General features: G+C 69.1%; 98 protein-coding genes and 1 pseudogene (1 of these 99 running past the window's edge). 50 read left to right on the top strand and 49 right to left on the bottom strand.

Features of this window, described 5'->3' with window-relative positions:
* The 3 genes from G4D83_RS31675 to G4D83_RS31665 form a co-directional block, all read left to right on the top strand.
* Nucleotides 1–936, top strand: the 3' portion of a protein-coding gene (locus tag G4D83_RS31675; RefSeq protein ID WP_163868592.1) for an RNA polymerase sigma factor. 321 nt of this gene lie to the left of the window's left edge; only the last 936 of its 1257 coding nucleotides appear in the window; its start codon lies beyond the left edge, outside the window; its stop codon occupies nucleotides 934–936.
* A 131-nt stretch (nucleotides 937–1067) separates the two neighbouring features.
* Nucleotides 1068–1712, top strand: coding sequence for a peptidoglycan-binding domain-containing protein (locus G4D83_RS31670; RefSeq protein ID WP_163868591.1), 645 nt, complete (start codon nucleotides 1068–1070; stop codon nucleotides 1710–1712).
* A gap of 3 nt (nucleotides 1713–1715) precedes the next feature.
* Nucleotides 1716–2720 (top strand): hypothetical protein, encoded by a 1005-nt coding sequence (locus G4D83_RS31665; RefSeq protein WP_163868590.1) that lies wholly within the window; start codon nucleotides 1716–1718, stop codon nucleotides 2718–2720.
* Here G4D83_RS31665 and G4D83_RS31660 read toward each other — a convergent pair.
* Together G4D83_RS31660 and G4D83_RS31655 are read right to left on the bottom strand one after the other, a co-directional pair.
* The gene (locus G4D83_RS31660; RefSeq protein ID WP_205522759.1) at nucleotides 2717–3484 is read right to left on the bottom strand and encodes an alpha/beta hydrolase; all 768 of its coding nucleotides are present in this window, start codon (nucleotides 3482–3484) and stop codon (nucleotides 2717–2719) included. The genes G4D83_RS31665 and G4D83_RS31660 overlap by 4 nt on opposite strands.
* 205 nt (nucleotides 3485–3689) lie before the next feature.
* Nucleotides 3690–5267, bottom strand: a complete 1578-nt coding sequence (locus G4D83_RS31655) for a serine hydrolase (protein ID WP_163868589.1) — start codon at nucleotides 5265–5267, stop codon at nucleotides 3690–3692.
* 265 nt (nucleotides 5268–5532) lie between these two features.
* Here G4D83_RS31655 and G4D83_RS31650 point away from each other — a divergent pair, with 265 nt between their 5' ends.
* Complete coding sequence (locus G4D83_RS31650; RefSeq protein ID WP_163868588.1) at nucleotides 5533–7440, top strand: phosphodiester glycosidase family protein; 1908 nt, start codon at nucleotides 5533–5535, stop codon at nucleotides 7438–7440.
* A gap of 123 nt (nucleotides 7441–7563) precedes the next feature.
* Complete coding sequence (locus tag G4D83_RS31645; protein WP_163868587.1) at nucleotides 7564–8184, top strand: hypothetical protein; 621 nt, start codon at nucleotides 7564–7566, stop codon at nucleotides 8182–8184.
* Between the two features lie 12 nt (nucleotides 8185–8196).
* On the opposite strand, the gene G4D83_RS31640 is transcribed toward G4D83_RS31645, so the two are convergent.
* From G4D83_RS31640 to G4D83_RS31600, 9 genes are all read right to left on the bottom strand, one after another.
* Nucleotides 8197–10155 carry a serine/threonine-protein kinase gene (locus G4D83_RS31640; protein ID WP_163868586.1) on the bottom strand — a complete coding sequence of 653 codons (1959 nt, stop codon included), beginning with the start codon at nucleotides 10153–10155 and terminating at the stop codon, nucleotides 8197–8199.
* 220 nt (nucleotides 10156–10375) lie between these two features.
* On the bottom strand, nucleotides 10376–11095 hold the full coding sequence (gene sitI6, locus G4D83_RS31635; RefSeq protein ID WP_163868585.1) for a SitI6 family double-CXXCG motif immunity protein: 720 nt from the start codon (nucleotides 11093–11095) through the stop codon (nucleotides 10376–10378).
* Nucleotides 11096–11101: 6 nt separating this feature from the next.
* Nucleotides 11102–11773, bottom strand: coding sequence for a SitA6 family polymorphic toxin lipoprotein (gene sitA6 / locus G4D83_RS31630; protein WP_163868584.1), 672 nt, complete (start codon nucleotides 11771–11773; stop codon nucleotides 11102–11104).
* Between the two features lie 63 nt (nucleotides 11774–11836).
* A complete protein-coding gene (locus G4D83_RS31625) occupies nucleotides 11837–13453 on the bottom strand; it encodes a serine/threonine-protein kinase (protein WP_240356814.1) in 1617 nt (538 codons plus the stop codon).
* 105 nt (nucleotides 13454–13558) lie between these two features.
* Nucleotides 13559–14371, bottom strand: coding sequence for an exopolysaccharide biosynthesis glycosyltransferase EpsA (gene epsA / locus G4D83_RS31620; RefSeq protein ID WP_163868582.1), 813 nt, complete (start codon nucleotides 14369–14371; stop codon nucleotides 13559–13561).
* Complete coding sequence (gene epsB, locus G4D83_RS31615; RefSeq protein WP_240356812.1) at nucleotides 14368–16770, bottom strand: GH44 family glycoside hydrolase EpsB; 2403 nt, start codon at nucleotides 16768–16770, stop codon at nucleotides 14368–14370. The genes epsA and epsB overlap by 4 nt, the downstream gene beginning before the upstream one ends.
* 37 nt (nucleotides 16771–16807) lie before the next feature.
* On the bottom strand, nucleotides 16808–17362 hold the full coding sequence (gene epsC / locus G4D83_RS31610) for a serine O-acetyltransferase EpsC (protein WP_420826676.1): 555 nt from the start codon (nucleotides 17360–17362) through the stop codon (nucleotides 16808–16810).
* Nucleotides 17363–17367: 5 nt separating this feature from the next.
* Entirely contained in the window at nucleotides 17368–18396 is a 1029-nt protein-coding gene (epsD, locus tag G4D83_RS31605) for an exopolysaccharide biosynthesis glycosyltransferase EpsD (protein WP_163868581.1), read from the bottom strand.
* Complete coding sequence (locus G4D83_RS31600; RefSeq protein WP_240356810.1) at nucleotides 18393–18914, bottom strand: hypothetical protein; 522 nt, start codon at nucleotides 18912–18914, stop codon at nucleotides 18393–18395. Before G4D83_RS31600 ends, epsD begins: the two co-directional genes overlap by 4 nt.
* A gap of 155 nt (nucleotides 18915–19069) precedes the next feature.
* Between G4D83_RS31600 and epsE the strand changes: the two genes are divergently transcribed.
* From epsE to sitA5, 3 genes and pseudogenes are all read left to right on the top strand, one after another.
* Nucleotides 19070–20296 carry an exopolysaccharide biosynthesis GT4 family glycosyltransferase EpsE gene (gene epsE / locus G4D83_RS31595; RefSeq protein WP_163868579.1) on the top strand — a complete coding sequence of 409 codons (1227 nt, stop codon included), beginning with the start codon at nucleotides 19070–19072 and terminating at the stop codon, nucleotides 20294–20296.
* 361 nt (nucleotides 20297–20657) lie between these two features.
* A complete protein-coding gene (gene epsF, locus G4D83_RS31590; RefSeq protein ID WP_163868578.1) occupies nucleotides 20658–22220 on the top strand; it encodes a response regulator EpsF in 1563 nt (520 codons plus the stop codon).
* 110 nt (nucleotides 22221–22330) lie between these two features.
* A pseudogene (sitA5, locus tag G4D83_RS31585) lies at nucleotides 22331–23317 on the top strand (SitA5 family polymorphic toxin); the annotation flags it as partial.
* A 116-nt stretch (nucleotides 23318–23433) separates the two neighbouring features.
* Here sitA5 and G4D83_RS31580 read toward each other — a convergent pair.
* Nucleotides 23434–23712: a helix-turn-helix domain-containing protein gene (locus G4D83_RS31580; RefSeq protein ID WP_163868577.1), complete on the bottom strand. Its 279-nt coding sequence runs from the start codon at nucleotides 23710–23712 to the stop codon at nucleotides 23434–23436.
* Nucleotides 23713–24010: 298 nt separating this feature from the next.
* Here G4D83_RS31580 and G4D83_RS31575 point away from each other — a divergent pair, with 298 nt between their 5' ends.
* Both G4D83_RS31575 and mgtE read left to right on the top strand, forming a co-directional pair.
* Entirely contained in the window at nucleotides 24011–25072 is a 1062-nt protein-coding gene (locus G4D83_RS31575; RefSeq protein ID WP_163868576.1) for a cation diffusion facilitator family transporter, read from the top strand.
* Between the two features lie 164 nt (nucleotides 25073–25236).
* Nucleotides 25237–26556, top strand: coding sequence for a magnesium transporter (gene mgtE / locus G4D83_RS31570; protein WP_163868575.1), 1320 nt, complete (start codon nucleotides 25237–25239; stop codon nucleotides 26554–26556).
* Nucleotides 26557–26562: 6 nt separating this feature from the next.
* Here the strand turns inward: mgtE and wzy are convergent, their stop codons facing one another.
* Nucleotides 26563–28155: an exopolysaccharide repeat unit polymerase gene (wzy, locus tag G4D83_RS31565; RefSeq protein WP_240356808.1), complete on the bottom strand. Its 1593-nt coding sequence runs from the start codon at nucleotides 28153–28155 to the stop codon at nucleotides 26563–26565.
* A 54-nt stretch (nucleotides 28156–28209) separates the two neighbouring features.
* Here wzy and epsH point away from each other — a divergent pair, with 54 nt between their 5' ends.
* On the top strand, nucleotides 28210–29517 hold the full coding sequence (gene epsH / locus G4D83_RS31560; protein WP_163868574.1) for an exopolysaccharide biosynthesis glycosyltransferase EpsH: 1308 nt from the start codon (nucleotides 28210–28212) through the stop codon (nucleotides 29515–29517).
* Here the strand turns inward: epsH and G4D83_RS31555 are convergent.
* The 4 genes from G4D83_RS31555 to G4D83_RS31540 all read right to left on the bottom strand — a co-directional run bounded on the left by G4D83_RS31555 (nucleotide 29420) and on the right by G4D83_RS31540 (nucleotide 31920).
* Nucleotides 29420–29908, bottom strand: a complete 489-nt coding sequence (locus G4D83_RS31555; RefSeq protein WP_163868573.1) for a nucleotidyl transferase AbiEii/AbiGii toxin family protein — start codon at nucleotides 29906–29908, stop codon at nucleotides 29420–29422. The two genes, epsH and G4D83_RS31555, sit on opposite strands and share 98 nt — an antisense overlap.
* Nucleotides 29905–30489, bottom strand: coding sequence for a type IV toxin-antitoxin system AbiEi family antitoxin domain-containing protein (locus G4D83_RS31550; RefSeq protein WP_163868572.1), 585 nt, complete (start codon nucleotides 30487–30489; stop codon nucleotides 29905–29907). Before G4D83_RS31550 ends, G4D83_RS31555 begins: the two co-directional genes overlap by 4 nt.
* Before the next feature lie 156 nt (nucleotides 30490–30645).
* On the bottom strand, nucleotides 30646–31092 hold the full coding sequence (locus tag G4D83_RS31545; RefSeq protein WP_240356806.1) for a carboxypeptidase-like regulatory domain-containing protein: 447 nt from the start codon (nucleotides 31090–31092) through the stop codon (nucleotides 30646–30648).
* Between the two features lie 129 nt (nucleotides 31093–31221).
* Nucleotides 31222–31920 (bottom strand): hypothetical protein, encoded by a 699-nt coding sequence (locus tag G4D83_RS31540; RefSeq protein ID WP_163868571.1) that lies wholly within the window; start codon nucleotides 31918–31920, stop codon nucleotides 31222–31224.
* Nucleotides 31921–32147: 227 nt separating this feature from the next.
* Here G4D83_RS31540 and G4D83_RS31535 point away from each other — a divergent pair, with 227 nt between their 5' ends.
* Entirely contained in the window at nucleotides 32148–33842 is a 1695-nt protein-coding gene (locus G4D83_RS31535; protein WP_163868570.1) for a DUF4091 domain-containing protein, read from the top strand.
* On the opposite strand, the gene G4D83_RS31530 is transcribed toward G4D83_RS31535, so the two are convergent.
* Nucleotides 33839–36112, bottom strand: a complete 2274-nt coding sequence (locus G4D83_RS31530; protein ID WP_163868569.1) for a YfbK domain-containing protein — start codon at nucleotides 36110–36112, stop codon at nucleotides 33839–33841. The genes G4D83_RS31535 and G4D83_RS31530 overlap by 4 nt on opposite strands.
* A 233-nt stretch (nucleotides 36113–36345) precedes the next feature.
* On the opposite strand from G4D83_RS31530, the gene G4D83_RS31525 reads away from it, so the two are divergent.
* Nucleotides 36346–37737 (top strand): serine hydrolase domain-containing protein, encoded by a 1392-nt coding sequence (locus G4D83_RS31525; RefSeq protein ID WP_240356797.1) that lies wholly within the window; start codon nucleotides 36346–36348, stop codon nucleotides 37735–37737.
* Nucleotides 37738–37753: 16 nt separating this feature from the next.
* On the opposite strand, the gene G4D83_RS47295 is transcribed toward G4D83_RS31525, so the two are convergent.
* From G4D83_RS47295 to G4D83_RS31475, 12 genes are all read right to left on the bottom strand, one after another.
* Nucleotides 37754–38500 (bottom strand): carboxypeptidase-like regulatory domain-containing protein, encoded by a 747-nt coding sequence (locus G4D83_RS47295; protein WP_420826672.1) that lies wholly within the window; start codon nucleotides 38498–38500, stop codon nucleotides 37754–37756.
* 134 nt (nucleotides 38501–38634) lie between these two features.
* On the bottom strand, nucleotides 38635–39843 hold the full coding sequence (epsU, locus tag G4D83_RS31515; protein ID WP_163868566.1) for an exopolysaccharide biosynthesis GT2 family glycosyltransferase EpsU: 1209 nt from the start codon (nucleotides 39841–39843) through the stop codon (nucleotides 38635–38637).
* A gap of 22 nt (nucleotides 39844–39865) precedes the next feature.
* Nucleotides 39866–41383, bottom strand: a complete 1518-nt coding sequence (epsV, locus tag G4D83_RS31510; protein WP_240356823.1) for a PCP family exopolysaccharide biosynthesis protein EpsV — start codon at nucleotides 41381–41383, stop codon at nucleotides 39866–39868.
* A 2-nt stretch (nucleotides 41384–41385) separates the two neighbouring features.
* Entirely contained in the window at nucleotides 41386–41790 is a 405-nt protein-coding gene (gene epsW, locus G4D83_RS31505; RefSeq protein WP_163868564.1) for an exopolysaccharide biosynthesis response regulator EpsW, read from the bottom strand.
* A 29-nt stretch (nucleotides 41791–41819) separates the two neighbouring features.
* Entirely contained in the window at nucleotides 41820–41996 is a 177-nt protein-coding gene (locus G4D83_RS45670; RefSeq protein WP_176433534.1) for a hypothetical protein, read from the bottom strand.
* Nucleotides 41997–42006: 10 nt separating this feature from the next.
* Entirely contained in the window at nucleotides 42007–43263 is a 1257-nt protein-coding gene (gene epsX, locus G4D83_RS31500; RefSeq protein WP_163868563.1) for an exopolysaccharide export protein EpsX, read from the bottom strand.
* Nucleotides 43264–43266: 3 nt separating this feature from the next.
* Nucleotides 43267–43905, bottom strand: coding sequence for an exopolysaccharide export protein EpsY (gene epsY / locus G4D83_RS31495; protein WP_163868562.1), 639 nt, complete (start codon nucleotides 43903–43905; stop codon nucleotides 43267–43269).
* 18 nt (nucleotides 43906–43923) lie between these two features.
* Nucleotides 43924–45474, bottom strand: a complete 1551-nt coding sequence (gene wzx, locus G4D83_RS31490; protein WP_240356795.1) for an exopolysaccharide biosynthesis flippase — start codon at nucleotides 45472–45474, stop codon at nucleotides 43924–43926.
* Between the two features lie 107 nt (nucleotides 45475–45581).
* Nucleotides 45582–47072, bottom strand: coding sequence for an exopolysaccharide biosynthesis polyisoprenyl-phosphate hexose-1-phosphate transferase EpsZ (epsZ, locus tag G4D83_RS31485; RefSeq protein WP_163868561.1), 1491 nt, complete (start codon nucleotides 47070–47072; stop codon nucleotides 45582–45584).
* Between the two features lie 338 nt (nucleotides 47073–47410).
* The gene (fdhD, locus tag G4D83_RS31480; RefSeq protein ID WP_163868560.1) at nucleotides 47411–48793 is read right to left on the bottom strand and encodes a formate dehydrogenase accessory sulfurtransferase FdhD; all 1383 of its coding nucleotides are present in this window, start codon (nucleotides 48791–48793) and stop codon (nucleotides 47411–47413) included.
* A complete protein-coding gene (locus G4D83_RS46975) occupies nucleotides 48790–48924 on the bottom strand; it encodes a hypothetical protein (RefSeq protein ID WP_275902403.1) in 135 nt (44 codons plus the stop codon). The genes fdhD and G4D83_RS46975 overlap by 4 nt, the downstream gene beginning before the upstream one ends.
* Entirely contained in the window at nucleotides 48921–50180 is a 1260-nt protein-coding gene (locus G4D83_RS31475) for a molybdopterin molybdotransferase MoeA (RefSeq protein WP_163868559.1), read from the bottom strand. The genes G4D83_RS46975 and G4D83_RS31475 overlap by 4 nt, the downstream gene beginning before the upstream one ends.
* Nucleotides 50181–50639: 459 nt before the next feature.
* Between G4D83_RS31475 and mobA the strand changes: the two genes are divergently transcribed.
* Nucleotides 50640–51245 carry a molybdenum cofactor guanylyltransferase gene (gene mobA, locus G4D83_RS31470; RefSeq protein ID WP_163868558.1) on the top strand — a complete coding sequence of 202 codons (606 nt, stop codon included), beginning with the start codon at nucleotides 50640–50642 and terminating at the stop codon, nucleotides 51243–51245.
* Between the two features lie 328 nt (nucleotides 51246–51573).
* Nucleotides 51574–59676, top strand: a complete 8103-nt coding sequence (locus tag G4D83_RS31465) for a LamG domain-containing protein (protein WP_163868557.1) — start codon at nucleotides 51574–51576, stop codon at nucleotides 59674–59676.
* A 27-nt stretch (nucleotides 59677–59703) separates the two neighbouring features.
* Here the strand turns inward: G4D83_RS31465 and G4D83_RS31460 are convergent, their stop codons facing one another.
* Together G4D83_RS31460 and G4D83_RS31455 are read right to left on the bottom strand one after the other, a co-directional pair.
* Complete coding sequence (locus G4D83_RS31460) at nucleotides 59704–60870, bottom strand: hypothetical protein (RefSeq protein WP_163868556.1); 1167 nt, start codon at nucleotides 60868–60870, stop codon at nucleotides 59704–59706.
* A complete protein-coding gene (locus tag G4D83_RS31455; RefSeq protein WP_163868555.1) occupies nucleotides 60867–61271 on the bottom strand; it encodes a hypothetical protein in 405 nt (134 codons plus the stop codon). Before G4D83_RS31455 ends, G4D83_RS31460 begins: the two co-directional genes overlap by 4 nt.
* Nucleotides 61272–61439: 168 nt before the next feature.
* On the opposite strand from G4D83_RS31455, the gene G4D83_RS31450 reads away from it, so the two are divergent.
* The gene (locus G4D83_RS31450) at nucleotides 61440–61745 is read left to right on the top strand and encodes a DUF3817 domain-containing protein (protein WP_163868554.1); all 306 of its coding nucleotides are present in this window, start codon (nucleotides 61440–61442) and stop codon (nucleotides 61743–61745) included.
* Here the strand turns inward: G4D83_RS31450 and G4D83_RS46455 are convergent.
* Entirely contained in the window at nucleotides 61736–62212 is a 477-nt protein-coding gene (locus tag G4D83_RS46455) for a hypothetical protein (RefSeq protein WP_240356793.1), read from the bottom strand. The two genes, G4D83_RS31450 and G4D83_RS46455, sit on opposite strands and share 10 nt — an antisense overlap.
* 72 nt (nucleotides 62213–62284) lie before the next feature.
* Nucleotides 62285–62965 carry a hypothetical protein gene (locus G4D83_RS31440; protein WP_240356791.1) on the bottom strand — a complete coding sequence of 227 codons (681 nt, stop codon included), beginning with the start codon at nucleotides 62963–62965 and terminating at the stop codon, nucleotides 62285–62287.
* 258 nt (nucleotides 62966–63223) lie between these two features.
* Here G4D83_RS31440 and G4D83_RS31435 point away from each other — a divergent pair, with 258 nt between their 5' ends.
* Nucleotides 63224–63838, top strand: a complete 615-nt coding sequence (locus G4D83_RS31435; protein WP_163868552.1) for a TIGR02265 family protein — start codon at nucleotides 63224–63226, stop codon at nucleotides 63836–63838.
* Here the strand turns inward: G4D83_RS31435 and amrB are convergent.
* Nucleotides 63797–64648 (bottom strand): AmmeMemoRadiSam system protein B, encoded by an 852-nt coding sequence (amrB, locus tag G4D83_RS31430; RefSeq protein ID WP_163868551.1) that lies wholly within the window; start codon nucleotides 64646–64648, stop codon nucleotides 63797–63799. The genes G4D83_RS31435 and amrB overlap by 42 nt on opposite strands.
* Nucleotides 64649–65245: 597 nt before the next feature.
* Here amrB and G4D83_RS31425 point away from each other — a divergent pair.
* Entirely contained in the window at nucleotides 65246–65800 is a 555-nt protein-coding gene (locus G4D83_RS31425; protein ID WP_163868550.1) for a hypothetical protein, read from the top strand.
* 59 nt (nucleotides 65801–65859) lie between these two features.
* Here G4D83_RS31425 and G4D83_RS31420 read toward each other — a convergent pair whose 3' ends face one another.
* The 3 genes from G4D83_RS31420 to G4D83_RS31410 form a co-directional block, all read right to left on the bottom strand.
* Entirely contained in the window at nucleotides 65860–66324 is a 465-nt protein-coding gene (locus G4D83_RS31420; protein WP_163868549.1) for a hypothetical protein, read from the bottom strand.
* Between the two features lie 829 nt (nucleotides 66325–67153).
* Entirely contained in the window at nucleotides 67154–68041 is an 888-nt protein-coding gene (locus G4D83_RS31415; protein ID WP_163868548.1) for an alpha/beta fold hydrolase, read from the bottom strand.
* On the bottom strand, nucleotides 68034–68756 hold the full coding sequence (locus G4D83_RS31410; RefSeq protein WP_163868547.1) for a lysophospholipid acyltransferase family protein: 723 nt from the start codon (nucleotides 68754–68756) through the stop codon (nucleotides 68034–68036). The genes G4D83_RS31415 and G4D83_RS31410 overlap by 8 nt, the downstream gene beginning before the upstream one ends.
* A gap of 303 nt (nucleotides 68757–69059) precedes the next feature.
* Between G4D83_RS31410 and G4D83_RS31405 the strand changes: the two genes are divergently transcribed.
* The 13 genes from G4D83_RS31405 (at nucleotide 69060) to G4D83_RS31345 (ending at nucleotide 82972) form a co-directional block, all read left to right on the top strand.
* Nucleotides 69060–69572, top strand: coding sequence for a hemerythrin domain-containing protein (locus G4D83_RS31405; protein WP_240356789.1), 513 nt, complete (start codon nucleotides 69060–69062; stop codon nucleotides 69570–69572).
* Nucleotides 69573–69765: 193 nt separating this feature from the next.
* Nucleotides 69766–70299, top strand: coding sequence for a cell wall protein (locus tag G4D83_RS31400; RefSeq protein WP_163868546.1), 534 nt, complete (start codon nucleotides 69766–69768; stop codon nucleotides 70297–70299).
* Nucleotides 70300–70430: 131 nt separating this feature from the next.
* Nucleotides 70431–71315 (top strand): tryptophan 2,3-dioxygenase, encoded by an 885-nt coding sequence (locus G4D83_RS31395; protein WP_163868545.1) that lies wholly within the window; start codon nucleotides 70431–70433, stop codon nucleotides 71313–71315.
* 300 nt (nucleotides 71316–71615) lie between these two features.
* The gene (locus tag G4D83_RS31390; protein ID WP_163868544.1) at nucleotides 71616–72737 is read left to right on the top strand and encodes a hypothetical protein; all 1122 of its coding nucleotides are present in this window, start codon (nucleotides 71616–71618) and stop codon (nucleotides 72735–72737) included.
* Between the two features lie 121 nt (nucleotides 72738–72858).
* Entirely contained in the window at nucleotides 72859–75732 is a 2874-nt protein-coding gene (locus G4D83_RS31385) for a sensor histidine kinase (RefSeq protein WP_163868543.1), read from the top strand.
* 37 nt (nucleotides 75733–75769) lie between these two features.
* The gene (locus G4D83_RS31380) at nucleotides 75770–76822 is read left to right on the top strand and encodes an OmpA family protein (protein ID WP_240356788.1); all 1053 of its coding nucleotides are present in this window, start codon (nucleotides 75770–75772) and stop codon (nucleotides 76820–76822) included.
* A 133-nt stretch (nucleotides 76823–76955) separates the two neighbouring features.
* Nucleotides 76956–78413 carry an adenylate/guanylate cyclase domain-containing protein gene (locus G4D83_RS31375; protein ID WP_163868542.1) on the top strand — a complete coding sequence of 486 codons (1458 nt, stop codon included), beginning with the start codon at nucleotides 76956–76958 and terminating at the stop codon, nucleotides 78411–78413.
* Nucleotides 78414–78466: 53 nt separating this feature from the next.
* Nucleotides 78467–78883, top strand: a complete 417-nt coding sequence (locus tag G4D83_RS31370) for a type II secretion system protein GspG (protein ID WP_163868541.1) — start codon at nucleotides 78467–78469, stop codon at nucleotides 78881–78883.
* Between the two features lie 166 nt (nucleotides 78884–79049).
* Nucleotides 79050–80399, top strand: coding sequence for a universal stress protein (locus G4D83_RS31365; protein ID WP_163868540.1), 1350 nt, complete (start codon nucleotides 79050–79052; stop codon nucleotides 80397–80399).
* A gap of 210 nt (nucleotides 80400–80609) precedes the next feature.
* A complete protein-coding gene (locus G4D83_RS31360) occupies nucleotides 80610–81197 on the top strand; it encodes a Fis family transcriptional regulator (protein WP_163868539.1) in 588 nt (195 codons plus the stop codon).
* Nucleotides 81198–81306: 109 nt separating this feature from the next.
* Entirely contained in the window at nucleotides 81307–81840 is a 534-nt protein-coding gene (locus G4D83_RS31355; protein ID WP_163868538.1) for an O-acetyl-ADP-ribose deacetylase, read from the top strand.
* Between the two features lie 54 nt (nucleotides 81841–81894).
* Entirely contained in the window at nucleotides 81895–82368 is a 474-nt protein-coding gene (locus G4D83_RS31350) for a hypothetical protein (RefSeq protein WP_163868537.1), read from the top strand.
* A 148-nt stretch (nucleotides 82369–82516) separates the two neighbouring features.
* Complete coding sequence (locus G4D83_RS31345; protein WP_176433542.1) at nucleotides 82517–82972, top strand: hypothetical protein; 456 nt, start codon at nucleotides 82517–82519, stop codon at nucleotides 82970–82972.
* A 700-nt stretch (nucleotides 82973–83672) separates the two neighbouring features.
* Here G4D83_RS31345 and G4D83_RS31340 read toward each other — a convergent pair.
* Entirely contained in the window at nucleotides 83673–84332 is a 660-nt protein-coding gene (locus G4D83_RS31340) for an SCO family protein (RefSeq protein ID WP_163868536.1), read from the bottom strand.
* Between the two features lie 414 nt (nucleotides 84333–84746).
* Here G4D83_RS31340 and G4D83_RS31335 point away from each other — a divergent pair, with 414 nt between their 5' ends.
* The 5 genes from G4D83_RS31335 to G4D83_RS31315 are packed head-to-tail and all read left to right on the top strand — an operon-like array spanning nucleotide 84747 to nucleotide 89355.
* Nucleotides 84747–84950: a hypothetical protein gene (locus tag G4D83_RS31335; RefSeq protein WP_163868535.1), complete on the top strand. Its 204-nt coding sequence runs from the start codon at nucleotides 84747–84749 to the stop codon at nucleotides 84948–84950.
* A 2-nt stretch (nucleotides 84951–84952) separates the two neighbouring features.
* A complete protein-coding gene (locus tag G4D83_RS31330; protein WP_163868706.1) occupies nucleotides 84953–85879 on the top strand; it encodes a cytochrome c oxidase subunit II in 927 nt (308 codons plus the stop codon).
* Entirely contained in the window at nucleotides 85876–87633 is a 1758-nt protein-coding gene (locus tag G4D83_RS31325; RefSeq protein ID WP_163868534.1) for a cytochrome c oxidase subunit I, read from the top strand. The genes G4D83_RS31330 and G4D83_RS31325 overlap by 4 nt, the downstream gene beginning before the upstream one ends.
* A gap of 49 nt (nucleotides 87634–87682) precedes the next feature.
* Nucleotides 87683–88354, top strand: coding sequence for a cytochrome c oxidase subunit 3 (locus G4D83_RS31320; protein WP_163868533.1), 672 nt, complete (start codon nucleotides 87683–87685; stop codon nucleotides 88352–88354).
* Complete coding sequence (locus G4D83_RS31315; protein ID WP_163868532.1) at nucleotides 88351–89355, top strand: c-type cytochrome; 1005 nt, start codon at nucleotides 88351–88353, stop codon at nucleotides 89353–89355. The genes G4D83_RS31320 and G4D83_RS31315 overlap by 4 nt, the downstream gene beginning before the upstream one ends.
* Here the strand turns inward: G4D83_RS31315 and G4D83_RS31310 are convergent.
* Entirely contained in the window at nucleotides 89324–90124 is an 801-nt protein-coding gene (locus G4D83_RS31310; RefSeq protein WP_163868531.1) for an acyl-CoA desaturase, read from the bottom strand. The two genes, G4D83_RS31315 and G4D83_RS31310, sit on opposite strands and share 32 nt — an antisense overlap.
* A 296-nt stretch (nucleotides 90125–90420) precedes the next feature.
* Here G4D83_RS31310 and G4D83_RS31305 point away from each other — a divergent pair, with 296 nt between their 5' ends.
* Both G4D83_RS31305 and G4D83_RS31300 read left to right on the top strand, forming a co-directional pair.
* Complete coding sequence (locus G4D83_RS31305) at nucleotides 90421–91854, top strand: hypothetical protein (protein ID WP_163868530.1); 1434 nt, start codon at nucleotides 90421–90423, stop codon at nucleotides 91852–91854.
* A 135-nt stretch (nucleotides 91855–91989) separates the two neighbouring features.
* Complete coding sequence (locus tag G4D83_RS31300; protein ID WP_163868529.1) at nucleotides 91990–92415, top strand: nuclear transport factor 2 family protein; 426 nt, start codon at nucleotides 91990–91992, stop codon at nucleotides 92413–92415.
* Nucleotides 92416–92421: 6 nt separating this feature from the next.
* Here G4D83_RS31300 and G4D83_RS31295 read toward each other — a convergent pair whose 3' ends face one another.
* Nucleotides 92422–94269, bottom strand: a complete 1848-nt coding sequence (locus tag G4D83_RS31295) for a sensor histidine kinase (protein WP_163868528.1) — start codon at nucleotides 94267–94269, stop codon at nucleotides 92422–92424.
* Nucleotides 94270–94768: 499 nt separating this feature from the next.
* Between G4D83_RS31295 and G4D83_RS31290 the strand changes: the two genes are divergently transcribed.
* The 5 genes from G4D83_RS31290 to G4D83_RS31270 all read left to right on the top strand — a co-directional run bounded on the left by G4D83_RS31290 (nucleotide 94769) and on the right by G4D83_RS31270 (nucleotide 98219).
* On the top strand, nucleotides 94769–95419 hold the full coding sequence (locus G4D83_RS31290) for a hypothetical protein (protein ID WP_163868527.1): 651 nt from the start codon (nucleotides 94769–94771) through the stop codon (nucleotides 95417–95419).
* 62 nt (nucleotides 95420–95481) lie between these two features.
* On the top strand, nucleotides 95482–96060 hold the full coding sequence (locus tag G4D83_RS31285) for a YceI family protein (protein WP_163868526.1): 579 nt from the start codon (nucleotides 95482–95484) through the stop codon (nucleotides 96058–96060).
* A complete protein-coding gene (locus tag G4D83_RS31280) occupies nucleotides 96057–96863 on the top strand; it encodes a Rieske 2Fe-2S domain-containing protein (protein ID WP_163868525.1) in 807 nt (268 codons plus the stop codon). Before G4D83_RS31285 ends, G4D83_RS31280 begins: the two co-directional genes overlap by 4 nt.
* 223 nt (nucleotides 96864–97086) lie before the next feature.
* Complete coding sequence (locus G4D83_RS31275; RefSeq protein ID WP_205522758.1) at nucleotides 97087–97512, top strand: LysR substrate-binding domain-containing protein; 426 nt, start codon at nucleotides 97087–97089, stop codon at nucleotides 97510–97512.
* A gap of 32 nt (nucleotides 97513–97544) precedes the next feature.
* Entirely contained in the window at nucleotides 97545–98219 is a 675-nt protein-coding gene (locus G4D83_RS31270; protein ID WP_240356786.1) for a hypothetical protein, read from the top strand.
* A gap of 18 nt (nucleotides 98220–98237) precedes the next feature.
* Here G4D83_RS31270 and G4D83_RS31265 read toward each other — a convergent pair whose 3' ends face one another.
* The 4 genes from G4D83_RS31265 to G4D83_RS31250 all read right to left on the bottom strand — a co-directional run bounded on the left by G4D83_RS31265 (nucleotide 98238) and on the right by G4D83_RS31250 (nucleotide 101396).
* Complete coding sequence (locus G4D83_RS31265; RefSeq protein ID WP_240356784.1) at nucleotides 98238–99428, bottom strand: CBS domain-containing protein; 1191 nt, start codon at nucleotides 99426–99428, stop codon at nucleotides 98238–98240.
* Nucleotides 99429–99764: 336 nt separating this feature from the next.
* Nucleotides 99765–99938 (bottom strand): hypothetical protein, encoded by a 174-nt coding sequence (locus G4D83_RS31260; RefSeq protein ID WP_163868523.1) that lies wholly within the window; start codon nucleotides 99936–99938, stop codon nucleotides 99765–99767.
* Nucleotides 99939–100262: 324 nt separating this feature from the next.
* Nucleotides 100263–100946, bottom strand: a complete 684-nt coding sequence (locus G4D83_RS31255) for a hypothetical protein (protein ID WP_163868522.1) — start codon at nucleotides 100944–100946, stop codon at nucleotides 100263–100265.
* A 138-nt stretch (nucleotides 100947–101084) separates the two neighbouring features.
* Entirely contained in the window at nucleotides 101085–101396 is a 312-nt protein-coding gene (locus G4D83_RS31250) for a hypothetical protein (protein WP_163868521.1), read from the bottom strand.
* A 140-nt stretch (nucleotides 101397–101536) separates the two neighbouring features.
* On the opposite strand from G4D83_RS31250, the gene G4D83_RS31245 reads away from it, so the two are divergent.
* Complete coding sequence (locus G4D83_RS31245; protein ID WP_205522757.1) at nucleotides 101537–102490, top strand: TFIIB-type zinc ribbon-containing protein; 954 nt, start codon at nucleotides 101537–101539, stop codon at nucleotides 102488–102490.
* A complete protein-coding gene (locus G4D83_RS31240) occupies nucleotides 102487–103458 on the top strand; it encodes a TFIIB-type zinc ribbon-containing protein (protein WP_163868520.1) in 972 nt (323 codons plus the stop codon). Before G4D83_RS31245 ends, G4D83_RS31240 begins: the two co-directional genes overlap by 4 nt.
* 115 nt (nucleotides 103459–103573) lie before the next feature.
* Here G4D83_RS31240 and G4D83_RS46970 read toward each other — a convergent pair whose 3' ends face one another.
* The gene (locus tag G4D83_RS46970) at nucleotides 103574–105169 is read right to left on the bottom strand and encodes a serine/threonine protein kinase (protein WP_275902402.1); all 1596 of its coding nucleotides are present in this window, start codon (nucleotides 105167–105169) and stop codon (nucleotides 103574–103576) included.
* A gap of 144 nt (nucleotides 105170–105313) precedes the next feature.
* A complete protein-coding gene (locus G4D83_RS31230; protein WP_163868519.1) occupies nucleotides 105314–106480 on the bottom strand; it encodes a serine/threonine-protein kinase in 1167 nt (388 codons plus the stop codon).
* A 230-nt stretch (nucleotides 106481–106710) separates the two neighbouring features.
* Here G4D83_RS31230 and G4D83_RS31225 point away from each other — a divergent pair, with 230 nt between their 5' ends.
* From G4D83_RS31225 to G4D83_RS31205, 5 genes are all read left to right on the top strand, one after another.
* The gene (locus G4D83_RS31225; protein WP_163868518.1) at nucleotides 106711–107082 is read left to right on the top strand and encodes a helix-turn-helix domain-containing protein; all 372 of its coding nucleotides are present in this window, start codon (nucleotides 106711–106713) and stop codon (nucleotides 107080–107082) included.
* A 74-nt stretch (nucleotides 107083–107156) separates the two neighbouring features.
* Nucleotides 107157–107606, top strand: coding sequence for a helix-turn-helix domain-containing protein (locus tag G4D83_RS31220; RefSeq protein WP_163868517.1), 450 nt, complete (start codon nucleotides 107157–107159; stop codon nucleotides 107604–107606).
* Nucleotides 107607–107761: 155 nt separating this feature from the next.
* On the top strand, nucleotides 107762–108139 hold the full coding sequence (locus G4D83_RS31215; RefSeq protein ID WP_163868516.1) for a response regulator: 378 nt from the start codon (nucleotides 107762–107764) through the stop codon (nucleotides 108137–108139).
* The gene (locus tag G4D83_RS31210) at nucleotides 108136–110691 is read left to right on the top strand and encodes a response regulator (RefSeq protein ID WP_163868515.1); all 2556 of its coding nucleotides are present in this window, start codon (nucleotides 108136–108138) and stop codon (nucleotides 110689–110691) included. The genes G4D83_RS31215 and G4D83_RS31210 overlap by 4 nt, the downstream gene beginning before the upstream one ends.
* Nucleotides 110688–112715 carry a response regulator gene (locus G4D83_RS31205; RefSeq protein WP_163868514.1) on the top strand — a complete coding sequence of 676 codons (2028 nt, stop codon included), beginning with the start codon at nucleotides 110688–110690 and terminating at the stop codon, nucleotides 112713–112715. Before G4D83_RS31210 ends, G4D83_RS31205 begins: the two co-directional genes overlap by 4 nt.
* A 9-nt stretch (nucleotides 112716–112724) precedes the next feature.
* Here the strand turns inward: G4D83_RS31205 and G4D83_RS31200 are convergent, their stop codons facing one another.
* The gene (locus tag G4D83_RS31200; protein ID WP_163868513.1) at nucleotides 112725–113300 is read right to left on the bottom strand and encodes an imm11 family protein; all 576 of its coding nucleotides are present in this window, start codon (nucleotides 113298–113300) and stop codon (nucleotides 112725–112727) included.
* A 19-nt stretch (nucleotides 113301–113319) separates the two neighbouring features.
* Nucleotides 113320–113681: AHH domain-containing protein (locus tag G4D83_RS31195; RefSeq protein WP_205522756.1), on the bottom strand; the 362-nt coding region annotated here is incomplete at its 5' end.

The following is a 113681-nucleotide window of genomic DNA, read 5'->3' as shown; positions in this document are numbered from 1 at the left end:
CGGGACGACGCGCTCGCGTTGCTCTTCACATGCTGTCACCCGGCGCTGACGACGGCGTCGGCGATAGCGCTGACGCTGCGCGCGGTGGGCGGCTTGACGACGGCTGAAATCGCCAAGGCCTTCCTCGTCCCCGAGGCGACGATGGCGCAGCGAATCAGCCGCGCCAAGCAGAGCATCAAGAGCTCCGGGATTCCGTTCCAGAAGCCCACGCCGGAGGAGAGCGCGCAGCGGCTGGGCACGGTGCTGCAGGTGCTCTACCTCATCTTCAACGAGGGCTACACGGCGAGCTCGGGCCCGGAGCTGCACCGCACGGACCTGTCGGGCGAGGCGATTCGCCTGATGCGGCTCTTGCACCTGCTCCTGCCGGAGGACGGCGAGGTGGCGGGACTGCTCGCGCTGATGCTGCTCACGGACGCGCGCCGGAAGGCGAGGACGGGGCCGGAGGGCGAGCTGATTCCGCTCGATGTCCAGGACCGGAGCCTGTGGGACGCGGGGATGATTGCGGAGGGCGTCGCGCTCATCTCCGCGACGCTGTCGAAGGGCTCGGTGGGGATGTACCAGGTGCAGGCGGCCATCGCGGCCGTGCATGACGAGGCGGCGCGCGCGGAGGACACCGACTGGCCGCAGGTGCTGGCGCTCTACGAGGTGTTGATGCGCCTGTCCGACAACCCCATGGTGGAGCTCAACCACGCCATCGCGACGGCGATGGTGCAGGGGCCGGAGGTGGGGTTGGCGCTGGTGAAGAAGCTCGACGCGGAGGGGCGGCTGGAGGGGAGCCATCGGCTCGACGCGGTGCGTGCACATCTGCTGGAGCGGGCGGGCAGGCACGCGGCGGCGGTGGTGCACTACCGGAAGGCGGCGGAGCGCACGACGAGCCTTCCGGAGCGCAATTATCTGCTGACGCAGGCGGCGAGGCTGAACGACGCGGGGGCGTAGGCGGTGTGGACCCGGGTGTGTCGCGGGAAAGCCCCTATGCCCTGAGGTGCATGCCGCGAAATGCCGGGCCTCGGCTAGCGTTCCTGAGCGGTGGAGGAGTTGGGGCTCTTTCATCGACGAGGGGGAAGACCATGTCCACCACCCATGTCATCCGACGTGGTGAGTGCATGTTGTTGGTCGCGCGGCGCTACGGAATCCTGGACTACCGGCAGGTCTACGAGCATCCGGCCAATGCGGAGCTGCGTCGCAAGCGGCCCAATCCGAGCGTGCTCTATCCCGGCGACACGGTGGTGATTCCGGAGCCACGTCCGAGTCAGATGCCGCTCTACACCGGGTTGCCGCGTCCCTTCACGCTCGATGCGGCGAGTGCCCGGTACCTGCGGGTCGAGCTGCGGGATGACGTGGGCGCGCCGTTGGCGAGCAAGCCCTATCTCCTGCTGTTCGGGCCCCGAGTGGTGGAGGGGGAGACGGACGGCAACGGCCTGTTGGTGCAGCGCGTGCCGCTCAGCGCGAGCCGTGCCGAACTGGAGTGCGAGGACCAGTGGTGGGAGCTGGAGCTGGGCGCGTTGCGTCCCATGAAGGACGTGCCGGATGACGGAGTCGCGGGGGCGGAGGCGAGGCTCATCAACCTGGGGTACGCGCTGGAGCCGACGGGGCGGATGACGCTGGAGCTGCGCAGCGCGCTCCGAGCCTTCCAGCACCGCACGGGCCTGGCCGTCACGGGGCGGCTGGACGCGGAGACATCGAGACAGCTCGAACTGTTGCACGGGAGCTGAGTCATGACGGCGAAGGTGGCGAAGCTGCGAGGCATGCCGGAGCAGGGGGCGCCGAGGAAGGTGTCGGTGGCGACGGCACCAGAGCGGGAGGCGCACCACGCGACGCTGCGCGAGGTGCAGTGCACGGACTGCGCGGTGGGGCTCTTGCGTCAGTACGTGAGCGCGAGTCTACGCAGCCAGCGGAAGGTGGACCTGGTGCACCGACGGTTCCACTTGAGGGGGGACGAGGAGCTGGAGTTGTCGCGGACGACGCCCCTCGCGCTCCAGCTCGTGGGCCTGCGTCGGGAGGGTGGCATCTCCGAGGGGTGCGAGGACCTGCTGCTCGTGCTCTATGACCCCGCGCTGCTCGTCGACGCGGACAGGCCCGTGCTGGATGCGGAGGGGCTGCGCGAGGAGAACGTGAGGGATGCGCAGGAGTACGTGGACATGGTGTTGGCGGACCCGGTGCACTCGCCACCGAGGGGCTGGCCGTTTCCCGGCGTGGATGTCTCCTGTCCGAAGTGCAAGCACTGGCGCGTGGCGGTGTTCCCCATGACGACGGAGACCGCGTGCGGAGGGACGGATGCCTGCGTGAGTGAGATTGCGCCCGGCATCTACAACGCGCACTTCCGCATCGCGCCGCACGAGGGAGACTCGTCGTCGCCCGTGCTGAGCCTCGCGGAGGACGCGATACCCGTGAGGCGGCGTCATCCCACCGCCGAGCTGCTCGGCACGGCGAGCTCCGTGACCTTCCTTCCACCTGGAGCCAGAGACACCGGTGAGGAGGCCCGTCAGGTGTTCCGCTCACAAGAGGACTTCGAGACCTTCTTGAGGCTGGCGATGCTGTCGAAGCGAGCGCTCTGTCCCACACGCAAGGCGAGCTGTGCCGTGGCATCCGGGTGCTCGACCCGGACGCAGGGCCTGGAACCCTGCGACTCCGGAGCGTGTGGCTTCCGGTTCGACTACGTGCAGGCCGAGACGACCCGCGCGAATCTGGAGACGCTCGTGGCCCGACTGGGTGGGCCCTAGTTACGAACGGTGGCGTGCTCCTTGGCCCAGTTGAGCGCCAGGTCCGCGACGGCCTCCCAGCCCGGCTGCGCCACGGTGTAGTGCGAGCGGCCCTTCAACTCCACGTACTCCGTCACCGCCTTCGACTTCGCGTAGCGCTTCACGTTCTCCCGCTGGATTTTCGCCGGCAGGATGATGTCCGAGTCGCCCGAGAGGAACAGCAGCGGGGCGCGCTCGTCGTTCTTCAGATTGACGGTGACTTCGGAGTGCGGCGTCAGGTTGGCGAGGGCGCCCTGGAAGAGCGCGCGGCCCGAGCCCGGCACGTACTGCGTGCGGTACACCTCGTCCGACTCCTCCTGCGTCAGCGTGTTGGTGAAGGCGTAGTGGAACTGCGCGGGCGTCATCGGCGCGGGGCGGTTGACGTTGGCGGGGTTGAGCAGCGTGGACGCCGTCGACTTGATGGTGGTGAACGGCAGCGTGTAGACGCCCTTCACCGGCGCGGAGTGGATGGCGACGCCCGCGGCGCCCACGCCACGGTCCAACAGCATCTGCACGAAGGCGCCGCCGTAGGAGTGGCCCATGAGGATGGGCGGGGTGGGCAGCGCGCGGATGATGCGCTCGTAGTGGTCGACAATCTGCTTCACGCGCAGGTTCTCCAGCGGCGTCGGGTCCTTCTGGAGCGCTTCCACGCCGACTTCGAGGCCGGGCCAGGACGGGGCGATGACGCGGTAGCCGCCTTCGTGAATCGGTCCATCCACCCCGGCCAGCTTCGGGGCGTCATCCACATGCCGTGGACGAGGACGATGGTGTCGGGCTGGGTCTTCTGGACGGTGGCGCTCATGGCGTACTCCCTCTTGGGTTCACCGCGTCTCGCGCGGCGTGCGTTGCTGACAAGAGGAACAGTAGAGACCTGGGCCGCCGCGAAAAATGGGGCGCCGGGCAGAGGACTGTTTCCGCAACAGAAACAATCCTCCGCGAGAGGAGCGCCCGCTACTTCGAGGCCGCGCCCAGCTTCTCCAGCATCTTCACGGCGTTGTCGTTCTTCGGGTTCAGCTCGAGCGCCTTCTTGTAGGACCGGATGGCGTCGTCCTTCCGGCCGGCCTCGGCGTAGCCCTCGCCCAGGCTGTCGTGGACGTTGGCGTTCGTGGGGTACAGCTCCACGTTGGCCTCGAACATCTTCAGCGCGTCGGGCACCTTGCCCGAGCGCAGCAGGCTGTAGCCGAGCTCGTTGAGGACGTCTGGGGTCACCTGGGTGTCCTCCTTCGTGGCGGTGCTCTTGCGCGTCTTGAACCAGGTGAGCGCGGCGTCAGTACCCTTGAGGCGCGCCAGCAGGTCCGTCGTCATGCCGATGCTGTCAGGAGTGGTGGTGTAGCCCTTCCAGCCGTACTCGGCCATCACGCTCGCGATGACGCGGTCGAAGAGGCGCGAGCCGTCATCCGAGTTGGTCATGACGGCCACGCCGCTGCCCGACTCGAAGCCCATGAGGAAGCAGCGATAGCCCTCGTTCCCTCCGCCGTGACCAAACCATTCCTGTCCGGGCCGACGCATGAAGCCGATGCCGAACGCCTCCGACTGGCGGGTGAGCATCTGCTTCGCCATCGCCTGGGACACCACGCGGCGGGACTGGCCCTTCGTCGCCTTGGACATCTCCAGCGCGACGCGCGCGAGGTCCGACGGCGTCGTCCACAGGCCGGCGGGAGCCATCTCCGGGTAGGTGTGCCAGCGTCCCTCGACGCTCTTTCCACCGGAGTAGGTGCCGCTGGCGGCGAGGGGCTCCAGCTCCTTGGGCAGGGGCTGCTCGAAGGTGCTGTTCTTCATGCCGAGCGGCGCGAGCACGGTCTCCTTCATGATGACGGGGAAGGGCTTCTTGAGCTGGTCCACGAGCATCTGCTGGACGATGGTGGTGCCGCCGCCGCTGTAGCGCGTCAGCGTGCCGGGCACGGTGTCCACGCGCACGGCGGACGAGTTCGCGGGCTTCTCGCCATCCAATACCTGCTGCGTGGTGGGCACGGGCATGTTGCTGGCGTAGCCGCCGAAGCCGCTCGTCGTCGTGCCCGCGCTGTGCGAGAGCAGCCGGCGCAGCGTCACCTTCTGCTCCTTCGTGAACTCGTTGTCCGGCACCTTCCACGAGATGAGCGTGTCGTTGATGTTCGCGTCGAGCGACCACTTGCGCTTCTCCGCGTGGTGCATCGCCGCCATCGCCGTCACGGGCTTGCTGATGGACGCGGCCTGGAAGAGCGTGTCGATGGTGACGGCCTCGGTGCCGCCCGCGTGCTTCACGCCATACGCCTTGGCCCACACGAGCGAGCCCTTGTCGAACACGGCGATGCTCACGCCGGGCACGCCGTACAGCTCCATCCACTGCGTGAGCGACAACTGGCGCGGCTCATCGCCGGGAATCGTGATGGGGGAGAGGCCCTGTTCGACGCGAGCGATTCGAGCGGCCTCGGTGGGGCGGGCCAGCCACTGCGTCGTGGGCTTGCGGGTGTCGGCGGCGGTGAGGAGGCCCACGGCCGTAAGGCCCGAGAGGGCCACGGAGACGAGGCGGGAGAAAGGTCTGCGGTGCATGGGGGATTTCCTGGTGTGACTCGTGCGGGGTGACGCGTCACCTGAGCCCTACGAGTTTCCCCCGGGTCGCTTGCATGCGCTACGCCGTGCGTCGTCACGGCCTCGTGGAAACCCCCGAGCAGGCGAGCGCCCATGGCCCGTGAGCCGCCGCGCGGGTGTCTCCGGGGTGACAGACCCGCGAGGTACCGCGCGCGTTCCGAACCTGGGAAATCCCCGAGCCGAGAATGGGATGACGGTCTCGATTTCCCAGAAGGGTGGGTGACGCATGGGCGGCACGACAGCGATTCGAGGTGGCTCGCCGACGACTTCGTCTGGGGCCTCGGGAGCGGATGCGGCCCGCCGTGCGGAGGAGGCTCGAAGGCGCGCGGAGGCCGCGAGGAAGGCGGCGGAGTCCGCGCGTCGAGCGGCCGAGGAGGCGCGAAGGGCCGCGGAGTCCGCGCGTCGCGCGCAGCAGAAGGCACAAGCGGACGCGGCGAAGGCGACGTCGCGAGCCGAGGCGCCGGGGCAGACTCCGAAAGAGGCCAAGGCTTCGAGGAAGGACGCGGTGGAGGCCCAGCGGGCGGAGAAGCTCTCCGCGCAGCGAGCGGCTCGGGCCGAGGAGGCGCGGCGGGACGCGGAGGAGAAGTCCGCGCGCTCCGCGCAGCGTGCGCAGGGGGCGATGCAGGAGGCGAACACGCAAGCCACCGCGCAGGGCCTGACGCCTCCGTATGACGAGCAGCGCCTCAAGGGCGTCACGTCCAACACGGTGCGGGACACGTCGACGTCGAGCTTCGAGGCTGCTTCAAGCAACGAGCTGCGCGACAAGCTGTTGGGCAACGTGTCGTCGCCGCCGGAGTCATCGGCGCTCTTCACGGCCGAGCGCGCCGCGGAGCTGGACATGTCGCCCGAGCTCCAGTCGATGAGGGTCGCGGACGCGAGCGCGCCGGAGAAGGAGGCGTGGGACCGCTACGACGCGCACGTGAAGAAGGGCCTCGATTTGAAAGACGTCCCGGGGGGCCTGCGCCAGGAGTTTCGCGACGACTACAAAGCGACGACCGAGCGACTGCAGGACGAGGCGAACAAGGCGTCCGTCGACCGGCTGCGGCAGGAACTGGGCGCTACGCCAGAGGGAAAGGCGGCGCTCGCGGACCTGGATGCGCGCGGGGTCGAAGTGAAGGTGGTGGACGACGCGTCCTATCCGGAGCTTCAGGAGGGCAAGACGACGGATGGCCATGCGTTGCCGGGCAATGGGGATATCACCCTGCGCCGCTCGGCGGCCACGTCGGACGTGTTGCTGCGCGAGGCGCGGAACTCGGCGCGGACGCAGGAGCTGAAGCTGCCGACGACGGCGGAGGATGGGGCGCGGTTGTCCGCGGCGGTGGCGGAGCGAATCAAGGCGAATCCGAGACAGCCGGTGGAGTTCACGGACAACGGCGTGCACCTCGTGGCGATGAAAGGAGCCCAGCCGTCCGTCGTCGAGCATGGGGGCAGCATCCTCGACAACGCGTTGGGGGGCTGGTCGAGGCCGGAGGCGGAGAAGCCCTTCGCCGCGCTGGCGCAGGAAGAGGGGCGCCAGCCCGGGAGCGACACCATCATCAACACCAGTTTCTATGACCGGGCTTTCAGCGGCGACAATCCGGTGGGGCAGGTGATTGAGAACGGGAAGGTGCTTGGGGGTGAGTCGGAACCAGACCGGTTCTACGCGGCGTGGACGTCGAGTGGCCTGAAGTTCGGGCAGGGAGATCCGCCGGCGGATTCGAAGGTGGCGTTTGGTGGGGCGGTGCCGCTCATCATCAACAACACGCCGTACGGCGACGGGAATCAGTACAAGCCAGGGACGTCCTCGGCGGCGCCGCTCACGGGAGACCCGGGGGCGTATGCGTCCGACTTGACGCAGCGGAACAACGAGGGCTTCAAGGACCAGGACGAGCGGGGTCCGAACAGTGGAAAGGTCGTCGTCGGGTATGACCGGGAGACGGGCACGACGTATGTCGTCGCTCAGGAGAACGGCGAGAAGCCCGGCAAGACGCTCGCGGAGATTCGCGACGCGCTGGTGAAGCTGGGGGTGGATGACGCGGTGTCCTTCGACGGCTCGGACTCGGCCACGCTGGTGCGGGATGACCAGGTGAAGGTCGAGCCTGGAGCAATCAAGGACCGGACCATTCCCTTCGGGCTGAAGTTGAGCCTGCCGTGAGTTGAGGGCATGGAGTTCGGGTGTGTGCCGGGTCCCTGAAAAGTAATCCTGGATGTAACCATGTGGGCGCTTCTGGCGAAGAAGGGGTGTCTGTCCCTCATCGCACTTGGAAGGAAGTGACCCGTGAATTCGCTGACCAAGGTGGATGGTCGTTCGACGATGCAGCAGGGCCCGAAGACGAATGACGCGCAGCGTGCGGACGAGGCGCGCAAGCGGGCGGAGGCGGCCATCAAGGCGGCGAAGGCGGCGCAGGAGGCGGCGAAGCAGGCGCGTCTCCAGGCCGAGGCCGCGAAGAGGGCGGAGGCGCAGGCCTCGCGGGCGCGGGAAGAGGCGGAGAAGAAGGCCAAGAATCCGAAGCAGACGCCGGAGCAGCGGGAAGCTTCGAAGAAGGCGCTCGCGGAGGCGCAGGCGGCGGAGAAGGTCGCCGAGGCGAAGCTGGCCCAGGCGACGGAGAAGTACCAGGCCGCCGTGGGGAAGGAGCTCGAGACCGCTCGTCGCGCGGAGAGGGCCAAGCAGAAGGCGAATGAGGCGGCTGGCGAGGCGGGGCAGAAGCCGCCGTACGGCAACAATCCGGAGGCCGGGCCCAACGGGAAGTCGCAGTCGTCCTACGAGAGCGCGCCGGGCTGGCCGGACATGGAGAGGATGATGGGCCGGACGCAGTCCGCGAACGGCATGGGGGCCGAATACTCCTCGGACATGCCGATGATGAAGCGCTCGGAGATGATGCGGTCCGTGAGCATCTGAGCGCGGCTCCGCTCACTTCGGCGTGGTGTGGTCCAGGACTTCTTTCCAGGCATCGAGCGCACGGTGCACATCCATGCGCTCCGCGGCGGTCTCCGCTTTCAGCGCGAGGATGTGGATGCGGACCAGGGACTCCTCGATGGTCAGGGGGAACTCATGTCTGGCCGCGCGTTCGAGGTAAGTGGCCTTGAATTGGATGAAGCGGCGCGCCAGCTTTTCATCGCTGGGCGTCATGTCGGGGGTCGTGAGCATCACCAGCACACGCGGCCCCGGCGCACGGAGGGTCACCCTGGGCAGGGGCGGTGGCGTGGGCGCAGAAATCGAGTCCTTTGGCGCGGCGGTTTCCGGCGCGGGCTTGGAGTCGTGGAGCGTGCTCAGTTTTCGGGCCAGCGCGGAGATGGATGTGCTCACCCGTGAGCTCTCGGACTTCGTTCCCGCTTGGAGCGCGCGTGCGTGGACGCGCTTGAGCCCCAGCTCGAACTCGGCGGACGGGGCGCGACCCGAGGTCTGCTTCAGGTAGCGCTCCTCGAGGTTGTAGATGCGCTGGACCAGCTTGAGGTCCCACGCCGTCGTACTGCGAGGGAGAAAGGCGGCGGGGTGCCTCGGCGTGGCGGGCGTGGCCTTCTGCATGGCCAACGGGGCGGGTTGCGCGCTCCCGTCGGCGACAGCGGGCGTGGGTGGAGTCGCGCCTTGCGAGTCGGGACGCACGGCGTTGGCCGCGACGGTTTGTGCGGAGGAGGGAGTTCCGTCAGGGCCTTGTGCGGTGTCCGCCGAGGTCTTGAGGAGGGGAGGCGGCGGAGCAGGAACGGGCGCGTTCTCCGGAGCCCTCTGACGACGCGCGTCCGCCGTGCTGGTGGTGGCCGTGACAGGCGGGGTCGCCGAACTGGAGGTGTCTCCGGGCTTCCAGGACGAGAGGAGGAGTGTTGTCACCGCGCCGATGGTGAGGAGCGCGCCGCCGACCGCCAGCCAGACGCGTTTGCGTCGTGCCGTGGGTCGGACGAATTTCCCCCGGGACCAGGTGGAACTCGTATCGCCTTCACGGGCGACGGGTTGGAGGCCACCGGTCAGTCCGTTGCCGAGCGGAGGGAGGACGGTGGGCGGAATGCGTTTCAAGGCCTCGCGCACGGCCTCGGCGGACTCCGGGCGCATGGCGGGGTCCTTGGCGAGCAGATGCAGGACCAGTGTGTCGAGCTCGGGAGGGAGGCCAGGCACCCGCGAGGAGGGAAGCGGCGGGGGCTGCTCGACATGGGCGAAGAGGACCTGGACCTGTTCGCCCTTGAAGGGGCGCTCACCGGTCAGCATCTGGAAAGCCATGATGCCGACGGCGTAGAGGTCGGTCGCGGATGAGACGGTGGTTCCGCGAATCTGCTCGGGGGCCATGTACTCGGGAGTCCCAAGGATGGTGCCGTCCACGGTGGTGGGGCCGTCGTGGCTCCGCACCAGCTTGGCGATGCCGAAGTCGACGAGCCTGACGACGCGCGAGCCGTCGAGGGCCTCCGCGAGGAACACGTTGCCGGGCTTCATGTCCCGGTGCACCACACCTGCTTTGTGAGCGGCTCCGAGCGCCGAGAGCATCTGGTCGAGAATCCAGACGGTGGTGTTGGGGCCCAGGCGCCCGAGTTGCTTGAGGGCCTCCGAGAGGGACTGGCCGCGCAGCAGCTCCATGATGATGTAGGGCCGCGAGTCCGGCAGGCGTCCGAACCCGAAGATGTCGATGATGCCTGGGTGGCGGATGGAGTTGACGGCGCGCGCCTCGATGAGCAGCCGTTCCACCTGTTGTTGGGAGACATGCTCGGCGCGGAGCACCTTGATGGCGACTTGTTTGCCAATCAATGGATGGACGGCGCGATAGACGACGCCCATGCCGCCCTCACCAATGCGCTCCTCGATGATGAAGTCATTGACCTGCGTGGAGATCAGCGAGTCCTTGACCCCTGGACCTCGCCCCTCCCGCGTCGTCTCGCTCGTGTCCATCTGTCTGGATAGAGAGCCTAGTACCGACGTGTAAGACTCTACAATCGAAGCGAGGCGAGAGGGGGGGCTGCCAGTGTTAGACTTTGACCACCTGGAGTTGTGCGAGGACTCTTCTGTGGCAAAAGAGGCCCCGTACGTCGCCATGAGCTGGCGGGGCTACCACTCAATCTGCCCCGGGATGTGAAGAGGACGGCCAGCGCGACGGCGGGAATTCTTCACCTCATCGAGTGGGCAGCTCGCGGAACGTGAGGCCCGTCAGTGAGAGGTCGTGGACCGCCTCCACGAAGCGCTCGGTGCCGATGACCAGGGTCGCGAAGTTGCCCACGCGGAACAGGTCGATGTCGGTCGGAAGCGAGACCGCATCGAGGATGGGCGCTGCTGGCCGAGAGAGAGCGAATCGGCCGCAGGTCTGACACGGGGGCGGGACGTCGGAGGGAACGCAGTCTGGATGCAGCCGGCCGTGAGGCTCCAACTGAAGTTCCACCAACTCGGGTGGGCTCTTCTTCCGCCAGCGCAGCTCCGTCTGGCACCCCTTCAGCCCGAGTGGGTGTTGGGCCTGGAGTCGTTCCAGTGCGTCACGGTGCATGAGCAGCACGTCGATGAGCCAAACGAAGTCGGCCAGGTTGCCGGAGGCGGTGCCTACCAGCGGGCCGAATCTCGTGCCGGGCGGTAGCGGGGCGTGCGCGGGTGCGAGGGGGCGGACCTGTTCACGCAGGCGTGCGAACTCGATGAAGGGCTCGGGTCGGGCTCGTTCGTAGGCATGCTGCTCGGGAAGCGATGAGAGGTCGATGCAGGGGTACGTGTGCCCTGCTCCGCTCCAGGTGATGCCGCACGTGTGGCACTTCGCTCCAGGCAGCTTCCACTTGTGCGCGCCGTGGACTTCGCCTCCGTGCTGCTCGGCGACATCGTCATCCTCACGTACCCAGAAGAACCGGCTCATCCGTGCTCACGCTCCTGGGCGCGAATAGTAAGGCTGGATGGGGCCGCCCATGAGCTGGAAGCGGTAGATGAGTTCTCCCGCGTGCTTGAAGATCTGCTCGGGACTGGCGTTGGGTTCATCCCGTCTGAAGTCCCGCCACGCCTGGTTCCATTGCCCTCCGCGTGGGCCCACCTTGTGAATCCGGTGATGGAGGTCTCTGGGGATGGGCATGGTGTAGTGGTGGATTCTGACGCCTTGTCCCTCGAACCACTCCTTCAGCTCCTGCTCTTGGGGAAAGATGTGGTGTCGCTCCCATCGTCCCGGTGTGAGTTGCCGGGAGGGTGGAACGAGCCGCTCGGGAGCGCCGTTCCAGTTGGGGAACACCATGACGGCTCCGCGAGGGAGTTGCTGTCCTCCACCCCAGTTCCGTCGAGGCCCCATCCCCGGAGCCGCCGCGGCTGCGGGCGGACGGGCGGGTGGGAAGCGCGCCAGCTCGATTTCGCTGGGGGTGTCCTCACAGCGGTAGAAGCCGCAGGAGTCACCCAGGCAAAGCAGGGTGACGCACTGGTCTTCCTCGGGGCTGTGACACTCCACCTCTGCGTCGTCCCACTCCTGTTGAAGGGGCGCTCGAGGCATGGAGGAGCAGCCCAGCCAGGCAGATGTGAGAAGCAGAAGCAGCGTGATGGGACGTGCGCGCATGCGCATGAAAGCTTAGGCCAGGGGCTGCCTGTATGGGCTGGTACGGTGATTCAGAGTTCGCATTCAAGGTGCCCGAAGCGAGGTCCCCGTCGCGGGCCCCAGCCTGGCATGTTTCCAGTGGGCGAGGTCTCGCTTGAGCACGTCGCAGTCCTGGACGGTGAGGGCGGCTGGGATTCGCTGCCGAATCGCGTGCAGTTCGTTGAGCGCGGGAGAGCCATTCGCGACCTCTCCCACCTTCGCGCGCAGGACCTGCTCCGCCTGGAGACTCTCGGTGGTGAGTCTGTGCTGCATCGACTTCACGGCCTCGCTTACCTGCGCGGGGACCACCGGGGCGCCGCTCCGGCGCGAGAGGTTCGACTCCTTCACGGAAGCGAGCTGCGTGCCTCTCGACTTGGGGAGGACTCGGGAGGACTTCAACTCATGGGATGTGGTCGGTGGGTTCTCCGGCGCGAGGGAGACCGTCGTCGTGAGCGCTTTGTCCTGCTCCGTTCCTCGGGTTGGCGCAGCAGGCGCTTCAGGCATGGGTGTCCGAGGCTCTATTGCCACGGAGGAAGCCACCTTGGGCACGACCCGGGCCTGCTCCGGTGCTGTCGGACGCTCCGCCATCCAGGGACCACCCCTGCCCAGGATGAAGGCTCCGCACGCCACGCTCGTGACGAGCAGCACGGCCATGGGCCCGGCGCGAAGCCACTGGCGCTTCACGGAGGGCGGCACGATGGTGGAGCGGGTCGTTCGTGAAGTCGTCTCTTGTGACGGGGCGACTTCCACGGGCTCTGGGCGAACAGGTAGCGGCGGAGCCTCGCTCCTGGGAATCCGCTGCACGGCCTGCCGCACGGCCTCGGCGGACCCGGGGCGCAGGGCCGGGTCCTTGGCCATCAGATGCAGGATGAGTGTGTCGAACTCGGGAGGAAGGCCGGGCACCTTGGAGGAGGGCAGAGGTGGCGGCTCCTCGACATGCGCGAAGAGCACCTGGAGCTGCTCCCCCTTGAAGGGGAGCTCACCGGTCAGCATCTGGAACGCGATGACGCCCAGGGCGTAGAGGTCCGTCGCGGGACTGACGGAAGCTCCACGAATCTGCTCGGGCGCCATGTACTCGGGGGTCCCGAGGATGGAGCCATGCACCGTGGTGGGCCCATCGTGGGACTGCACCAGCTTGGCGATGCCGAAGTCGACGAGCTTGACGAGGGGCGTGCCGTCGAGCGCATCAGTCAGAAAGATGTTGCCGGGCTTGAGGTCGCGGTGCACCACGCCTGCTTTGTGCGCGGCTCCAAGCGCGGAGAGCACCTGGTCGAGCACCCAGCGGGTGGTGTTCGCATCCAGGCGTCCCTGGCGGAGTCGCGTGGACAGAGACTCGCCACGCAGCAACTCCATGGTGATGTAGGGACGTCCATCCGGCAGCCGCCCGAAGCCGAAGATGTCGATGATGCCCGCGTGGCGGATGGCGTTGACGGCCCGCGCCTCGATGAGCAATCGCTCCACTTGCTGGTGAGAGACAAGCTCCTCGCGAAGCACCTTGATGGCGACCTGCTTGCCAATCAGGGGATGCGTGGCGCGGTAGACGACGCCCATTCCTCCCGAGCCGATGCGCTCCTCGATGACGTACTCGCCGACCTGCGTCGCGAGCAGCGAATCTGCGGACCTTGTCTCCGCATCCCCCGGGGTTCGTTCGCGTGCGGTCATCGGCTTTGCGCGGCTTTGAAGAGAAAGCCGCGGACAAAGCATACAGGCCACGCGCGCCACGGCTCGGAGTGGCGCAGGCAATCACGGTGCAACGTTGGCTGTTGACTACTCCGGCTTCCCACCCGTCCGCTGCCAGAACTCACGGACCAGAATCGTCGCGAAGCGCGAGTCGTTCAGGATGTACCGGCGCCACAGGCGCTTGGGTTCATTCACCAGACGGTACAGCCACTCGAAGCCCGCATTGGCAATCCACTGCGGCGCGCGCTTGGCCGTGCCAGCGATGAAGTCGAACCCCGCCCCGATTCCAATCGCCACGGTGGGCCCCAGCTTCCCGGCCACCTGCGAAATCCACACCTCCTGCTTCGGACTCCCCAACGCCACGAAGAGCAGGTGCGGGTCCTTCTCCCGAATCCTCGCCACAATCGGGTCGTTCTGCGCGTCACCCGCGTCCGTCTTCACCATCGGCGAGTCCCACCCCACCACCTCCACGCCGAACTGCTCGCCCATCTGCTTCGCCACCTTCTCCGCCACCCCAGGGCCCGCGCCGAGCAGGAACACCCGCCATTTGCGCTCCGCCCCCAGCTTCATCAGCGGGAGAATCAAATCCGAGCCGGCGATGCGCTCGGGCAGCGTCACGTCCATCGCCTTCGATGCCCAGACAATCGGCATCCCATCCACCACCGAAATCGTGGCGCGCGAGTACGCCTCGCGGAACTGCGCGTTGTCCTCCGCCAGCACCACGTGGTCCACGTTGGCCGTGAAGACGTAGCCGCCCTGGTGCAAATCGACCAGGCGCCCAATCTGCTGCACGGCGTCCTCGAACGTCAGTTGGTCGATGGCCAACTGCCCGATGTGCAGGCGCGGGCGGCCCGTGGAAAACGGCGTCGGCTTCGGAGTCTCGGGGGTCGCGGCACTCATGGCTTCTTCACCGTCAAATCAAGCACTGTCATCGAGTAGGGCGGCAGCCGCTGCGTCAGCGTACCCGCCGTCTTGCTTCCAGCCGTCTGCTCCAGGAATCCACCCGGCGCGCCCGAATACCCCAGCACGCGCGCACCCTCGAGCGTCCCACAACCCTTCAACTCCACCTTCGCCTGCGCGGCCTGGTCCGGGTCGAAGTTCAACACCACCGCCACCAGCTTCGTCCCCGACTCGTCTCGCGAGGCGAACACGCTGGTGCCCTCCTCCGCCTTCGCCGGCACCCAGTAGTCCTGGAAGTGGCCACCGCGCCCGTCGAAGTCCCTGAACGCTCGAAACGCCCAGAACACCGGGCTGCCATTCGTGGGGTACTGCCAGAAGTAGGCGGAGTAGATGTTCTCCTGCGCGAAGCGCCCCAGCGCCTCGGCCTGCGCCAGTCCGCCGCTCATGTGGCCGAACGCGCCGAAGTTGTACTCGCCGATGGAGATGCTCCGCCCCGGGTAGTTCTGCGCGATCCACTCCTTGAGACGCGGAAGCAGGCGCACGGGCTCGGCAATCCAGGACTCGTCCTTGTACGTCGGGTCCCACAGGCCCCGCGTCGAGCGGATGCGCCGCGCGTTCGTCTCCGGGTCCGTGTTCCCTTCCAACCCCACGCCGACGTTCGTCTGCGGGTAGAAGTGCACGTCCACCACGTCGAGGATGCGCACGCCCGTCTTCTTCTCGTGCTCGCGCAGTTGCCGCAGGTACCACGGCAACAGCGGCACATCCCCGTGCGCGCGGCGGTCCGAGTGCGGCGCCTTGCCCGGCGCGAAGTCCGCCGCCGACCAGAGGTAGTTCGTCCAGCCCCACTCGGCCGGGCCCGCGATGAGCGCGTCCGGGTCCGCCTTCCGCACCGCGGTGCCGTACGCAATCGTCCGGGACAACAGCCCGTCGTACGTGAGCGGCTCCGGGAAGACATCCCGGTGCGTCGAGTTCCAGAGCATGGGCTCGTTGTCCAGGATGTACATCCGGACATTGCGCTCGCCACCGCGCGCCACGTCCCGCTCGCGGATGGTGCGGACCCACTCGGCGACGAATTCGGGCGAGGCCTCGGTGCTCGTCTGTGACGGTGCGCCCGGCTTCAGCGGGGTGCCGTCGCGCGTGACGCCGTTGCCGGAGCCGTTGTCCTCGCCGCGCTGCGGGCCGAACTTCGACACCGGGAAGCCCACGGACGTCGTGTCCTTGGCCACCCAGCCGAGCAGCGGCACCGTGACGGCGGACATCATGCCGTGCTTGCGGTTGGAGTCGATGAAGTCCTGGTAGCCCAGGCCGATGTCCACGTTCTGGAAGAACCAGTCGTTGGCCGTGTTCCACGCGCCGCCGAGCTTCCAGTTGTAGCGGGACGTGGGGTTGCCGCCCCAGCGGCGCGTCGTCGCGCCCATGCGGTACTGGTGCTGGTCCTTCTTCTCGCGCAGGCCATCCATGGCGATGCCGTAGATGAGCGGGCTGATGCGGTGGCCCGGCGCGGTGCAGTCGATGGTCAGCTTCGTCTCGCGCCCGGTGCCCTTGCCGGTGCGGCCTCCGCCCGCGGCGAGCGCGGCGGCGACCTCCGGCGGCAGCGGCACAAGCGACACCTTGTCGAAGAGCACCCAGTCGCGCCCCACGTCCTTGGAGGCGCGCAGCACCACGCGGTCGAACGCCTCTCCGCGCGGGTTGAGCAGCTCCATCGGGATGAGGATTTCAGCCCATTCGCCGTCCTTGCGGACCTGGAGCTCGGACGTAATCGGGATGCGCGGGAAGGACGTGGTGCCCTGCGCGTCCAGCCGCACCTCCAGGAACTCGCCGTAGGACTCGGGGGCGCTGAGGCGCAGGGACAGCGCGCCGAACGAGCCCTCCAGCTTCGGGCGGTACAGAATCCACCCGCCATAGTTGAACAGGCGCATGCGCGCCGGAGCGCCCCGAGGCAGCTCGCGCTGCGCCCAGCCGATGTCCTTCCACCCGGTGCCCAGGCCCCCGTCGTAGAGCGTCTCCAGCGTGGCGGCCTTCTCCGTCGGAGCCGCTCCGGCCGAGGGCTTCGCGTCACCAGCCGCCTTCGGTGCCGAGGCCTTCGCGTCGCCAGCCGCCTTCGGTGCCGAGGCCTTCGCGTCGCCCGTCGCCTGCTGTGCCACGAGCTTTGCGTCGCCAGCCACCTTCTGTGCCGAGGGCTTCGCGTCGCCAGCCGCCTTCGGTGCCGAGGGCTCCGAGCCCGAGCCACCGGTGCCGTTGGACTGAGCCTGCTGTGCCGAGGGCTCCGCCCCGGAGCCACCCGTGCCGTCTTGCGCCTGGAGTCCCCGAGCCACCGCCACCGAGCCACCGGCGACGAGCGCGCACGTCAACACGGCCGCGCCCGCCTTGCTCCGCGCACCCTTCACACCGTCCACCATGCGTGTCATCTCCCCCGGGCCCGCCGTGAGGCGCGCCTCACAGCACCACGTCGTCGGTGTCCTTGCGCGGGAAGACGCGGGCGGGAATGCCCACGGCCACGCTGTCCGGCGGAACGTCCTGGAGCACCACCGCATTCGCCCCAATCCGCGAGCGCGCGCCAATGCGTATCGGCCCGAGGATGCGCGCCCCGGCCCCAATCCACACATCGTCCTCGATGGTCGGGTAGCCGTTGTCCTTGGCGGTGCCCACGGTGTTGTTGCCGTAGAAGCGCACCCGGTCGCCGATGCGCGCGTCGCCACCAATCACGATGCCCAGGCTGTGCACGAAGTACACGCCCTTGCCGAGCGTGACGTCCTTGCCAATCTCAATCCCCATCACCGCTGTCTGCGCCACGCGCAGCACGTGGTTGACCAGGGGGATGTGGTAGTCGAGCGCGGCCTCGCGGGCGCGGTTGAGCGCGGTGATGCGGTACGAGTCACTGGTGAGCACCATCTGCGCGATGGACTTCGCGCCGGTGTCGCCGTTGGCTGCCTTCGCCAGCTCCAGTGCATCGGAGATCAGCGCGCCGAGCATCGAGCGCTTCGACTTCATGATGTTCATCGAGTCCCTCCGCCCTGGAGGTAGCGAGCAACCTCACGGGCGATGCCAGTCCAGCCACCGGCCTCGTTGCGAGCGCCGCGCAGGTACTCCATCCCGTACACCACCGACGTGCCGGCGAACGCGGCCTTCTCCAGCCCCAGCCTGTCCGCCGCCTTCGCCGCGCTCATCACCGCCCCCGTCAACAGCCGCGTGGCCTGGGGCGCCACCACTGTCGCCGCGAGCAGCGGGCGCGCCAGCGGGTTCGTCTCGAACAGGAGCCGCCACGGATTCACGCCGCGCACGTCCGGGTGCTTGCGCGCCACCTGCGTGTCGAACATGCCGTAGCGGTGCGCGCGCTTGAGCCAGCGCTCGAAGGACACGTGGTCGCTGCCGTGCAACACGTAAGCGTCGCTGGCGAAGACGAAGGCGCAGCCTGCCTTCTCCAGGCGCACGCCCAACTCCACGTCCTCGGACTGGCCCAGCGACTTGTCGAAGCCGCCCACGCCCACGTAGTCCGCTCGGTGGAAGGACACGTTGCCGGTGTACAGGTGGTTGCCGTGCGCGCGCGCACCGGGGACGGAGAGCTCCTCCGCCATGCGGTGGTTGAGGTACGCGTACCAGCGCTCGAACAGCGGCATGTCGCCGATGGACGGGTCCGGCCGGATGCGGCCGAGCACCACGTGGCGCGAGCCCTCCGGGTGGTGCGCCAGGTGCCGCTCCAGGAAGTCGTTGGCCACCTGCATGTCGTCGTCGGTGACGAGGACGACCTCTCCGCGCGCGGCCAGCACGCCCTGGTGCCGGGCGGCGGCGGCGCCCGCGTTGGCTTGCACCTCCACGCGCAGGGAGAAGGGCAGCTTCCCCGCGAGGGCGAGCAGCGGCTCCTTCACCGGCTCCTTGGAGCCGTCATCCACCACCACGACTTCGAACCGCTCGGGCGCGAGCGTCTGGGTGGCGAACTGCTCCAGCAGTCGGGAGATGAGGGGGAGCCGGTTGTAGGTGGCGACGACGACGCTGAGACGGGGCGAGGGAGCGTCAGGAGGCGTCATGGCTTCTTCTTCCTGGACGACGAGGCCCGGCCCTTCTTCTTCGGCCGGGGGAAGGTGACGCTGCCCACGAAGCGCTCCGCGCCGATGAACTCCATCGTCTTGTGGGCCGAGCCGAAGTCCGTCTCCCCCAGGGTGACACACAGGAGGACGCCATCGGAGGCGAGCGCCAGGGGGAGGCTGGCGGGGCGGGTGAGGACGGAGTCGATGACGGCGATGACTCGCTCACCCCGGGCGACGCGCTCGCGCAGCTCCAGCACGCGACGGGGCGCGTCCGCCGGGGAGATGCTGGTGGCGTCTTCCAGGTGGATCTTCTGCGTGGCCGCATACGGGGCGCCGGCCTCCAGGATGGCGGTGGCGGCCTCCAGCGCGGGGGCGCCCGGGTGGGCGGGGACCACGGTGAGGTAGGCCCAGCCGGTGCGCTCCAGGGCGAACCACAGCCGTTGCAGCGCCGGGGACGGCACGGTGCTGTCGGGAACCTCGGCGTCCGAGGGAGTGGGGGGGGCGCTGGAATCGACCATGGATCGCCGCCCGGTATAGCGCAACGCATGGCGTCGGCCCAACGACCTGCCCGGGCGGGCAGGGGAGCGGGTGTCTATCGACCTGCCCCCGGTGATTTCCGGGGCTCGCCGCCCGGGGCGTGGGGGCGTGGGGGCGGGCGTGTTATGGAAAGTTCGTGCAGAAGATTGGTTATCTCATCCCTGAGTTTCCCGGACAGACCCACATCTTTTTCTGGCGAGAGCTGCAGGCGCTGCCGGGCAAGGGCGTGACACCGGAGCTGGTATCCACCCGTCCCCCGCCCGCGCGCATCATTTCGCACAGTTGGGCGCGTGAGGCGATGTCCCGCACGGAGTACCTGTCACCCCCGGGGACCCTGGGCGTGCTCAAGGCGGCGGCGGAGGTGGCTCGCGCCATGCCCACCGGTTGGGCCCGCTGCCTGGCGTCCATCACCCGCGCCGAAGGGCTGGACGCGAAGGGTCGCGCGCAGCTCCTGGCCTTCGCCGTCATGGGCGGGCGGCTCGCGTCGCTGGCGCGGGAGCGAGGGTGGACGCACGTGCATGTGCACTCGTGCGCCAACGCCGCGCACGTGGCCATGTTCGCGCATCTCCTGTCGGGGCTGACGTACAGCATCACGCTGCACGGGCCGCTGGACGACTACGGGCCGAACCAGAAGGAGAAGTGGCGGCACGCGAAGTTCGCCTTCGTCATCACGAAGAAGCTCCTGGGCGAGGTGAACGAGGAGCTGGCCGGGCACCTGCCGCCGCGCATCGAGCTGGCGCCCATGGGCGTGGAGCTGAGCAAGTTCAACCGCTCGGTGCCGTACGAGGCGTGGAAGGGCGAGGGCCCGCTGCGCATCTTCTCCTGTGGCCGCCTCAACCCGTGCAAGGGGCACGCGGACCTCATCGAAGCGGTGGGGATGCTGCGCGCGAAGGGCCTCGACGCGCGGCTCGCCATCGCCGGCGAGGACGAGGCGGGTGGCACCACGTACCGCAAGGTGCTGGAGGCGAAAATCGCGGAGACGAAGCTGGGCGACGCGGTGACGCTGCTGGGCGCGGTGGGTGAGGACAAGGTGCGGGGCGAAATCGAGAACTCGCACATCTTCGCGCTGGCGAGCCTCCAGGAGCCGCTGGGCGTGGCCATCATGGAGGCCATGGCCATGCGCGCGCCGGTGGTGGTGACGGGCGCGGGCGGCGTGAAGGAGCTGGTGGACGACGGCGTGGACGGGCTGCTCGTGCCGCCGCAGGAGCCTCGGATTCTCGCGGAGAAGCTGGAGCAGGTGGCCCGGAATCCGAAGGAAGCCGAGCGCCTGGGCGAGGCCGGCCGCCGCAAGGTGGAGACGCAGTTCAGCAGCGAGCGCAGCGCGGACATGCTCGCGCTGATGCTCCAGCGCGCGGTGGTGTAGTCAGCGGCGCTCGAAGGGCCATCGCGCGGCGGGGGCTCGGAGGCACGGCATGCGGGCGTCCTGCGGGAGCCCCGCCGTGGGACGAGAGGGGACGACCTTCGAGCCCATGCCGCTCAGTCGCCCGTGCCCTGGCCACGCGCCCGTCGATGTTCCGGACAGGAGAGCGTGCCGACGCGTCCCTGGCTCCATACCCTTGTCCCTGAAGCGTTGGAGTCCTCGGGCTCCGTCGAGTGCTGGGCGGCCAGGCGTCCGGACCCTGCGCCGACGGAGGCGGGACGGGCCGAGGCGTCGTGGGGGGACTGCTCATCGGGGTCACGCTGATTACAGCGATGGGACCTCGGGAGAGAAGGGAGTACCGGCCTTGGAAGGCACCGAGCAGCTCACCCCTCGCGCTCCCGTTCAGGTGGAGCCACACAGCACCAGCATCCTGCTCGTGGATGACCACGCCTCGAACCTGTTGGCGCTGGAGGCCATCCTGGAGCCGATGGGCCAGCGCCTGATGAAGGCGTCATCGGGGAGGGAGGCGCTGCGGTGCCTTCTGCGCGAGGACTTCGCGCTCATCCTCCTGGACGTGCAGATGCCGGGCATGGACGGGTTCGAGACGGCGCGCATCATCCGGCAGCGGGAGCGCACCCGCTACACGCCCATCATCTTCCTCACCGCGCACGGGCGCGACGAGGCGAACCTGGTGCACGGGTATGCGGCGGGCGCGGCGGACTACGTCGTGAAGCCGTTCCATCCGGATGTGCTGCGCTGGAAGGCGGAGGCCTTCGTCGCGCTCCACCTGCGACAGCGGGCCTTGCAGCAGCAGGAGGCGGCGCTGTGGGAGCGTGAGCGGCGGGTGCTGGAGCGACACGGTGAGGAGCGGTTCCGCCGGGTGCTGGACTCCATGCCCCAGTTCGTCTGGGCGCTGCTGGCGGATGGCACCATCAGCTACGCCAACCGGGGCTGGCTGGACTACGCGGGGTTGTCGCCCGAGCAGGGTCGTCAGCGCGAGGAGAACCTGCGCTGCTTCCATCCGGAGGACGTGGGGCGCGTGGAGATCACCTGGAATGCCATGCAGCGCTCGGGGCGGCCGAAGGAGCAGCAGTACCGGCTGCGCCGCGCGACGGACGGAGAGTTCCGGTGGTTCCTCTGTCGCACGCTGCCGGAGCGGGACGAGGTGGGGCGGCTGGTCGGGTGGATATCGACGGCGACGGACATCGACGACGCGCGGCGCGCGGTGGAGTCCCTGCGGGCGACGAGCGAGGCGAAGGACATGTTCCTCACCATGGCGGCGCACGAGCTGCGCACGCCGCTCCAGGCCGCGAGGAGCTACGCGGACCTGGCGAAGGTGAAGGCGGCGGCGGAGCTGACGCCGCACGTGGACCGGGCGCTGGAGGGCATCCATCGCAGCGTGAGCCGGATGGCGCGGCTGGTGGAGAACCTGTTGGACGTGGGGCGCCTGCAGCGCGGGGAGCTGCCCCTGGACGAGGACGACGTGGACGTGGGCGTGCTCCTGCGCGACGTGGCGAAGCACTTCGAGCCCCTGCCGGAAGGGTGGAGCATCGAGGTGTCGGTGCCGGAGGGCCTGTCGCTGCGGGCGGATGGGGAGCGGTTGGACCAGGTGTTCAGCAACCTGGTGTCGAATGCGCTGCGCTACTCGCCGGATGGAGGGGCCATCCAACTGGTCGCGAGAGCGGAGCCGGGGTGGGTGCACGTCGAGGTGACGGACCACGGGCTGGGGATTCCCGAGGACCGGCTGGAGAGCATCTTCGAGCGCTTCGGTCGCGCGCACGGCGTGGCCTATGGCGGGCTGGGGTTGGGGCTGGCCATCGCCCGGGGCATCGTCGAGCGCCACGGAGGACGCATCTGGGCGGAGTCGGCGGGCCGCGCGGGTGAGGGCAGCACGTTCCATGTCCTGCTGCCGAGGTCCTTGAGTTGATGACCCCGCGGTGACGCGGCGGTGTCAGTCGCGTCCTGCCTGGAATGTCGGAGCGCATTGGTATGGGTATGACCACTCAGGTGGTTCGGCGCCCGTGCCGGAGGGCTGCGATGGGTCGTGGTAGGGCATGGATGGTGTGTCTGTTGTTGCTCTCGGTGACGGGTTGTTCGACGACCCGGGTGGTCCGTCTGGACACGGGCACGGGTTCGCCCAAGGTCCACACGCCGAGCGAGGACGCGAGTCCCGTGGAGCTGGACGAGGACGAATTCGCGGAAGCGGTGGAGAGGCTCGCGAGGGACGTGAGGCCCTTCGCGCATCCGTTGCGAGAAGCGCGACAGCGCTTCGGCGTTCCCGAGCGGGGCGGCGTGTATCTGTATGAGGGCCGCAGGCTCGTCCCGGTGGGGGACGACGGGGACGGCGCTTCATCGCCCCAGTTGCTGGAGTCGTACTCGGACGAGGTGCTGACGCGGGACTACGGGCGCTGGTGTGAGCGGGAGCACCAGGGGGGCGACTGTCTGCGGCTGTTGGAGGAGGGGCCGCTGTTGGGGAGTGATGGCAGGTATGCGCTCGCGCTGGCCATCGCGATGGCGGGGGTCTGGGAGGAGACGGGCGAGGCGCTGGAGGGCCTGGCCAATCCGCATGCGGTCCGCGCGACGCTGACGGCGTCGGTGGCGATGTACCTGCTCTTGTGGTCCTTGCCGGAGCCGCTGTCGACGGGGATGGCGTCGTTGCTGACGGCGACGGCGATTGCGTACCTGGGCGTGGATACGGTGTGGCGGGTGTTGGATGCGTGGGTGGTGATGGTGCGGCGGGTGGATGCGGCGCGCACGTTCGAGGAACTGAGCGCGGCGGGTGAGGCATACGGGGAGGTGCTGGGAGAGAACGCGGCGCGAGTCTTCGTGATGCTGGCGACCGCGGCGGTGGGGAGGACGGCGGGGCTGGCGGCGAAGAGCGCGGGGTTGCCGGGCTCGGCTCGGGCCGCGTTGGCTGTCGAGGGACAGGCGGGCTTCGCCTTCACCGCGCTGCGGAGCGTGGAGTCAGTGGCGCTGACGGCGGAGGGCTTCACCGTGGTGCTGGCGCCTGGCACGCGCGGTGGACCTCGGACGCTTCAACCGGCGACTCGGTGATGCGACCTTCGAAGGCAGACCCAAGAAACGTTCGGGTGCTGGTCCCAACGAGCGTTGACTCTCGCCACACCGTGGCGACCTGGACGTCAGTAGGGCGCATCGCGCAGTTGCTTGCTCACATGCAGGCGTTGATTTCCTCGCTCGAGTGCCAGTTGGAGTCCCAGGACGTTGAGCACGTCGACCAGCTTGTCGAGCCGCAGGGTCGACTTGCGACCGCTCTCCACGTCGTAGATGAAAACAGGTCCGCACCCAGCCAGGTCACTCAGCTCGATTTGCGTGAGCCCCAGCCGCTTGCGCTGGGCCCGAACCGAATGGGCGAGCGCATCGAGCCAGGTGTTTTCATCAGGGGGTTCATCCGCTCGCATGGTTTCCAGCGCTCCTGTGGACCCTTCACTCCGCCATGAAATCCATGCGAGCGAATGGTTTCTGGCGATAATGAGCCGGGTTGTCAGGTTCCGCGCTCGTTTTCCATTCGAGTGAATGGATTCGAGTCTTCCTTGGACGGGCCACAAGGCTCCACGGGTGGCTGTGGCTCACTCTGGGGTTTCGCGGCTTCCCAGCCCTCTCGGCTCTATCCCGTACGCGCCTTGACCTCGAGTCCCTCTGTCCGGAGAGCGGATCCGTGCATGGTAGGTTGCGTCCCCCTCCGTCCCGTCAGGAACCATGGCCGCACCCGCTTCGTCCGTCACCGCCGTCCTCGTCGCGTTGAGCGGAAACCTGCTCGTCACCATCGTGAAGTTCGCCGCCTTCCTGCTGTCCGGCTCGGGGGCGATGTTGTCGGAGGCCATCCACTCGGCCGCTGACACCGGCAACCAGGTGCTGCTGTTCCTGGGCCTCAAGCGCGCCGCGAAAGAGCGCGACCAGGACTTCCACTACGGCTACGGCGGAGAGCGCTTCATCTTCGGCATCCTCTCCGCGTCCGGCATCTTCTTCGTCGGCTGCGGCGTCACCGTCTACCACGGCCTCCAGTCCCTCCTTCACCCGCACCCGGCGGAGCTGGGCCCCGTCGTCTTCGGGGTGCTCGGCCTGTCGTTCCTCATCGAGGGCGGAGTGCTCCTCTTCGCCGTGCGCGGCATGCGGAAGGCCGCCGCCGGAATGCCCTTCGGGCGCTACGTGCGAGAGAAGGCCGACCCCGCCGCCGTGGCCATCCTCCTGGAGGACGGCGCCGCGGTGCTCGGCCTGGTGCTGGCCACCGGCGGCATCGGGCTCGCGTACCTCACGGGCAATCCCATCTGGGACGCGCTGGCCTCGCTCACCGTGGGCATCCTGCTGGGCCTCATCGCCGTGTACCTCATGGTGGAGAACCGCTCGCTGCTCTTGGGGCGCGCGGTGCCGGAGGACGTCGAGCGCCGCTTCGTGGAGGTCGTCCGGGCGCGCGGCAGCGTCGCGGACATCCATGACGTGAAGACGCGCCAGCTCACCCCGGAGACCTTCACCTTCAAGGCGGAGGTGCGCTTCAGCGAGGCCTTCGTCGCCACGCGGCTGGCCGAGGCCATTCCCTCCAACATGCCCATCGCCGGAGAGCAGCGCTCCCTGTCGCTCCAGGGCGTCGCCGCACACCTGATTCGCGCGCTCAGCGAGGAGGTCGATGCCATCGAGGCCGACATCCGTCAGGCCATCCCCGAGGCGAAGCACATCGACCTGGAGCTGGAGCACCTCGTCGCCGCTCCCAGCGCGGCCACGGCCCAGCCCGCGCCCGGCGTGGTGGCCGCCCGAGGGACCTGAGGCACACCGACGTCACGCGGACACCGCCCGTGCGCGGAGGCTCACAATCGGGCGCGCGGATGTCCGCCATCCAGCGTTTGAGGTGTCCCCACCTCGGGTGCCGTGCTTGAACGTGTCCCTGATGCGAGGCCGGTTTCCGGCGCACGCGAGCAGGGAGGCGAGCCGTGGCCCCCGAGTCGGACCCCATCCACGAGGACGAGCTGCGCGACGCGTGGCCCGTGCTCGCGCCCCGGGACAGGGTGGAGGGCTTCCGGCTCCTGCCCCCGTCGAGCGCTGACGACTTCTTCCTCTCGCTCTCCACCCATGACCAGGCCGGGCTCCTCCAGGCCCTCCCCCCGGGCGAGCGGCGCCAGTGGATGCGCGTGCTGCCTCCGGACGACGCCGCGGACGTCATCCAGCGCCTCCCCACCGAGGAGCACGGGGCCTTCCTCGCCCTGCTGGACGACACCTCCCGCCGCGAGGTGCTGGTGCTCCTCGCCTACTCCGAGGACGCCGCCGGTGGCTTGATGAACCCGCGCTTCGTGCGCGTGCGGCCGGAGCTGGACGTCGACGAGGCGCTCGGCTACCTGCGCCGACAGGCCCGCGAACAGGTGGAGACCATCTACTCCGCCTACGTCCTGGACTCCGCGCAGCACCTCTTGGGCGTGGTCTCCCTGCGCCAGCTCTTCCAGGCCGCGCCCGGCAAGGCGGTGCGCGACATCATGCGGACCGACCTCGTCACCGTGAGGGAGGAGGCCCACCAGGAGGGCTTGAGCCACCTGTTCGCGGAGCACGGCCTGTCGGCCATTCCCGTGGTGGACGCGCAGGGGCGGATGAAGGGCATCGTCACCGTGGACGACATCGTCAGCGTCGTCCAGGAGGAGGCCACCGAGGACATCCAGAAGGTCGGCGGCATGGAGGCGCTCGACGCGCCCTACTTCGAGGTGGGCTTCTTCGCCATGGTGCGAAAGCGCGCCGGCTGGCTGCTGGTGCTCTTCGTGTCGGAGATGCTCACCGCCACCGCCATGTCCAAGTACCAGGACGAAATCGCGCGCGCCGTGGTGCTCAGTCTCTTCGTGCCGCTCATCATCTCCTCGGGCGGCAACTCGGGCAGTCAGGCCACCACGCTCATCATCCGCTCACTCGCGCTGACGGAGGTGCGGCTGCGCGACTGGTGGCGCGTGCTGCGGCGGGAGCTCTTGTCCGGCATGGTGCTGGGCGCGGTGCTCGGCACGGTGGGCTTCATGCGAATCACCCTCTGGCAGCACCTGTTCCACAGCTACGGCGAGCACGCCGGGCGAGTGGCGGTGACGGTGGGCCTGTCCGTGCTGGGCGTGGTGACGTGGGGGACGCTGTCCGGGGCGATGCTGCCGTTCATCCTGCGTCGGCTCGGCTTCGACCCGGCGAGCGCCTCCGCGCCCTTCGTCGCCACGCTGGTGGACGTCAGCGGTCTGGTCATCTACTTCACCACCGCGGAGCTCATCCTGCGCGGCACGCTGCTGTAGCGGCCGTCAGCTCCGCTTCGCCAGCGCGGGCGCCGCCGCGTCGTCCGGGTTCTCGTAGACGATGACGCCCGGAGGCGGCTCGGGGCGGGCGGGCGTGGAGGGCAACAGCGCGCTGCTCGGCATGGGCCACGCGCCGGTGGCCACGGCGAGCTTCCCTGACGTCACCACGCATATCGAGGTGAGGAACGTGCAGATGTACGAGATGATGCCCATGTCTCCGAACACCTGATTGATGTAGCAGACGATGGCGCCGACGATGACCATGGCGGCGGTGCGGTGCTCGGCGACGTTCGAGCGATGGTAGGAGCGCACCGCGAGGTAGATGGTCACCACCAGGTACATCCACACGCCCGTGTAGCCGACCATTCCCCCGAAGGCGAACAACCCCAACAGGGAGTTGTGCGGGTGGTAGCGGTACTGCGGAAACACGAAGGCGATGTTGGGCAGCGGAATCGGCTCCAGGAACTCATGGCCGTAGCCGGTGCCGAGCAGCGGGAACTGGGTCCACGTCGCGATGACGTCCAGGTTCTCGATATCGCGATAGTCCAGGTTGCCTTCGCCGCCCTCGCCGTCGATGAGCGAGCGGACCTTGTGCACGGGCGCGAAGGCGCCGCCGCGCGCGTTCCACCCCACCGCGAAGTAGACGAGAATCAGTGGGGCCAGCAGCACCATGCCGCGCGTGAAGGTGCGCTTGATTGCGGGCCACGGGGTGATGAGGTAGCCGGCCATCAGGCAGCCCACGAAGCTGACGTAGGCGAGCCGCCGGTCGTTGTACATCATGCCCATGAAGATGAGGAACATGAGGAGCAGCCCGCGCAGCGCGTGAGCGCCCTTGGGCTTCTCCAGGAAGCGCATCGTCGCCACCAAGAGGGCGAAGTTGAACGTCATCGAGTCCGAGTGACACGTGGTGTACTCGACGAAGACGCCCATGGAGGGCACGACGATGGCGCCGAAGTAGACGCTGATGGCGGCCTTGGTCAGCCCCGCGGCGATGACGGCGCGCGCGAAGATGGGCCAGTCCTCCGGCCCGCGCATCGCGTAGTGATACATGGCGACGATGAACGGCATCATCGCGGCCTGGTGCCACTGCCACAGCGAGTTCTTGAAGTCCCCGCCGCGCATCACCCCGCGCACCTCCATGAAGAGGATGGCGATGAGGGACAGCGTCACCACGGCGATGAGCGGCCGGGGCATGGGCAGCGCGGGCGGGTCGATTTTCGACTTCGTCACCCGCCGGTACATGGCCAGCAGCAGCAGGCCGACGATGAGCACGTCCACCAAAGGGAAGCGCAGGGCGCCAATCTTGGTGATGTAGCTGAGCTGGGCGAAGAGCAGCTCACCCAGGGGGTGGAGCGGTGAGGGCCAGAAGCCGGACTGGGGGCGCTCGGGGACGTAGTCCACGGCGAGGACCAGGTAGGTGACGATGAGGACCGGGTAGCGGACCGGAACCTTGACGATGAGCCACAGGATGCCGACCAGCAGGGCTGGGGCCAAAGCGACCACAGGGTGGAGGAGGGCCCCTCCCACGGTGGCGAGCACCAGGAAGCCAAGCAGCGCCACGAAGCGCGGGTAGGAGGGGCGGTCCGGGGCGTACGTCACGACGCGTTGGAGGCTACATCTGGCGGGCCGGTTGGGATAGATGAAGCCTCACGTATGCCTGCTCCCAGACCACGCGTCCTTCTGATTGCCGAGCTGTGCAACCCCGACTGGGTGAGTGTCCCGCTGGAAGGCTGGTCGCTCTACCGCGCGCTGGCCGAGGTGGCGGACGTGCACCTCGTCACGCACGTGCGCAACCGGGAGAACATCCTGAAGCAGGGGGTGCAGGAGGGCTCTGGGTTCACCGCGCTGGACTCGACGCCGGTGGAGAAGCCGCTCGACAAGGTGGGACAGCTCCTGCGGGGCACGGCGGGGGTGGGCTGGACGACGGCGACGGCGTTGAGCGTGCTGCCGTACTACTACTTCGAGGAGGTGCTGTGGCAGCGCTTCGGCGCGCGCATCAAGGCGAAGGAGTTCGACCTGGTGCACCGCTACACGCCCATCAGCCCCACGACGCCGAGCACCTTGGCGCGGCGTTGCAAGGCGGCGGGGGTGCCCTTTGTCATGGGTCCGCTCAACGGTGGGTTGCCGTGGCCCAAGGGATTTGGTGGGGCGCGCCGGCGGGAGAAGGAGTGGCTGAGCTACGTGCGGGATGCGTACAAGCTGATGCCCTTCTACAAGTCCACGCGGGAGAACGCGGCGGCCATCATCACCGGCTCGCGGGCGACGCGGGGGCAGGTGGCGGGCACGTGGCAGGACAAGACGGTGTACGTGCCGGAGAACGCCATCGACCCGAAGCGCTTCGGCACGTCGAAGTCGGAGGGGAAGGTGGAGCTGCCCCTGAGGGTGGCGTTCGTGGGGCGCTTCGTGCCGTACAAGGGCATGGCCATGCTGATGGAGGCGGCGGCGCCGCTCATCCGTGAGGGCAAGGTGGTGCTGGAGTACATCGGCGACGGGCAGGAGATGCCGAACCTCAAGGCGCAGGCGGCGCGGGAGGGCATCGAGTCCGGGGTGACGTTCGCCGGGTGGGTGAAGCACCAGGAGCTGCAGGGGCGGCTGTCGAAGAACCACGTGTTCGGCTTCCCGAGCGTGCGTGAGTTCGGTGGCGCGGTGGTGTGCGAGGCGATGGCGCTGGGGTTGGTGCCCATCGTCATGGACTACGGCGGCCCGGGGGAGATTGTGAGTCCGGCCACGGGGTTCGCGGTGCCCATCGGGACGCCGGAGGAAATCGTGGCGAGGGTGCGCGAGGTGCTGACGAAGCTGGTGGCGGACCCGTCCGTCATCCGCCCCATGGGTGAGCGGGCGCGGGAGCGCATCTTCAAGTACTTCACCTGGAAGGCGAAGGCGGAGCAGGTGGTGGAGGTGTACCGCTGGGTGATGGGTGAGCGCGAGAAGCCGGACTGGGGCATGCCGCTGGCGGACTGATGCGGGCGCGGAAGCGTTGTCCGTCATATCGCAGGCCCTCGGTCTGGATTTCGGGATGATGGGTGTCGAGCCGAAGCTCGAAGCGCATGAAGTCGCCGAGGTCGAGCTGCCCTGCTTGCTGGAGGCGTGAGAGCAGGTCTCTGGGGCTTCCCGTGAGGCGCAAGTCCACGTCGCGCGTCGTGCGTGCCTGTTCGAGCCGCAGCTCCAGTACCAGTCCTCCCTTCAGTGTGACGGCATCTCCGAAGGCCTGAGCGGCGCGTGCGAGGAAGCGATGGAAGACAAGGAGCTGGCGCCGACGGCTGAAGTCGTCCCCATGTTTCGAGGCCTTCCTCAGTCGTTGCTCGAGAGCATTCTTGAAGGCGCCGCCCGTGAGGTAGCGGCGGGTGTTCATCTCTTCCGGTGTCCAGTCGGTGAAGTGGCGTCCTGGATTCGCGCGACGTCGGACTTGCGGATGAGCCCCCGGTCGAGGGCCTGGGAGATGGCTTGATGCAGCAGCTCCGGAGAAAGCTGCGCGCGGGCGCAGTCCTGCAACGTACGGAGCGGCGAGGTCACTGGAATCGCGGCGGGCCGGGAGCGCTCGGCCGTGGCGACATCGGCGTGGTGGAGCACGACGCCTGGAGGAACTCGGAAGCGGCGGTGCTTCCAGTCCGCGGGCAAGGTCAGGTGGATTTTATTGGGTAGCACGTCGGAGAGGTGATGCAGGGAGAGTGCCGTCTCGTGAGAGAAGACGCCCTGCTGCTCCGACCAGAGCCAGACAGTGACGAGCCCTTCGTCCTGGGCGAGCGGGTAGTGCACCAGCCGGTACGCCCCTCTCCGGATTCGGACGACCTTGCCGATGTGCACGTAGTGCACGAGGAGCTGCGGCGAATAGCCCGACTCCGCCGCCTGCTTCGTCGTGAACAGGCCCGCCTGTCCCAGGGCGAAGTCGAAGAGCCGATTCCAGTCCGGCGTCTGGGCGCGCTTGCGGGCCATGCACGAAACTAAAACCTGATTTGAGTTTCGTGCAAGGTCAGTCGAGAGGTCGCACAAAACTAAAATGCCGTTTGAGTTTCGTGCTGAGTCTCTCGGCTCTCCGCACGAAACTAAAATGTCCTTTGAGTTTCGTGCGGAACGGGCCTGGGCCTCGGGTCACTTCCGGGTCTGCTTCACGATGGCCGGGTCCGGGGGCGGCGGGGGCGGTGGCAGCTCGAGCAGCTCCACCTTGACGCGCACGGTGCGGTTGGCGCGCAGCAGGATGTCCGAGCGGGAGTAGGTGTTGAAGTCCGGGTGCTCGAACCGCAGCGTGTACGTGCCCGCGGGCAGCATGGGCAGGCGATAACGTCCCTGCTCGTCCGTCACCGCCCCGCGCTCACCGCTGAAGCTCGGCGACGTCGCGATGACCGCCACGTCGGGGACGGGCTCGCCGCTCTTCACACCGATGACAGTTCCCATGAACACCCCAGGTGGCGCTCGCTCGGGGCTCTCCGCCCTCGACAACACCGGCACGGCGACCAACATCACCAACATGCACAAGAGATAGGGCGCGATGAGCTTCATCATGGAAACCTCGGTCAGGCTCGCGAGTGAGGTGTCCATGTTCCCGACCTCGCCCTCCCCGAGCCTCACGCCCGGCTCGTCACCGCATCACGGTTTCCGCATGGCGCCCGCGGGTCGCGACGCCTCCCGCTCGGAGCATGGTGCTCCTGAGGGACAGAGCGTGTCGCTTCAGCGCTTCGTGATGCTCGACATCGACGTCCGCGACGCGTGCTCCTCCACGAGGCCAAGGAGGAGCTGCTCGGGCGTCCCAGGCGCCAGCTCCGCCAATGACTGAAAGCCGCGAGGCTGACCCTCGAAGGCCAGCGCCCGATGCATCGCGCTCCGGCTCCAGGTGGACGCATCGGACTCCGGACCCCGCATCACCTCCGACGCCGGCACTCGCGACACCCACGACGTGCGCAGGCTGATGAGCGGTGCGTTGCGCAAGCTCATGACGTCGACGTACTCCGGGACGTCGTTGATCCGCTCCTCCGTCACTGGCCCCATGCGGATGGGCATCTCCGCGCCCACCATCGCGATGCGACGGAGGAACTCCCGGTCCACCTGGACTCCCGTCGTCATGGAACCCACGTCGACCGTCGGCCCGAGGCTCCTCACCTCCCGCGCTTCGAGGTGCCCGGCATCGAGCGTCTCGACGGGCCCGGTGGCTCGCGCCGCATCGAGCTCCACCACGGGACGGCTCGGGCTCCTCGTCACCGCGGGCCGGGTGCTCGCTTCACCCGCCCGTGTTCCCTCGTCGACGAACAGCGTCACGTCGGTGACGGGGCCCTGACTTCGCTCGACGGGGACGTCCTCGGCTTGAGCCCAGGCAGCCGGCGCCAGCATCCACACGAGTCCACACAGCACTCCACGAAGGACGGACTTCACGTGGTCAACCTCGAAGCATCGAGAGGACACCAGCAGCCGGAAGCTCCCAGCGATGATCTCCCCACGAGCCCACCGGCTTCATCATGGTTCCGTCATGGTTGCTGACGCGGCGTGGTGGATCCACGCCAGGAAGGCCCGACCCTCGCTGCTGACGCACCGTGCGAAAGCCGACCTTCCGTTCGACCTGGGTCCAACCCGGTGACGGGGACTCACTAGCCTCCCGTCCCATGCGCTTGCCCATCCTGGCGTCCATCCTGTCGCTGCTGTGGTCCAGTGTCTCCGCCGCCCATCCCCGCCCCGGCCCGGTCTGGGCCGAGAGCGCCATGGTGAAGATACGGCCCCAGACGCCACCTCGGGTCGAACGCGAGGTCGAACTGGTCGGCGCCCGGAACGAATACCTCTCCTTCCAGGTGGGCCTGCACGGCGGCGCCTCGGGCCTCAAGGGCGTCCGCGTCCGGCTGCCTGCCCTGTGGAACGGCCCGCGCCGCATCGACGGAGCGAACATCCTCCTCTACCGCGAGGCCCTCCTGGACATCACCCGGCCCACCCCGCCCGACGAGCCGGGGCGCTGGCCGGACGGGCTGATTCCCGACGTGGACGAGGTCGTCGGTGAGCAGCGCTCGGCCTTCCCGTTCGACGTCCCCGCCCAGGAGTCCCGAGCCGTCTGGGTGGATGTGCGCGTGCCCGAGAACGCACGCCCCGGGCACTACCTCGGCCTCGTCGAGGTGACGGGCCACGGCTTCCGCGAGTCCCTGAAGGTCCGAGTCACCGTGGTGGATGCCACCCTGGCCAGCACGTCCCCCCTGCGCACGGCCTTCCTCCTGTGGCCGCCCCACGTCTGCCGCGCCTTCACCGGCAACCCGAGCTGCCCCGTGGACACGCAGGTGCACTTGCTCAAGCAGTTCCACCGGCTCGCGCTGTCCCACCGGTTCACCCTGGCGAGCGCGTTCCCCCGCCTCCCCGAGCAGCCCACGTGGGACCTGCCGGACTACGACACCTTCGACGCGCGCTGGGGCCCGTTCCTCGATGGCTCGGCGCCCAACCCGCTGCCCGGTGCGCGCATGACGAGCCTCCAGTACCTCGGGCCCGCCACCGCGCCGGACCTCGCGGACTTCCAGGACGAAGCCCGCGCCCGAGGCTGGCTGCGCCGCTCCTTTGATTACGTGGGCGACGAGCCGCCCTATGGAACGACGTGGGAGGCCGTCGCGGAGCGGGCCCGACTCGCGCGCTCAGCGGCGCCGGACCTGCGCACGTTCCTCACCGCCACCGTGACGGAGACGGAGTCACACGGGCTCATCGAGGACATCGACATCCTCAGCGTCCTGGTGAACTTCATCGACGGGACTCAGCCCCCGTACGAGGGCAACCAGCGGCCGAAGTACGACGCCTTCCTGGCCCGGCCGAACCGCGAGCTGTGGCTGTACCAGAGTTGCATGAGCCACGGATGTGTGGAGGGCGAGCCGCCGCCCCCGGAGAACCAGCCGGGGCACGGTTGGCCCTCGTACATGGTGGACCGCTCGGCGGCGAAGGCGCGGGGCATGCAGTGGCTGACCTTCCGCATGGGAGCCACCGGCGAGCTGTACTACCAGACGGTGGGACTGCTCTCGACGGCATGGACCACGCAGTTCCGCTTCAACGGCAATGGGGACGGCACGCTCTTCTATCCAGGGCTGACGTCCATCATCGGAGGCACCACGGACGTGCCGCTGCCCTCCATCCGGCTGAAGCTCATCCGCCAGGGACTCCAGGACTCCGAGTGGCTGAAGCGGGTGAGTGACGCGGGAGACCCCACGTTCGCGAGGCAGGTCGCCGAGCAGCTCATCCCCCACGCGTGGGCCATCCCCGACGACGGGGCGCTGTTCGAGCGCGCCCGTCTCAAGCTCATCCGCCGCTACCTGGAGTTGCGCGCACGGGAGCGTTAGAGCACCGAGGGTGCCTGGTCGTAGTCCATGCTCTTCAAGGGGGCGAGTGACTCGAAGCGGTCCTCTCGCTGGTCCAGCGCGGAGGCCTTGCGGATGAGGTCACCCAGCTCGCTCACGTCCTGTCGCTCCCTCAGGGCCACGCCCTGCCACAGCTCCAGCAGCGCGTCGTACGTCAGCGGACGCGTCCAGTAGGAGCCTCGGAGCTTCTCCGCGAAGGCCGCGGCCACATAGGCCAGTCGCGTCGTCGACTCGGCCTTGGCGAAGGAGGGCCGCAGCGCGGTGACGGGCAGCTTCGTCTCCAGCTCCTTCGAGTCCCCACCCTCCGGCGCCTTGTAGCGGATGCGCAGCGTGCCCAGGTTCGACGCGCCCTCGCGCAACTTCACCTCATAGAGCGCGGTGACGGAGTGGCCCGCGCCCACTTCACCCGCGTCCACGCGGTCATCGCGGAACGCCTGCTTCGTGAGCATCCGGTTCTCGTAGCCGAGCAGTCGGTAGAGGGACACGTCCTTCGGGTCGAACTCCACCTGGAGTTTCACGTCCTTGGCCACCACCTGGAGCGTGCCGGTGAGGTTCTGCACGAAGATGCGGTGCGCCTCCTTCAGGCCATCCACGTAGGCGTAGTTGCCTTCGCCGACGTGGGACAGGCGCTCCATCAGCGCGTCGTTGTAGTTGCCCATGCCGAAGCCCACGGTGGACAGGGTGATGCCCTGGGCGGCGAAGTCCTTCACCTTCGCCCAGATGCCGTCAGCGTCGGAGACTCCGACGTTGGCCACGCCGTCCGAGCAGAGGATGACGCGGTTGATGCCTCCCTTCAGCCGGTGCTCGGAGGCGATTCGGTAGCCCAGCTCCAGGCCCTCCTGGGCGTTGGTGGCGCCCTCGATGTAGAGCCCGTCGATGGCCGTGAGCAGTCGGGCCTGTTGGGTCGCGCTCGTGGGCGCGAGCACCTGACGAGCCTGGGAGCCGTAGACGACGATGGACACGAAGTCCCGCTCATCCAGTTCCTCCACCAGCAGCCTCAGCGCGCGCTTCACCAGCCCGAGCCGGTTCTCCATGCCCATCGAGCCGGAGACGTCGATGACGAAGACGAGGTGGCTCGGCTTGCGCTGTGCGTCGCTGACCTCGCGCGCCTTCACGCCGATGCGCACCACCTGGTAGCCCTTGCGCACGGGGGAGGGAAAGCCCTCCACATGGATGCCGAACGGCGCGTCCTTCGCGTCCGCGTAGTCGTAGTCGAAGGTGTTGACGAACTCCTCCACGCGCACGCCCTGCTCGTCCGGCAACGCCTGTCGCTCCATATACGCGCGAGTCAGCGTGTACGAGGCCGTGTCCGTGTCCACGGAGAAGGTGGAGAAGCGCTCCTCTTCCGTGTTCACCGTGGGGTTCACCCCGTGGCCCTTGAAGTACATGTCGAAGAACCGGGCGCCGTTCGGCGGGACGAGGGGCGCGGGGGCTTCGGGCTCGGGGCTCGCTGGAACGGGAAGGGCGACGGACGTGGTCGCCGGAGGCGTGGGAACGGAAGCGGGACTGACGGGCGTGGCCGTCGGATGCGTGGGAACGGAGGCAGGCGTGGCCGCTGGAAGTGCGGGGACAGAGGCATGGTTGACGGGCGTGGCTGGCGGTGGGCCATTGACGCCGTAGGCGCGGCGGGACTCGACGAGGCCGGCGGGACCGATGCCGTAGCTCGTGTTCGGGATGTTGGGAGAGATGGGGCCGGGATTGGCGACCGGGACTCCGTACTCTTCGTTGTTGCTCGCGCCCGCGAGGGAATCATAGGAGCGAGCGGGGCCACCCCGTGCTCCGGGTCGAGCGGCGGCGATGCGTGCGATGAACGCCGCGTCCACGTTGATGCCCGTCATCGTGCTGCTCACGTCGATGATTTGCCGCGTGCTGGGAGGCGTCGTGCTGACGACCACCACGCCTTCGCCGCGAGAGTCCTCGGGGAGCAGACTCGCGTCGGCGCGCTGGACTCGTCCTGCCTTGACGCGAACCTGGTGGCGGACGCCGGGATGGAACCGCTTGCCCGAGAAGCGCAGCGTGTAGATGCCCGGAGGGAGCGTGGTCAGCCGGTAGCTGCCCCAGGTGTCGGTCACCGCCACCCAGGAGCCCGGCTGCTGAGGCGAGGTCGCGGTCACCTCCACGTCGACGATGGGCTTGTGGCTCCGTGAATCGATGACCGTGCCGATGAGGGTGCCAGTGGCCACCTGCGCCGCCGCGGGCAGGGCGAACAGCAGCAACAGGCCACACAGCACACCGCGATTGAAGAGCTTCATGACGTCAACCTCGGTGCTTCGAGAGGCGGCCATCGTCCGAGAACCGCGCCAGGCGAATCGCACGCGCGCCTCGTGGCTTCATCATCGTTGGGTCATGGGTCATTCCGAACAACCCTCACGCGGCAAGGACCTGTCCGGGTGTCCGCATCGAGGCTTCACGGGTGATGCCGTGGATGCTCTGTTGCGGCGTCCTTTCGGTGACGGGAGCTCTCATGCGGAGTCGTCTACGGTCCTTGTCGGCGTTCGTCGTCTTCCTCTGTGGCCTGCTCACAGCGGGGCCCGCGGTGGCCCAGGGCTCGCTGCGTGAGCGCATCGACGCGTTCGTCCGGGCGGAGCAGAAGCGGCAGGGCGTGGTGGGGCTCGCGGTGGGCGTGGTGCAGCATGGGCGCGTCGTGCTGGCGAAGGGCTATGGCTCCGCGAACCTGGAGCACCGCGTCCTCGTGGGCCCGGACACGCTCTTCCAGTCGGGCTCCGTGGGGAAGATGTTCACCGCGATGGCGGTGATGGCCCAGGTGGAGGCGGGCAAGATTTCGCTGTCGGACCCCATCACGAAGTACTTCCCGGATGCTCCCGCCACGTGGGCGCCCATCACCGTGCGCCACCTGCTGAATCACACCTCCGGCATCCAGGACCTGGAGGGCCAGATTGACGAACGGAAGGACTACACGGACGAGGAGTTCGCCCGGTTCATCTACGCGCTACCCCTCGACTTCCCGGCCGGTGTGCGGTGGAGCTACAGCAACTCCGGCTATGTCCTCCTGGGCATCCTGGTGAATCGCGTCGCGGGGAAGCCCTACGTCGATGTCCTCGGAGAGAAGGTCTTCAAGCCCGCGGGCATGAAGACGGCGCGCGGCATCAGCGAGGACGACGTCATCCCCAATCGCTCCTCCGGCTATCGCCTGGTGGGCGGTGAGCCGAAGCACCAGACCTGGGTCTCCCAGTCCCTCAACACCACCGGAGATGGGGCGCTCTATTTCACGGTGAAGGACCTGATTGCGTGGGACGCCGCCGTGCAGCAACGCGCTCTGCTGAGCGAGGAGAGCTGGCGCGAAATCCTGTCGCCCGCTCGGCTCAACAGCGGCGCCACCCAGCCGTATGGTTTTGGTTGGCAGTTGCTGGAGCGCAACGGGAAGCCCCTGCAACAGCATGGCGGTGCCTGGCAGGGCTTCCGTGCCATCTACTCCCGCTTCCTCGGGGACTCGCTGTCCATCATCGTGCTGGCCAATACGGACCGGGCCAGTCCCGCGAGATTCGCGGAGGGCATCGCCGCCCTCGTCAACCCGGCGCTCGCCGTGCCGAAGCTCGCGCCCATCGAGGACGGTGAGCCTCAAGTCACCGCCCAGCTCACGACGTTGCTCGAGGAGGTGCGGGCGGGGACGGTGGACCGCGCCCGCTTCGCGTATGCCCCGAAGTGGCTCGTGGACCAGGCGCTGCCGCACTTCAAGGAGCTGCTCGAGCGCCTGGGGCCCGCGGGGCCGCTGGTGCTGGCTCAGCGCGAGGTGGTGGGGGATGACCGCGTCTACACGTATCTGGTGCGCTTCGGCGCCGACACCCATGTCTTCTCGGTGTCGCTCATCCCTGACGGCCGCGTGTCGCTCCTCCGTGTGAGCGACAAGCCGAACTAGCGAGGCCTCAAGAACTTCACCGGAGCGAACGAGTCGAAGCGGTCCTGGCGCAAGTCACGTGAGGCCGCTTCACGGTGGAGGCCACCCGGCTCACGGAGGTCTTCGGAAGCGCGGGGCGAAGGAAGCGCGCGCGACTCTGTAGAGGGCCGCGCCGGGGGTTTCTGGAGGCCTCTTCCGAGGGGATGGGATGGAGCCGCAGCGTCATCGACATGCCGGGCATCGCGGGAGAGAAGTTGTACTGGGGTGGTGCGCGCTTGACGGAGGGCTCCTTCGTCACGGTCTTCTCTTCCCTCGGAGCAGAGCGCGTCGCATCGTCCTCCCTGGGTGGGCGGATGGCGATGCGCTTGATGAACTCCTGGTCCACGTTGACGCCCGCGGCCATGCAGGCCTCGCATGAGGCGGCGGCAGGTGGCGGCATCACTTCACCGAGAGACGCGGGGCGCAGCTCGACGTTGACGCGGATGGTGCGGTTCAGCCGAAGCTGTACGTCGGTCCGCACGTAGGGCCTGAACGGCTCCTTCTCGAAGCGAAGGGTGTACACGCCGGGAGGAAGCTGGGGGATGCGGTATTCGCCCTGGGCGTTGGTGACCACCGTCCGCTCGCCCTGGAGATTGGGCGACGTCAAGGTGATGACCACTTCGGGCACCGGCACCCAGGCCTGCGCGTCGATGACCGTGCCCAGGATGGTGCCGCCCTGGGCCAGCGCCTGGGACGTGAGCAGCGCCAGCAGGCCACACAGCAGCCGAGGAATCACAGCGTTCACGAGGCCCACCTCTGTGTTTCGAGAGGTGGCCATCATCCAGAGGACCCCCGCCTCGCATCGCACGCGAGGCTCCGGGCTCCATCATGGTTTCCGCATGAACCGGGCCCGAAAGAGCCCGGCGCATCCACAGCAACTCAGGGGCGCTCGGCTTCGCGCGAGGTGCGCACCCACTCGCCGCGCTTCTCCGCGCCGGGGCCGCGCAACATCAGCCCCACCTTCCACACCACGTACACGGGCGCCCACGCCAGGTCCAACAGGCCGCGAGGCCCCACGCCGGACACCCACCAGCCGCGCAGCACGTACGCGCCCAGGCTCATCAACGCGAAGCCCGCCAGCGCCGAAGCCCACACCGCCGTGCCACCCGACAGCCACACCAGCACCGCCGCCGCCACCGCGCTGCCCACCGCCGCGAGCACCAACTGGCTCAAGGGCGGCACCAGCACGTCCATGGACAAGTCGAGCAGCAGTCCACTGCGCTGCTTCAGCGCGTCCTTCAGGAGCGGCCAGCCGTGCAGCTTGCGCATCTGGCTGCGACCACCCTCCCAGCGCTGGCGCTGCGAGCGGCTCTGCTTCTCCGCGGAGACCATCTCCCCCTGCACCTCCGCCTCCCAGGCGTAGTGCACGCGGTGGCCCTTGCGGCCCAGGCGGATGCCGTACTCCAAATCCTCCACCACGCTGAAGGCGTCGTGCGGCACCTCGCGCAGCACCGCGTGCGTGAAGCACATGCCGTTGCCGCGCAGGCCGCAGGAGACGCCCATCGCCTCGCGCCCCGACGAGCGCACCTTGTGGAACATGCCCAGCGCAATCGTCATCAGCCGCGTGCGCCACGACGCCGTCGGGTTCATCACTCCGTAGTGCGCCTGTGCCGCATGAGCGCCGTCATCCAGCCGCCGCGCGTACGCGTGCAGCAGGTTGGGGGACACCACCGTGTCCGCGTCCACCACGACGACAGCGTCCGCGAAGCCGTCCTTCTGGCTGAACTCGAAGGCGTGCGCGAGCGCATAGCCCTTGCCGCGCTTCTCCGTGTCGTGCCGCTCCAGCACCGTGGCGCCCGCCTCGCGCGCCTTCTGGGCCGTGGCGTCCGAGCAGTTGTCCGCGATGACGAGGATGCGCCGCAGCGACGCGGGGTAGTCCACCGCGGACAGGTTCGCCACGGTGCGGGCGATGCCCAGCTCCTCGTTGTGCGAGGGAATCACCACGTCGAACTTGCGCGTGGGCGCGGGAGGCACCGGCGCCGCGCGCCGCCACGACAGCAGCGTCAACAGCAGCAGGTAGCCGCACGCCGCCGCCACCGGCAACAGCGCCACGCACAGCGCCAGGTCCACCCAGGTCCACACCGTCACGAGTCTCTCCCCCGAGCGCGCCTCAGCGCCGCTCCAGCTCCGCCAGCACCGGGAGCTTCAGGATTCGCTCCACCTGCCACTTCTCCAGGATGCGCCGACGGATGATGTCCAGCGCCACCGCCGCGAAGATGCCCAGGCCGATGCCACCCACCACGCCCGCGGCGATGATGAGCTCCACCTTCGGCTTGGACGGCTTCTCCGGAAACTGCGGCGGCGCCAGCACGCTGAAGCGGTGCTTCATCGACGCGCGCGAAATCTCCAGCTCCGTCTTCGCCTGGTCCAACCGCCGCATCTTCTCCTGGTGCCGCATCACCAGCATGCGCACCCGGTCCGCCGCCACCGACACCTCCGGGTTGTCCGCCGTCGTCGGCCCGCCGAACGTCCCCGCGCCGAGCAGCGGCCCCGTCGTCCCCTGCTCCAATTCGCCCGGGTCTCCACCGCTGCGCATGTACTCGTTGATGAGCTCGTTGAGCTCCGAGCGCAGCGCCACCAACTGCGGCGAGTCCTCCGTCAGCGCGACGATGCGCTGCTCCAAATCCGTGATGAGCGGGTGCTGCGGCGAGTAGATGACCCGCTGCTCCGCCAACTGGTTGCGCAGCTCCGTCAGCCGCCGCGCGCGGAACTCCTCCACGTCGGAGATGGCCCGGCGCTTGGTCTGCACCATGAACCGCATCTGCGCGAGCAGGTGGTTGGTGTTGATGCCCAGCCCCGCCTGCGCCTGGGCCTGCGCGTTCCGGCCTCCACGCGTCGCCGCCTTGGCCTCGTCGCGCTTGCGCTTGGCCTCCACGCGCTTCACCGTGGCGTCCAGCGTCGCAATCGCCTGTTTGATGCCCTCGGCCTCGTCAATCACCTGCTTGTCGAGGATGGTGATGGCCTCCGACACCGCGCCCATCTCCGCCGCCTGGCGCATCTCCAGGAAGTTCTTCTGCGCCGCTATCACGATGTCGAGCGCCAGCTGCGGGTCGCTCCAGTCCACGCCGATGGTGACGGTGCCCGTGCCGCCCTCCACCATGACGAGCATGGCCTGCTCCAGCATGGCGGTGAGCGCGTCGCGCTTGTCGTCCTCCGACATGGGCGGCGGCGGCTTGCGCGTGAGCGTCTCCTTCAGCTTGCTGATGGGCGAGCGCTGCAGCTCCCAGTACTCCACCAGCTTCGCGTCCCGGACGACGGCCTTGATGTTGTCCGTCTTCATCACCATCTCCCACGCCGCGCGCGTGGGCTGGTCCGCGTCCACCGGAATGGAGCGGCCCGGGTTCGCCAGCGAGGCGATGATGAAGTTGCGTTGCGTCAGCATCCGCGTTTCGACGTGGTACTTGCGCGGCATGATTTTGCTGACGCCCGCCGCCAGCCCCGACACCGCCGCCATCACCACCAGCGCCAGGAACCAATGACGCAGCACCGCGTTCTTCACGTAGAAGACGGCGTCAATCGCGAAGCCCCAGTCGATGAGGTCCGAGGGCGCGTTCGTCTCCACGCGCTCCGGCGTGTACGCCGGGCGGGGAGCAACGGCCTGCGGACCCCGAGGCCCGGGGGCCGGCATCGTCACGACGTCCTCCTCGCAGCGGCGCTCTTGAGGAGCTGGCCCACCCGACGGGAGAACTCGTCCTGCGTGAAGGGCTTGCCCAGGTAGCTGTTGGCGCCCGCCTCCTCGGCGTGCGCCTTGTCCTCCGGCAGGTCCCGCGCGCTCACCACCAGCACCGGCACGTCCGCCATGCCCGGCGTGCGGCGGATGTGCTCGCACAAGTCATAGCCGGAGATATCCGGCAGCGTCAGGTCCAGACACACGAGGTCCGGACGTGATGCGCCCGCCAGGTGCTTGAGCGCGGCCTGGCCATTGGGCAGCTCCACCACGTCCTTGAATCCCATGGCACGCAGGTAGTCGCCCAACATCTTCCGAAAGAAGGGCGCGTCCTCCACCAGGAGAACCGTGTGCAGTTGGGGCTCCATCCGTCGTCAGCCTTTCTTCTCAGTCACGCTCAGTCGAAGCCGAGCCGTGGCACCCAGACGATGACGCCGTAGGTGTATGCCGCGTTGAAGAGGATCACCCACAGGATGGCCTTCTTCAGTCCCCTCATCGGATTCTCATCCCTCGCCGCGATTGCCGGCAGGGTGATGGTGAGGAAGAGGACTGACATCAGGATGAGCTTCGCCATGGGTCCAGCCTCAGAGGATACCAGTTTGACGCAGCGACAGGCCCAGCGCCGCCGCCCACTGGAAACGGGCCGCCGGTAGCTCGGGCGAGCGGCTCCACGTCCCTCGTGTGTCGGCATCCACCGACATCCAACTGTTGAGAATCCAGGATGCCGTGACGCCGCCGGACACCAGCCGGTCGCCTGTCGCGCCGCCCACCGCGAAGGCGGTGCCGCCCGTGGTGGACACTCGCACGCGAGGTCCCAGGGCCCACGTCCCCGTCACGGTGAGGTCCGCTCGCGGGTACACGCGCGCCGTCAGCCGGTCCGTGAAGGGCGACACCCGCACGCCCACCCGCCCGTCGAAGTCCGCGGTGCGCGAGGGGATGCGGTGGCCCACCGCGAGGGTGAGGTTGGGCAACAGCTCCGTGCGGGGACCGGTGTCGGGCGTCTCGCCCCCGGGCTCCGGGTCCGGGTCGACTCCGGCCGCTGTCAGGGAGCGGACGATGCTGGCCCCGGCGCCGGCCTCCAGTGACGTCCTGCGCGTCATCCGCCGCGTCCAGCTCTCCGTCAGCGTCACGACGGTGTTGTTGGCGCCGGTGGAGAAGCGCGCGTGCGTGACGGCGGCGGACGTCGTCAGCGCGCTGAGCGAGGACAGCGCGTGGCTCAGCGACGTGTCCAGGCGCGGGCCGTACTGCAGGGGTACCGCTTCGCGGGCCGGGCCGTCCAGGCCGCCGCTGACGGAGAAGCCGGTGGTGGCGGACAACTGCCAGCGCCGTCCCAGCCAGCTCGTCTCGCCGGTGAGCGAGGTGGCGGACGAGAGGAAGTGGACGGTGTCGGCTTCCGGGAGCGGCTGGAGCGGACCGCCGCCCACGGGCGGGCGCAGCGGGCCGTCCGGGTCTATCGGGTCCGGCTCGAAGATGGGCAGCGCGTCCGTGGTGAGCAGGTTGACGCTGCCCACCACCAGCTCCTCGCTCAGCCGGAAGGACAGGCCGCGCTCGGGACGCCAGAGGGCGGCGAAGCGGCCCACGTGCTGCACCTCGGTGCGCGCCTCGGCGGTGACCTCGCGCAGGCTGATGCGCGGGGCGTAGTCCAACTGGAGGGTGGTGTTCCCCTCGCGCCGCTCCAGTCCGATGATGGGCGTGAAGTCGGTGTCACCGGCGATGGAGGGCGCGTCCTGGGCGACGTCCTCGTTGGAGCGCACGCGCGAGTCCACCCGCATGGACGCGGTGTAGGTGATGGCGGTGGAGGAGACCTCCAGCCACATCGCGGTGAGCGCCGCCCCCAGCACGACCTACTCCACCACCACCACGTCACCAGGACGCAGCCGGAATGTCGGCGCGCGCCCCTCGGCGTGGATGAGGTCCTGGTAGCGGAAGCGGATGCGCAGCGGGCCCTGTCCGTCCTCGTGACGCATGACGAAGATGCGGTCCTGGTGCGCGTACTCGGTGAAGCCGCCCGCGCCGGCCAGGGCCTGCAGGAGGCTTGCGCCCACGTCGATTTCCAGCGGGCCGATGCGATTGATTTCACCCACCATGGTCACCTTGATGGGGCGCGCCATCTCCAGCGCCACGGTGACGACGGGGTGGTTGATGTAGTCCTTCAGCCGCGTCTGGATTTGCTGCGACAGCATGGCCGGGCTGTGGCCCGCGGCCTCCACGTCGTCCAGGAAGAGCAGGCTGATGCGCCCGTCGTCTCGCACGCGCGCCTGCGTGGTGAGCGACTCCTGGTTCCACACGCGGATGTTGAGCAAGTCCCCGGCGGCGATGCGGTAGCTCGCGTCGAGCGGGGGCGGCTTCTCCTGGTACTCGTCCACCCAGGTGTACTTGCCCAGCCCGCTGCACGCGGAGGCCACGAGCAGCAGCACGGCGCACGCGAGGACGCGCGGCGGGAGGTGGAGCGCGGGGCGATGGGTGCGGGGCAGGGACGACATGGGCTCTGACGGTTTCCTCTACGGGGTGGGGGCGACGGCGATGACGGCCGGCTCCGGTTCGGGGTTGCCACGGCGGCGCGCCAGCTTCACCACCGCCAGGACTTCACCCGGCCGTATCGCGCCGAGCGCCAGCACGCCGAAGACGTACAGCGCGGCCTCCACGCCCAGCCGGGGCCAGTCCGCAAGCGAGTAGAGCACCGTCCGGTCCAACGCGACGACGACCACGCAGACCACCGCCGTCTTGGCCACCATGACGAGCAGCCGGCGGTCCACCGCGGAGCGGCCCATGCGGCCGAGCATGATGATGGTGATGACCACCTCCATGAGCAGCAGGGAGATGGCCGTGCCCGCCGCGCCGCCGCCGTCGCCGTAGGCCGCGTGCAGGCGAGGCACCAGCATCAGGTTGAGCAGCGGGTTGAGCAGCAGGCTTCCGAAGATGCTGGTGCCCGTCACCCACCACTCGCGGTTCGTCATGGTGAGCCAGGCGCCGCACGTCATCGTCACGAAGGCCAGGACGAACAGGGGCGACTGGAGCCGCAGGAGATTCACCGCCAGCGAGTAGTCCTTGCCGAGCAGACCAATCCACAGGGGCGCGCCCATGACGATGAGCATCATCATGGGGACGGTGACGGCGAGCGTGCCCTCCAGCGCGCGGCGGGCGATGGCGCTGACCTCGTCCTCGGAGCGCGCGGCGGCGCGGGACATCAGCGGCAGCAGCACCCAGCCCATGACAGGGTTGAGGGCGAAGGTGACGTTGGAGATGCTCCACGCGGCGCTGTACCAGCCGACCTCCTCGTGGTTGCCGAGCATCCCCAGAATCATGATGTCCAGCCGCCCGTTCGTCGCGAGCGCCGCGGCGGTGAGGAAGTAGGGCAGGCCCGCCTTGAACACCCGCCACGTGGCGGGGAAGTCGACGCGGAACACCAGGCCCATGTGCTGGCGCGCCAGGTGCCAGCCGATGGCCAGCTTGATGGCCTCCGACGCGACGACCGGCACCGCGAGCCACGGCAGGGGCAGACCCAGCACGCCGACCGCGAGCAGTCCGCCGCCCCACACCACCTTGGTGACGACGTTGGAGATGGACAGCCCCGCGACCTTGCCCTTGGCGTGCAGCAGCGCCGCCATGGACGCGTTGCACATGACGAGCAGCTGCGCGACGCCGAAGACGTAGACGAGCGCGCGCATCTCCGGCGGATCGTCCCGGTAGCCCATGACGAGCGCGAGCGCGCCCATGAGGACACCGGTGAGCACCAGCCGCACCAGCATGGAGGCGCCGAAGAAGTCGCTGGCGTGCTCGGGCCGGCGCGACACCTCCTTGCGGATGTACATCTCCAGGCCGAGATTGGTGGCGATGAAGAAGATGGCCGAGAAGCTGTCCGCCCAGTTGAAGCGCCCGAAGGCCTCCGGGGACATGTAGTGCGTCAGCAGGGGCCGGATGCCGAAGGCGATGGCGTACGTCACCAGCAGCGAACCGCCGAGCTGAAGGCCGTTGCGCACCGCGCCCATCGCCTCGTGGGAGCGCTCACGCTCCTGGGCGTCATGCTGATTGGATTCGCTGTGGGTCGTCACGGTGGGAGCGGGCCTCCCGGCAATTGGCCGGACAGCCCGAGTGCATAGAAGACGAGCGGGGGCGGCACGTCAATGCCGCCCCCGAGGAAGTCAGGCCGCCTGGAAGCCTAGCTGGCCCCGCGCCCCGTAATCACCACGGGCACCGTCTGGAGCAAGAGGCGCAGGTCGCTCGTGAGGGTCCAGTGGTCGATGTACTGCATGTCCAGGTACATCCACTCCTCGAACGAAATCTGGTTGCGACCGGAGACCTGCCAGATGCAGGTGAGGCCCGGGCGCACCGACAGCCGGCGGCGCTGCCACGTCTCGTACTTGGCCACCTCGTTGGGCACGGGCGGGCGCGGGCCGACGATGCTCATCTCGCCGCGCAGCACGTTGATGAACTGGGGCAGCTCGTCGATGGAGAACTTGCGGATGAAGCGGCCGATGCCCGTGATTCGCGGGTCGTTCTTCATCTTGAAGACGGGGCCGGACTGCTCGTTCTGCGCGGCCAGCTTCTCCTTCAGCTCCTCCGCGTTCACCACCATGGAGCGGAACTTGAGCATGTAGAACGGCTTGCCGTTCTGCCCGACGCGGTACTGCTTGAAGAAGATGGGGCCCTTCGACGTGAGCTTCACCACGAGCGCCACGAAGCCCAAGAGCGGCAGGAGCATCCACAGCGCGACGGCGGACACGCAGATGTCGAACAGGCGCTTCATCGCCATCTGGTGCGGCTTGGGGCTCACCGCCGCGAAGTGCAGGAAGCCGTCCGCCACGGCGCGGCTGTCCACCGGACGCGCGCGGTCCAGACGGAAGCTGTGCGCGGGCAGCGCGAAGGGGACGCCGAAGCGCTCGGCCAGCTTGATGGACGCCTGCATCGCCTCGCCCTGCTTGAGCGTGTTGCCGGCGATGTAGACTTCGTCCACGGCGGTGTTGCGCAGGATGTGCTCCAGGTCATCCACCGTGCCGAGCACCTTGGCGGGCAGCTCACCGATGGAGCCCGTGTCGTCGTGGAAGCGCACGAAGCCGATGAGCTGGCGGCGACCGCGGCGCGCCAGGTCCTCGCCGGAGTAGCGGCCCATGGCGCCCGTGCCGACGATGACCACGGTGTCCGTGGGGCGCTCCTGCGAGGCCACCGAGCGGAAGACGAACAGCCGGAGCAGCAGCGCCACCGGCCAGAACACGATGAGCAGCGGGGCGAGGCCGGGGACCTTCATCGTCTCCGGCAGGGACAGGTGCACCACGGCCAGCACCGTGACGACGGCCAGCGTCGTCACCGACACCAGGGCCACGTGGTCCAGCTTGCTGCGCTCGGCGAAGCGCGAGTCGTACAAACACAGCGCGGTGCCGGTGATGATCCACACGATGAGGGAGGTGAAGACCAGGGCGGGCAACAGCCAGCCGGGCTGCGCCATCAGCAGGCCGTCCATCCACGCGGAGGCAGCCAGCACCACCGACATCAGGACCAGGTCTACCGTGAGGTTGAGCTTCGCCGCGAAGCCGGGCGCCAGCTTCGGCCCGGGAACCAGCTCCTCCGCGACCCCCATGATGTTGCCCTGAGCGGATGCCGACCCAGGAGCACCGACCGCCGCACCAGTACTTGCGCTGCTCATCGTGTCCACCCCCCTCTACCGCTCGCTGAGTGTTCAGTTCCGGTAGAGGATGCCGTTGAGGCTGAAAATCTTCAAGTCGGAAAGAACTGCTTTTTGCCATGCTTGTGCGGCGCGTTGCAACCCCCCGCACGGTCAGTAAGACGTGAAGTCGTGTGAAATCTTTGGATCATGCGACTCGCGTCGTACCTGATGGGGTCCCAGCGAACACCGGAAGCCACCCCTTCGCTTCCCCCGCCGGCAAGCGCGGCCCTGGAGACTTTGCATCTACGGTGCCGGTCTGACGCGGAGAGTACGGCGCTGATGACAGGGGTGGATGCATGGCTGTGCGAGTCAGGAGTTTCAAGGGGTTAGCCGATTTCCAGCCGTTCCGGGTGGGTGTAGACGTTGAAGCGGCCGTTCCGGACGAACGTGGCGAGCGTCACGTTGGAACGCAGGGCCAGGTCGATGGCTAGCGTGCTGGCCGCGGAAACGCCCGCAACGATTGGGATTCTGGCCATGACGGCCTTCTGGACGATTTCGAAGCTGACGCGTCCGCTGACCGCGAGCACCGTGGGCTGACGCGTCAAGGCAGTAGGGGGCGCGAGGCCCGCGCGGATGGCCCGGGACAGCACGAGGGCGCCCACCACCTTGTCGACGGCGTTGTGGCGGCCCACGTCCTCGAAGGAGGCGAGCAGTTGGCCCTCCGCATCGAGGGCGGCGGCGGCGTGGACTCCTCCGGTTCGGGCGAAGTTGCGCTGGACGTCACGGAGGCGCTCGGTGGCGCGGGCGACGACATCCGGTGGGAGCCTGGGGCCTGGGGCGAGGGTGACACAGCGGGAGAGCAGGTCGTCCACGCTGCGCCGCCCGCAGACGCCACAGGCCGAGGTGGTGAGCGTGCCTCGGCGGGTGGCTCGGATGGGTTCGGAGTCAATGATGACTCCAGGGGCGGGAGTGACTTCGAGCACATTGCCCCAGCCTTCTTCGCCTGGCCGGCCGCAGTGGGCGAGGGTGCCCAGGTCCTCCGCGCTTCGGATGAGGCCTTCGGCCAGGAGGAAGCCCACGGCCAGCTCGCGGTCGTGTCCGGGGGTCCGCATGGTGGTGGCCAGGGCATCGCCGTTGATGCGCAGCTCAAGCGGCTCCTCGACGGCGACGGAGTCGTCCTCGGCGGGCAGGAGGGTGGCGCCGTTCCACCGCTGCACGGGGCGGGTGCCCACGCCGCGTGCATCCACGGGCGGGAGGGGCGCGCGGCGGGGAGAGCGCAGGTGTTCGAGGAGGGCGTCCGCGATGGTGTCCGTGTCGAGCGGGGAGAGCAGGCGCGCGGCGGAGGGGCTGGATGAGAGTGCGTCGGTGACGAGCGCGAAGACGTCCGGTCGGGAGGTGGCGAGCGGCGGGCCGAGTCCCTCGCGCCACACCTCCAGCTTGGGGAGAGGGCCGTCCTTCCAACCTTCCACGAGGACGAGGTCCAGCGTGCCCGCGAGGCGGGTGAGGAGCTCGGGCAGGGCCTCCGTGGGGATGGCGGCGGTGGTGAGCTGCACGCCCGAGGGGGTGGCGAAGCCGGTGAGGTGCGCGCCGGACTCCTGGAAGCGGGCGGTGTCGCTGCCGGCGCGGTGGAGCGCGTGCGCGTCCGAGGAGTGCTTCACGGCGGCGACGCGCAGGCCGCGAGCGGCGAGCAGTGGGAGCAGGCGCGTGAGGAGGGTCGTCTTCCCCGCGCCGGACCAGCCGACGATGCTGAGAGCAGGCACGCGGCTCATGGCGCGGCGTCCACCGTGTGGTGGTGGCGGTCGAACATCTCGACGGCGCTGAGGGCGGGCACGTCGCTCATTGCGCGGCGTCCGAGGCAGCCGAACATCTCGACGACGCTGAGGGCGGGCACGCGGCTCATGGTGTGATGTCCGAGGCCGTGTCCACCGCATGGTGGTGGGGACGGTCGAACAGCTCCACCTCGACGAGGTCGTTCTCGTTGAAGTCGGCGCGGCCCGGAGGGAGGACGGCCCAGCCGTCTGCCTGGACGTTCTGGAGAATCTGTCCGGCGCCTTGAGGACGCAGCAACGCGCGGAGGCCGTCGTCGCCGTACTCCAGCGTGGCGGTGATGAGATAGGTGAGTCCGGCCTGCTTGTGGCGAGCCTCTGACAGGCGAGCACGGACGCGGCGACGCGTTTCGAGCACGCCCTGATGCTTGAGCAGCAGCGGCCTCGCGAGCTGGTCGAAGGCGACCGTGGCCGCGCCCGGGTTGCCCGGCAACACGACGATGGCGGTGGTGCCCAGGCGCGCGACCGCCACGGGCTTGCCTGGCTTCAAGGCCACACCGTCGACGAAGAAGCGCGCGCCCATCGCGACGAGCACGCGCTTCACATGGTCCTTGTCTCCCACCGAGGCACCGCCCGTGGTGATGAGCACGTCGACCTGGGGCGCGAGCCGCGTCAATGCCTCGCGCAAGGCCTCCTCGTCATCACGGGCCCGGTCCATGTGGAGCACCCGGGCGCCAGCTTCACGCGCGAGCGCCGCGACCAGGACCAGGTTGCTCTCATAGACTTGATGCGCGAGCGCGAGCTCACCAGGACGCACGAGCTCATCGCCCGTGGCGAGCACCGCCACCCGCGGCGCCGGGCGCACGCTGACGGTGGTCTCCCCCTGGGATGCGAGCATGCCGAGCACCGAGGCATTCACGCACTGGCCCGCGCGAAACAGCGGCGCGCCCGCGAGGACCTCCTCGCCCGTGCGCCGGATGTCGTTTCCGGGAGGCACGCTGATGAAGAGGTCCACCGTGAGGCCGTCATCCGCCGCGCGCGCCGCCTCCTGGCGCACGACGGCATCGGCACCCGAGGGAATGGGGGCACCAGTGAAGATGCGCGCGGCCTCTCCTGGCTGGAGCGCGCGAGCGGGCAGGGCCCCCGCGTAGATGGTGTCGATGACGCGCAGCCGAGCGGGGTGGTCACGATTGGCACCGCGAGTCTCCTCCGCGCGCACGGCCCAGCCATCCATGGCGGAGTTGTCGCAGCCCGGCAGCGAGCGCGACGCCCGGACGTCCGTGGCGAGGAAGCGGCCATGGGCGTCGAGCAGGGGCACGGGCTCGGAAGCCGCCGGAGCGAGGGCTTCAAGCGCGGCCTGCCGGGCGGCGGAGAGGGACGTGAGCGGCATCGGGAGCGCGCAGACTACGCTGTGCGCCCTGGCGGTTGTCCATGGGACCGGAGGCCGTCTGTTCGGCTGCTGTCCTGGGTGGTGGGCCGGGGCCTGGAGCGGCGAGTGGCCGCCCCCGCCGCGAACCCCGTCACGTGGATCCGCTTCATGAACGCGCTTGCTGGCCGCCCCGCCGCGAACCCCGTCACGTGGATCCACTTCATGAACGCGCTTGATGCGGACCCGCGACCTGTCCCCGATGCACAGGCCCCGTGCGCGGATGCACCACGTGGACCGCCGCGTTACTGCCCGCATCGGGCTCGAAGTGCGGGGCCGCGCTCACCTCTCCGCGCTAGGTGTGGCATTCTCCCGTGAAGGCTCTCGTGAGTGCGTGTCTCACGGCACTCGGGATGGAACGTGTGGCGTCGCACGCGGCCGGGGGCAAGTGCCGACGTTCCAGGGGAGGGCGAGACACGAGCCATGGACACCGCGTATCCGGACGTGACGCTCGCCATCATCGCGGGAGGCCAGGGGCGTCGCCTCTCCGGCGTGCCCAAGGGCCTGCTGGAAGTCGAAGGCCGCACCGTGCTGGCGCGCATGCTCGCGCTGACGCCCCTCTTCGGAGAGGTGCTCCTCGTCGCCAACTCGCCGGAACCCTACGCGCGTTATGCGCTGCGCACCGTGGCGGATGTGGTGCCGGACAAGGGCGCACCCGGTGGAGTCCACGCGGCGCTGTCCGCGGCGCGGACTCCCTGGGTGGTGGCGGTGGCGTGTGACATGCCGTTCATCTCGCCCGATGTCCTGCGCGTGTTGCTCGACGCGCGCGGTGACGACGTGGACGCGGTGTGCTTCGAGGCGGGCGGACGCGTGGAGCCCCTTCTGGCCGTGTACCGCGCCGCGCTCGCGCGGGTCTGGCGCGCCACGTTGTCCGAAGACCCGTCCCTGCGTCAGCTCCTCTCACGCTTCCGCGCGCGACTGCTGCCCGAGTCCACGCTGCGCGCAGTGGACCCGTCGCTGCGCTCGCTGGTGAACGTGAACACGCCGCAGGACCTCACGCGGTACGCGGTGACTCTGCCTGGCGAGTAGTCCTCACCTGAGACAGACACGCTCCATCCATGGGTGTCATTGCCTCGCCTGGAGGGCCTTTCCAGACCCGGGGCAACGCGCATCGACGGCGCTCGCGTCACGTCATTCACGCTGACGTGTCAGTGATTCGCGAACACGAACACGCCGCTCACGCTGACGTGTCAGCGCTTCGTCGTACCGTGTTCGCGCGCAATTGATTGGCACGGATACCGCGCGGCGGACGTCGGCACGATGCGTGCTCATGCGCTGACTTCAGCACCCCACATCCGCCATCACATCAGGAGCGCGCGCCGACGCTCGCGGACGCGCGTCTTCAGGAACCCAGCTCATGCCAGACCAACGTTTGATGAAGACGTATGTCGACCAAACCTATTACTTCACCACCATGGTCCGGCATAACGGCACCGTGGTCTCCTTCGCCCTCGATGCGCAACGGGTCATCCACTATTCCGTGCTCGCGCTCGACACTCCCGACGAGGCCCGAGGCGAACTCGACGTCAACTACTGGAGCGAGGAGCCCTCCGTCCTTCGCTTCCCCTCTGAAATCGAAGAGGTCGGCTTCGCGACGGCGGGCGCCACGCGCATGCCCGTCGTCAAGAAGGGAGGACGCGAGGGGGCCTCCGAGGACCTGTCCGCCGAGGAGATGGACCCCTTCCTCTCCACCACCGCCCGACTCACCACGGGGGCCGTTCCGTTCCAGGTCCTCTCGGATGGCAAGCACATCTTCCTCTTCCGTCAGGCCATCCATGAGGTGCACCCGGACGCGGTGTTCGCGCTCAGCGGGGGTGGGTCCTCGGCGGACCGCTCTCGCGTGGACTACGTGCGCGCGGAGGACGGCTCCAAGGTTCCGCTGACGCGCGACACCGTGCTGTGCGACCGCTTCGTGCTGTCCGGCTCGGAGCTCCAGCCCTGCATGGAGGTCCGTTATCGCCGCAGCCGGCACAGGACGCTCCCCGCCAGCCAGACGGACACCCTGGGCACCGAGGACATGGATGGCAGACCCTTCCATGAGCCGACCCAGGAGCTGTCGTTCATCCGCAATGCCACGAAGGGGCGCTTCGCCGTCACCCTGCTGCCCACGCAAATCGCCGGCCTGTGCCGCTGGCAGTTCTTCTGCCTCAACGACGTGTCCAAGCGCATCGACACCTTCAACGTGGAGCAGGCCGAGGACGGGCTGTTCAACACGCAGGGCTCGCTGCTCTACACCAGTCCCGACCCGAGATATCAGGGCGCCGTCCTGGAGCGCACCCCAGGGACCTGCCCCTTCACGGACGAGGAGCTGGTGCCGCTCCTGCCGGAGCGCGACTTCGCCGAGGCAGCGCTGTCGTTCGACGGCACGGACGACTTCGTGCGTATCCCCGCCTCACCGGCGCTCGCCTTCAAGGGCAGGAAGTACACGCTGGAGCTCTGGGTCCAGCCGACGGCGACTGGACGGGCCACGCCGTTGACGCTGCTGCGCAAACAATCCGACACGGGGGCGGGCAGCTACGAGTTGGCCATCCTCACGAATGGGAAGCTGCGCCTGCGCCATGAGGTCTCTGGGACGACGGTCACCGCCACGTCCACGGACGCCGTCACCGCGGGCAGGTTCCACCACATCGCCGTCACCTATGACGGTGCGACGGCCCGCTTCTATCTGAACGGCGCGCCCTCCGGCTCCACGGCGCTGACCTTCGAGGCCGACACGACGCAGGCGCTCCTCATCGGCGCCGCCCTCACGAAGGACACGGTCTCGGAGTGCTTCGCGGGCGTGATTGACGAGGTGCGCCTCTGGGAGCGCGTGCGCGACGCGGCGGAGCTGTCGCGGGACAAGGGCTTCCGGCTGGTGGGCCAGGAGCCGGGGCTCGTCGCCTACTACCGCTTCGACGAAGGCAGGGGCGTCACGCTGTATGACCAGACCGACAACCTCCAGCACGGCACGGCCACGGGCGGGCCCACCTGGGTGACGTCGGGCGCGCCGGTGGGTGAGCGGCCCTCGCTGCGTCGGGACAGCTTCGCCCTCAAGGGGCGCAAGGTCACCTCCGGCATGGCGGCGCTGCTCTACTACCAGCAGGAGACGACGGGCAGCGGCGACAGTCGGAGCGGGGAGCCGCAGAAGCGACAGGCCCGGGTGATGCTCTCCTTCGCGACAGGGGGGGCTTCGCCCAAGGGCAGCCCCACGCGCCAGGAGTACGCCGCGGTGCTCGACTTCGCCGTGTCCCAGGACGGCCACCTCGCGCAGATGCAGGACGTCGCCACGCTGCCGTGGCTCGCGGCCCCCGAGAAGAATGGAACGGACAAGGAGATAAAGAAGGCCGAGACCAACCTCTCCAATGCGGAAACTTCAGTGCGGGACCTCGACGCCCAGCTCATCGCCGCTCGGAAGCTGCTGGCCGCCCTGGAGAAACCCACGCCCGATGGGAACCTCCTGATTCACCTGTACTGGTTCCACCTCCACATCCAGAGCGACGACTACTACATCGGCGTCACCGAGGTCCGCGACGGCTCCCCCGTCACCGCGGCCGCGCAGAACGCCGCCATGGCCACCGAGTTTCGTCAGTGGCGCTTCGTGCCCTCTCCGGACAAGGGCGGCTACCTCCTCCAGAACCGAAAGAGCCAGATGTACCTGGAGTGGCAGTCCACGGGCTTCGTCCAGAAAACCACGAAGACGAACTGGACCTGGATGCGCACGGGCGCGACGGAGCACTACCAGGCGCTCCGCGTGGTCAACGCGGGCAGTGGTCACCCGGCCCACAAGGACGAGTACCTCCAGCGCTCATCCAACGGAACGCTGGGCTTCACCAAGGCCTTGGGGTCGTCCGCTTCCGCCTGCCGCATCGTGTCCGTCGAGCCGTGCGAGAACCTGGCCGCGCTGCGCGCCAAGACGCGCACGGAGCTGGCGGACCTGGAGCTGCAACGGACCGCCGCCGAGCAGACCCAGGCCGAGGCGCGCATGGAGCTGGCGCGACTGACGCTGGGCGCGAAGGGCAGCGAGGTGTCCCTGCGCATGAAGCTCTTGTCCGTGGATTGCCGGGGGCTCCCCGTGGCGGGCGCGCTGCTGGCCTTCGCGGAGACGTCCTCCACGCCCTTCCTCCTCGACAGCTCCACCGGCCAGGTCATCCTCTACTTCCGTGGCTCGGTCGACGGAGAATTCCTGGCCGCCTACTACGAGCCCTCCGTCACCCGCGAGGTGGTGCGGCTCGGGGATGCGACGCAGGGGCTCACGCTCGTCGCCACCAGCGCGGGCACGGACCTGGGAGCCGTGGACGTCACGCTCGCCAACGGCTCCAGCAACGACCGCTGCGCGTTGACCTTGAAGGCCGGCGGATACACGGAGGTCTGGCCCGAGGCGCCCCGCGCGCCGAAGCTGCTCGCGGAGGTGCTCTCCGGACAGGCCCACCCCGAGTTCCTGGGCACCGTGGCCTCACACAGCGGCACCACGCTCACGCTCGCGAAAGGCACCCAGCGCTCCCTGGCGAACGGAGACCGCATCGAGGTGGGCTCGGAGGTGCTCCAGGTGAACAAGGCCATTCCCCCCAAGTCCACGCAGCTCACCGTGAAGGTCGCGCCCCAGGGCCCGCTCACCGCTGGCCAGCGCGTGCGCTTCCTGCCCTATGACTACTCGCGGGCGACGTCGGACCTGCCGGGCGCGCTGCTCTCGAAGGGCTCGCTGTGGCTGCGTCCGGTGCCCACGCTCTCCACGCAGCCGCTGGTCAACGGCGCCGCGAAGCAGGTGCTGGGCACCTCGTCGGGTCGCTGGCACGGCGACGTCCCGGGGCGAGACCTCTCCTTCGATGGGCTCCAACACTACGTGGCCTCGCCGGCCGGACTGGACACGACGCCCCTGGCCCTCCAGGGCGACGTGACGCTGGAGGCCTGGCTCATGCCGAAGTCGGTGGACGCGTCGGCGGTGGTGCTCGCGTGTGCCCCGGCGGCGCGCACGTCGGAGTCCAGCAACCTGGCGCTCGTGCTGGATGGAAAGACGTACGTGCGCTTCGGGGACGAGCTGGTGCTGGCCGGCGTCGACTTCACGCTCGAGGCGCGGTTGATGCGCAAGAAGACCACCGTGGCGGAGACGCTGCTCGCCCAAGGCGTCCCGTCCACGACGGTGAACCAGCGCCTGCTGCTCTCCTTCGACGCGAGCGGGAAGCTGGTCTGCCGCTTCGGCAAGGACACCCTCACCTCGTCGACGGCGGTGAAGGACACGACGTGGCACCACGTCGCCCTCACCCACGATGCCGACAGCCGGGAGGCCGTCCTGTATCTGGATGGCAAGAAGGTGGCGGGCAAGACGCTGTCGGAGGCCTACTCGGGAGAGGGCGAGCTGATTCTGGGCGCGGAGGTGCTCGACGGGGAAATCACCACCGCGTCCACGTGCCTCGTGGACGAGGTGCGCGTGTGGGACCATGCCCGCGACGTCCAGTCCATCGTCGCCGACCAGGCGCTCCGGGTGGAGGGGGACGCGTCGGGGCTCCTGGCCTGCTGGCACTTCGTGGAGGAGGAGGCCCGGGACATCGCGCTCGAAGGGGGCCAGTCGGGCGGGACGTACGTCGGCACGCCGACCTTCGAGACGTCGCCTTTGGACTCCCTGGTCAGTCCGTCGGCGCCGCTGGAGTACCAGCTCTCGCTCGTGAAGGGGAAGGACAAGGAGGTGCGCTCCGCGCTGTCGCTGGATGGCGAGACGTACGTGCGCTGCGGGGACGGGCTGCCGCTGGCGAAGAAGGACTTCTCCGTGGAGCTGTGGCTCAAGCGCACGAAGAACAACGTGCCCGGGTGCGTGCTGTTCCATGGGTCCACCCACTCGGATGACGGGGACCGGCTGTCACTCGTCCTCAACGCGCAGAACAGCCTGGTGCTGTCCATGCAGAACGGCGTGGCGCTGGTGGAGACCTCCGTCGCCGACATGGAGTGGCACCACTACGCCTTCACGTTCAAGGCGCTGACGGGCCTCGTCATCCTCTACCGCGACGGCAAGGAGGTGCGCCGCTCCACGCGTGGGAAGGACTACACGGGCGAAGGCGCGTGGGGCCTGGGGGGGCTGGGCGACGAGGTCGAGGACGAGGCCCTGGCGACTCCCGCGACGTGCGCGCTGGACGAGGTGCGGGTCTGGAACAGCGCGCTGGCCGCGACGGTCATCGAGCAGAAGAAGGGCCTGCGCATGCAGGGCAGCGAGGCGGGGCTCCTGGCGTGCTGGGGCTTCAACGACACGCGGGTGCGCGACGTGACGGGACGCCAGTTCCACTGCGACGTCAGCGGGACTCCGACCTTCGTGAAGTCGCCCATCGACGCGGGCTTCAGGCTGCTCGCGGGCGTCGGCGACTCCTACGTCATCAGCCAGGAGTCCTTCCCCGTGGGGAGCTGGCGTCATGTCGCGTTCGCCTTCCAGCAGTCCTGGGGCGTCCAGCTCCGCCCGGGGGCGTGGCTGGAGGTGGCCCACGCGGATGCCTTGCAGCTCACCGGGGACCTGACGCTGGAGGTGTTCCTCGCCGTGGGGCCGCTGGGCCGGCGCCAGCCCCTGGTGGGCAAGGGCGGTGTCGGAGACGGCAGCGGGCAGGAGGTGCCGTATCTGCTGAGCATCACCGAGGACGGGCGGCTGTCCTTCACCTTCGAGTCGAAGGGCTCGCGCCGTGAGGTCTTCTCCACGGGCAAGGTGAAGGAGAACACGTTCCACCGCGTCGCGGTGGTGCGCAAGGCCGGCACCAGCCACACCGAGAAGAAGGTGACGCGGGAAATCGCGGGGCAGTCCTTCGAGGTGCTGGACAGCATCGAGGTGAAGGAGTGGGACGACCTGCGCTTCTACATCGATGGACGGGACGAGGGCGGCTCGCAGTACACGGACGCGGACCCCCGGGGCCACGCGGGCCCGTTCCTCATCGGGAAGATGACGGAGGGCACGGACACCTACGGCCTCACCGGCACGCTGGCCGAGGTGCGCGTGTGGAGCCGGGCGCTGGACCCCGCGCAGCTCGGAGTCGCCCTCAAGCCTCGGGACTCCGGGCTGGTGGCGCGGTGGCGCTTCCCGGAACGGGAGGGCAACGTCACCCTGGACGACAGCGAGTCGTATCCAGCGCGCCTGCGCGGCGCCACCCGGGTGAAGTCCCCCAACCCCGCGGGCAGTCAGGTCTGGATGTATGTGAATGGCAAGGGCATCGCGCTCCAGTCGCTCTCCTCCACCAGCACGGAGGTCGCGAGCCTCCCCCGCGTGGGCGCGGGCTTGAGCCTGGGCGGTGTGTGGAACGGCGAAAAGGTCCAGGCCCCCTACAAGGGCGAGCTGGAGGAGGTGCGCATCTGGGACACGCTGCGCAGCGAGGAGCAGGTGCTCGACAACCTCTTCACCCGGCTCAAGGGTGAGAAGGCGGACCTGGTCGCGTACTACACGTTCGACCTGGACTCGACGCGGCCGGACTCCTCGCGCATCAACGACAATGGCCTGCGCGGCAACCACCTGGAGCTGCCTCGGGCGGTCAACCGCCCCGTCCCCCAGTTGAGCACCGCGCCGGTGTCCAACGACACGGCCCGGGTGCGCTCGGCGCTGGCGAGCGTGCGCACGCCGTTCCACGCGCCCATCCAGGGCATGCCCGGCGTCGCCGAGTATGGAGACCTGCAGCGGGACGCGACGGGAGGCATGCGCGGGACGATGAAGCGCGCGTACTCCTTCATCTACTCCGGCGGGTGGTACCTGGTGACGGGCTACAAGGTGGGCAACCTCGTCACGGAGTGGGTGAGTCAGGCGCAGTTCGCGCCGCAGGTCATCGGCTACGTGGAGGGGGCGCCGCCCGTGCCCTCGGAGAACCTGACGGCGGGCGTGATTGAGTACACCGGCGAGGTGCCCGCGGACCTGTCCCGCGTGGAGTTCGTCCAGGCCGATGATGTGATGACGACCGTCTCCGCCTCGGCGGAGTCGAGCATGATGGGCAGCCTCACGCTCAGCTCGCTCCTCGCCGCCGAGCTGGAGGTGAAGCTCATCACCGCGCCGATGGGCATCGGCACGTCCGCGCCGATGGCGAAGGTGAATGTGGAGGCGGGGCTCTCCTTGCGCACGGAGCTGTCCGGCGGCTGGGTGAACGAGGGCAGCCAGGGCAGGGGCCAGCGCATGTCGCGGAACATGGCCGTGTCGCTGGTGGGGAACTGGGAGTCCACGAAGACGCCCCGGGGCCCGGAGATGGAGCGGCGCATCGTCCCCTCCAACGTGGGCTTCGCGCTGGTGCAGTCGGAGACGGCGGACGTGTACTCACTGCGCCTGGAGCACAACCGCGCGCTGGTGGGCTACCGCATGGTGCCCAACCCCGACATCCCGAGGGATTGGAACCTGCTCACCTTCCCCATCAATCCGCTCTACACCAAGCAGGGCACGCTCGACGGTTGCATCGGCTTCTCATCGACGGGCAAGGTGATGGACCCCGACTACTCCATGGCCGCCGGCTACGGCGAGTACTCCTACTACAAGCCGCGCGAGGCCTACGCCCTCAAGCGCCGCATCCTCCAGGAGGAGCAGCGGGAGCTGCACCGCTACCGGGCCTTCTCCACGGGCAGCAACCTGGTGCAGGCCGGAGTGAACGAGGTGGTCGACAATGCCTCGCGGGTGCTGGCGAGCGTGATTGGCGAGGTGCCGGAGCCGGCGATGCCCTCGGGAGACACGGAGGCGACGGCGCGCGCCTTCGCCAAGCGCAACCTGTGCAACACGTACGTGTGGACGGTGCAGGGCGGCTTCTTCGCGGAGACCACGGAGACGACGGACGTGGTGACGGAGAGCCACAATGGACACTTCTCCTTCAACGTGTCGGGCGAGCTCCATGTTGGATTGAACGTGGAGCTCTTTGGCATCACCGTGGGAGGGCAGGTGGATGCGGCCTTCGGGGGAGGGCAGACCTTCACCCGCGCGAAGAGCAGCGAGGCCAGCCGCTCCTTCGGGTTGAACCTGTCGCTGGGCCTGCCGGCGAACATCCAGGAGTACGACGACAACGGGCCCGTCTACGACGGCAACAACCAGCCGGTGCTGGTGCCGGGCAAGGTGGATGCGTACCGCTTCATGAGCTTCTACCTGGACACGGACCGGCGGAACTTCGATGACCTGTTCCGCAAGGTCATCGACCCCATCTGGCTGGAGCAGTCCAGCGAGCCCAACGCGCTGGCGCTGAGGCAGGCGAGGCAGTCGGAGAAGGCGCCGCCGTGCTGGCGCATCCTCCACCGCGTGACGTTCATCAGTCGCCTGCTGCCCGCGGTTCCGCTTCGCAACGAGCTTCCGTTGGAGAAGGCGATGCGGGCGGAGAACATCTCCAGCAACTACGAGCTCATCCAGCGGCTGGAGCCCTACGTCCGCGAGCACCTGGGCAGTCAGGCGAGGCTCGCGGAAGCGACGCGGCAGGCGCTCCAGCGCTACCTGCCGGAGCTGCTGCCGCAAGCGGAGCAGGTCACCAGGTACCTGTCGCTGTACTACGAGGTCCTCAACTAGCGGACCCCGCGGTGCATCCCGGCGCCGTCAGGAGCGAGGCGCCGGGAGTGGTTGCAGCAGCGTGGGCAGCTCCGCCAGGTCGAGCACGAGGCTGGGGCGAATCTGGCCGACGGCGTCCGCCATGTCCTCCCCCTGGCCCTGCACGCCCAGGCCCACGGTGAAGCGCTCGGCCACGGTGACGCGGGTGGTGGCCACGACGCTGGCGCGCCTCTGGTCCGTGTTTCCCAGTTTCAACAGTGACTGGGTGGCTTCGAGCTTGAGCTGGAAGCGTTGGGAGGCGACGCCGAAGGACAGGCCGACGTCCACCCACTTGTCCATGGACAGCTCCGGGCGCTGCCGCTCCTGGAGCACGCGCACTTGAATGGCGGCCTCCAGGTTGGAGTCCGCGCTGCTCAACAGCTCCACCGTGGCCGCGCCGAAGCCGCGTTGGATGGCGACACCGTCGCCGTCGTGGGACTTGAGCCCGGGTGTCACCCAGCGGCCTCCCACGGAGACGAAGAGCGCGGTGGACGCCTGGCGCGTCTCGCGGGTGCAGGCGGGGAGGCCTTGGCGAATCTTCGCGATGCCCGCCTGGCGCGTGGCCTCCATGGCGAGGCGGTAGTCGCCGAGCGCCTTCTCGAAGTCGGCCGGGTCCACGAAGTCGCCGGGCAGGGGCTTGTCGGGGAACTCGTAGAGGCTGGGGTCGGTGAGGACGCGCTGGATGCACGCGTTGTAGGCGGCGCCGTAGATGCCGCGCTCGCCGAGGACATCCACGGACAGGCCCGCCATCACCGTGGCGAAGCGGCCCTTCTCCGGGACGCCGTCGGGGTAGGGCGTGTCCTGGCCGATGCCGAGGGTGATGGCGGTGTCCTGGAGCAGGCGGGTGATGACGGACGCGTTGCGCGCGGCGACGGCCTCTGAGTAGAGCTTCTCGAAGCCGTCGGTGAGCAGGTAGGGGTTGAGCTGGAGGGCGAAGGACGCCTGGGTGCCGTCGAGCACCGCTCCCACGCCGCGCAGGCTGACGACGAGGGCGGAGGGGTTGGAGGGGTGGACGACTTCGCCCGCGGTGGCGATGTCCAGGCCCGCGGCGGTCTCCGAGCCCCCTCGGAGGATGCTGGGGAAGTCCAGCTCCACGGTCCCCGAGTCCGGGGTGCCGCCGTCCTGGGCGCTGGCGGTGGAGGCGCAGAGGAGGAGCAGCGCGAGGAGCGCCCTCATTCCACCACCGTCCAGGTGAGGGTGATGAAGTCAGCGCCAGCGCCCTTCTGGAGGGAGAAGTCGTCCCAGAGGGCTTCCTTCTGGCCCTTCTCGAAGACGAGCGTCGCCCGCTGGAGGAACTGGGCGCCCATGCCCACGGGGTCCGCCACGGTGAGCACCGCGCGCACCCAACCCTGGGCGGCGGTGGGAAGGAAGTCATCGGGCAGGGGAACGGTGACGGCGCCGGGGAAGACGTCCGCGTGGAGCTGGCGGCGGTCCTGTCCCTGCATCTTCCCGCTGATGACCAGTCGCATGGCGACGGTGTTGAGGGTTCCGGTGGGCCGCTCCAGCACCAGCTTCGCGCCCTTGCGGTCCTCGCGTGGCACCTGGATGGTGGACTCCAGCTTGTCGCTGCCTGACATGGTGCTCTCCCCCCTCGGTTCGTGGTGCCGGGCTTTCCCAGCCTCACGCGGTTCATTCTAGTGGGAGGGGAGACACGGAATGAAGCCAGGCGGGCGGGCGACCGGGTGCGTCACAGTGACGCATGGACGGCGGGAGCAGGGGATGGGAGACAGGAGGGGGAGAGCGCCATGTTGAAGACCCCCCTTGGACGGTTCCGCGCGGTGGCCTTGTTGGAGGGCCTGTCGTTCGTGTGTCTGTTGTTCATCGCGATGCCGCTGAAGTACGCGGCGGACATGCCCCTGGCGGTGCGCTTCACGGGCATGGCGCACGGGTTGTTGTTCGTGCTGTACCTCTTCGCGTTGATGGAGGCGGCCATCGCCCTGCGCTGGTCCTTCGTGCGCGTGGCGGTGGCGTTCGGCGCGTCGCTGGTGCCCTTCGGCAACTTCCTGCTCGACGCGAAGCTGCGCAAGGAGAGCGCTCCGGCTCAGGGGTGATACGGGGCGCGTTCGAGGAACCGCCCGTCGGGTGAGATGGCGTAGACCTCGAACCAGTCGAACTCGAGCGTGACACCAGGACCGAAGCCAGGGCACCTGTCCACGCGTCGCTCGACTTGAACGAAGTAGATACCCGCCTCGAAGCCGATGCGCAGCTCCAGGGAGCGGGGCGAGAACGCACACTGCTGGGTGTGCTGTTTCGGAAAGCGCTTCATGGCTTCTTGCAGCGCGGTGTGCGCGGCGAGCACCGCGGGGCCATCCAGCGTGGCCAGCGGGCGAATCTCCTCCGGCCACTGAATGGGACGTACGCCCGTGGCCGCCGGTGATGTCCCCGCATCCTGTGTCGACGTCGTGGGCCGAGGTCTCTCGCCTCCCGCATCCGTGCTCCCCGCGTCGGACGTGAGCGGAGGAGCGCCGCCATCCGTCAGCAGGGAGACCAGCAGGAGCAGGGGATTCAGTCTCAGCATGTGGCACCTGGAGAACGTGCATCAGGACGGCGTGACGTGGTGCGAGGTCGCATGGGCGTGGCGTCGAGCAGCCTAGGGTGACACCGCGGAAGAGCAATCCGGAGGAGCGCCGTGGGGCCTGATGGCGCTGGAAGGGCGCGGCCGACAAGTGGCCTGGAAGCTCCAGTGCTTCTGGGTCGCGTCCCAGAGAAAGACCTCACCCGCTGGGTTCCACTTGTAGAAGCGGGGAGCGCTTCGATGGCCCGTGGCGAGCCATCCCCAGGTCGAAACGGGTTGTCCCTTCGCATTCCGGGCCAGTCGGCCGCTCGGCGTCGTCGCATAGGCCATCATCACCCAGAGGCCCTCTCCCGATTTCGCCAGGGGCCACACGACGAGGTCCTTGGCGCTGACCTCCGCTCCGCAGGGATGGTTGTGGGCATAGCCGAAGATGGGCAGGTCCCTTCCGAAGTCCACGTCATCCACGCCACCAAAGGGAGGTCTGCACGCACGGGTCGAGGTCGCCATATCGCGAATGGGCCAGGACACGCGCCAGTCGTCGGGCGTGCGGTAGATGGCGGCGCAGTACTCGGTGGCATCGGGGCGGGGACGTCCTGTCTGGGCGTCGCAGGCATCCATCGCACCAGGTAGTGCCATCAGTGCCTGGAGCGTTGGAAGGACCAGGTCATCCGGGACGGTCGCCGAGGCGTCGAGCACGACGGGAACCTCCGGCCACGGGCCGGGTGCCACGGCCAGGAAGGTGTCGCCGTCCAGCACGGGTAGCTCAGAAGGAAGGTAGTAGCGTCGAGCGCTCGTGCAAGAGATGGCGAGGGCCAGCCCGAGCCAGACTGGCCGAGTCAATGCGCGGAGCCGAGACAGCCCTGGCGTGCGCGAGGTCGTCATTTCACTCAACGTAGTGCATTGGCTGCGTTCCCAGGATTGGAACGCGCCAGGGTGATGCTGACCCTCCAGGAGTTCGCGCGCGAGAGGAAGCTGTGCGAGCATTGCGCGCTTTTTCGCGGTGGAGGTCGGCTCATGGAACGCGGGACGTGGAACACGCCTGAGGCAGTGCAGCGGGAGCTGGATTCACGGCTCGCCCTCGTTCAGTCCTCCGAGCACATTCGCGGCATGCACTTCGCCGCCGTGCTCGACACCGTGCGCTTCCTGGGCGGTGAGCAGGCCGTGAAGCACATCGTCGACGCCGGTGACTTCCCCGCCGACCTCGACCCCACCGAGCTCTATCCCGTCCCGCCCTTCATGCGGCTGTTCTTCGCCGCCGCCAACCTGCTCGCGCCCCAGCTCGGCGGCGTCGAGGAGGCCATGCGCCAGATTGGCGTCCAGGGCACGCTCGCCTTCGTCCGCTCCATGTTCGGCACCGAGGTCCGTCAGCAAGTCGGCGGAGACCCGAAGCAGCTCGTCAACATGCTCCCGGAGGCCTACCGCATGGCCATCGACTTCGGCGAGCTGCAAGTCGAATGGACCGCCAGCCGCGCCGGCCGCATCCACATGCGCCGCATCTTCACCCCCGTCGCCTACAACGAAGGCATGCTCGAAGGTGCCCTCCAGGCCGTCGGCGCCCAGGACATCCGCGTCGAGGGCCGTCAGACGTCATTGCTCGACAGCGAGTACTCCCTCTCCTGGGACGACTGAGCACTCCCGGGACGTGCCCCGCGCGGGCGACTCGAAGACGAAGGCGCCGTACCCGATGACCTCGGCGCGCGCTCCGGCCAGGTCCCCGGAGTTGCGCAACCCCACCAGCCTGGGCCGCAGCCCCCGCCGCTTCGCCACGCGCAGCAAGCCGTTGATGGCCTCCGTGCAACACGCGCTGCCCGCATCCAGCGGCCCCTCCAACGCCAGCACCCGTGTCACCGTCTCCTGGTCCGCGCGCCGCGCCTCCTCATAGGGCAGGTAGTGCGACAGGTCCGAGCTCACCACGAGCAGCACGTCCTCGTCCCACAGCGCCTCCAGCACCTGGGCCACCGCCTCCTCGTCCGCGCGGCCCACCACCAGCGGCAAGACAGTGAAGTGCTCCATCGCCCGCTGGAGGAACGGGAGCTGCACCTCCAGCGAGTGCTCCGACTCATGCGCCTCCGTGGAGGCACTCACCTGTGCCAGCTCCGTCGCCCGGCGCAACAGGTCCGCGTCCAGCCGCACGTCACCCAGCGGCGTGCACAGCAGGTCAACGGCCGGATACGCCAGCCCTCGAAGCGAGTGGAAGTGACACGGCCCCAGGAGCAACACGCGCGTGCGCTCCGCGCGCCGGGCCCCCAGCGCGGCGTATGCCGCCGCCGCCACCGCCCCTGAATAGACATAACCGGCATGGGGAACGATGAGCGCGGAGACAACCCCTCCCTCTGGCCCCCGGGCCTGCTCCAACCACGCGTCCACCTGCGTGGCCAGCGTGGTGGGACTGGAGGGGTAGAAGGAGCCCGCCACCGCGGGCGCACGCACACGAGGCATGTCCTCCCATCCATCCTTCCGTGGGGCGCCGCATGAGGGGATTCGCTGGAATCCTACGGACAGACGGCAACATGAGGATATGCGAATCATTGCCAGTCTGTTCGCTTCTGGGACGTGCGCGTCCCGACTTCGGACGCTCAGGAGGGCATTCCGGGGCTTTCCGGCTGACAAGGGATTGATTTCACCGGGAGTTCGTTTGGCGTGAGGCTTGCTACCGGTGTCCTCGTACCGTGCGCTCCTTCCGAGCGGTTCAGGGCCGCTCGGGGCACGGTACCTCGCGCATGGGAGGGCCGGCCGGGAACTCGACCCCTCCACCCCGGCCGCCCCTCCCGTCCGTGAGCCCTGGCTCGCGCGAGGCCTCCCGCGTGCCCGCGTCGGGGCCTTCCGTCCATGTCTCAGCGATGTCTCACGCGCGGCGTCTTCGGGTGATGAGAACCCGTGTGACGCGCCGGCTCGAGGCGAGAATTCTCAAGTTGCGCTCATGCGGTAGAGGACACAGGGGAGACGAAAAAAGGATGCGCGCCCGCCTCCATTGACTAGAAGAGGCCGCCGAGCGCCCGGGAATGACCGCGGGCACACGCAACGGAGGGACGCTTCATGAAGGCAAATCAGTGGCAGGCCATGGCCGTAGCGGCCGGGTTGATGGTGTCGACGACTGCTTTCGCGCAGTCGACGGGTGGGGCTTTTGGCAGCGTCGGGCAGATTGTCGTCAGCTCGGATGCGTCGGCGGACCTGGGCTACACGACGGAGGGCGCGGGGTACGGCTTCTTCAGGCTGGCGCCGAGCGTGGACTACTTCCTGAAGGAGAACCTCTCCATCGGAAGTGGCATCAACCTGTCCGTGCTGTTTGGTGAAGGGGACTCGCTGGCGGCGTTCGGCATCAACGCGCGCGTGGGCTACAACATCCCGTTCTCGGAGAAGCTGTCGTTCTGGCCCAAGGCCATCGTCACGCTGTTCGTCGGCGACAACATCCTGTCGCTGCCCGACGGCACCGGTTCGGCTTCCACCGTCATCCTGGAGGGCTACGCGCCCGTGCTGTACCACGTGACGTCCCACTTCTTCGTGGGCGCCGGTCCTCGCCTGGCCATTGGCCTGGGTGACGACGTGGATGTGACGTTCAGCGTGGGCACCACGGTGGGCGGTTACTTCTAGAGTCTGTTTGTCCTGGCGCGCGGCGGGCCGTGTGTCCGCCGCGCGCCGGAGCTTCGTCGTCAGGGCAGGGTGAGGCGGCTGACGCCCCCGCTCGGACGCGACAGCGGCAGCATCCGGGTCTCCTCCACCCAGCCCTCCGCGGACGGTGCGTTCCCCTCGTGGATGAGGCGCAGGCCCAGGTGCAGCGAGCGCGAGCCGGTGCCCGGCGCGTAGAGCCGCACGACGGACGTGGCCTCCTCGACGACCCGGCGTGACACCGGCCTGGGCGTCTTGTTCCCCCGGCCTGCCCGCACCACGCGCCAGTCCTCCAGCTCCCAGCCCACCACGCGGCCGTCGCGCAGGTGCACGGACACGTTCGCCCAGACGGTGCCGTCCGCGGGCACGCGCACCGGCTCGAGCAGTCGCCGCAGGTCCGTCGCCAGCGCGGACGGCTCGCGGGCGTCGCGTCCTCGCGTCGTCCGGCGACCTGACGGGCCTGGAGAGGCCGCTCGCTGGAGAAGGACGCGCCCGGTTCCAGGGCCCACGAGGCCGGCTCGCGCCGCATCCGCAGGACGACTTCGCCCCCGGAGTGATGGGTGGTGGACATCAGCGCGCGGGCGACTGTTCGCTGCAGGTCGTCGCGGTCGACGGTGCGTCCGGCCCGTCCGCCGCGCTCCAGCGACTGGTAGCCCACCAGCGTGAGGGCCCCGCGCTCCGCCCAGAAAGTGAGCTCCAGCCGCGAGTCGACGTCACGCACGCTCCCGGCCAGCACCGCCACCTGCCGGGCCACCTGGCGCGCTTCCTGACGACGGGCTTCCTCGTGCTCGAAGGGCTCGTGCGTTTCGGGGCGATTCGCGCCGCTCGTGCCCGCGGAGGGGCACGCGAGATTCGTCGACATGAGGATGAGCGCCACGGTCCGAGCGCACACCCGGAGTCCGCGGTGAATGGGCAGCATGGACATGGGTTCCCCCTCCGAGCGACAGCGCCGCCCGGTCGGTCTGGCCTCGCGCGGGACACGCGGGCCGACTCGGTATTCTTGAGAGGGAAAGACGCGCGCCGCTGGGGAATCCTGAGCGCTCGGGACTCGCGGACGGGACGTTTGTCCATTCACCCACGCTCACGTCGCCCGGCGCGCCAGGGTCGCGACTCACCGCACGAGGTGGCGCGCGACGAGCTCATCCGCTCATCGTGCGCGGCGGTGCGGTGATACACGCCGCTGTCGAGCAGCACCTTCATGCACCGCGCGAAGCGGGCGTCCACGTCTGCGTTGTCTGGAAAGGCGATGCCCGGCCTCTCGCTTCACCACCTCCAGTGATTCCTTCTGCCGCGACAGCGACAGTCAGGTGGAGCTTGAGCGTCGTGCGGTGGCAGCGCTCATGGCGTGAGTCCCGAAGCGTCCTCGACGTACTCCCGGAGGAACGCGCCGACCGCCGCGTTGAAGGCTTCTGGATGGCTCATGTACGGCAGGTGGCTGGCATCGCGCAGCAGCTCCAGCCGGGCACCTGGGATGTGTTCGGCCACGTCGCGCGCGGCGCGCGGCGGCACCAGCAAGTCCCTGCCGCCCTGAACGACGAGCGTGGGCACGCGAAGCTCATGGAGGCGAGAAGTGAAGTCCGCGGCCAGCACGTCGCGCAGCCGGCGCAGCAATTCCACGGGGGCCAGCCGCCGTGCCTCGCGCACGATTTCCGCGCGGCCCTCGGGCGGCAGCCTCGCGCCTCCGAGCACCCTCGCCACCGTGGGGGCGAAGACATACGCCAGCGGACGCGGCGTGCGCACCAGTGTGGACAGCGTCACCGTCACCCGCCTCACCCGCCTCACGCTGGCCACTGGCGACACCAGCACCAGCGCCTTCACCCGCTCCGGATGCGCCAGCGCGAAGGCGATGGACAGCAGACTGCCGTAGGAGGACCCCACCAGCGCGAAGCGCTCCGGCAGCCGCGCCTCGGGATGATTCAGCACCGCCAGGTTCCACTCCAGCGGGGTGTGCGTGGCGGGCGTGCTCAACGGCGGCGTCCACAAGAGCAGGCGCAGCCGCCCGGCCAGCGGCTCCATGGGCGCGAAGGAGCGGCCACTGGCGCCCAGCCCCGGAAGACACACCACCGTGCGGGCCAAGTCGGTGTCGCCGTCGGGGAAGGTGAACAGCCGCACGGAGGTGCCCTTCACCTCGCGCTCCTCACAGCGCAGGTGCGCGTAGCCGTCGGGGACGTCCTCCAACCTGGGGACGCGCGCGGGCGCGAGGGCGCGCGGCGGCGTCTCAAGCATGGCGGGCCCTCACCAGCAGCCGGTGCACGCTGGTGGCCACCCTGTCGCGGAACGCGCGCAGGCGCGGCTCGGAGGCGCCCGCGGGCGGCGGGGTGTGGGGACTGCCCAGCGCGAAGGTGAGCCGCACCGGAAACGGCAGCGGCCCCAGCCCCACCAAGAGCGGCACGCGGTACTTCTCCCCATTCGTGAGGTGCAGCCCCAGCCGGGCCTCACCCGGTGGGAAGAGGAACGTGTCGTCCACGCCAAAGCCCCCGAAGGGCACCACCGGCACCCCCGCATGCGAGGCCACCCGCGCGAAGCCCAGCGCATGCTCCCACCGCAACTGGTAGCGCCCGCGCGGACGCTTGAAGACCTCGCGCGCGCCGCCGGGGTAACAGACGACCAGCGCCCCGGCGCGCAACACCTCCAGCGCGTTGTCCCGGGTGCCTTCGACACCGCCCAGCCAGGGCAACACCGTGCGGACCACCGGAATGCGGAAGAAGCCTCGCTCCGCCAATCCCACCACCGGACGCCCGGTGACCTGGTGCAGGAGGTGGAAGAAGGCGGGCGTTTCGTAACCCCACACGCCGTGGTTGCCCACCAGCAACACCGGGCCGCTCCTCGGCAGATGCTCGGCGCCCACCAGTCGGGCCCGGTGGTAGAGCGCGGACATCGCCGCGCCCCGCTCGGCGAGGTGGAACACGGCCCTGCGCACGGTGGCGAGCGGAGCTTCCACGAGGAGTCATGATGGAGACGCCCCCGCCCATCGCCATCCAACCCGAGCAGCCGGCCGGGCCCCCGTTCCCGCACCCTCGGTCATCGCAAACCCACGCACCGTCCCTGGGGGGACTCGCCCTGCCGACCCCGGAGGTTGCTTTGAGTAGGCAACGCTTCGCCCCCGCCCCCCATGGGCTTTCAGTCGCCAGCCGAGGCACGATGCCGGTCGTTGTTTCAGCCCGCCGAACGTTCGCTCGACCTGTCGTTTGAGTTTCAATAATGTGAGGGTGAAGCGCAGCTTTGGTTGTCTGCCTGCTGAACCATGCAGATGGTTGAGGGCATGGGAGGCCCGTTCGACATCCTCGTGGAGGAGCACCGTGAGCTGGAGGAGCGCTTCGAGCGGCTCGTCTCCGGCGCGGAAGAGGAGCCCCTGAGCGCTCAGCACGAACTGCTGGAGCTGTTGCGACTGCACACCTGGCTGGAGGAGCGCTGTCTGCAACCGCTGGTGGCCCGGGTGGAAGGGCGTGCTCGTGCCCGGCTGCAGGCCGAGGATCATCTGGCCATGCGCGAGCTGATGGATGAGTTGGAGGAGCTGTCTCCGGGCGACCCCGAATGGCAGGCCCGGCTGTACGCGCTCGAGGATCTGACCGTCGCGCATTTCCAAGAAGAAGAGAGCGCGTTGTTGCCCAGACTCACCACCGCGTTGGACCCGCGCGAGCAGCAACAGCTGCGCACGGAGCTGATGCTGGCTCGCGACGAAGTACGCACCCTGGCCTCGGGGCCCTTTGTCTCGGGGTCCACCCCCCTGCTGGAAGACCTCCGCTGGGACGGCTGAGCGCCGTTCCCGCCCCACTGGAATGAGGCCCCGACCGGTACGGTAGGGGGGGTGATACGTCCTTCAGTCACACCTTTTATCGCTTCCTTTAGACAAATCCCAAATTGGAAGGTATGGGTATGAGCAGCATCACAAATCAACTCCCCCTTCCAGACCTTCAACAACCAGACTAGCCAAGACGAGGATTGAACGAATGTCCGTGGATAAAGCGTTTCGGGACATGATCCGTAACGAAATCGAGGTCCAGCTCAAGCCGCTGCGCGACGTGGTCTCCCGCCTGGAGTCCGGGACGGCGGATCTGGATGCACTGCGCAACGTGGCGGAGCGGCTGGCCCCGCTGGCCGAGGTCGTGGGGCCGCTGTTCGGCGCCCAGGTCGCGGCGGCGAAGCCGGGCCGCAAGGCCGTCGGTCGTCCTCCCGCGGCGGCGCGTGGCGCGGTGAGCGCGGCGGCGTCGGTGTCGGCGGGTGGCAAGCGCCGTGGCCGCAAGCCGTCGGCTTCGGCGGACGGCTCGCGTGAGTGCGCCATCGTCGACTGCGGCAAGCCCAGCCGGACCAAGGGCTACTGCGCGGCGCACTACCAGAAGCTGCGGATGCTGGAGAAGACCAACCGCCGCCCGTCGGCGTGGGTCGACTACGCGCCCGCGAACAGCGTGGAGGACATCAAGCTGCCCCGTGGCCGCGCCGCTTCGAAGGCCCTGGCCGCCGCCGCCCAAGCAGCGAACGGTTAATCAGCGGCACGTTTGGCCCCGGCCCGGGCAGACAGTGACCGCACCTCCGTCAACCGTGCTCCCTGGCAGGGAGAGGGTTCGGGGGCAGCCCGTACGGGAAGTCTTGCCCGCGGGGGCTTGCAGGGGCATGAATGCCCGGGCCCATGAACAAACGCGACTTGGAGCCTGGAATCATCACCGACCTGGCCGGAAGGACCACGTACGGTGATTACCTACAGCTCGACAGGCTGTTGACGGCGCAGGTTCCGCGCTCGCAGCCACCCCATCACGACGAGCTGCTCTTCATCATCCAGCACCAGACGAGCGAGCTGTGGATGAAGCTGCTCATCCACGAGCTGAGCGCGTGTATCCGCTATGTGCAGGCGGATCGGCTGGAGCCCTCGTTCAAGATTTTCGCGCGCGTGGGGAACATCCAACGGATGCTCTTCGAGCAGTGGAGCGTCCTGGAGACGCTCACGCCGAATGAGTACCTGGAGTTCCGTGACGCGCTCGGGCCCGCGTCTGGCTTCCAGAGCTGGCAGTACCGCGCGGTGGAGTTCCTCCTGGGCAACAAGGACTCCAATGCCCTGGGTCCCTTCCGCCACCAACCGGAGCTGCATGGGGAGCTGGAGCGGCTGTTGGAGTCTCCCAGCCTCTATGACGAGTTCCTGCGCCATCTGTCGCGCACGGGGCATGCGATTCCGGAGGACCACGCCCAGCGCGACTGGCGGCAGCCGTACGTGAAGAGCCCGGCGGTGGTGGAGGTGTTCCGCCGCATCTACGAGGACCCCCACGCGCACTGGGACGCGTACGAGATGTGCGAGAAGCTGGTGGACACCGAGGAGCGGTTCCAGTTGTGGCGCTACCGTCACATGATGACGGTGATGAGAATCATCGGCTTCAAGCAGGGCACCGGGGGCTCCTCCGGGGTGTCCTTCCTTCGCAAGGCCTTGGATTTGCGCTTCTTCCCAGAGCTGTGGGATGTGCGCACGGAGCTGGCACCCCCCTCGGCCCGGTCTCATAAACCGTCGCCGTGAGCGTGCTCCGGGCCGTCATGGCAGGCGTTGCGCCCCAGTCTTGACGTGTGGCCAATTGAGAGGAATGGCGGGGCCGTCGGTGACAGGCTTCGCCCGAGTGAAACATCGACAATGTGACGGGGTGGATGGGCGGGTGTCGGAAGCCACCCTGTCCGCCAGGCGGCCGGGCGGCGAGCGGGTGGTGCGGCTGGCTCCAGGGCTCCAGGCCTTGGGCTCCGAGGGCCACGACTGACGGCTCGTCGACAGGGCCCGTGCGCCGGGCGTGGCGTGGGGGAGGCGCGCGCTAGGCTTGCGCGCACCATGCCTGCCTCGGCTCCCCTGCTCTTCGAGAAGGCCCACATCCTCTGCTACCGCACCTTCGACATCGCGGAGGAGATCAACCTGGAGCGCGCGCGCAAGGCCGTCTCCGAGGACACCCGCCGCCTCAAGCTGTCGCGCGAGAATGGCCAGTACCTCCAGCTCCCCAATCCGCCGCTGGCGTATGAGCTGGGGCGACGGCCGCTCGCGCTGAAGGACGGGCCCATCACGGTGGATGCCACCGCGCGCCTGTTCGACCATGGCGCCGCGTCCATCATCCTGCGGGTGCCGGTGGTGCCGGGCACGTCCCTGGAGCACCTCACCCGCGTGGCGGACGAGCTGTACGACAGCCAGGCGCTGGAGGACCTGGCGCTGGATTTGGTGGAGGGCGTGCGCCACACCATCGCCTCCGCGGTGCAGGAGCCGCACCTGTGGGACCAGAACGAGAGCTACACCGTCATCTTCGCGGAGAGCATCCAGGGCAACCCGTCCGCGGAGGACCTGCTGGAGGGCGCGGACCTGGCGCGGCTGCTCCTGGGCGAGAACGGCCAGACGCCGCTGTCCCGCCGGGAGAGCGAGGCCGTCACGCAGATGCGCTTCAGCTACACGGTGAATGACCTGGTCGTCATCGACTGGAACAGCGCCTTCGTCTACGAGCCGTCGGGCTCCGGGGACATCCCGGACCTGCTCGAAATCGCCAACGCGCAACTGTTGGAATTCCGTTACTACGACGAGCGGCTGGACGAGCACATCGCCCGCATCCACGGCGAGGTGCAGGCCAAGCGCCACGGGTGGACGCGGCTGTTCCGCAGTCCGTACCGCACGCTGACGCGGCAGACGCTCAGCACGCTGGTGGACCTCAACGAGTTCATCGAGCGCGTGGACAACAGCCTGAAAATCATCGGCGACTTCTACCTGGCCAAGGTCTACGAGGGCGCGGTGCGCCGCATGCGCATCTCCGCCTGGCAGGGCTCCGTCACGCGCAAGCAGCAGCTGCTCGCCCAGACGTATGGCCTGCTCAAGGGCGACGTGGACATCGACCGCTCCCACACGCTGGAGGCGGTCATCATCCTGCTCATCGTCCTCGAGATTTTCTTCGCCTTCTTCAATGTGTTCGCTCACTGAACGGTGAGGCCCCACCTGTACCTGGGGACAGGGGTCCGCGGGTTTCGCGGCCCGGCCCGACATGGGACACTGGCCCTTCGCGGTGGGCCCCAGCGGGCCCGGACCGGGGGGACGTGTGGGCATGAAGGTGCCCGAGGGCAACCTGGCCGCGACGGACCGCGTGACGCGGAGCCTGGAGCGGTTGGCGGTGGCGCCGCCGGTGCGGGCGGTGCTGGAGGCGTTGCTGCGCGAGGTCGCGGCCGCCCTCGCCGTGTCCGACGTCTTCCTCTGTTGGCGAGAGGACGAAAGCGTCCCGCACACGCTCGCCACGCCCGGAATGCCGGCTGACGCGGTGGAAGCGTGTGGCCAGCGGCTGCTGGCGGGCACGCGCGACATCGACGGGGCGCTCCTGCCGTACCTGTCGGTGGACCTGGAGCGGGACGCGCTGCTTTCGGGGGCGACGGAGGCCCGGCGGAAGCTGGGCGCGGTGGGGCTCGTCTCGCTGCCGGTGTCCGCCTCCGTGGCCCGGGGTGTCGTCGGCGTGCTGGGCGCCGTGCTGGCCGAGGGGCGGGTGCCGTCGGAGGAGGAGCTCCAGCGCCTGGGCCTCTACGCTCGCCTCGCGGGGCTGGCGCTGGAGCGGGAGCAGGCGGTGGAGGGGGTGCGCCTGGAAGTGGCGCGGGCCCGCGCGGAAGTCGAACAGGCGGAGGTGCTGCGGCTGAGCCGCTTCCAGGCGGTGACGGAGGCCTTCGGCCAGACGCTCACCCGCGCGGAGGTGGCCCACGTGGTGCTGGATTTGGGGCTGCCGGCGGTGGACGCGACGGCGGGCATGGTGCACCTGACGCCGGAGGGCGGCGCGTCCGCGGAGCTCATCGCGGCGGTGGGGGTGCCGGAGGGGCTGCTGGAGCCCCTGCGCGTGCTGCCCCGCACCGGCGAGGACCTGCCGGGCCAAGACGCGGTGCTGGCGGAGGCGCCGGTGTGGCTGGAGACGCTGGCGGCGATACAGGCGCGCTACCCGAGGCTCGCGGCGCTGATGGCGGAGGGGCCGCTGCGGGCGTTGGCGCTGGCGCCGCTGTTCGTCGAGGGGCGGGTGTTCGGCACGCTGGCCTTCGGCTTCGAGCGGGAGAAGGACTTCACCGCGCTGGAGCGCACGTCCATCGTCGGACTGGCGCGGCAGTGTGGCCAGGCGCTGGAGCGCGCGCGGCTGTACGAGCGGGAGCACACCGCGCGACTGGAAGCGGAGGCGCTGGGCGCGCGGCTGAGCCTGCTGGCGGACGCGAGCGCACTGGTGTCCGGCTCGCTGGGCTGGGAGGAGACGGTGTCCGGCGTGGCGCGGCTGGCGCTGGGCCACTTCGCGGACGGGTGCTCGGTGGACTCGTACGACGAGGGCGTGGTGCGGCGGCTGGCGGTGCTGCACGCGGACCCGGAGAAGGCGCAGCGGGTGCTGGAGTTGACGAGCTTCCCGCTGGACTCGGGTCAGCCCTCCACGCTGGCGCGGGTGCTGGCCAGCGGGCAATCCCGCATGGAGACCCGCAGGACGCGCGCGCCTTCCCCGACGGGAGGCGAGCCGACGTGGAGTGCCTGCACGCTCCTGCTCACGCCGCTCGTCGCTCGCCAGCGGACGTTGGGCGCGCTGACCTTCGTGCGGGACGCGGGGCGGGCCCCCTTCAACGCGACGGACCTGTCGCTGGCGGAGGAGCTGGCTCGGCGCGCGGCGCTGGCGATGGACAACGCGCGGTTGTTCCGCGCCGCGCGCGCGGCCGAGGAAGAGAGCCGACGCGGCGCCGCGCGGCTGCACGTGCTGGTGCAGGTCAGCCAGCTCATCGCCGAGGCGGGGTTGGACCTGCCCACCGTGCTCGACGTACTGGCGAGCAAGGTGTCCGAGGCGCTGGGCGGCGGGTGCGTGCTGCAACTGCTCGCGGAGGACCGGGAGCATTTGGAGTTGGTGGCGGCGCACCATCCGGACCCCGTCGCTCGCGGTGTGCTGGAGTCGTCGCTGCGGATGAATCCCGCGCGCGTGGGCGAGGGGCTGTCGGGCCGCGTGGTGGCCACGGGGCAGACGCTCTTCGTGCCCCGGTTGAGCGCGGAGGAGCTGCTCGGGGACCCGTCACCCGAGGGCGTCACCTTCCTGGAGCACTACGGGCCGCAGAGCCTCATCATCGTCCCGCTGGGCGCGCGCGGCCGGGTGCTGGGCACGCTGGGCGTCATCCGCGAGGCGCGCGGGCGCGAGTACACGGCGGAGGAGCGCGCGCTCCTGGAGAGCCTGGCCGCGCGGGCCGCCTTGGCCATCGAGGACGCGCGGCTGTACGGCGCGGCGACGCAGGCGGTGAAGGCGCGCGACGAGCTCTTGTCGGTGGCGGGACATGAGTTGAAGTCGCCGCTCAATGCCCTGCAGCTCCAGATTCACCTGCTGGCGCGCATGGCGAAGGATGCGATGGCGGCCAGTGGCCTCGCGGAACGCGCGGAGAAGGCGGCGCGCGCGGGGCAGCGGCTGGGGTTGCTCATCGATGACCTGCTGGACGTGTCGCGCATCAGCGCGGGCCGGCTGACGCTCAACCGCGAGGAGCTGGACCTGGCGGCGCTGACGCGCGAGCTGGTGTCCCGTATGTCCGAGGAGCTGGTGCGCGCGGGCAGCGAGGTGCTGCTGCTGGCGGACGAGGAGGTGGTGGGGCAGTGGGACAAGCTGCGGCTGGAGCAGGTGCTGGTGAATCTCTTGTCCAACGCGGCGAAGTACGGCGCGGGGCGTCCGGTGACGGTGCAGGTGGAGCAGCGCGGCCCGGTGGCGGAGCTGGCCGTGAAGGACCAGGGCATCGGCGTGGCGCTGGAGGACCAGGAGCGCATCTTCGAGCGCTTCGAGCGCTCGGAGTCCGCGCAGCACTTCAAGGGCCTGGGCCTGGGGCTCTGGATTACCAAGCGCATCGTCGAGGCCCACGGCGGCGGCATCCGCGTGCAGAGCCAGCCCGGCAAGGGCTCCACCTTCACCGTGGAGCTGCCCCTGTCCGGCGCGCTGCCGACGTGAGCGTGCGTGACACATCACCTGGACAGCGCTTGGCCCCGTGCGCTCTGGTGACGCGGTGATGATGCGAGTCTCGCGCGGTGGAGTCCTGTTCCTCCTCTTGTTGGGAGGAGCGCTCGCTCCGGGATGTGGCCATTCGCCCCGGGCGCGGCCCGCTCCCGACGGCGACAGCGATGGTGTGCCCGACGCGGAGGACGCGTGCCCGCTCATCCAGGGGCCCGTCGCCACGCGAGGCTGTCCCATCAAGGACACCGACGGCGATGGCCTGGATGACTCCGTGGACAAGTGTCCGCGCCACGCGGGCCCCGCCTTCCGGGAGGGCTGTCCCGCCCGGGACTTCGACGACGACGGCGTGGAGGACGCCAAGGACGCCTGTCCCCGCGAGTCCGGCCCGCTGGAGCGCAAGGGCTGCCCCATCATCGACCCGGACCGCGATGGCGTGGAGGGAGATGCGGATGCGTGTCCCGAGGAGGCCGGCCCCGTGGAGCGACAGGGCTGCCCGGAGAAGGACGAGGACGGCGACGGAGTTCCGGACGAGGACGACGCCTGTCCGCGCGACGAGGGTGTCCCCTACCTGAGCGGGTGTCCCGAGCGGGACAGGGACGGCGACGGCCAGGCGGACCACCGGGACAACTGCCCGACGACGTCTGGCCTGGCTGCGAACCAGGGTTGCCCGGCCCAGGACAAGCAGCGCGTCAGCCTCCAGCGCGACAAGCTGGAGCTGCTGGAGCGCATCGCCTTCGAGAGCCAGACGGCGAAGCTCCAGGCCAGCTCCCACGCGCTGTTGGACAACGTGGCCCGGGTGCTGCTCGCGCACCCGGAGCTGAAGCGCGTCATCGTCGAGGGACACACCGATGCCTGGGACGATGCGACGACGGGGCGCGCGTTGACGCAGGCGCGGGCGGAGGCGGTGGTCGCCTACCTGGAGGGGCAGGGCGTGCCGCCGGAGCGACTGGAGGCGCAGGGGCTGGGGGCGGACAAGCCATTGGAGTCCAGCGGAACGTCGCTCGGCCGCACGGCCAATCGCCGCGTGGAGTTCACCTTCCCGCAGCCCCCTCCTCGGAAGTCCTCCCGGCCCGTACCCCGTCGATGACGCGGTGCCACACCGAGGGGGCGGGTCGTTGGCGCCTCCTCCTGTCCGGTCCGTGGAGTCCTCCCGGAGTGTCGGGAGGTGGGATACTCTGGCGTCCGCGTCCAGGGCTCCACCGGACGCCGAGGTGACCCCCATGAGCGCATCCCCCCTCTTTGGTGACCTGCTGCTCAAGCTGGGTATCGTCACGCCCGTGCAGGTGCAGGAAGCCCTGGCCCTCCAGGCGCTCACCGGCCAGCGCGTGGGCGAGGCGCTCATCTCCCTCGGCTACGTCACCCGGGAGCAGATTCAGGACGCGCTGGGAGAGGCGTTGGGTCTGCACCACGACAAGGGGCCCTCGCAGCCCGCCCTGGGCGAGCTGCTGGTGGGGCTGAAATACGTGACGCTCGCGCAGCTCGAGGAGGCGCTCGCCCGTCAGCGCCGCGACGGTCGCAAGCTGGGCGAAATCCTCGTGGAGCAGGGGCACTGCACGTACAAGCAGATCTACGAGGCGCTCGGCCTGCAGAACCGCATCGCCGGCCGGCAGGAGAACCCCCGGCCCTTCATCGACGGGCGCCGCCGCGTCGTCGTCGTGGATGACAGCCCGCTGGCGTGCGCCTTCGTCCAGGAGGGACTGGTCGCCCTGGGCTACGAGGTCCTCTGCTTCCAGGACCCGTTCGAGGCGCTGGAGGGCATGAGCCGCCTTCAACCCGCCATCGTCCTGAGTGACTTGGAGATGCCCGGGTTGGATGGCGTGGAGCTGTGCCGCCGGCTCAAGGAGGGCCCCACGCGGGGACTGCCCGTCATCATCCTCACCGCGAATGACCGCGAGGCGGAGCGCGTGCGGGGCCTGCGCGCGGGCGCCGACGACTACGTCAACAAGTCCGCGTCCATGGACGAGCTGGCGGCGCGAATCGAGAGCGTGGTGCGCCGCACCGGCGAGACGGAGCGGATGCGCAAGCTGTTCGCCCGCTACACCTCCGCGGCGGTGGTGGACGAAATCCTCAAGAGCGCGGACGCGGTGGTGCTCACCGGCGAGAAACGCGAGGTGACGGTGCTGTTCGCGGACATCCGCAACTTCACCGGCCTGGCGGAGAGCCTGCCTCCCGAGCAAGTCGTCGGGGTGCTCAACCAGGTGCTGGGCCGGCTGTCGGACGCGGTGCTCACGTGCGGTGGGACGCTGGACAAGTTCCTCGGCGACGGGCTGATGGCGGTGTTCGGCGCCCCGGTGGCGCGCACGGACGACGCGCTGCGCGCGCTCCAGTGCGCGAAGATGATGATGGACGCGATGACGGACCTGCGCGTGGAGGCGGAGGCCGAGTGGGCCGCCAACGGCCGCGAGGGCCACCCGCTGGTGCTGGAGCTGGGCGTGGGCATCAACTCGGGCGTCGTCGTCGCCGGCAACATCGGCAGCACGGTGCGCTCCGAGTACACCTGCATCGGAGACGCGGTGAATGTCGCCGCGCGGCTGTGCGCGCTCGCGGGCCCGGGGGAAATCCTGGTGGGCGAGCGCACCCGGGAGCTGGTGGACGCCAACGAGACGGCCTTCGAGGACCTGCCGCCCGTGCGCTTGAAGGGTAAGCAGCAGCCGGTGCCGCTATTCCGCGCGCTTTAGTCCCGCGTGAAGTCTTCCCCACCCCGGGCCGCCTCTGGCGGTAGGGTGGGGGCATGAATCCGTCCGCCGATGACCGCCCTCCGCCCTCCCGTCGCTCACCCGTGCTGTGGGTGGGGCTGGTGTTCGCCCTCGCCCTCATGTGCGCGGTGCTGGTGGGGGCGCTGACGCGCTCGAAGGCGGTGTACTCGGAGCGGATCCACCAGGACATCGGCGTGCTGGAGGACGCGCTGTCGCGCTTCCACGCGGATGGCAACGAGCTGCCGGAAGAGGCGGACCTGGAGCCCCTGCTGGTGCCCAAGTACCTGCCGGCGCTGCCGCTGGACCCCTGGGGACGGCACTACCGGTACACCAGCAACGGCGACCAGGTCTTCATCGCGACCTTCGGCCTGAGCGACGACCGGGGCGGCAGCCGCGAGGAGCAGGACCACACCAACCACGACGGGCACCCCCGGCCCGAGAAGGCGAAGTAGCCGTCCTGCCGTGCCCTCGGCCGACCCGGGGGCCGGCGTGCGATGGGCCCCGGAGCCCGAGCTCTTCGCGAGGCTGATGTGAAGGAGGGCCCCCCGCCCGGTGGCATCGTGCGCATCTGTCCCGAGGAGGGATGGAGTCCAGGCCATCCCCGCGAGGAGGGCGGCCATGGCCATCGTCTGTGCGAGCCCGCTGATGGCGCGGGAGTCCCGGGAAGTGGAGGTCGCCGCGGCGCTGGCGGCCAGGCTGGGAGAGCCGCTCCTGCTCGTGGGCGTCATGGACGGCGAGCCGCTGGCGGAGGCCTCGCGCCTGGAGGCCCAGGGGCACCTGGAGGCCCTGGCGGAGCGGCTGGAGCTTCCCCCGGGGCGGGTGAGCTGTCGGGTGCGCTCGGACGCGGACCAGGTGCTCGCCGACGAGGAGTGCCGGCACTCGCGCTGGGTGGTCGCCGCGGCGGAGGGCTGGCGGACGTCGGCCTGGAGGCGTGCCTCGCTGCCGGAGCGGCTGGCCCGACGGGGCTGCGGCCCGGTGTTGGCGGTGCGTCGCGCGGATGCGCTGGTGGACTGGCTGCGAGGGCGGCGCAGGTTGCTCGTCGTGGTGGGCGTGGATCCGCTGTCCCCCACGGCCGAAGCCGCGGTGGCCTTCCTGCGCGAGCTGCGCCGGGTGGGGCCGTGCGACGTGCTGGCCACCTACGTGTGCTCGCCGCTGGAGGAGCGGGAGCGGCTGGGCATCCACACTCCCGTCCATGTCGACCTGCTGGAGCCTCGGGCCCGGGACATGGAGGCGTTGGACCCCGCGGTGGAGACGGTGCTGTTGCGCGAGGTGCGCGAGCAGGTGGGGGACCTCCTGGGCGAGGGCGGCGTGGAGGTGGTGCTGGAGCCCGGCTTCGGTCGGCCCGCGGACCACCTGCTGCACGTGGCGCTCTCGCGCGGCGCGGACCTCGTCGTGGTGGGCATGCGCTCGCGGGGGGCGATGAAGCGGCTGTGGCACGGCTCGGTGTCGGCCGGGGTGCTGCGGCACGCGGAGCAGGCCGTGGTGTGCGTGCCGGACACGTTGCATGAGCCCCGGCACGCGCATCCGCCGCGCAGCGTGCTGGTGCCGGTGGACTTCTCCGAGGCGAGCGCGCGTGCCATCTCCCAGGCCCGCTCCCTGGTGGGGCCGGGCGGCCGGGTGCATCTGCTGCACGTGCACCGCAAGCGCCTGGGCGAGGCGGGGGATTACATCGACCACTACGGCGTGCTGCCCGAGCCTCCGCGCGCGCGGGACGTGACGCTGAAGCGGCTGTGGGACCTGGTGCCTCGTGACGAGGGCGCCCAGGCGCTGCGCTGGAGCGTGGAGGGTGTCACCGGCGAGGACATCGCCCTGGCCATCTGCCAGGCGACGGAGCGCGAGGGCGTGGACCTGGTCTGCCTGGGGACTTCGGACGGGCCCGCGCGCGAGCCGGACGCGCTGCCCGACGCGGTGACTCGGGAGCTGGTGGCGCGCTGCCGCCGGCCCGTCATGGTGGTTCCTGGCTCCTGACGATGTTCCTGGCTCCTGATGAGGTTCCCGGCTCGTGACGCGGTGCCTGGCTCGTGACGCTCTTGAGACAGCAGTCATCCAGGTACACATGAAAGGATTTTCAGGTGGGTCGATTCTGTCCCCACCTGCCAGGACACCCGGCCCGTTGAACGAGGGACCCGATGGGGCGCTAGAATCCCGGCACCACGCATCACAGCAGGGGGTTTGCCGGTGACGCTCAGTGGTTACCGAGAAGAAGAGCTCGTCTGCAATCGTGCCTCGCTCATCATCCATGGCGGCACGGAGGAGGAGCGCCGCAGCTGGGCCCAGGAGGCCGCGCGCAACTTCGACGTGGAGCTGGTGGAGGTGAAACAGGCCACGGACCTGGCCGCGGCGCTTCGCCAGCGCAACGGCGTGTTGTTCATCCCCGACGCCGCCAAGCTCGGGCGCGAGGCGCAGGGGCTCATCCTGCGCTGCCTCCAGATGCAGGAGGAGCGTCCCAAGGTGGTGGTGGGCGTATCGGGCGCGGCGGACGCGGCGCTCTCGCGCGGCACGCTGCGGGAGGACCTGCACTACCGGCTGCATCAGGCGCAGGTGGACCTCCAGAAGGAGGGCCTGCGGGAACTCCTTCGCCGGCGCTGGTCGCTCCAGGCGGAGCAGCTCGCGCTGAAGGCCGCCGCCGCCAAGGCCGTCGCGGAGTCGGAGCGCGAGGCCGCCGAGGCCCGTCGCCCCGGCTCGGTGACTCGAACGCTGCCCAAGGCGCGCAAGTCCGTCTCCAGCTCGCGCAAGCCGGCGGCCCGCAACCTGTCGCCTCGCTGAAGTCTGCGAGTGCGCGCTCTTCGCGCGAGGGGCACTGTCCCCTCGCGCCGTCAGTCGAGGAGCGAGGGCCCGTCGGCGCCCGGCCCACTCGAAGACGCGAGGAGACCCCATGTCGCTGGAGCTCATCCGAGGAGACATCACCCGAGTCGACGCGGACGCCATCGTCAACGCGGCGAACAGCTCGCTGTTGGGCGGCGGAGGCGTGGACGGCGCCATCCACCGCGCTGCGGGCCCGGAGCTGGTGGCCGAGTGCCGGCTCCTGCATGGCTGCCCCACCGGCCAGGCGAAGGTGACGCGCGGCTACCGGCTGCCCGCCCGTCACGTCATCCACACCGTGGGCCCCGTCTGGCGCGGCGGCACCCAGGGCGAAGAGGCCACGCTGGCCCGGTGCTACAAGAGTGTGTTCGCCCGGGTGTCGGAGCTGGGGCTGCGCTCGGTGGCCTTCCCCTCCATCTCCACCGGCATCTACGGCTTCCCGATTGAGAAGGCCGCGCCCATGGCCCTCCGGGAAATCCAGGCGGCGCTGGGGCGACTGCCACACCTTGAGAAGGTGACAGTGGTCCTCTTCTCGGAGGCGGATTTGGAGACGTATCAGCGCGCGCTCGCGGGGCTCCAAGGGGCGCCTGGGGGCGAGAATGTGTGAACGAGGAAAACTGGGCTACAGTTTCGCCCACGTCCTTTCTTCGTGGAGCATCACATGTCTCAGGAAAACGCTGCTGGTAAGCCAAAGCGCGGGCTCAAGCGGCCCATCGAGGTGGTCCGCGCCGAGCTTCTGAACGACTCGGACACCAAGAAGATCGCCGCGGCCGTGAACATGAAGCTCGAGGACTACGTGGAGCTGGTCCTGAAGTACGCCCAGGACAAGGACCTGCAGCCCGAGCTGAACATCGTCCCGGACGAGGAGCTGAAGAAGAACGGCATCACCCCGGTGACGTCCGACGAGGCCGCCGACATCATCATCCGAGGGATGAAGGGGGAGCTGCCCGGCTCCGCGCCCGACTTCGACAACTCCAAGTTCGAGCAGAAGGCGGCTGGCGGGAAGCCCGCGCTGACGACGCCGGACCCGGCCACTCCCGCGGCCCAGCAGCCGGCGGCTCCGGCGGGTCCCCAGGACGCGGCCGCGCGGCAGGCGATGTTGGATCAAATCAAGCGCGGTGGCGGCCGGGCCTGAGTTCGTACCCCGGGGCGGAATGTCGGAGAAAATCCGACGGAAATTCTGGCGGAAACAAATCAGCCGCTCCGCCGAGAATCACTCTGAGTCTTCGCTTCGGCAAAAACTTCCTTCTTCCACTCCCCTTTCGTCACCCCGAGGTATCGCCATGGGCCTGTTCGGCAGCTTCAACCCCCTCAAGTTGATTCAGAAGCCCCTGGAGCTGCTCGGCAAGGCGGCGGAGACGGTCAGCAAGCTCGCCGGTGGTGTGGCGAACATCGGTGGCAAGGTCCTCGACTTCCTGAAGAAGCCGGCTGAAGAGGTGATTTCGCCCATCACCGACAAGATCAGCGAGCAGATCAAGAAGATCCCCTTCCTGGGCAAGTTCCTGGCCCCGGTGGTGGAGAACCTGATGAAGCAGGGCGTCACGTCGCTGGTCGGCGAGGGCCCCATCGGCGGCATCGGCGCGCTGGCGAAGGCCACCTCGAAGATCGAGGACGTGGTCAAGGTCGCCGAGACGGTTCGCAAGGGCGCCGACAAGGTCGACGCGTTCGCGGACAACTTCCTGGGCCAGCAGAACCTGCAGAACATCTTCGCCCAGCGTCACGCTTCCTTCATCGAGTAAGCGGCTCGCGCCCCTGGCGCGATGACGCACCACCGAGGGCCGGCCTTCCGCGAGAGCGGGGTCGGCCCTTCGGCTTTGCGGGGCAGGGGAGTGGATGAGCACTTGGGGCTGGCCTTCCGTGGAAGCAGGGCTGGCCCATCGGCTCGAGGGGCAGGATTGGATGGGCACCGAGGGCCGGCCTGCCGTGGGAGCGGGGCTGGCCCTTCGGCTTTGAGGGGCAGGGGAGTGGATGAGCATCGAGGGCCGGTCTTCCGCAGGAGCGGGGTCGGCCCTTCGGCTTTGAGGGGCAGGGTTGGATGGGCACCGAGGGCCGGTCTTCCGCAGGAGCGGGGCTGGCCCTCGGGCGTTGGGGTGCCGTGAGAGCGGGGGGCAGCGCGACTCAGGCGAGGACTGTCGCGATGCCCGAGGCCCGGCTTCCGTAGGAGGAGCAACCCAGCGGCGCCTCCGGTCATGGCGAAGCAGGCCCCCGCTCGGGGCGGTCAGAAACCCGACCTGGGTGGTCCGGTACCCGTCCTGATCCTCAGGACCTGAGACTGGGTCCGCACTCAGTGTGTGGATTTGGGGCTGTTTTTCTCAGCTCCCAAGGTGGTGGATCACTCCGTTGGGAAGCGGTGTCGCGATGCCACGAAGCACCTCCCCAAGAAGGTGCGCCAGGCCGGATGGATCATCACGGCCCGGATTCAGGGGAGGGCAGGTCGAATCAGCCCTCTTCGCTGGCCAGCCGCTTCACGTCGCGCAGGAGCCGGTCGGTCGAGTCGCTGTCCGCGCTGTCGTAGTACCCGCGAATCTGTCCCTGCGAGTCCACGAGGACGAAGTGGGTGCCATGGAAGATGGAGAGCAGGTCGTCCTCGGCGGAGCCGGGCTCGCGGCCCATGCTGACCTTGAAGCCCTGGACGATGGTGTCCTTGAGCACGTCGTAGTCGCCGGTGAGGAAGCTCCAGCGCGCGAAGTTGGCGCCGTGGAGTTGGCCATACTCGGTGAGGCGCGCGGGGGTGTCGTACTTCGGGTCGACGGAGAAGGAGACGAGCTGGAGGTTCGTCCCGAACGAGTCGGTGCTGGTCTGCACGTGGGCCATCTTCCGGGTGAAGGCCGGGCACACGGTGGGGCAGCGGGTGAAGATGAAGTTGGCGATGAAGGGGTGGCCTCGGAGCTGGGCGCTGCCGAAGGGCTGACCGTCATGTCGGGTGAAGGTGAAGTCCGGCAGGGCGCCGAGCTGGGGCAGGGGCTCGCTGCCCGCGCGCGTCAGGTTGCCGGCTGCGACCGCGGCGAGGCCCAGCGCGACGACGGCGATGCCAGCCCAGAAGCCAGGGCGTTGCGTGAGACGGGCCGGGGGGAGCGCGAGAGGGGAGTCGGCGGACATGGCCCGGACCTAACGAAAGGCCCGGGAGGGCACAAGCGCGTCGGACGGCCCAGGGTCAACCTGCCTACTCGCGAGGTGTAGCGGGCATCAGGTCGCCCCGAGGGCAGGCGGGCCTGAGGGAGCGGGGAGGGGCCCGTGGCTTGAGGCCTCCAGGGCCGCGTGCTAGCCGGGAAGGCGGTGATGACTGGCGAGCGCTCCATAGCGGGTCGACGAGCCGCGTCCCGCCTTCCGGGGCGAGGGATTCGCTGGTGCATGTCTCCCGAGGGAGGCGGACTCGGCTTTCCAGAGCGAGGAATGGACGAGCGCCTGCCACTCGATGAAGGCGCGGTCGTCACGAGGGGGACTCGCGACGTGCGTTCCATCGAGGGACAGCGAACCATGTCCCTCGTTCCCGAAAGAAAGAGGCTCGGGGGCATGCCTCTCGCAGGGCTCCTCATGGTGTTCCTGCCGCTGGACGCGCTCGCCTGTGCGACGTGCTCCCTGCTCGAGCCCGAGTCTGCGGTGCGCTCGGCGCTCCTGGTTGTCGGGTTGATGCTCACGCCTTTCCTGGTGGTGGGCGTGGGGCTGTGGGCGGTACGGCGCGCGGGCCGGGAGGCCTCTCGGGAGGATGGCGCGTGAGCATGTCCGTCGAGGGAAAATCCCAACCGTCGTCGGACCTGCCCTCGGACACGAGCGAGAGGACGTTGGCACTCCGCGAGGACGCGACCATCAACGGGCACCGCACCGACGACGCGCCGCCAGGCGTAGACAAGTCCGTCGAGGGAAAATCCCAGCCATCATCGAACGCCCCCTCGGCCACGAGCGCGAGGACGCTGGCGCTCCCCGAGGACGCGAGTGTCGACGGGCACCGCATCGACGCGCTGCTGGGCTGGAGTCACCGCTTCGAGGCGGGGATGGCCGCGCTCGCGCTCGGGTGGATGGTGGTCGCGGTGTGGCGCTTCCGGAACGCGAAGCGAGCGGCGTCTGACGGTGGCACGAAGCGCTCGCGCGCGTGGGTGTTCGGCCTCGCATTGAGCACGTTCCTCGTGGTGGACGGAGCGCTGCTGGTGGGCTCGGAGGGCTACCTCCGGGATGTGCTGTGGAACCTCCAGGTCCCCGCGACGGACCCGCGCACGGTGCGCATCGAAATCAACGCGCATCAGTGGTCCTGGGAGGCGCGCTACGCGGGCGAAGACAACCGCTTCAATACATCCGACGACGTGGTGACGTGGAACGACCTGCGCGTGCCTGCGGGGGTGCCCGTCTGGGTGCAGTTGGTCTCCACGGACGTGGTGCACGGCTTCTCGCTGCCGAACTTCCGAGTGAAGCTGGACGCGATTCCGGGGCGCGTGAATCAGACCTGGTTCCGAGCCGCGCGCGAGGGCACCTGGGAAGTGGCCTGCTACCAGCACTGCGGCACCAGCCACTACCGGATGCGCGGCGAGCTGCGCGCCCTGTCCGACGAAGCGTATGCCGCGTGGCTGCGCGAAGCAGGACGGCAGGCCGTGCAGGCCTACGACGTGGATGACAGCGCGGCCCACTGGGGCTGGGAGTGGAAGGCACCGTGAGCCTGCTCTCGCTCGACCACAAGGACGTGGCGCGGCGCTACCTGTGGAGCGGCCTGGGCTTCCTGTTGCTGGGAGGGCTGCTCGCGCTGGCCATCCGCTGGCAGTGGGCGTGGCCGGGGCAGCCGGTGCCAGGGCTCGCCTGGGCGCTGCCCGAGTCCCGAGGCGCGTTGACTCCGCCCACGTACACGGCCGTCTTCACCATGCACGGCCTGGTCATGATTTTCTTCGCGGTGACGCCGCTGCTCTTCGGCGCACTGGGGCACTTCGTGCTGCCGCTGGCCATCGGGGCGCGAGGGCTCGCCTTCCCGCGACTCTCGGCGCTGGGCTACTGGGTGTACGCGCTGGGGGGCGTGCTGGTGCTGGCCTCGTTCGCGGTGCGGCTCGGGCCGGCGAGCGCGGGATGGACGGCGTATCCACCGCTGTCGACGTCGGCCTTCACGCCCGGGTTGGGACAGACGCTGGTGACGGTGGCGGTGCTGTGCGCTGGCACGTCGGCCTTCACCTATGGCCTGAACTTCGTTGTCACGGTGGCGAGGTGTCGAGCCCCGGGGATGACGTGGGGACGGCTGCCGCTGACGGTGTGGGGCCTGTTCTTCGCCTCGGTGTTGAACGTGCTCTTCGTGCCGGTGCTGGCCGCCGCAACGGCGTTGCTGTTGATGGACCGGTTGCTGGGCACTCAGTTCTTCATCGCGGGCGCGGCGGCGGTGGGCGGTGGTGGGGACCCGGTGGTGTACCAGCACCTCTTCTGGCTCTTCGGCCATCCGGAGGTCTACATCCTCATCCTGCCCGCGTGGGGCATGGTGGGGGACCTGGTGGCGTTCTTCAGCCGCAAGCCCGCGCATGGCTATCGGCTGACGGCGGGGGCCATGGGGACGGTGTCCGCGCTGAGCGGGCTCGTCTACGCGCACCACCTCTTCACCAGTGGCATGTCGCCGTTGCTCGGGCGCACGTTCATGGTGCTGACGCTGCTCATCTCCCTGCCCGCGGAGGTGATGTTCCTCAACTGGCTGATGACGCTGTGGCGAGGCAGCGTGCGGCTGACGTCGCCGATGCTCGCGGCGCTGGCGACGATGGTGGTCTTCGGGCTGGGCGGAATCACGGGCCTGGCGCTGGGCGCGGTGGCCACGGACGTGCCGCTGCACGGGACGCTGTGGGTGGTGGGGCACTTCCACCTGACGATGGGAGCCGCCAGCTTCCTCGGTGTCTTCGCGGGCCTCTACTTCTGGTTCCCGAAGATGTTCGGGCGCGCGCTGCACGAGGGACTCGCGAAGGTGCACGTGCTGTCGAGCGCGGTGCTGTTCCTCGGCGTGTTCGGCGGACAGCTCGCGGCGGGCTACGCGGGGCAATTGCGGCGACTGTATGACCCATACCAGTACACGTACCTGAAGCACCTGTTGCCGCTGAACCAGTGGACGACGGTGTGCGCGTTCCTGCTGGGCGCCGCGCAAGTGGTGTTCGTGGTGAACCTGGTGTGGACGTTGCGGCGAGGGCGCGCCGCGGAAGCGAACCCATGGCAGGTGGGCACGCTCGAGTGGACGTGCGCGGCGAGCCCGCCCGGCGAAGGCAACTTCACGCAAATCCCCGTGGTGCTGCGCGGGCCGCATGCACTGTCACAGCCGGAGGTGTTGGAGCGACTGGGGCGCGACTGGATTGGACAGGCGGAGGTGCTGCCAGGGGAGGCCCGACAGGGCGCGGGTGACGAAGCGATGCCCGCATCCGAGGGCCCCGTGTCCACCGTGGGGAGCGTGACATGAGCGAGCACGGACGCATGTCGAGCACTGCGCGCGGCCCGAGGTGTGCCACATGAGCGTGGAGCGCAACCCGGTGGAGGACGAGTCGCAGACGCGCACCGACTCCAATCCGCTCTCGATGTCTCGCGCCCTCGGCATGAAGCCGCTGCCTTTCGTGAGCGACGCCAGCGCGGAGCCCTCTCCACACGGAGCGAGCACGTCGTCCGCTGTCGAGGGCACGCTGTGGCTCGGCACGGTGCTGGGGCTCGCCGCGTGGTCGATGTTCTTCGCCTCGCTCGTCTTCGCGGTGGGCTGGTATCGGATGCGCGAGCCGTGGCCCCCGCTCCCCGTGTCCCTGTTGGGCCTGGGCCTCACCGGGCTCCTGCTCCTCGCGGGGAGCGCCGTGCTCCACCTCGGCCTTCAGCGGCGCGAGTCACCATGGCCCGCGCGATGTGCCCTGGTCCTGGGGCTGGGCTTCCTCGCGCTCCAGGCGACGTGGACGCACCAGGCCTGGTGGACCGAGCACGTGCGCATCCCCGAAGGCGGCGTTTCAGCCTCGGCGTTCCACGGGCTCACGGCGCTGCATGCGCTGCATGTGCTCGGGGTGATTTTCGGTCTCTTCCTCGTCTGCTGGCGCCACGCGCGCGGCGCGGACGTGCGAGCCTCACTGCGACGTCACGTGCTCGGCTGGCACTTCGTGACGGCGATGTGGGTGCTCCTCTTCGTGGCGGTGTACCTCCCATGACGAATCCTCGCGGAACCTCTCGTGTCAGCACCACGCGGGCACTGATGGTGCTGTTGCCTCTCGTGTTCGCGGGCTGTCGCTCGAAGAGCGCCCCCACCTTCGAGCCCCTGAAGCTCGCGGACGGCCGTGTCATCCCAGCGGAGACGCTGACGCGCGGGCACTCGGTGTACACGTACTACTGCGCGTCCTGTCACGGCGAGCAGGGCGACGGCCAGGGCCCCGCGGGGCGTGGGATGCGGCCCGTGCCGCGCAGCTTCCGTCAGGGCCTCTTCAAGTTCGGAGGCGTCGCCGTCGGCGAGCTGCCCCCGGATGAGGCCTTGAAGCGCACGCTGCGTCGAGGCCTGCACGGCACGCCGATGTTCGCGTGGGACGTTCCCGACGCGGACCTGGAGGCGGTGCTCCAGTACGTGAAGACCTTCAGCCCGCGCTGGAAGGAAGAAGTCCCCGGCAAGCCCCTGGCCCTGTCACCCGACCCGTGGCGCGGGCGCGACGCGGAGGCCATCGAGCGAGGCCGTGTCGCCTACCACGTCTCGGGCGCGGGGAACGCCGGGTGCTCGAGTTGCCACGTCGCGTACCTGCCGCGCGCGGAGCTGGCCGCGCTGCTGAAGAAGGCACTCGGCCGCGACGTGGACCTGTCCAAGATGGACCCGTACACGGCCCTGGCCCGCGAGTCGGACCACCCCGTGGCGGTGGACGCGAAGGGCGAGCCCACGAAGACGGAGAAGGTTCTGCCCCCGGACTTCCTCTTCCAACCACTGCGCACGGTGTGGCCGGTGGGCGAGACGGTGGACGGCACCCCGTACACAGCCGAGCGCCAGCGCGAGGACCTCTACCGAGTCATCTCCTCGGGCGTGGGAGGCGCGGCGATGCCCACGTGGAAGGGCGCCATCCCCGAGGAGAACCTGTGGGCGCTCGCGTACTACGTGCAGACGCTCGTCGTGCTGCGAGACACGGACGCGGCCGATGAGCTCAAGTCCCGACTGCGAGGCTCGACTCAGTGAGCCGTGCCCGAGGGGCCAGGGGCGTCACGTGCGCTTCTTCCACGGGCTCGCGAGCGAGCCGGATGAGCTTCAGTCGGGACAAGAGCCGCATCACCTGCCACGTGGGGTCCAACTCGAAGCGTCGCGCGGCGAAGTCGGGGCTCGCGGGCCGGGCGTGATGGTTGTTCTGGAACAGCTCGCCCATGCAGACCACGTCCATGGGCAGCGTGTTGCGTGACGCGTCCCGGGTCGCGAAGTTGCGATAGCCGGCGCGGTGGCCGAACCAGTTGACGATGGCGCCGTGCACCGGCCCCATCACGAAGTGCGCGGGCAGGAGCGCCCAGTGCCACGGGCGCGTGGCGAAGCGCCGATAGAACAGCGTGTAGAGCGCGCCGAAGGTGACGCGCGAAGGCCAGCTGTTGAAGAACTTCTCCAGCGCGGGCCACTGCGGATAGCCCCCGAGGAAGCGTGCTTCCGGCTGGATGCGCCGTGCGAGCAGTCCCTCGTAGCGCCGTGCCGTGTTGAGCATCATTCGCGCCGGATTCTTCTGGTGCGCGGGCGAGTGCGGGTCCTTCTCGGTGTCGGCGTACGCGTGGTGCTCGCGGTGCAGGATGGCGTAGGCGCGCGGGTCCAGGTAGCTGGAGCCCTGCACCAGCGCGGTGCACAGGTGAAGGGCTCGCTCGGTGCGAGGCCGCATCGTGTACATGCGATGCGCGGCGTAGCGGTGCTGGAACAGGCTCTGGAAGAGCACGCTCAGCGTCCAGTGTGAGGCGAAGAAAAGATAGACCATACCGGCTCAACCTCCGGGCATGTCATCGCCCTGTCAGGCCTGTCCCGAAGCGAAGCCGCGAGCCTTCATTCCGCGGAGGGAACAGGAGTCCGTGCAGCGGGTCGGTCGCACCCGTGAGGCCGCACGCGGAACGACGAAAGACCAGGCGATGGAGCGAGCAAGGCACGTCCACCTCGGGAGATTCCACGTCCCGGACTCGCGATGCTCCGTGAGGGAGCGCGAGTCCTCGTGTCTCGGAGCGTGGGGTTGGTGTGTCGGATGCAGTGGGGCCGGCGGTTCCTTCCGGAGAGCACCCCATGTCCCGAATCGAAGCCCCTGGCGGCACGCCCCTGTCCCTCGACACCGTTCCCGACGCGGTGCCCACGCCGCCGCCCACGCCGGCTCCGCGCGAGCGCAACGAGGTGAGCGCCTACGGAGGGAGCGTCTCCTCGGGACGCGAGCCCTCGCGAGGCTCGGCCACCCCACCGGCGGTCACGGGTCCGAGCGTGTCGGCCGGAGAGCTGGCGGCCCTGGGCGGCAAGCTGCGCGCCCCTCGCGCGGAGGTCCCCTCGGACGTGGCGTCGGAAATCCAGTCGCGGCTGACGCGGAGCCTCGGAGATTGGACCGTCAGCGACACCGACGTGAAGACGGTGCAAGCGTTGCTCGGCCAGCTCCCTCCCGCGGCCTACCGGGCGACGTTGGAGTGGATGGAGCGCGGGGGACTCTTGAAGACGTTCCTCTCGGAGCAGGACCCCGGCGCCCGCGAGGCCTTCCTGAAGCAGGCCGAGTCGCAGGGTGTCCTCCAACGACTCCCGGGAGAGCCCGCCTCGGGGCCGCTGGGCTACCCGGGCAAGCCTGGGTTCCTCCGGGACGAGTCTTCGCTGCCGGAGTCCCTTCGTCACGCGGTGAGGGAGCACGCCGTCTCCGCGGGCGGGGCCTTCCACGCGGCCCACGCTGCGTACCTGGGGCGGTACGTGAAGGCCGTGGAGGGAGCGGGGAGCCTGACGGAGCTGCGCAAGCTCGGAGCGCCCAGGGACGCGCGGCTGCCGGACTCGGTGCTGGGGTTGGAACGGAGGGACCCCGAGCGGGAGTCCCTCGCGAAGCAGTGGCGGCAGGCGGTGGGGACGCCCGTGTCCACGGCGTGGGTCTACCAGGCGGTCAACGCGAAGCAGCGGGAGCTGCTCGGAGAGCGCACGGGAGGCACCCTCGCGTTGAAGGGCAAGGCGGAGCTGACCCAGGGCAACCTCAAGCTGGGGGGCGATGCGCAGGTCGACTCGCGCGGCAAGGTGGACCTCAAGGCCTCCAGCGGCGTGGAGCTGAAGGGCGGGCCGATGGGCCTGAAGGTGATGCGGGACACGAAGGGGAAGCTCCAGTCCGAGGTGAAGCTCGACCTGGGGCTCGTCAAGGTGAGCCAGGCCTCTGACGGAGAGCTGAAGGTCTCACTCGGCGTGGGCAAGCATGCCGGCAGCTACACGACGCTCAACCTGGAGGAGGCGCGGTTCGGCGGAGGCGTCTTCGCCCAGGTGGAGGAGGCAGGGAACAAGGCGGAGGTGCGGCTGGGGTTCGACCTGCAGGGGCTGACGGCGAAGCGCGCGAAGGAGTCCGTGGACCGCGAGCACGTGGGCCTCTTCGACGAGCCTCCCGAGCTGGGACGCGGCCTGTCCTGGGAGGCGCTGCCGGAGTCGAAGCGGGAGCGGTACGCCCGGAACGGTTGGAATCGCGAGGAGTGGACCCGGGTACAGGGGCCCTGAGCGCCACCGCACGGACGGCCCTCCTGGCGCCACCCCGTCGAGCAAGGGAGCAGGCCGCGAACGAGGCATGGCGGCCCCTCCATGCCCACCCTTTTGCCGGAAGCGTCCCTTCATTTCAGTCGAGTGAGGCAGCGGATGGCGATGGAGCGAGCTCAGCGGTTCGTGGAGGCATTGTCGAGGTTGGAGGAGAGCGGCGACCTGGAGGGCCTCATCGAGCTCTTCAGCGACGACGCTCAGGTGAGCAACGTGGCCTCGTCCCACGTCTTCTCCGGACGGGAGGGCGCGGGGCATTTCTGGCGCGAGTACAAGTCCACGCTGCGCCAGGTGAAGTCCACCTTCCGCAACATGATTGAGGCCGGCGACCGGGTGGCGCTGGAGTGGGAGTCGCATGGCACCGCGCACAACGGCGCGGCCGTGGCCTACGAGGGTGTCTCCATCCTCGAATGGGACGGCGAGCACATCCGCCGCTTCTACGCGTACTTCGACCCGCACGCCCTGGGCTCCGCGCTGGTGAACGACACCGCGAAGCGCTCGGAGGTCCCCGCCACCGCGCCGGCGTGACGGCTGTCAGGGGGGCTCGGGCGTCCGGGGCAGCTCCACCGTGACGGTGGTGCCCAGCCCGGGCGAGCTCTCCAGGTGGATGTGCCCGCCATGGGCCTCCACCACCTGCCGGGAGAACCACAGCCCCAGGCCGAAGCCGCCGTAGTGCCGCAGCGGCACCGCGCGGCCGAAGCGCTGGAAGAGGTGCGCGAGCTGCTCGGCGGGGATGCCGATGCCCCTGTCCTTCACCACCAGCCGCGCGAGGTCTCCGGGGATGCAGTTGACCTCCAACTCCACGGGCCGCCCCAGGCCGTACTTGAGGGCGTTGGACACCAGGTGCGTCACCATTCCCACCACGCGCGAGTGGTCCCACCGCCCGGGCACCGCGCCGGTGGCGTGCAGGAAGAGCGTGGCGCCCACCCGCTCGCGCTCCTCCGTGAAGCGCGTCATCACCTCGCGGCACACGTCCACCAGGTCCACCGGCTCCGGCGTGAGGTGCAGGCGGCCCTCGGACAGGTGGGCCACCTCCAGCAGCTCGCGCACCAGCCGCCCCAGCCGGTCCACCTGCTGCACGGCGGACGTGGTGCGCTCGCGCACGTCGCCGTCGGAGGACATGCGCCGCAGCCGGGAGAGCTGGAGCTTGAGGGCCGTCAGCGGCGTGTTCAGCTCGTGGCTGGCGATGGCGAGGAACTCGTCGCGCAACTGGAGCGCCTGCTGCGTCTGGTGGAACAGGTGCGCGTTCTGCACGGCGGCGCTCGCGCGGCGGGCCAGCTCCACCGCGAGCGCCAGGTCCTCCTCGGTGTGGTGACGGCCGGACAGGCCATGGCCCAGCGTCAGCGCGCCGAGCACGCCCTCGGGCGTCTCCAGCGGCACGGACAGCCACGAGGTGGGGGCCAGGGCGCGCAGCAGGGCGAGCTGCTCCGGGCCGCACGCGGTGGCCTCCACCCAGGCCGCGTCGATGTCGGGGTGGAAGGAGGGCAGGCCGCTGGCGAGCGAGCAGATGGGCGTGCCAGGGCGCTCGGGCGGGTGCCAGCGGCTGGCGGCGAGCATGCCCGCGCACTCCGGCGTGGCGGCATGGAAGGTGCGGCGCACCTCATGGTCCGGCCCGAGCACGTCGATGATGCAGAAGTCACCCAGCGTGGGCACCAGCCCCAGGGCCACGCCGCGCAGGGTGTGGCCCAAATCGAGTGACGTCGCGAGCACCGCGGTGGCGTGTTGGAGCAGCCCCACGCGCTCCACCTGGGTGCGCTCGGCGGCGAGCAGCCGGGCCCGCTCCAGGGCCATGGTGGCCTGCTGCGCGAGCATGTCGATGAAGGCGCGCTCCTCTGCGTCGAAGTCGTGCGCGCGGCCCCAGATGAAGGCCAGGCAGCCCACCGTCCTGTCCCGCGCGAAGAGGGGGAGGCAGGCGATGGACACGTCGCCGCTCTCGGGGCGTGCGGCCTCGGCGGCCTCCGGGAAGCGCTCGGCCATGGAGGCCAGGTCGGTTATCCACAGGTGGGCGCGGGTGCTCACGGCCACGGCGACGGGCACGTGGGCGGCGTCCACGGGGACATGGGTGAAGGCGGCTTCGATTGCGGGCGGACAGCGCACGGTGTGAACCATCTCCATGGCCGTGCCCGTCGCGTTCATCAGGTAGAGCGCCCCCGTCTGCGCCTCCAGGGTGCGCACGGCCTCCACGACGACGGCGCGGGCGACGTCCTCGGGCGTGAGGGCGCCGGAGAGGGCCACGGTGAGGGACTGGAGGCTGCGCATGCGGGCGCTGGCGAGCTCGGCGCTGGCGCGGGCCCGGCGGTTCTCCGCCAGCAATTCGACCCCGGCCCCCTGTCCCTCGTCGGGTGGGGGCAAGCGGAGGCTGACGGACGAATGCTTCTCCATGAGCACTTCCCGATGGCGTAGATGACGCCGCGAGTCCCATGCACTGAAACGCATCCGAGGCCGGATTTCCGGCCCCGGAGGGATGAGTGTCCTGCGGCCGTCAGTCCCCCGCGTGGCCAGTGAACACACCGGCCGCCGACTTCCGACCCCGAGCCCGGAGGAAGGTGGCTGTCGGACAGAGCGCCCCACCTCTCATGCTGCTTCCTCTACGCGGAGTGTGGCGCTACCGTCCTGCCTGGGCCTCGGCGTCACTCCTCCGAGGTCATCACTGGCACGGAGGTTTCGTTCGGGTCCCTCACGCAGGTTGTCTCCTGACGCCTCCCCTCCTTCATCGCGTCCACGAACGCCCACCCCCTGGCCGGCTCCCGTTGCGGAAACTTCGCAATCGGTCCCGGGTTCTTCGTGAGTCACGCCAGCATGATGGACGCAGAGGACGCCCGACCCACCTGCCGCCCGTCCGCCTCGGCCGCCTGCCACGCGCCCTCACGGATACCCACTGATGAACCGTTTCGCCGCCGTCCTCGTCATCCTGTCCTTGTTGTCCACCACCACCGCTCGCGCCCAACAGAAGTCGCCTCCCAAGGACGCACCGAAGACGGAGGAGCCCGCCGAGAAGAAGCCCGCGGCGGAGGACCCCTCGCTGGACTTCGATTTGCTGGAGCCCGACGAGCTGACCGGCGCGGCCCAGGTGGACCCCGAGCTGCAAGCGCGGCTCGACCGCCGTCGCACCATGCTCAAGCTGCACCAGGGCCTGGGCTTCGCGTTGGCCGCGGGACTCGTCACCACGACGGTGATTGGTCAGCTCCAGTTCAACGACTCGTTCCGCGGTGGCGGTGATGACCGCAACCTGCTGGGCCTGCACCGCGGGTTCGCGGTGGGCACCTCCGTCGTCTTCGCCTCCGTCGGCTTGCTGGGCCTGCTGGCGCCCAAGCCCCTGGAGAAGGAGGAGTTCCAGTGGGACACCATCACCTTCCACAAAATCTTCATGTCCATCGCGACGGCGGGGATGCTGGCGCAGGTCATCCTCGGCATCATGGCGACGGACCGGTTTGGACGGCTGTCGGAGACGGACCTCGCCACCGCGCACCAGATCGTCGGCTACACCACCCTGGGCGCGGTGTCGGCGGGTGTCTTCACGCTGTTCTTCTGAATCTTTCCGCCCGGGTGCCGTTGGGCATCGGGTGGGCTGACTTCGATTTTCTGGAGATGGACATGATTGCTCGACGACTCGCGCTGCTCACCACCCTGCTTGTCTCCCTGCCTGCCCTGGCCCAGGGCACGGCGAAGACGTATGGGTTGAAGAAGGACGCCAGCACCCTCACGTACAGGCTCAATCACCCGGCGCACAAAGTCGTCGGCACGGCGAAGCCCATCGCGGGCAAGGCCAACCTGAAAGCGGACGGCACGCTGCAGGTGATGGTGGTCGCCAACGTGAAGGACTTCGACTCGGAAAACCAGAACCGCGACATCCACATGCAGGAAGTGACGGAGGTGGCCAAGTACCCCACCGTCGAGTTCAAGGGCGCGGCCACGGGCGTGACGCTGCCCACGACGTTCCCAGCCAAGGTTCCGGTGACGCTCAAGGGGCAGCTCGACTTCCACGGGGTGAAGCAGAAGGTGGAGGTGCCGGTGACGGTGCTGTTCAAGTCGGCCACCCAGGTGACGACGGAGGGCTCCTTCACCATCAGCCTGGAGGGCTACAAGATTGAGCGCCCCTCGCTGCTGATGGTGAAGGTGGACGACGAGCTCGTGCTGGAGCCCAAGCTGGTGTTCGAGGTGGAGGGGAAGTGAGCACGTCACGACGAGGTTTCTTGAAGGGCATCCTGGGCACGGGCGCGGCGGGCGCGGCGGCGACGGCGCTGCCGGGCTGCGCGCCGGACATCGACCCCGCGCCGGTGACGGACGTGACGGCCTCTGCCGAGGGTACGGTGTTGCTGAATGTGGCGCGCTATCCGGACCTGGAGCGCGTGGGCGGGGCCCTCACCGTGCGCGTGGCGGGCGAGGACCAGGACCTCCTGGTGACGCATGCGGCGCAGAACGACTTCTCCGTGTTGTCGTCGCTCTGTACGCACGCGGCCTGCCCGCTGGGCTTCGACGGCCGCGAGGTCGTCTGCCCGTGCCACCTGTCCAAGTTCAACCCGGCGGATGGCTCGGTGACGCAGCGGCCGGCCACGGTGGGGTTGCGCAAGTTCGCGTCGAGGTACAACGCGGGCACGCAGGTGCTGAGCATCGACCTGCGCGCCGGAGAGGATGGCTTCCCGACGGCCGTGGGCGGCGAGGTGCGCCTGCCCTTCGCGCAGTTCCCCACGCTGAGGGACAACGGCAGCGTGGTGGAGGGCGTCCCGGGTGGTTATGGCAAGCGCATCTTCGTCTTCCGGCTCGCGGACGGCTCGCTTTCCGCCGTGGACGGGCTGTGCACGCACCAGGCCTGTGAGGTGTCCTCGCGTCCGGCGGAGCAGGACCTCATCTGCTTCTGCCACAACTCCATCTTCACGGCGCAGGGGGATGTGGTGCAGGGCCCCGCGGTGCTGCCCCTGAAGAAGTTCACGGTGACCGAGACGACGGACGCGGTGGTGGTGACGGGCGTGCAGTAGGCCGCCGTGCCAGGTGGCCCTCTCCGGTGTCTCGAGAGGGTCGACGCGAGGGCCTCGGGGTTCCACGGACGTGGGACTCGCGAGGCCCTCGTTGTTTTTTGGGATGTCGGCGCCGGTGGGCCCTCTTGTCTCCCAGAGGGAATTCATGCCGACCAACCGGTTGTGTCAGAGGCTGTCCTGGCGACGTGGGGCCTGGGTGTAGGGCCTGCTGCTGGGGTTGCTGGTGTTGCCAGTGCCCGCGCGGGTGGAGGTCTCCGCCGTCGTCGCGTCGCCGGAGTACTTCCAGCGGCATCCAATGCCCAGGGTGCCACGGGACTTGAGGGGACTGCCGTGCATCCGGTTCCGGTTCTCCAGTGGGCTGTACTACCGCTGGGAGTTCGAGCGGGATGGTGAGGAGGTGCTCGTCGAGGCGGAGGGCCCGCTGACGCTGAATGACCAGGGGTTGATGGTGGACGCGGCGCTGGCGGGCGTGGGGCTCGCATATGTCTTCGAGGCGCAGGTGAAGCAGCTCCTGGAAGAGGGGCGGCTGGTGTGCGTGCTGGAGGACTGGTGCCCCGCGTATGCGGGGTTCTTCCTGTACTACCCGAGCCGGCGTCAGCTCCCCACGGCGCTGAGGGCCTTCCTCGACTTCGTCAAGGCTCCGGCTTGAGCAAGGGAGTGCGCGAGACTGAAGATGAAGGGATGTCGAGCGACTTCAAGCGGCGTGTGAAGGAGGCCTTCGCCTGGTGGGTGCCGCCCGAAGAGATCGCGCCGCCCGAAGTAGTGGCACTGTCCGAAGTGGTGGCTCCGCCGCGGAGGGGGAGCACGGTCCTCCCGGTGGACCTGACGGGAGCGCTGCCGCGCGACTTCAAGCAGCGTCTGGCGGAGACCATCGCCTGGTGCCTGCCGCGAGCCGAGGCGGCTCGGGCGGGAGACACGACGCGCACGGCGGAGCTGATGCCGCCGATCTGCGGCCATGACGGGGACACCCTCTTGTCGCTGCTTCACCGCTCGCCCGTGGCGAACGAGGAGGCAGTGGACTTCATCGTCGCGAGACGTCGCGAGGCGCTGGCGCGGATGAACATGCCGCTGCCTCCGCTCGGGGACCTCGCCGGTGGATGGGTGTTCGCGACGGATTTCAATACCGACATCTGTGGCGCCGCGACGGCGCCCTCGAATGGCTTCCTGGACGACTTCGACGTTCCTGGCTGGGACACGTGGTTCGCGCACCAGGGAACGGGAGAGCTTGGCGGCATCGTCTACGGATGGGTGCCGCCGGCCTTGCTCAAGCTGGCTGGCGACGGGTTCGACGTCATCCCTGTCTCGAGCGCGTGGTGGCTCAAGGAAGAGGGCCTGCGTCGCCTCATCGCTTCATGACGAGACGAGCGGAGGCCATCAGCGCAGCCGGGACCAGAAGGAGCGGCGTGAGGAGATGCGCTCCAGCGCGCGTTGAAGCTCCTCGTCGCCGTCGGCACGCTGGGCGATATCGCTCAATGTGACGATGCCGATGAGCCGGTCATCGCGCTCGACGACGGGGATGCGGCGAATCTGCTCACGGGCCATGAGGTCGACGAGGGTGTGAAGGTTCTCGTCGGGAGTGACGGCATGGATGGCATCGGTCATCACATCCATGGCACGCAGTTGCTCCGGGGGCTGCCCGCCCGAGAAGGCCTGGATGGCCAGGTCCCTGTCGGTGACAGTCCCTTCGAGTCGACCGTACTCGTTGACGATGGGGATGACGCCGCTGTCCTCGTCCTTCATCATCCGGGCGACATCGCGCAGGGAGCTGTCACGTCGCGCGGTGCGCACGTTGCGAGTCATCACATCGCGAGCGGTCAATGGCTCACGTTGCCACCGCAGCCGCTCGGCCGCGGCGATGGGCCCCATGCGGAAGTCCTGGCTGCGGTCCTCGCGAAGGTGGTCGGCGGTGCGAGTCCGTTCGTCGCGCGGGCGCACGTCCGAGCGCGCACGGTCCTCAGACGGCAGAGCCCTCCGGGGGCGAGCCTCGAAGGTGAACTCCTGACCCGCTGGCACTTCCCCGCGAGAGCGCTCTTCATCCCAATCCGTTCGTCGCGCCCCACGCACATCCTCACGAGAGCGCATCTCTTCACGAGAACGCGAATCCTCACGAGCACGCCGCTCCTCACGAGAGCGCATCTCTTCACGAGAACGCACATCCTCACGAGCCCGCATCTCCTCACGGGGACGCATCTCTTCACGAGCCCGCATCTCCTCACGAGAGCGCAGTTCCTCATGGGAACGCAGCTCACGCCGGGCCTGCTCCTCATCATCCCAGTCGGAGCCGCCGTACCCCGTGCGGTCCCACGCGCGGTAGTCCGCGGGCTGGGGCGACAGCTCCTGGTCCTGCGCCCCCATCCGCGCCCGAGGCCCCACACCCGTGGCATAGCGGTCATCCCGGTCATCGCGCCCGTACGGTCCGCCGCGCACCCCACCGCGCGCCCACTCCGCGCCACCCCGGTCCTCCACGTCCGTCCGGGGCTGTGCCATGCGCAGCGCTGCGGCCCGGTAGAAGCGTCCCTCGCGCACGGAAGGCGACTCGTCCCGCGCCGGGTTCCAGCCCGACACATCCGACTCCCCCCGCTCCCGTGAGCCCGGAGGCGCCGCCTCGGCCGGCCTCACTGGCTCCGAGCCCGACCCAGACCGAGGACTCCCCAGCTTCTCATCCCTGCCGTTGTCCAAGCTTCGATGCGCCATGCCGCGAAGGCTGGAGACGCCCCCAAGCCCTACCAACCAACACACGCACGCCAGTCACCCGGACTGTTCGCTCCCGGGCGCGAGCAGGCGTCAATCACCCACGAGCGAACATCCCCGCCGCCGCAAAGCCAACATGCCCGCGACGAAAAACGCGTGCCCTCTTAAGGAGGACACGCGCGGATACAGCGACACGTCGAACGGCACCTCTCAGCAGCAGGGGTCGTTCGTCTCTTCGCAACAGGCCAGCGTGGTGGAGACCTGGGGCTCCGTGCTCTGTGTCTCGGTGGAGGAGGTGGACGTCGCGGTCCCATCGCCTCCGTGGATGCGGGCGAGGTCCTTCACGAACAGCTCCTTCAAAGTCTTCACCTTGTGGCTCTTCATGATGTGTCTCCCGTCGAGGGGTGAAGCCGGCCGCCGAATCAACCGGCGACGTCAGCCTAGGCCCTGCCTCGGAGCACGGGAAGTGTCGCGAGTCACACGCCACTCCATGTCTCGACACTCACGCGGACACACTGAAATGTTCCAGCACTCCGCCCGCATGACACGGCGCGACGGGCCGCGTGTTCCTCGGTGAAGGCGTCTCGCGTCATCGCCCGGTGGCCTTCCAGGTGTCCGAGCGAGCACGTGTCAGCGCTCCTGCCGAGCGCCGTGCGCGCGCCTGAGTCCAGACGCCACCGAGTTACATGTCTGTCTTCAAGGGCGACGTCAGTGGACCGCCCAGCGCTCCGCGATTTCCTCGCAGGCGAGCACCACGTCGGTGAGCCGGCGGATGTGCGCGCGAGGCGCGGTGAAGATGGTGCCCGCGAACACATCCACCACCTGCACCATGCGGTGGTCGGACGGACCCAGCTGGCACAGGTGCTGCTCCGCGAAGCGCTGCAACATCGTCCCGATGTACTGCCCGGAGCGCTCGTCCAGCGGGTGGTGCTTGGAGAAGTAGAGCTTCATCAACCCCACGCGCGGGTTGCCGTGGCGGTCCATGCGCTGGAGCACGACTTCAGGGCGCACGCTGATGGTGACGCCCGCCATCTCCAGCACGGGAGGCTCGGCGCCCACGGCGCTGACGATGGTGTCCTCCAGCCCGAGCCACGGCACCACGTCCGCGAAGCGCTCCAGCGCTTCAGAGCAGAGGTGCAGCCGCTGCGCCTCGAACTCCGACTGCGGCACGCTGCAGGCGAAGCGGCGCTGGTGCTCGCGGAGGATGGCCGGGTCCAGGTCGCGACAGAGGAAGTCGGTAATCGCGTGAGACGCCTCGGGGTATCGCAGGTACTGCTGCTCGGGTGGATGCTTCTGGTCGTAGATGATGCGCTTGCGACGAGCAGGGGTCGCGATGAGGTACTCCCCCAACTTGTTCACGGACACACGTGGCAGCTCACGGACTTCCGCCATGGAGTTCCTCCCCCTGGATGCTGGCGAATGAGCACACAGTACAGAGGGGGGCTGACATTTCCGTCGAGGGCGTGAGTGATTGAAAACAGGGGCCTCACCGCGCGGGTAGGAAGTCGCGGCGAGGCCCCATGTCAGACGTCAGTCCTTCTCTTCCTCGAGGCTGCCGGGAAAGGCCGTCCAGTACAGGTCGGGCAGCGGGTTGGTGCCGGCGTCGCTGCGCGGGCCGTCGCCGTCGGGGATGTCGTCGAGGATGGCGCCCGGGGTCCGCTCCGTCGGGTCCATGGGTCGGGCACGACGCGGGCCCTCGTCGTCCTGACGCTGCTCGTCGTCCGGGGAGGTCTGGCGTGGGGTGTCTTCCGTTGGCTCCTCCTGGTGCCGGGGCCCGGTGGGGCGGCCGTAGAAGTCCTCGGCGGGTTGGGGAGCGGGCTGTCGTCGCTGGTCCTTCGCCATGGTGGAATCCTCCGCCTGGATACGGTCGTGACGGGGAATGCCTACGGCAACCCGGCTATCGTTCCCGGCTGGAGTCTGGAGGGCAGGCGAGCAGGCGCGGGGAGCGCATGCCCGCGCTTCCCGGGAGAAGGAGCGTGCCGATGGCCGTGGCGCATGACGAGCCGACCGCGACGTTGACGGGGCCCAGGCTCCACCTGGGGTGTCAGGCCTGCGGGGCAATGCTGGTGCTGGAGCCCGCGCTGCGCACCACGCGGTGTCCCTACTGCGCGGCGCCGGCGGTGGTGGAGCGGCCTCCGGAGCCCGGGGTACCGGAGCCCGCCTTCGCGCTGGGCTTCTCGCTGACGCACGAGGCGGCGAAGCAGAGCGTGTCCCGGTGGTTGCGCTCGCGCAGCCGCTTCTGTCGCTCCGGCATCCGGAGCGCGGAGCCGGGGGACGTGCACGGCATCTACGTGCCCGCGTTCCTCTACAGCGCGCTGGCGAAGTCGAGCTTCCGAGCGACCATCGGTGAGAACTATCAGGAGCAGGAAAGCTACACGACGACGGAGAACGGGAAGACGGTGAGGCGCACGCGCACGGTGACGCGCACCGAGTGGCGGCCCTTGCAGGGCGAGCTGGAGGGCTACGTGGCGGACGTGCTCGTCACGGCGTCCAATGGCTTGCGCAACGAGGAGCTGGAGGCGCTGGAGCCCTTCGACTTCCGAGCGCTCGCGCGCTACACGCCGGCGCTCGTCTCCGGGTGGGTGGCGGAGGAGCCGACGCTCACGCGGGAGGCCTGTCTGGAGGGTGCGCGTTCGGAAGTGGGCGAGCTCGTCTTGAAGCGGCTGGAGGGGTTGATGCCGGGGGACTCGCACCGGGACTTGAGCCACGACACGCGGCTGGATTGGGAGTCCCTGGACGTGTGTCTGTTGCCCGTCTGGGTGTTGCCGGTGCGGTACGCGGAAGGGGAGGCGCCGCTGCGAGTGCTCGTGAATGGGCAGACAGGGGAGGTGCATGGGGAGGCGCCCATCTCCACGTGGAAGGTGCTCATCGCGGTGCTGGTGGGGCTCCTGCTGGTGTTGGGTGTCGTGTTGTATGTGCGGGGAGGTGTCGGGTGAGCGAGGCCGCGCTGGTGGCGCCGTGTGCGCGGTGTGAATGCGAGCTGGAGGCGGATGACCTGCGGTGTCCCATCTGCGGGCTTTCGACGCCGGCCCCGGAGCGCGCGGTGGCGACGCGCGAGCAGGCGAAGGTGGTGCGCTGCGAGAGTTGTGGCGCGGCGGTGGAGTACTCCGTGGAGGCCAAGGCGCCACGGTGTGACTACTGCGGCGCGGTGACGCATGTGGAGATGACGGTGGACCCGGTGGACCAGGCGCAAGGGTGGCTGCCCTTCACCGTGGACCCGAACGCGGCGAACCAGGCGCTGGCGGGCTTCCTGGGACGCAAGGCCTTCTTCCGGCCGTCGGGGTTGGCGGAGGAGGCGGCGCTGGAGTCGATGAAGCCGATGTGGTGGCCGGCGTGGGTCTTCCAGGCGGGAGTGCAGGTGAGTTGGACGGCGGACTCGGATGCGGGCTCGGGTCGCTCGGATTGGGCGCCGCATGCGGGGCGCACGCGTCTGGACTTCACCAACATCCTGGTGCCGGCGTCGCGAGGGTTGAAGGTGGAGGAGTGCGACAAGCTCACGCCGCACTATCGGTTCGAGCTGGCGGCGGACGAGGGACGCGGGCCGGAGGAGGCCAGCGTGGAGCTCTTCGAGGCGACGCGCTCGGGAGCACGGAAGACGGTGCTGCGGGCGGTGGAGCGACTGGCAAGGGACCACGTCCAGGAGAGTGGGGACATCCCAGGGAGGCGCTTCCGCAACGTGCATGTTGCCGTGGCGCTCTCCAGCCTGCGCACCGCGCGGTGGGCGTTGCCCGTGTATGTGCTGGCCTATCGCTATCGAGGCAAGCCGTACCGCGTGCTGGTGCACGGGCAGGACGCCGAGGTGGTCTTCGGCGAGTCGCCCATCTCCGCGTGGCGGGTGCTGGGCGTCGTGGTCGCGGTGCTCGCCGTGCTGGTGGCGGTGCTGTTCTTCACGGGAGTGCTGTAGCGGAGGGAGACGGCTGGACCTCCAAGGTCCAGCCGGGGTGTCGCTCACGGCTCGGACGAGATCTAGTCCGAGGGTGTCGAGCTGGCTCCTGTCTTTGCGAGAGCGGCGCGAGGCTTTACGGCTCGGACGAGTCGTCATCCGAGGATGTCGAGCTGGCTCGCGATTCTTCGCCGCGAGAGGAGTCCTCGACCGGGACGTTGCCACGAGAGGCCACGTGGGCTGTTTTTTCGTCGCGAGAGGAGTCCTCGGTCGAGACGCGGGCACGAGAAGCCGCGTGGGCTGCCTCGTCATCGAGAGAGGAGTCATCGACCGAGAGTTTGCCGCTAGAAGCCCCGTGGGCCGTCTCCTCGTCGCGCGAAGCAACAACAGGCACCTCGTCGCCAGGTGAAGACGCGGTGGGCACGTCGTCCTCGCGCCTGGGCACCTCTCGCACGTGAGTCTCTCGCCGCCCGCCCGAATCCTCCGCGAACGAGCGAGTCACACCCCGCATCCCCGGCACACCGAACACCCGCGCCGCCTCCTCCGCCAACACCCCCGCTTCATCCACCTCCCCCGGCGCCGGTGCCCCCGCCACGCCCGGCTCCAGCGACACGGAGGCCTCCTCCGCCGTCAGGTCCTCTGGATGCAGGCCCCCTTCGAGCAGCTCCGCCTGGTTGCGCCGGCTCGTCGCCTCCGCCGCCACGCGGGCCACCTCCTCGGCCGTCGCATGCCGCCCGTGCCCCGGCGCATGCACACTCAGCCACCCCCTGAGCACGCCGCCCATCTCCTCCGCTGTCTGGAACCGGTCCGCGGGCTCACGCCGCAGCGCGCGCAGCACCACCGCCCCCAGTCCCTCCGGCACGTTCTCCACGAGCCGAGCCACCTGCGCCGCCTCCAGGCTCAGCATCCGCGCGGCCACCTCCTCCACCGGCATCCACGTCGGGCCCTGTGCCTCCAGCGAGAGCCCCGAGGGCAGCGGAGGAGGCACCTTGTCCTCCACCGAGAGCGGATGCCGCCCCGTCAGCAACTCCAGGAACACCAACCCCAGCGAGAAGATGTCCGAGCGCGCATCCACCGGCGCCCGCATCAGGGCCTCCGGTGACGCATACGCGATGTCACCCTTCACCAGCGGGCGACTGGTCTCCTCGCGCCCCTCCATCCGAGATGCGGCCACCGTGAAGTTCGTCAGCTTCACGTCCCCATGGGTCCCCACGCGGATGTTCCGGGGACTCACGTCGCGGTGGACGATGCCCAGCGGCCGGTTCCAGTCATCCACCGCCCCATGCGCGTGGTGGAGCGCGTCCGCCACCTCCGCCACCACGAATGCCGCCAGCGCCGCCGACACCGGCCTGCGCCGCATCGCCGTCAGGTTCAGCAACGTGTCCAGCGAGCGCCCCTCCACGTACTCCATCACCACGTGGGGCGCCCCCCGGTACAGCTTCATCTGGTGCACCTGGGCGATGTTGGGATGCTTGAAGCGGAACGTCAGGCTCACCTCCTCCACCAGCCTGCGCCGCTCCACGAAGGTGGCGGGGCTGCGCAGCCGCTTCACCACCACCAGTCCGCTCTGTCCGCCCCGGTAGCGCCGCCGCGCGAGCATCAGCAGCTCGCCGGTGGAGCGCACCTCCAGCTTGCGGACGAACTCGAACACCGTGCCGCCCACGTTGAACAGCACCCGGGGTCGGCGCGCTCCTCCGGGAAGATCCTCCGTCGTCGTGTCGGGCGTCGTCATGGCCTGCCTTTGAACCTGGGAAGTGGTTGGGTTGCTACAGGATGCCTGAGGTAACACGAAAGGCAACCCGCATGGAATGTCAGAGGTTGACTGACAAGCGGAAGACCTCTGGGATTGGATGCTCGGAGGGGACGGAGGCGAGCCTCAGTCGTCCCGCTTCCGCCACGGCCGCAGCGCGTCGCTCAGGACCCGCATCCGCCTGCGCAGCCAGGACCGCCAGGGGACGCCGGGCTCGGTGGGAGGCGTGCCCGGCGGACTGGTGTCGGAGCCGGCCCCGGCCCTGTCCTCCCGGCGCATCCACTGGCGAAACTCCCGAGCCTCCTCGTCTCCATCGAAGAGCGCCTCGTCCTCCTCGGTGATGGCCTCGTGGGGAGGACGGGGTGGGAACAGCGGCACGTCCCAGGTGCTGTCCGCCTGCTCCAGCGCCGCGCTCAGCGCCCCACACAGCTCCGCCCCCGTGGGGTAGCGGCCCACGGCGTGCTTGCTCAAGAGGCGCAGCACGATGGCATCCAGCACCGGAGGCACGCGCGGGTTGAGGACGGAGGGCGGCTTCAGCTCGGCGGACTCGATGCTGGCCAGCAGCGCGGACGGCGGCAGGTGGGCGCGGTAGGGAAAGCCGCCCGTCAGCACCTCATGGAAGACCAGGCCCAGCGAGTACAGGTCATCCGTGGGCACGAAGCGGTAGCGCGAGCCCGGAATTCGAGGCCCCATCCAGAAGCGCAGCGCCTCCGGACTGCGGTAGCTGGGCGTGCCCGGGGGCAGCCGGTCCTCCGTCAGCGTCGGCGCGCAGGCATGGTCCCCCGAGCCGAAGTCCACCACCACCGGCTGCCCGTCCGACGCGCGGATGATGATGTTGCTGCCCTTGAGGTCGCGGTGGACCACGCCCTCGCGGTGGATGGCGTCCAGCGTGAGGGCCAGCGAGGCGAACACCTCCGTGGCCCGGCGAGGCGTGGCCTGGGGGCTGTCCGCCCACCGCGACAGGGTGGGGCCCTCCACATAGTCCATGATGAGGTAGAGGTAGCCGCGGCGCACGTCCGGCCACCGCAGGTAGCCGAGCAGCTCCACCACGTTGGGATGGTCCAGGTGCATCAACAGCCGGGCCTCTCGCTGGGTGCGCGCATCCACCCGGGCCTCGTCGTCGTCCGAGGGGCCCTCCAGCGCGAACTTCAGCGCCACGGTGCCGCGCGTCTGCGTCTCCGCCAGATAGATGGCGCCATACCCGCCCGTGGCCAGCCTCTTGATGATGCGCAGGGCGCCCAGCTCCTCCGACGGCTGCAGGAGCAGCGGGTGTGTCGATTCGAGGTCGCTCATGGCCCCGTCCTCCCGCCGCCGACCCGACCCGCGTGAAGTGCGCGAGGTGATGGACCTTCAAGGTTGGATTCCCCTCGGAAAATTTCAAATTGAAAGTGCATGGGTTGCCTGTCGATTGAACCTTGGAGGTCATTAGCATGGCGGACGCCTTTTCGGGTAGTCTCGTGCCGTGTGGGGTAGGGTTCCGGACAGGTGACGTGGTAGGGAGACTTGCGAGAGGCGCGAGGACGATGAACGAGGAACTGGCCATCACCGTGGGCACGGCGGCGAGGGCGGCGAGGTCCCGGCTGGGACTGACCCAGGCGGACGTGGCCGAGCGGGTGGGCATCGCCATGGAGGTCTACAGCCGCATGGAGCGGGGCCGGGTGTTGCCCAGCGTCACCACGCTGCGGCGGCTGTGTCTGGTGTTGCGCATGGACGCCAACGCGCTGCTCGGCCTGTCGGAGGCGCCGCTGGTGGTGCCCGGGGCCCCGGTGGTGACGCGCGCCGAGGACCCGCCCGCCCTGCGCCGGCTGGTGAGGGCGCTGCGCGCGCTGGGGCCCGAGCAGCTCCGGGCCGTCGTCCAGTTGGTCCACGGCGCGCTGGGGCTCCTGCGCCGCTGAAGGTCCGCTGCCTGGGTGAGGGCGCGGGAAATGAACTTGCGCGAGGGTGCGGCCGTGCGACGCTCCCGGCCATCATGCGTGAGCCCGTCGACCACAAGCTCGCGGCCATCCTGGGAGGGGCGGCCCGAGTCGCCCGCCTGCGATTGGGCCTCACCCAGGGCGACGTGGCGGACAAAGTCGGCATGGCCATGGAGGTCTACAGCCGGCTGGAGCGCGGGAAGATGTTGCCCCGTGCTCAAACGCTGAAGCGGCTGTGTGACGCGCTCCAGGTCTCCTCGGATACGCTGCTGGGCGTGGGGCGCGGTGGTGCGTCCCTCACCCCCGTGTCCTCGCGCAAGCCCGAGCGGGAAGACCCGGTGGAGCTGCGGCGGATGACGCGCAAGCTGCGGGAGCTGGAGCCGTCCCAGCTTCGCGCCGTGTCGCGCGTGGTCAACGCCGTCGTCTCGGTGATGCCGCCCGTGGCGCCGCCGGCGAAGAAGCCCGTGCGCGCGGTGCGCCGCCGCAAGGCCAAGGCCACCGGCTAGGCGTCCCTCACGGGGCTGGGAATGCGATGGGGCCCGGTGTTGAATCCCGACCAGGGCTTCAGCCCGCCAGGGTCTTGGACGGACGTCCAGTGCCCGTGCACCCCGCACGTGAGATACCAAGCACCATTGGTGCATCGCATCCAGGAGGTCCGCCCATGACGACACTGCGCAAGGTGATGCTGGTGGACGACGAAGAGGACATCCGGGCCATCGGCAAGCTGAGCCTGAGCCGGGTGGGTGGCTGGGTGACGGTGCTGGCCGCGTCGGGCAACGAGGCGCTGACGAAGGCCGCGGAGGAGCAGCCGGACCTCATCCTGCTGGACGTCATGATGCCGGGCATGGATGGACCCACCACGTTCAACCGGCTGCGCGAGCAGGACGCGACGGCGCGCACGCCCATCATCTTCATGACGGCGAAGGTGCAGAAGCAGGAGGTCGCCCGCTATCTGGAGTTGGGCGCGGTGGGCGTCATCGGCAAGCCGTTCGACCCGATGACGCTGCCCAAGGAGATTCGCAAGCTGGTGCCGGAATGACGGGCTCCCGCCTGTCCAAGCGCTCGGTGGCGCTGGCGGTGGGGGCGCTGCTGGTGCTGTGTGGCCTGTTCGTGGTGGGCCGTCCGTGGGGGATGGCCGAGAGCGATGGGTACCGCACGCGGCTGCAGCAGTTGCGCCTGGCCAGCGCGGAGCTGGAGCAGGACGTGTTGCGTGCGCGACTGGGGCTGCCGGAGCTGCATGGCTCGGAGCTGTCCTCCTTCGAGGCGCTGAAGGCCCGCGCCCTGACGCTGCGCGACGTGCCGTCCTTCCTCTCCGAGGAGGAGCGCCGGGTGATGGCCTCCTCGCTGGAGGCATACCTGCGCGCGCTGGAGGACAACCGCGCGCTGCTCGTGCGCTCGCGAGAGGCGGCGGTCCGAGGCGAGCGGCGCGAGGCGGACGTGGCGGTGCAGGCGCTGCTGGAGCGCTCGGCCAGCGCGCAGGCGGAGCGGCTCGTCACCACGTTCCTCCAACTGCATGAGCGGGCGCAGTTGAGCAACGAGCGCTCGCGCGTCGTCTTCTTCGGGGTGTCGCTGGTGCTGGGGGCGTACGTGGTGGTGGTGCTGGTGCGGCTGTCGCGCGCGTCCGGCGAACTGGCCACGCTCAACGAGGTCCTGGAGAAGCGGGTGGAGGAGCGCGGCCAGGCGCTCTTGCTCGCGGGTCAGGAGCAGCGCACCACGGAGGCGCGCAAGGCGGCCATCCTGGAGGCGGCGCCGGACGGCATCCTGCTGGTGGACGAGGCGGGGCGACTGCTGGAGCTGAACCCCACGGCGGAGCACGTCTTCCGGCTGAAGGCGTCAGAAGCGGTGGGCCGGGACTTCCTGGCGCTGGCGTTGCCCGCATCGTTGCCCGCCGGCAAGCGCGAGGAGGTGGCGGCGGCGCTGCGCGAGACGTCGGGCCAGGCGACGCGGCTGGAGTCGCCGTGCCTGCGCGCGGACGGGAGCATGTTCCCCGCGGAGCTGACGCTGGCGCGGGTGCCGGGAGAGGGCCCGGCGCGCTTCACCGCCTTCGTGCGCGACATCACCGAGCGCAAGGAGGTGGAGCGGATGAAGAACGAGTTCGTCTCCACGGTGAGCCACGAGCTGCGCACGCCGCTGACGTCCATCCGGGGCTCGTTGGGGTTGTTGGAGGGCGGCATCGTCGGGGAGATGCCGGAGCAGGCGCTGGACATGGTGCGCATCGCCCGCTCCAACACGGAGCGCCTCATCCGCCTCATCAACGACATCCTCGATTTGGAGAAGATGGAAGCGGGGATGCTGGAGCTGAAGCTGGCCTCGGTGGAGGGGTTGGAGCTGGTGGAGGCGACGTTCAGCGGCCTGCGCGGCGTGGCGGACGCGGCGGGGGTGTCGCTGCGCGCGGTGGTGGAGGACGCGCCTCGGGTGAAGGGAGACCGGGACAGGCTCATCCAGGTGCTGACGAACCTCGTCTCCAACGCGGTGAAGTTCTCGCCCGGTGGCGCCGAGGTGGCGGTGCATGTGTGGATGGAGGCCCCGGGGCGGGTGCGCTTCAGCGTGGTGGACAAGGGACCGGGCATTCCCGAGGAGCAGCGGGGGCGGCTGTTCGCGCGCTTCCAGCAGCTCGACGGCTCGGACACGCGCTCCAAGGGAGGCACGGGATTGGGGCTGGCCATCTCCCAGGCCATCGTGAACCAGCACGGCGGCGGCATCGAGGTGGAGAGCGCGCCGGAGAAGGGCTCCACGTTCACCTTCACGCTGGACGCGGCGCGCTCGGTGTCGGGCTCGCATGCGGCGGTGGGCGCGGTGGTGAAGGACTCCACCCGTTACAACGTGCTGGTGGCGACGGCGGACGCGGAGCTGTCGGCGTTGCTGCGCGGGTTGCTGTCGCAAGAGGGTTACCGGGTGGTGCGGGCCGCGAGCCTGGCCGAGGCGGCGAAGGTCCTGGAGGAGACGCCGCCGGACGCCGTGGTGCTGGACACGCAGATGCCGGATGGGCAGGCGCTGGACTGGGTGAGGAGCCTGCGCGAGCAGCCGCGCACGCACGAGCTGCCGGTGCTGGCGGTGTCGGGGCGCTCGGCGGAGGGCGAGGGCGTGGGCACGCCCCTGTGGGTGGATTGGATGTCGCAGCCGCTGGAGGAGACGCGGCTGCTCAGCGCGCTGCGGCACGCGATGCGGCGGCCGGGGCAGGCGCGGGTGCTGGTGGTGGACGACGACGTGGCCACGCGGCGAGTCATCTGCGCGCGGCTGGAGCGGCTGGGGACGGTGCAGGTGTTCGAGGCGGCGGATGGGGAGAGCGCGGTGGAGCTGGCGCGCGAGACGCCGCCGGACCTCATCGTGTTGGACGTGGGGCTGCCAGGGCTGGACGGGTTCGAGGTGGTGGACATCCTGAGGCAGGGGCGGGGGCGGGCGACTCCGCTCATCGTGTTCACGGGACGGGACCTGTCGCGGGCGGACCAGCGGCAGTTGACGCTGGGGATTACGCGGCACTTGAGCAAGGCGCGCTCGTCGGAGGAGGAGCTGGTGGCCTCCGTGCGCGAGCTGCTGCATGAGCTGTTGTCCCGCAAGGACGGCGGCACGGGGAAGAGGGCTGCTTCATGAACGAGGCGAAGACGCTCCTGTTCCTGGAGGACGACAAGGACCTGCAGACGCTGGTCTGTGCGTTCCTTCGGGAGAAGGGCTTCCGGGTGGAGTCGGCGCGCACGGCGGCGGAGGCGCGCACGTTGCTCGCGAAGATGCCGGTGGACGCGGCCATCGTTGACGGGTTGTTGCCGGGGGTGACGGGGGCGGATTTCATCCGCGAGCTGCGCAAGACGCAGCCGGAGCTGCCGGTGTTGTTCGCGTCGGCGTTCTGGAAGGACTTGAAGAGCCACGAGCTGCTCACGCGGCAGTTGCGGGTGGCGCGCATCATCCACAAGCCCTACCGGCCGGAGGAGTTGTTCCTCTGGGTGAACCAGCTCTTCACCAAGGCGTTGCCGCCGCCGCCGCCCGGGCCTCGGGCGCTGGCGGACGTGGACCTGGTGCGCGACGAGCTGGCGGCGAGCCTGGTCGCGTTGAATCAGGAGTACGGCGCGCGGCTGAAGGACAAGGTGGGCGGGCTGGAGACGCTGCTGGGCGACGCGCGGGCGGGGAAGCGGGATGCTCTGGAGGAGGCGACCATCGTCGTCCACAAGCTGCATGGGACGGCGGGCAGCTATGGGTTCACGGAGGTGAGTCTTTCGGCGGGGCGGTTGGAGGACGTGCTGCGGTCGGCGAAGGACGCGGCGCGGATGGACTGGGGGCAGGTGGACGCGACGTTCCGGGAGCTGGCGAGGGCGGCGTCGGTGCCGGTGAAGCCCGTGGGCAAGCCGGCCCCCGCGGCGATGTTGCCGACGGAGGGGGTGCTGCTGGTGGTGGACGAGGACGCGCACGTGTTGGCGGAGGCGGAGCGGCTGGGGAAGGCGCACGTGGTGCGGGTGTTGCCGGCGCGCACGGCGAACGAGGCGGTGGCGGTGGCGAGCAAGCAGTGGGTGGATGGGGTGCTCATCCACATGCATCTGGGTGGCGAGATGGGAGGCATCCAGGCGGCGCACCAACTGCGGTCGGTGGAGGGGTTGGGCTCGTTGCCGTTGGGGTTCATGGAGGGGGAGGGAGGGTTGGAGGACCGGGTGGCGGCGGCGCATGCGGGGGCGTCGTTGTTCCTGCCGAGGCCCTTCACGGCGCAGGACTTCGCTGCGGCAGCGGAGCGGATGGTGGCGGCGCGGCGGCCGGAGCGGGCGCGGGTGTTGGTGGTGGACGACGACCCGGAGGCGATTGCGGCGTTGGTGCACTCGCTGGCGAGCGAGCAGATTGAGGTGGTGGGGTTGGGGGATGCGCACCAGTTGATGGAGGCGTTGGCGGAGCATCGGCCAGATTTATTGTTGTTGGACGTGCAGATGCCTGGGCCGAGCGGCTTTGATTTGTGTCGGATTCTGAGGTCGACGCCGGCGTGGCAGGAGCTGCCGGTGTTGTTGATAACGGCGCACCTGGGGTTGGAGTTCCGGCTGGCGGCGTTCCAGGCGGGGGCGGACGACTACATCTCCAAGCCGGTGTTGAAGGAGGAGTTGCGGGCGCGGGTGCAGGCGCGGCTGGAGCGGGCGCGGCTGTCGCGGGAGCGCTCGGAGCGGGATGCGTTGACGGGGTTGTTGTTGAGGCGGCCGTTCATCGAAGGTGTGCGTGCGCGCCTGTCGGAGGCGCAGCGTCAGCAGCGGCCGTTGGCGTTGTGTTTCCTGGATGTGGACCACTTCAAGCGGGTGAATGACAGGTACGGGCACCTGGCGGGAGACAGGGTGCTGACGCGGCTGGGGCGGTTGTTGGGGGCGCGCTTCCGGCGGGAGGACGTGCGAGGGCGGTGGGGAGGGGAGGAGTTCGTGGTGGGGTTGTTGGGGGAGACGAAGGAGAGCGCGAAGGCGATTCTGTCGCGGACGATGGCGGAGGTCGCGCAGATGACCTTCGACGGCGACGGAGGCGAGTCCTTCGGGATTACGGTGAGCGCCGGCATCGCCGAGGCGCCTGGAGACGGGGCGACGCTGGAGGAGCTGCTGCGCGCCGCGGATGCCCGGCTGAACCGGGCGAAGACGAACGGGCGCAACCGCATCGAGGTGTGAGCTATTGGCTCAGACCTCCTCGAACTTCGCCCCGGTGACTTTCGCTCGCTCCAGGGCCACCTTGATGTCCTCGGAGACGATGAGGGCAATGGACCACCCCCAGGTGCGGAACACCTTCGCACCGCCCACCTTCGTGGGGTCGATTCGCATCCCGTAGACGCTGCGGTACTGGCCGAGCTTGTCCGGCCGCTCGTCCTCGGGCTTCCAATACATTATCTCTTCCGAGGCTTCGTCATCGACGCACCGGATCAACTTTGTGGCGACGAGCACGACATGCTGTTCCGGGCGACCTTCGACATCGACGGGTATCAATTGCACATCATCGGGAGCCAGCTCCGCGAAGAGGTTGGCGACCCTGATGTGGACGATTGGAGCCTTGCCAACGCCTGCCGTGCAGTAGTCCAACCACCTCCCAGGCTCACGGATGGGAAACTTCAGGCGCCCCGCAGACTGGACGGGCTGCCCTTCGGCAAACTGCCAGATGTCCTCGACCTGGTTGCCCGTCTCATCCATCGGGTCTCCCAGGTACCAGTTCCCACCCTGCACGTCTTCTCTGAGCCTGAAGTATCGCGACGAATTCGGCATGGCGGGCTTCCTAGATTCCTTACGGGTCCCGAGTCAAAAGCCTGTGGATTTTGGTTCCTGGGGTCTGTGCTTCGCTGGCGAGCTTGCGTAGCTCCTCTGTGAGGGCCTTCCGGCAATCTTCCACCTTGCGGCACTTTCCCAAGGCCAGACTCAGTCGCTCTTCGACGTGCTCGTGATACTGTTGCGGATGCGGTCCCTTGTGGCCAGCGACTTTGACGATGTTCTCGGAGTCCTTCAGCTGCATCCCAGCCCTGGTGAACAACTCCCTGAATCTTGGCGTCCAGGGGCCACCGCGCGCGGCGGAGACATCGTTCTTGTTCGTGGCGATGTGATGATTCTCACTACGCCCTCTCCGGCTCGCCATGGCCACGGCGTTCGGGG

Origin of the sequence: Myxococcus eversor (assembly GCF_010894455.1) — a bacterium.
Classification (GTDB): Bacteria; Myxococcota; Myxococcia; order Myxococcales; family Myxococcaceae; genus Myxococcus; species Myxococcus eversor.
This window is presented reverse-complemented; position numbering and strand designations above follow the sequence as displayed.

Excerpts from the sequence above, each read along its gene's own strand:
- G4D83_RS31670 (WP_163868591.1), top strand. The coding sequence starts at position 1,068 with ATGTCCACCACCCATGTCATCCGACGTGGTGAGTGCATGTTGTTGGTC.
- G4D83_RS31665 (WP_163868590.1), top strand. The coding sequence starts at position 1,716 with ATGACGGCGAAGGTGGCGAAGCTGCGAGGCATGCCGGAGCAGGGGGCG.
- G4D83_RS31655 (WP_163868589.1), bottom strand. The coding sequence starts at position 5,267 with ATGCACCGCAGACCTTTCTCCCGCCTCGTCTCCGTGGCCCTCTCGGGC.
- G4D83_RS31650 (WP_163868588.1), top strand. The coding sequence starts at position 5,533 with ATGGGCGGCACGACAGCGATTCGAGGTGGCTCGCCGACGACTTCGTCT.
- G4D83_RS31640 (WP_163868586.1), bottom strand. The coding sequence starts at position 10,155 with ATGGACACGAGCGAGACGACGCGGGAGGGGCGAGGTCCAGGGGTCAAG.
- sitI6 (WP_163868585.1), bottom strand. The coding sequence starts at position 11,095 with ATGAGCCGGTTCTTCTGGGTACGTGAGGATGACGATGTCGCCGAGCAG.
- sitA6 (WP_163868584.1), bottom strand. The coding sequence starts at position 11,773 with ATGCGCGCACGTCCCATCACGCTGCTTCTGCTTCTCACATCTGCCTGG.
- G4D83_RS31625 (WP_240356814.1), bottom strand. The coding sequence starts at position 13,453 with ATGACCGCACGCGAACGAACCCCGGGGGATGCGGAGACAAGGTCCGCA.
- epsA (WP_163868582.1), bottom strand. The coding sequence starts at position 14,371 with ATGAGTGCCGCGACCCCCGAGACTCCGAAGCCGACGCCGTTTTCCACG.
- epsB (WP_240356812.1), bottom strand. The coding sequence starts at position 16,770 with ATGGTGGACGGTGTGAAGGGTGCGCGGAGCAAGGCGGGCGCGGCCGTG.
- epsC (WP_420826676.1), bottom strand. The coding sequence starts at position 17,362 with ATGAAGTCGAAGCGCTCGATGCTCGGCGCGCTGATCTCCGATGCACTG.
- epsD (WP_163868581.1), bottom strand. The coding sequence starts at position 18,396 with ATGACGCCTCCTGACGCTCCCTCGCCCCGTCTCAGCGTCGTCGTCGCC.
- G4D83_RS31600 (WP_240356810.1), bottom strand. The coding sequence starts at position 18,914 with ATGGTCGATTCCAGCGCCCCCCCCACTCCCTCGGACGCCGAGGTTCCC.
- G4D83_RS31580 (WP_163868577.1), bottom strand. The coding sequence starts at position 23,712 with ATGCGAGCGGATGAACCCCCTGATGAAAACACCTGGCTCGATGCGCTC.
- G4D83_RS31575 (WP_163868576.1), top strand. The coding sequence starts at position 24,011 with ATGGCCGCACCCGCTTCGTCCGTCACCGCCGTCCTCGTCGCGTTGAGC.
- epsH (WP_163868574.1), top strand. The coding sequence starts at position 28,210 with ATGCCTGCTCCCAGACCACGCGTCCTTCTGATTGCCGAGCTGTGCAAC.
- G4D83_RS31555 (WP_163868573.1), bottom strand. The coding sequence starts at position 29,908 with ATGAACACCCGCCGCTACCTCACGGGCGGCGCCTTCAAGAATGCTCTC.
- G4D83_RS31550 (WP_163868572.1), bottom strand. The coding sequence starts at position 30,489 with ATGGCCCGCAAGCGCGCCCAGACGCCGGACTGGAATCGGCTCTTCGAC.
- G4D83_RS31545 (WP_240356806.1), bottom strand. The coding sequence starts at position 31,092 with ATGGACACCTCACTCGCGAGCCTGACCGAGGTTTCCATGATGAAGCTC.
- G4D83_RS31535 (WP_163868570.1), top strand. The coding sequence starts at position 32,148 with ATGCGCTTGCCCATCCTGGCGTCCATCCTGTCGCTGCTGTGGTCCAGT.
- G4D83_RS31530 (WP_163868569.1), bottom strand. The coding sequence starts at position 36,112 with ATGAAGCTCTTCAATCGCGGTGTGCTGTGTGGCCTGTTGCTGCTGTTC.
- epsV (WP_240356823.1), bottom strand. The coding sequence starts at position 41,383 with ATGCCGGCCCCCGGGCCTCGGGGTCCGCAGGCCGTTGCTCCCCGCCCG.
- epsW (WP_163868564.1), bottom strand. The coding sequence starts at position 41,790 with ATGGAGCCCCAACTGCACACGGTTCTCCTGGTGGAGGACGCGCCCTTC.
- G4D83_RS45670 (WP_176433534.1), bottom strand. The coding sequence starts at position 41,996 with ATGGCGAAGCTCATCCTGATGTCAGTCCTCTTCCTCACCATCACCCTG.
- epsY (WP_163868562.1), bottom strand. The coding sequence starts at position 43,905 with ATGTCGTCCCTGCCCCGCACCCATCGCCCCGCGCTCCACCTCCCGCCG.
- fdhD (WP_163868560.1), bottom strand. The coding sequence starts at position 48,793 with ATGAGCCGCGTGCCTGCTCTCAGCATCGTCGGCTGGTCCGGCGCGGGG.
- G4D83_RS46975 (WP_275902403.1), bottom strand. The coding sequence starts at position 48,924 with ATGAGCCGCGTGCCCGCCCTCAGCGTCGTCGAGATGTTCGGCTGCCTC.
- G4D83_RS31475 (WP_163868559.1), bottom strand. The coding sequence starts at position 50,180 with ATGCCGCTCACGTCCCTCTCCGCCGCCCGGCAGGCCGCGCTTGAAGCC.
- mobA (WP_163868558.1), top strand. The coding sequence starts at position 50,640 with ATGGACACCGCGTATCCGGACGTGACGCTCGCCATCATCGCGGGAGGC.
- G4D83_RS31465 (WP_163868557.1), top strand. The coding sequence starts at position 51,574 with ATGCCAGACCAACGTTTGATGAAGACGTATGTCGACCAAACCTATTAC.
- G4D83_RS31460 (WP_163868556.1), bottom strand. The coding sequence starts at position 60,870 with ATGAGGGCGCTCCTCGCGCTGCTCCTCCTCTGCGCCTCCACCGCCAGC.
- G4D83_RS31455 (WP_163868555.1), bottom strand. The coding sequence starts at position 61,271 with ATGTCAGGCAGCGACAAGCTGGAGTCCACCATCCAGGTGCCACGCGAG.
- G4D83_RS31450 (WP_163868554.1), top strand. The coding sequence starts at position 61,440 with ATGTTGAAGACCCCCCTTGGACGGTTCCGCGCGGTGGCCTTGTTGGAG.
- G4D83_RS46455 (WP_240356793.1), bottom strand. The coding sequence starts at position 62,212 with ATGCTGAGACTGAATCCCCTGCTCCTGCTGGTCTCCCTGCTGACGGAT.
- G4D83_RS31435 (WP_163868552.1), top strand. The coding sequence starts at position 63,224 with ATGGAACGCGGGACGTGGAACACGCCTGAGGCAGTGCAGCGGGAGCTG.
- amrB (WP_163868551.1), bottom strand. The coding sequence starts at position 64,648 with ATGCCTCGTGTGCGTGCGCCCGCGGTGGCGGGCTCCTTCTACCCCTCC.
- G4D83_RS31425 (WP_163868550.1), top strand. The coding sequence starts at position 65,246 with ATGAAGGCAAATCAGTGGCAGGCCATGGCCGTAGCGGCCGGGTTGATG.
- G4D83_RS31415 (WP_163868548.1), bottom strand. The coding sequence starts at position 68,041 with ATGCTTGAGACGCCGCCGCGCGCCCTCGCGCCCGCGCGCGTCCCCAGG.
- G4D83_RS31405 (WP_240356789.1), top strand. The coding sequence starts at position 69,060 with ATGCAGATGGTTGAGGGCATGGGAGGCCCGTTCGACATCCTCGTGGAG.
- G4D83_RS31400 (WP_163868546.1), top strand. The coding sequence starts at position 69,766 with ATGTCCGTGGATAAAGCGTTTCGGGACATGATCCGTAACGAAATCGAG.
- G4D83_RS31395 (WP_163868545.1), top strand. The coding sequence starts at position 70,431 with ATGCCCGGGCCCATGAACAAACGCGACTTGGAGCCTGGAATCATCACC.
- G4D83_RS31390 (WP_163868544.1), top strand. The coding sequence starts at position 71,616 with ATGCCTGCCTCGGCTCCCCTGCTCTTCGAGAAGGCCCACATCCTCTGC.
- G4D83_RS31385 (WP_163868543.1), top strand. The coding sequence starts at position 72,859 with ATGAAGGTGCCCGAGGGCAACCTGGCCGCGACGGACCGCGTGACGCGG.
- G4D83_RS31375 (WP_163868542.1), top strand. The coding sequence starts at position 76,956 with ATGAGCGCATCCCCCCTCTTTGGTGACCTGCTGCTCAAGCTGGGTATC.
- G4D83_RS31370 (WP_163868541.1), top strand. The coding sequence starts at position 78,467 with ATGAATCCGTCCGCCGATGACCGCCCTCCGCCCTCCCGTCGCTCACCC.
- G4D83_RS31365 (WP_163868540.1), top strand. The coding sequence starts at position 79,050 with ATGGCCATCGTCTGTGCGAGCCCGCTGATGGCGCGGGAGTCCCGGGAA.
- G4D83_RS31355 (WP_163868538.1), top strand. The coding sequence starts at position 81,307 with ATGTCGCTGGAGCTCATCCGAGGAGACATCACCCGAGTCGACGCGGAC.
- G4D83_RS31350 (WP_163868537.1), top strand. The coding sequence starts at position 81,895 with ATGTCTCAGGAAAACGCTGCTGGTAAGCCAAAGCGCGGGCTCAAGCGG.
- G4D83_RS31345 (WP_176433542.1), top strand. The coding sequence starts at position 82,517 with ATGGGCCTGTTCGGCAGCTTCAACCCCCTCAAGTTGATTCAGAAGCCC.
- G4D83_RS31340 (WP_163868536.1), bottom strand. The coding sequence starts at position 84,332 with ATGTCCGCCGACTCCCCTCTCGCGCTCCCCCCGGCCCGTCTCACGCAA.
- G4D83_RS31335 (WP_163868535.1), top strand. The coding sequence starts at position 84,747 with ATGCCTCTCGCAGGGCTCCTCATGGTGTTCCTGCCGCTGGACGCGCTC.
- G4D83_RS31330 (WP_163868706.1), top strand. The coding sequence starts at position 84,953 with ATGTCCGTCGAGGGAAAATCCCAACCGTCGTCGGACCTGCCCTCGGAC.
- G4D83_RS31320 (WP_163868533.1), top strand. The coding sequence starts at position 87,683 with ATGAGCGTGGAGCGCAACCCGGTGGAGGACGAGTCGCAGACGCGCACC.
- G4D83_RS31315 (WP_163868532.1), top strand. The coding sequence starts at position 88,351 with ATGACGAATCCTCGCGGAACCTCTCGTGTCAGCACCACGCGGGCACTG.
- G4D83_RS31310 (WP_163868531.1), bottom strand. The coding sequence starts at position 90,124 with ATGGTCTATCTTTTCTTCGCCTCACACTGGACGCTGAGCGTGCTCTTC.
- G4D83_RS31305 (WP_163868530.1), top strand. The coding sequence starts at position 90,421 with ATGTCCCGAATCGAAGCCCCTGGCGGCACGCCCCTGTCCCTCGACACC.
- G4D83_RS31300 (WP_163868529.1), top strand. The coding sequence starts at position 91,990 with ATGGCGATGGAGCGAGCTCAGCGGTTCGTGGAGGCATTGTCGAGGTTG.
- G4D83_RS31295 (WP_163868528.1), bottom strand. The coding sequence starts at position 94,269 with ATGGAGAAGCATTCGTCCGTCAGCCTCCGCTTGCCCCCACCCGACGAG.
- G4D83_RS31290 (WP_163868527.1), top strand. The coding sequence starts at position 94,769 with ATGAACCGTTTCGCCGCCGTCCTCGTCATCCTGTCCTTGTTGTCCACC.
- G4D83_RS31285 (WP_163868526.1), top strand. The coding sequence starts at position 95,482 with ATGATTGCTCGACGACTCGCGCTGCTCACCACCCTGCTTGTCTCCCTG.
- G4D83_RS31270 (WP_240356786.1), top strand. The coding sequence starts at position 97,545 with ATGTCGAGCGACTTCAAGCGGCGTGTGAAGGAGGCCTTCGCCTGGTGG.
- G4D83_RS31260 (WP_163868523.1), bottom strand. The coding sequence starts at position 99,938 with ATGAAGAGCCACAAGGTGAAGACTTTGAAGGAGCTGTTCGTGAAGGAC.
- G4D83_RS31255 (WP_163868522.1), bottom strand. The coding sequence starts at position 100,946 with ATGGCGGAAGTCCGTGAGCTGCCACGTGTGTCCGTGAACAAGTTGGGG.
- G4D83_RS31250 (WP_163868521.1), bottom strand. The coding sequence starts at position 101,396 with ATGGCGAAGGACCAGCGACGACAGCCCGCTCCCCAACCCGCCGAGGAC.
- G4D83_RS31245 (WP_205522757.1), top strand. The coding sequence starts at position 101,537 with ATGGCCGTGGCGCATGACGAGCCGACCGCGACGTTGACGGGGCCCAGG.
- G4D83_RS46970 (WP_275902402.1), bottom strand. The coding sequence starts at position 105,169 with ATGACGACGCCCGACACGACGACGGAGGATCTTCCCGGAGGAGCGCGC.
- G4D83_RS31230 (WP_163868519.1), bottom strand. The coding sequence starts at position 106,480 with ATGAGCGACCTCGAATCGACACACCCGCTGCTCCTGCAGCCGTCGGAG.
- G4D83_RS31225 (WP_163868518.1), top strand. The coding sequence starts at position 106,711 with ATGAACGAGGAACTGGCCATCACCGTGGGCACGGCGGCGAGGGCGGCG.
- G4D83_RS31220 (WP_163868517.1), top strand. The coding sequence starts at position 107,157 with ATGCGTGAGCCCGTCGACCACAAGCTCGCGGCCATCCTGGGAGGGGCG.
- G4D83_RS31215 (WP_163868516.1), top strand. The coding sequence starts at position 107,762 with ATGACGACACTGCGCAAGGTGATGCTGGTGGACGACGAAGAGGACATC.
- G4D83_RS31210 (WP_163868515.1), top strand. The coding sequence starts at position 108,136 with ATGACGGGCTCCCGCCTGTCCAAGCGCTCGGTGGCGCTGGCGGTGGGG.
- G4D83_RS31205 (WP_163868514.1), top strand. The coding sequence starts at position 110,688 with ATGAACGAGGCGAAGACGCTCCTGTTCCTGGAGGACGACAAGGACCTG.
- G4D83_RS31200 (WP_163868513.1), bottom strand. The coding sequence starts at position 113,300 with ATGCCGAATTCGTCGCGATACTTCAGGCTCAGAGAAGACGTGCAGGGT.